This window comes from Rhodococcus oxybenzonivorans (assembly GCF_003130705.1).
Classification (GTDB): Bacteria; Actinomycetota; Actinomycetes; order Mycobacteriales; family Mycobacteriaceae; genus Rhodococcus_F; species Rhodococcus_F oxybenzonivorans.
This window is the reverse complement of the sequence record NZ_CP021354.1, coordinates 4,128,792-4,244,134: the sequence shown is the minus strand read 5'-3', so window position 1 is coordinate 4,244,134 and position 115,343 is coordinate 4,128,792. Positions and strand designations below refer to the sequence as shown.

At 66.5% G+C, this 115,343-nt stretch carries 105 protein-coding genes, 3 pseudogenes and 2 riboswitches (2 of these 110 cut by a window edge); of the genes and pseudogenes, 71 read left to right on the top strand and 37 right to left on the bottom strand.

Annotated elements, in window-relative coordinates:
• Positions 1 to 1,347, bottom strand: partial view of a type VII secretion integral membrane protein EccD gene (eccD, locus tag CBI38_RS20035; protein WP_109335225.1) — the 5' portion only. 126 nt of this gene lie to the left of the window's left edge; 1,347 of the gene's 1,473 nt are visible here — the first part of the coding sequence; it begins with the start codon at positions 1,345 to 1,347; the stop codon falls past the left edge of the window.
• A gap of 278 nt (positions 1,348 to 1,625) precedes the next feature.
• Between eccD and eccCa the strand changes: the two genes are divergently transcribed.
• The 4 genes from eccCa (at position 1,626) to CBI38_RS20015 (ending at position 7,875) form a co-directional block, all read left to right on the top strand.
• Positions 1,626 to 5,627, top strand: coding sequence for a type VII secretion protein EccCa (gene eccCa, locus CBI38_RS20030; RefSeq protein WP_109335224.1), 4,002 nt, complete (start codon positions 1,626 to 1,628; stop codon positions 5,625 to 5,627).
• 62 nt (positions 5,628 to 5,689) lie between these two features.
• Complete coding sequence (locus tag CBI38_RS20025) at positions 5,690 to 7,090, top strand: type VII secretion-associated protein (protein WP_230989894.1); 1,401 nt, start codon at positions 5,690 to 5,692, stop codon at positions 7,088 to 7,090.
• A 134-nt stretch (positions 7,091 to 7,224) separates the two neighbouring features.
• Entirely contained in the window at positions 7,225 to 7,542 is a 318-nt protein-coding gene (locus CBI38_RS20020) for a WXG100 family type VII secretion target (protein ID WP_109331549.1), read from the top strand.
• 48 nt (positions 7,543 to 7,590) lie between these two features.
• Positions 7,591 to 7,875: a WXG100 family type VII secretion target gene (locus tag CBI38_RS20015; protein ID WP_109331548.1), complete on the top strand. Its 285-nt coding sequence runs from the start codon at positions 7,591 to 7,593 to the stop codon at positions 7,873 to 7,875.
• 86 nt (positions 7,876 to 7,961) lie between these two features.
• On the opposite strand, the gene CBI38_RS20010 is transcribed toward CBI38_RS20015, so the two are convergent.
• Positions 7,962 to 8,414, bottom strand: coding sequence for an Lrp/AsnC family transcriptional regulator (locus tag CBI38_RS20010; protein ID WP_109331547.1), 453 nt, complete (start codon positions 8,412 to 8,414; stop codon positions 7,962 to 7,964).
• A gap of 179 nt (positions 8,415 to 8,593) precedes the next feature.
• Here CBI38_RS20010 and ddaH point away from each other — a divergent pair, with 179 nt between their 5' ends.
• The 7 genes from ddaH (at position 8,594) to CBI38_RS19975 (ending at position 15,797) form a co-directional block, all read left to right on the top strand.
• The gene (gene ddaH / locus CBI38_RS20005) at positions 8,594 to 9,397 is read left to right on the top strand and encodes a dimethylargininase (protein ID WP_109335223.1); all 804 of its coding nucleotides are present in this window, start codon (positions 8,594 to 8,596) and stop codon (positions 9,395 to 9,397) included.
• 13 nt (positions 9,398 to 9,410) lie between these two features.
• Positions 9,411 to 10,637 (top strand): ornithine--oxo-acid transaminase, encoded by a 1,227-nt coding sequence (gene rocD, locus CBI38_RS20000; RefSeq protein ID WP_109331546.1) that lies wholly within the window; start codon positions 9,411 to 9,413, stop codon positions 10,635 to 10,637.
• Between the two features lie 168 nt (positions 10,638 to 10,805).
• A complete protein-coding gene (rplM, locus tag CBI38_RS19995; protein ID WP_109331545.1) occupies positions 10,806 to 11,249 on the top strand; it encodes a 50S ribosomal protein L13 in 444 nt (147 codons plus the stop codon).
• Positions 11,246 to 11,782, top strand: coding sequence for a 30S ribosomal protein S9 (rpsI, locus tag CBI38_RS19990; RefSeq protein ID WP_109331534.1), 537 nt, complete (start codon positions 11,246 to 11,248; stop codon positions 11,780 to 11,782). The genes rplM and rpsI overlap by 4 nt, the downstream gene beginning before the upstream one ends.
• A 136-nt stretch (positions 11,783 to 11,918) precedes the next feature.
• Entirely contained in the window at positions 11,919 to 13,253 is a 1,335-nt protein-coding gene (gene glmM / locus CBI38_RS19985; RefSeq protein ID WP_109331533.1) for a phosphoglucosamine mutase, read from the top strand.
• A gap of 85 nt (positions 13,254 to 13,338) precedes the next feature.
• Positions 13,339 to 13,647 (top strand): type VII secretion target, encoded by a 309-nt coding sequence (locus CBI38_RS19980; protein ID WP_109331526.1) that lies wholly within the window; start codon positions 13,339 to 13,341, stop codon positions 13,645 to 13,647.
• The gene (locus tag CBI38_RS19975) at positions 13,644 to 15,797 is read left to right on the top strand and encodes a hypothetical protein (RefSeq protein WP_230989892.1); all 2,154 of its coding nucleotides are present in this window, start codon (positions 13,644 to 13,646) and stop codon (positions 15,795 to 15,797) included. Before CBI38_RS19980 ends, CBI38_RS19975 begins: the two co-directional genes overlap by 4 nt.
• A 270-nt stretch (positions 15,798 to 16,067) precedes the next feature.
• Here the strand turns inward: CBI38_RS19975 and CBI38_RS19965 are convergent, their stop codons facing one another.
• Positions 16,068 to 16,904 carry a poly(ethylene terephthalate) hydrolase family protein gene (locus tag CBI38_RS19965; RefSeq protein ID WP_109331524.1) on the bottom strand — a complete coding sequence of 279 codons (837 nt, stop codon included), beginning with the start codon at positions 16,902 to 16,904 and terminating at the stop codon, positions 16,068 to 16,070.
• Between the two features lie 135 nt (positions 16,905 to 17,039).
• Here CBI38_RS19965 and glmS point away from each other — a divergent pair, with 135 nt between their 5' ends.
• A complete protein-coding gene (glmS, locus tag CBI38_RS19960) occupies positions 17,040 to 18,902 on the top strand; it encodes a glutamine--fructose-6-phosphate transaminase (isomerizing) (RefSeq protein WP_109331523.1) in 1,863 nt (620 codons plus the stop codon).
• A gap of 9 nt (positions 18,903 to 18,911) precedes the next feature.
• Here the strand turns inward: glmS and CBI38_RS19955 are convergent, their stop codons facing one another.
• Positions 18,912 to 19,283: a cupredoxin domain-containing protein gene (locus CBI38_RS19955; RefSeq protein WP_109331522.1), complete on the bottom strand. Its 372-nt coding sequence runs from the start codon at positions 19,281 to 19,283 to the stop codon at positions 18,912 to 18,914.
• A gap of 53 nt (positions 19,284 to 19,336) precedes the next feature.
• Between CBI38_RS19955 and CBI38_RS19950 the strand changes: the two genes are divergently transcribed.
• From CBI38_RS19950 to tsaD, 6 genes are read left to right on the top strand one after another with little or no spacing between them, the layout of a single operon-like run.
• Entirely contained in the window at positions 19,337 to 20,818 is a 1,482-nt protein-coding gene (locus tag CBI38_RS19950) for an NAD(P)H-hydrate dehydratase (RefSeq protein ID WP_109331519.1), read from the top strand.
• Between the two features lie 17 nt (positions 20,819 to 20,835).
• Positions 20,836 to 22,035 (top strand): alanine racemase, encoded by a 1,200-nt coding sequence (gene alr, locus CBI38_RS19945; protein ID WP_109331518.1) that lies wholly within the window; start codon positions 20,836 to 20,838, stop codon positions 22,033 to 22,035.
• A gap of 5 nt (positions 22,036 to 22,040) precedes the next feature.
• Positions 22,041 to 22,529, top strand: coding sequence for a tRNA (adenosine(37)-N6)-threonylcarbamoyltransferase complex ATPase subunit type 1 TsaE (gene tsaE, locus CBI38_RS19940; protein WP_109331517.1), 489 nt, complete (start codon positions 22,041 to 22,043; stop codon positions 22,527 to 22,529).
• A gap of 51 nt (positions 22,530 to 22,580) precedes the next feature.
• On the top strand, positions 22,581 to 23,240 hold the full coding sequence (gene tsaB / locus CBI38_RS19935) for a tRNA (adenosine(37)-N6)-threonylcarbamoyltransferase complex dimerization subunit type 1 TsaB (RefSeq protein WP_109331516.1): 660 nt from the start codon (positions 22,581 to 22,583) through the stop codon (positions 23,238 to 23,240).
• Positions 23,237 to 23,716, top strand: coding sequence for a ribosomal protein S18-alanine N-acetyltransferase (rimI, locus tag CBI38_RS19930; protein WP_109331515.1), 480 nt, complete (start codon positions 23,237 to 23,239; stop codon positions 23,714 to 23,716). Before tsaB ends, rimI begins: the two co-directional genes overlap by 4 nt.
• Positions 23,713 to 24,750, top strand: a complete 1,038-nt coding sequence (tsaD, locus tag CBI38_RS19925) for a tRNA (adenosine(37)-N6)-threonylcarbamoyltransferase complex transferase subunit TsaD (protein WP_109331511.1) — start codon at positions 23,713 to 23,715, stop codon at positions 24,748 to 24,750. Before rimI ends, tsaD begins: the two co-directional genes overlap by 4 nt.
• Here tsaD and CBI38_RS19920 read toward each other — a convergent pair.
• On the bottom strand, positions 24,743 to 26,308 hold the full coding sequence (locus CBI38_RS19920) for a DUF7159 family protein (protein ID WP_109331510.1): 1,566 nt from the start codon (positions 26,306 to 26,308) through the stop codon (positions 24,743 to 24,745). The genes tsaD and CBI38_RS19920 overlap by 8 nt on opposite strands.
• A 208-nt stretch (positions 26,309 to 26,516) precedes the next feature.
• On the opposite strand from CBI38_RS19920, the gene CBI38_RS19915 reads away from it, so the two are divergent.
• Positions 26,517 to 27,050, top strand: coding sequence for a potassium channel family protein (locus tag CBI38_RS19915; RefSeq protein ID WP_109331509.1), 534 nt, complete (start codon positions 26,517 to 26,519; stop codon positions 27,048 to 27,050).
• On the opposite strand, the gene CBI38_RS19910 is transcribed toward CBI38_RS19915, so the two are convergent.
• Positions 27,051 to 28,769, bottom strand: coding sequence for a TIGR03767 family metallophosphoesterase (locus CBI38_RS19910; RefSeq protein ID WP_109331504.1), 1,719 nt, complete (start codon positions 28,767 to 28,769; stop codon positions 27,051 to 27,053).
• 230 nt (positions 28,770 to 28,999) lie between these two features.
• Here CBI38_RS19910 and groES point away from each other — a divergent pair, with 230 nt between their 5' ends.
• Both groES and groL read left to right on the top strand, forming a co-directional pair.
• The gene (gene groES, locus CBI38_RS19905; RefSeq protein ID WP_003940763.1) at positions 29,000 to 29,299 is read left to right on the top strand and encodes a co-chaperone GroES; all 300 of its coding nucleotides are present in this window, start codon (positions 29,000 to 29,002) and stop codon (positions 29,297 to 29,299) included.
• 93 nt (positions 29,300 to 29,392) lie between these two features.
• Positions 29,393 to 31,003, top strand: coding sequence for a chaperonin GroEL (gene groL / locus CBI38_RS19900; RefSeq protein ID WP_109331503.1), 1,611 nt, complete (start codon positions 29,393 to 29,395; stop codon positions 31,001 to 31,003).
• 117 nt (positions 31,004 to 31,120) lie between these two features.
• Here groL and CBI38_RS19895 read toward each other — a convergent pair whose 3' ends face one another.
• The 3 genes from CBI38_RS19895 to CBI38_RS19885 form a co-directional block, all read right to left on the bottom strand.
• Complete coding sequence (locus CBI38_RS19895) at positions 31,121 to 31,852, bottom strand: anti-sigma factor (protein WP_109331502.1); 732 nt, start codon at positions 31,850 to 31,852, stop codon at positions 31,121 to 31,123.
• 1 nt (position 31,853) lies between these two features.
• On the bottom strand, positions 31,854 to 32,522 hold the full coding sequence (locus CBI38_RS19890; RefSeq protein WP_109331501.1) for a sigma-70 family RNA polymerase sigma factor: 669 nt from the start codon (positions 32,520 to 32,522) through the stop codon (positions 31,854 to 31,856).
• 132 nt (positions 32,523 to 32,654) lie between these two features.
• Positions 32,655 to 32,948, bottom strand: a complete 294-nt coding sequence (locus CBI38_RS19885; RefSeq protein ID WP_005239766.1) for a WhiB family transcriptional regulator — start codon at positions 32,946 to 32,948, stop codon at positions 32,655 to 32,657.
• Between the two features lie 305 nt (positions 32,949 to 33,253).
• Between CBI38_RS19885 and CBI38_RS39130 the strand changes: the two are divergent.
• The 5 genes and pseudogenes from CBI38_RS39130 to CBI38_RS19865 all read left to right on the top strand — a co-directional run.
• A pseudogene (locus CBI38_RS39130) lies at positions 33,254 to 33,439 on the top strand (MerR family transcriptional regulator); the annotation flags it as partial.
• A 159-nt stretch (positions 33,440 to 33,598) separates the two neighbouring features.
• Positions 33,599 to 34,207: a transcriptional regulator gene (locus tag CBI38_RS39125; protein WP_230990251.1), complete on the top strand. Its 609-nt coding sequence runs from the start codon at positions 33,599 to 33,601 to the stop codon at positions 34,205 to 34,207.
• Positions 34,208 to 34,240: 33 nt separating this feature from the next.
• Entirely contained in the window at positions 34,241 to 35,098 is an 858-nt protein-coding gene (locus CBI38_RS19875) for a hypothetical protein (RefSeq protein ID WP_230989891.1), read from the top strand.
• 148 nt (positions 35,099 to 35,246) lie between these two features.
• Positions 35,247 to 35,825 (top strand): sigma-70 family RNA polymerase sigma factor, encoded by a 579-nt coding sequence (locus CBI38_RS19870; protein WP_109331498.1) that lies wholly within the window; start codon positions 35,247 to 35,249, stop codon positions 35,823 to 35,825.
• Entirely contained in the window at positions 35,809 to 36,822 is a 1,014-nt protein-coding gene (locus CBI38_RS19865; RefSeq protein ID WP_109331494.1) for an anti-sigma-D factor RsdA, read from the top strand. The genes CBI38_RS19870 and CBI38_RS19865 overlap by 17 nt, the downstream gene beginning before the upstream one ends.
• 83 nt (positions 36,823 to 36,905) lie before the next feature.
• Here CBI38_RS19865 and CBI38_RS19860 read toward each other — a convergent pair whose 3' ends face one another.
• Positions 36,906 to 37,310: a DUF5319 domain-containing protein gene (locus CBI38_RS19860; RefSeq protein ID WP_005239778.1), complete on the bottom strand. Its 405-nt coding sequence runs from the start codon at positions 37,308 to 37,310 to the stop codon at positions 36,906 to 36,908.
• A 219-nt stretch (positions 37,311 to 37,529) separates the two neighbouring features.
• Here CBI38_RS19860 and guaB point away from each other — a divergent pair, with 219 nt between their 5' ends.
• The 4 genes from guaB (at position 37,530) to guaA (ending at position 43,894) form a co-directional block, all read left to right on the top strand.
• A complete protein-coding gene (gene guaB, locus CBI38_RS19855) occupies positions 37,530 to 39,053 on the top strand; it encodes an IMP dehydrogenase (protein WP_109331493.1) in 1,524 nt (507 codons plus the stop codon).
• Between the two features lie 26 nt (positions 39,054 to 39,079).
• The gene (locus CBI38_RS19850; RefSeq protein ID WP_109331492.1) at positions 39,080 to 40,219 is read left to right on the top strand and encodes a GuaB3 family IMP dehydrogenase-related protein; all 1,140 of its coding nucleotides are present in this window, start codon (positions 39,080 to 39,082) and stop codon (positions 40,217 to 40,219) included.
• A 204-nt stretch (positions 40,220 to 40,423) separates the two neighbouring features.
• Positions 40,424 to 42,202, top strand: coding sequence for a GMC family oxidoreductase N-terminal domain-containing protein (locus CBI38_RS19845; RefSeq protein WP_109331491.1), 1,779 nt, complete (start codon positions 40,424 to 40,426; stop codon positions 42,200 to 42,202).
• Positions 42,203 to 42,322: 120 nt separating this feature from the next.
• Positions 42,323 to 43,894, top strand: a complete 1,572-nt coding sequence (gene guaA / locus CBI38_RS19840; protein ID WP_109331490.1) for a glutamine-hydrolyzing GMP synthase — start codon at positions 42,323 to 42,325, stop codon at positions 43,892 to 43,894.
• Positions 43,895 to 43,956: 62 nt separating this feature from the next.
• Here guaA and CBI38_RS19835 read toward each other — a convergent pair whose 3' ends face one another.
• Both CBI38_RS19835 and CBI38_RS19830 read right to left on the bottom strand, forming a co-directional pair.
• A complete protein-coding gene (locus CBI38_RS19835; RefSeq protein WP_109331481.1) occupies positions 43,957 to 44,181 on the bottom strand; it encodes a hypothetical protein in 225 nt (74 codons plus the stop codon).
• Positions 44,174 to 45,631, bottom strand: a complete 1,458-nt coding sequence (locus CBI38_RS19830; RefSeq protein WP_230989890.1) for a PspC domain-containing protein — start codon at positions 45,629 to 45,631, stop codon at positions 44,174 to 44,176. The genes CBI38_RS19835 and CBI38_RS19830 overlap by 8 nt, the downstream gene beginning before the upstream one ends.
• Positions 45,632 to 45,780: 149 nt before the next feature.
• Here CBI38_RS19830 and CBI38_RS19825 point away from each other — a divergent pair, with 149 nt between their 5' ends.
• Together CBI38_RS19825 and CBI38_RS19820 are read left to right on the top strand one after the other, a co-directional pair.
• On the top strand, positions 45,781 to 47,136 hold the full coding sequence (locus tag CBI38_RS19825; RefSeq protein WP_418328271.1) for a sensor histidine kinase: 1,356 nt from the start codon (positions 45,781 to 45,783) through the stop codon (positions 47,134 to 47,136).
• Positions 47,133 to 47,792, top strand: a complete 660-nt coding sequence (locus CBI38_RS19820) for a response regulator (RefSeq protein WP_109331479.1) — start codon at positions 47,133 to 47,135, stop codon at positions 47,790 to 47,792. Before CBI38_RS19825 ends, CBI38_RS19820 begins: the two co-directional genes overlap by 4 nt.
• Before the next feature lie 13 nt (positions 47,793 to 47,805).
• On the opposite strand, the gene CBI38_RS19815 is transcribed toward CBI38_RS19820, so the two are convergent.
• Positions 47,806 to 49,017: a serine/threonine-protein kinase gene (locus tag CBI38_RS19815; RefSeq protein ID WP_109331477.1), complete on the bottom strand. Its 1,212-nt coding sequence runs from the start codon at positions 49,015 to 49,017 to the stop codon at positions 47,806 to 47,808.
• A gap of 172 nt (positions 49,018 to 49,189) precedes the next feature.
• On the opposite strand from CBI38_RS19815, the gene CBI38_RS19810 reads away from it, so the two are divergent.
• The 8 genes from CBI38_RS19810 (at position 49,190) to CBI38_RS19775 (ending at position 56,231) form a co-directional block, all read left to right on the top strand.
• Positions 49,190 to 50,053 (top strand): hypothetical protein, encoded by an 864-nt coding sequence (locus CBI38_RS19810; protein WP_109331471.1) that lies wholly within the window; start codon positions 49,190 to 49,192, stop codon positions 50,051 to 50,053.
• Positions 50,050 to 51,603 carry a DNA polymerase Y family protein gene (locus CBI38_RS19805; RefSeq protein ID WP_109331470.1) on the top strand — a complete coding sequence of 518 codons (1,554 nt, stop codon included), beginning with the start codon at positions 50,050 to 50,052 and terminating at the stop codon, positions 51,601 to 51,603. Before CBI38_RS19810 ends, CBI38_RS19805 begins: the two co-directional genes overlap by 4 nt.
• Positions 51,596 to 52,192: a dihydrofolate reductase family protein gene (locus CBI38_RS19800; protein ID WP_109331469.1), complete on the top strand. Its 597-nt coding sequence runs from the start codon at positions 51,596 to 51,598 to the stop codon at positions 52,190 to 52,192. Before CBI38_RS19805 ends, CBI38_RS19800 begins: the two co-directional genes overlap by 8 nt.
• An 84-nt stretch (positions 52,193 to 52,276) precedes the next feature.
• Positions 52,277 to 53,053: an alpha/beta fold hydrolase gene (locus tag CBI38_RS19795; protein ID WP_109331468.1), complete on the top strand. Its 777-nt coding sequence runs from the start codon at positions 52,277 to 52,279 to the stop codon at positions 53,051 to 53,053.
• Positions 53,054 to 53,200: 147 nt separating this feature from the next.
• Positions 53,201 to 54,175, top strand: coding sequence for a R2-like ligand-binding oxidase (locus CBI38_RS19790; RefSeq protein WP_109331467.1), 975 nt, complete (start codon positions 53,201 to 53,203; stop codon positions 54,173 to 54,175).
• A gap of 55 nt (positions 54,176 to 54,230) precedes the next feature.
• On the top strand, positions 54,231 to 54,734 hold the full coding sequence (locus tag CBI38_RS19785; protein ID WP_109331464.1) for a hypothetical protein: 504 nt from the start codon (positions 54,231 to 54,233) through the stop codon (positions 54,732 to 54,734).
• 10 nt (positions 54,735 to 54,744) lie between these two features.
• Positions 54,745 to 55,323 carry a YdeI/OmpD-associated family protein gene (locus CBI38_RS19780; protein ID WP_109331463.1) on the top strand — a complete coding sequence of 193 codons (579 nt, stop codon included), beginning with the start codon at positions 54,745 to 54,747 and terminating at the stop codon, positions 55,321 to 55,323.
• Between the two features lie 29 nt (positions 55,324 to 55,352).
• The gene (locus tag CBI38_RS19775; protein WP_109331462.1) at positions 55,353 to 56,231 is read left to right on the top strand and encodes a sucrase ferredoxin; all 879 of its coding nucleotides are present in this window, start codon (positions 55,353 to 55,355) and stop codon (positions 56,229 to 56,231) included.
• A gap of 10 nt (positions 56,232 to 56,241) precedes the next feature.
• Here CBI38_RS19775 and CBI38_RS19770 read toward each other — a convergent pair whose 3' ends face one another.
• Both CBI38_RS19770 and CBI38_RS19765 read right to left on the bottom strand, forming a co-directional pair.
• Positions 56,242 to 58,236, bottom strand: coding sequence for an SDR family oxidoreductase (locus CBI38_RS19770; protein WP_109331461.1), 1,995 nt, complete (start codon positions 58,234 to 58,236; stop codon positions 56,242 to 56,244).
• 32 nt (positions 58,237 to 58,268) lie between these two features.
• Complete coding sequence (locus tag CBI38_RS19765; protein ID WP_109331460.1) at positions 58,269 to 60,389, bottom strand: MMPL family transporter; 2,121 nt, start codon at positions 60,387 to 60,389, stop codon at positions 58,269 to 58,271.
• Positions 60,390 to 60,474: 85 nt separating this feature from the next.
• Positions 60,475 to 60,622: riboswitch (cobalamin riboswitch) on the top strand.
• A gap of 107 nt (positions 60,623 to 60,729) precedes the next feature.
• On the opposite strand from CBI38_RS19765, the gene CBI38_RS19760 reads away from it, so the two are divergent.
• From CBI38_RS19760 to CBI38_RS19730, 7 genes are all read left to right on the top strand, one after another.
• A complete protein-coding gene (locus CBI38_RS19760) occupies positions 60,730 to 61,725 on the top strand; it encodes an ABC transporter substrate-binding protein (protein WP_109331455.1) in 996 nt (331 codons plus the stop codon).
• Positions 61,722 to 62,807, top strand: coding sequence for a FecCD family ABC transporter permease (locus CBI38_RS19755; protein ID WP_109331451.1), 1,086 nt, complete (start codon positions 61,722 to 61,724; stop codon positions 62,805 to 62,807). Before CBI38_RS19760 ends, CBI38_RS19755 begins: the two co-directional genes overlap by 4 nt.
• Positions 62,804 to 63,580 (top strand): ABC transporter ATP-binding protein, encoded by a 777-nt coding sequence (locus tag CBI38_RS19750; RefSeq protein WP_109331450.1) that lies wholly within the window; start codon positions 62,804 to 62,806, stop codon positions 63,578 to 63,580. Before CBI38_RS19755 ends, CBI38_RS19750 begins: the two co-directional genes overlap by 4 nt.
• Positions 63,573 to 64,304, top strand: a complete 732-nt coding sequence (locus CBI38_RS19745; RefSeq protein WP_109331449.1) for a (2Fe-2S)-binding protein — start codon at positions 63,573 to 63,575, stop codon at positions 64,302 to 64,304. The genes CBI38_RS19750 and CBI38_RS19745 overlap by 8 nt, the downstream gene beginning before the upstream one ends.
• 143 nt (positions 64,305 to 64,447) lie before the next feature.
• Positions 64,448 to 67,702 carry an error-prone DNA polymerase gene (locus CBI38_RS19740; RefSeq protein WP_109331448.1) on the top strand — a complete coding sequence of 1,085 codons (3,255 nt, stop codon included), beginning with the start codon at positions 64,448 to 64,450 and terminating at the stop codon, positions 67,700 to 67,702.
• A 79-nt stretch (positions 67,703 to 67,781) separates the two neighbouring features.
• On the top strand, positions 67,782 to 68,675 hold the full coding sequence (locus CBI38_RS19735; protein ID WP_109331445.1) for a DUF4349 domain-containing protein: 894 nt from the start codon (positions 67,782 to 67,784) through the stop codon (positions 68,673 to 68,675).
• Positions 68,672 to 68,977, top strand: a complete 306-nt coding sequence (locus tag CBI38_RS19730) for a rhodanese-like domain-containing protein (protein ID WP_109331442.1) — start codon at positions 68,672 to 68,674, stop codon at positions 68,975 to 68,977. Before CBI38_RS19735 ends, CBI38_RS19730 begins: the two co-directional genes overlap by 4 nt.
• Positions 68,978 to 69,022: 45 nt before the next feature.
• On the opposite strand, the pseudogene CBI38_RS19725 reads toward CBI38_RS19730, so the two are convergent.
• Positions 69,023 to 69,982: pseudogene (locus tag CBI38_RS19725) on the bottom strand (TDT family transporter); the annotation flags it as partial.
• A gap of 89 nt (positions 69,983 to 70,071) precedes the next feature.
• Between CBI38_RS19725 and CBI38_RS19720 the strand changes: the two are divergent.
• Positions 70,072 to 70,995 (top strand): LysR family transcriptional regulator, encoded by a 924-nt coding sequence (locus tag CBI38_RS19720; RefSeq protein ID WP_109331441.1) that lies wholly within the window; start codon positions 70,072 to 70,074, stop codon positions 70,993 to 70,995.
• Here CBI38_RS19720 and CBI38_RS19715 read toward each other — a convergent pair.
• Positions 70,976 to 71,443: a tRNA (cytidine(34)-2'-O)-methyltransferase gene (locus CBI38_RS19715; RefSeq protein WP_109335218.1), complete on the bottom strand. Its 468-nt coding sequence runs from the start codon at positions 71,441 to 71,443 to the stop codon at positions 70,976 to 70,978. The genes CBI38_RS19720 and CBI38_RS19715 overlap by 20 nt on opposite strands.
• A 43-nt stretch (positions 71,444 to 71,486) precedes the next feature.
• Here CBI38_RS19715 and CBI38_RS19710 point away from each other — a divergent pair, with 43 nt between their 5' ends.
• Genes CBI38_RS19710 through CBI38_RS19700 form a run of 3 tightly spaced genes read left to right on the top strand, consistent with a single transcriptional unit; the run spans position 71,487 to position 73,272 of the window.
• Complete coding sequence (locus CBI38_RS19710) at positions 71,487 to 72,092, top strand: pentapeptide repeat-containing protein (protein WP_109331440.1); 606 nt, start codon at positions 71,487 to 71,489, stop codon at positions 72,090 to 72,092.
• Positions 72,093 to 72,125: 33 nt separating this feature from the next.
• Positions 72,126 to 72,986 carry a bifunctional methylenetetrahydrofolate dehydrogenase/methenyltetrahydrofolate cyclohydrolase gene (locus CBI38_RS19705; protein WP_204164775.1) on the top strand — a complete coding sequence of 287 codons (861 nt, stop codon included), beginning with the start codon at positions 72,126 to 72,128 and terminating at the stop codon, positions 72,984 to 72,986.
• A 1-nt stretch (position 72,987) separates the two neighbouring features.
• Entirely contained in the window at positions 72,988 to 73,272 is a 285-nt protein-coding gene (locus tag CBI38_RS19700; protein ID WP_109331438.1) for a DUF3017 domain-containing protein, read from the top strand.
• 21 nt (positions 73,273 to 73,293) lie between these two features.
• Here CBI38_RS19700 and metX read toward each other — a convergent pair whose 3' ends face one another.
• Both metX and CBI38_RS19690 read right to left on the bottom strand, forming a co-directional pair.
• On the bottom strand, positions 73,294 to 74,412 hold the full coding sequence (gene metX, locus CBI38_RS19695) for a homoserine O-acetyltransferase MetX (RefSeq protein WP_374433350.1): 1,119 nt from the start codon (positions 74,410 to 74,412) through the stop codon (positions 73,294 to 73,296).
• Positions 74,413 to 74,414: 2 nt separating this feature from the next.
• Positions 74,415 to 75,698, bottom strand: a complete 1,284-nt coding sequence (locus CBI38_RS19690) for a bifunctional o-acetylhomoserine/o-acetylserine sulfhydrylase (protein WP_109331430.1) — start codon at positions 75,696 to 75,698, stop codon at positions 74,415 to 74,417.
• A gap of 119 nt (positions 75,699 to 75,817) precedes the next feature.
• Positions 75,818 to 75,937, bottom strand: a riboswitch (SAM riboswitch).
• 273 nt (positions 75,938 to 76,210) lie between these two features.
• On the opposite strand from CBI38_RS19690, the gene CBI38_RS19685 reads away from it, so the two are divergent.
• From CBI38_RS19685 to yhjD, 5 genes are all read left to right on the top strand, one after another.
• Positions 76,211 to 77,434 (top strand): NADP-dependent isocitrate dehydrogenase, encoded by a 1,224-nt coding sequence (locus CBI38_RS19685; RefSeq protein WP_109331429.1) that lies wholly within the window; start codon positions 76,211 to 76,213, stop codon positions 77,432 to 77,434.
• Positions 77,435 to 77,648: 214 nt separating this feature from the next.
• Positions 77,649 to 78,872: an MFS transporter gene (locus CBI38_RS19680; protein WP_162603257.1), complete on the top strand. Its 1,224-nt coding sequence runs from the start codon at positions 77,649 to 77,651 to the stop codon at positions 78,870 to 78,872.
• Between the two features lie 35 nt (positions 78,873 to 78,907).
• The gene (locus CBI38_RS19675) at positions 78,908 to 79,714 is read left to right on the top strand and encodes an exodeoxyribonuclease III (RefSeq protein WP_109335216.1); all 807 of its coding nucleotides are present in this window, start codon (positions 78,908 to 78,910) and stop codon (positions 79,712 to 79,714) included.
• Positions 79,715 to 79,765: 51 nt separating this feature from the next.
• Positions 79,766 to 80,800 (top strand): tryptophan--tRNA ligase, encoded by a 1,035-nt coding sequence (gene trpS, locus CBI38_RS19670; protein ID WP_109331428.1) that lies wholly within the window; start codon positions 79,766 to 79,768, stop codon positions 80,798 to 80,800.
• Positions 80,801 to 80,805: 5 nt separating this feature from the next.
• Positions 80,806 to 81,828 (top strand): inner membrane protein YhjD, encoded by a 1,023-nt coding sequence (gene yhjD, locus CBI38_RS19665; protein WP_204164774.1) that lies wholly within the window; start codon positions 80,806 to 80,808, stop codon positions 81,826 to 81,828.
• A 9-nt stretch (positions 81,829 to 81,837) separates the two neighbouring features.
• Here yhjD and CBI38_RS19660 read toward each other — a convergent pair whose 3' ends face one another.
• Positions 81,838 to 83,118, bottom strand: coding sequence for a D-alanyl-D-alanine carboxypeptidase family protein (locus CBI38_RS19660; RefSeq protein WP_109331426.1), 1,281 nt, complete (start codon positions 83,116 to 83,118; stop codon positions 81,838 to 81,840).
• A 326-nt stretch (positions 83,119 to 83,444) separates the two neighbouring features.
• On the opposite strand from CBI38_RS19660, the pseudogene CBI38_RS19655 reads away from it, so the two are divergent.
• Positions 83,445 to 83,633 (top strand): annotated as a pseudogene (locus tag CBI38_RS19655) (amino acid permease); the annotation flags it as partial.
• A gap of 102 nt (positions 83,634 to 83,735) precedes the next feature.
• Positions 83,736 to 83,984, top strand: coding sequence for a BBE domain-containing protein (locus tag CBI38_RS19650; protein ID WP_230989889.1), 249 nt, complete (start codon positions 83,736 to 83,738; stop codon positions 83,982 to 83,984).
• On the opposite strand, the gene CBI38_RS19645 is transcribed toward CBI38_RS19650, so the two are convergent.
• Genes CBI38_RS19645 through sdhC form a run of 4 tightly spaced genes read right to left on the bottom strand, consistent with a single transcriptional unit; the run spans position 83,956 to position 87,351 of the window.
• Positions 83,956 to 84,735, bottom strand: coding sequence for a succinate dehydrogenase iron-sulfur subunit (locus CBI38_RS19645; protein WP_109331418.1), 780 nt, complete (start codon positions 84,733 to 84,735; stop codon positions 83,956 to 83,958). The genes CBI38_RS19650 and CBI38_RS19645 overlap by 29 nt on opposite strands.
• Positions 84,735 to 86,486 (bottom strand): succinate dehydrogenase flavoprotein subunit, encoded by a 1,752-nt coding sequence (gene sdhA, locus CBI38_RS19640; protein ID WP_109331417.1) that lies wholly within the window; start codon positions 86,484 to 86,486, stop codon positions 84,735 to 84,737. Before sdhA ends, CBI38_RS19645 begins: the two co-directional genes overlap by 1 nt.
• 15 nt (positions 86,487 to 86,501) lie before the next feature.
• Positions 86,502 to 86,945 (bottom strand): succinate dehydrogenase hydrophobic membrane anchor subunit, encoded by a 444-nt coding sequence (locus CBI38_RS19635; protein WP_005239887.1) that lies wholly within the window; start codon positions 86,943 to 86,945, stop codon positions 86,502 to 86,504.
• Position 86,946: 1 nt separating this feature from the next.
• Positions 86,947 to 87,351: a succinate dehydrogenase, cytochrome b556 subunit gene (sdhC, locus tag CBI38_RS19630; protein WP_109335215.1), complete on the bottom strand. Its 405-nt coding sequence runs from the start codon at positions 87,349 to 87,351 to the stop codon at positions 86,947 to 86,949.
• Between the two features lie 253 nt (positions 87,352 to 87,604).
• On the opposite strand from sdhC, the gene CBI38_RS19625 reads away from it, so the two are divergent.
• The 3 genes from CBI38_RS19625 to CBI38_RS19615 are packed head-to-tail and all read left to right on the top strand — an operon-like array spanning position 87,605 to position 90,392.
• Positions 87,605 to 88,009: a cytidine deaminase gene (locus CBI38_RS19625; protein ID WP_109331416.1), complete on the top strand. Its 405-nt coding sequence runs from the start codon at positions 87,605 to 87,607 to the stop codon at positions 88,007 to 88,009.
• Positions 88,002 to 89,297 (top strand): thymidine phosphorylase, encoded by a 1,296-nt coding sequence (locus CBI38_RS19620; protein WP_109331415.1) that lies wholly within the window; start codon positions 88,002 to 88,004, stop codon positions 89,295 to 89,297. Before CBI38_RS19625 ends, CBI38_RS19620 begins: the two co-directional genes overlap by 8 nt.
• 9 nt (positions 89,298 to 89,306) lie before the next feature.
• The gene (locus CBI38_RS19615; RefSeq protein WP_109331414.1) at positions 89,307 to 90,392 is read left to right on the top strand and encodes an adenosine deaminase; all 1,086 of its coding nucleotides are present in this window, start codon (positions 89,307 to 89,309) and stop codon (positions 90,390 to 90,392) included.
• A 12-nt stretch (positions 90,393 to 90,404) separates the two neighbouring features.
• Here the strand turns inward: CBI38_RS19615 and CBI38_RS19610 are convergent, their stop codons facing one another.
• From CBI38_RS19610 to CBI38_RS19590, 5 genes are read right to left on the bottom strand one after another with little or no spacing between them, the layout of a single operon-like run.
• A complete protein-coding gene (locus CBI38_RS19610; protein ID WP_109331413.1) occupies positions 90,405 to 91,646 on the bottom strand; it encodes a primosomal protein in 1,242 nt (413 codons plus the stop codon).
• A gap of 48 nt (positions 91,647 to 91,694) precedes the next feature.
• Complete coding sequence (locus CBI38_RS19605; RefSeq protein ID WP_109331412.1) at positions 91,695 to 92,000, bottom strand: YbaB/EbfC family nucleoid-associated protein; 306 nt, start codon at positions 91,998 to 92,000, stop codon at positions 91,695 to 91,697.
• Positions 91,997 to 92,341: a hypothetical protein gene (locus tag CBI38_RS19600; RefSeq protein ID WP_109335214.1), complete on the bottom strand. Its 345-nt coding sequence runs from the start codon at positions 92,339 to 92,341 to the stop codon at positions 91,997 to 91,999. Before CBI38_RS19600 ends, CBI38_RS19605 begins: the two co-directional genes overlap by 4 nt.
• An 8-nt stretch (positions 92,342 to 92,349) precedes the next feature.
• Positions 92,350 to 93,537, bottom strand: coding sequence for a C40 family peptidase (locus CBI38_RS19595; RefSeq protein ID WP_109331411.1), 1,188 nt, complete (start codon positions 93,535 to 93,537; stop codon positions 92,350 to 92,352).
• A gap of 2 nt (positions 93,538 to 93,539) precedes the next feature.
• Entirely contained in the window at positions 93,540 to 93,863 is a 324-nt protein-coding gene (locus CBI38_RS19590) for a type VII secretion target (RefSeq protein WP_109331410.1), read from the bottom strand.
• Positions 93,864 to 94,052: 189 nt separating this feature from the next.
• On the opposite strand from CBI38_RS19590, the gene upp reads away from it, so the two are divergent.
• Positions 94,053 to 94,676, top strand: coding sequence for a uracil phosphoribosyltransferase (upp, locus tag CBI38_RS19585; RefSeq protein ID WP_109335213.1), 624 nt, complete (start codon positions 94,053 to 94,055; stop codon positions 94,674 to 94,676).
• 1 nt (position 94,677) lies between these two features.
• Here the strand turns inward: upp and CBI38_RS19580 are convergent, their stop codons facing one another.
• Both CBI38_RS19580 and CBI38_RS19575 read right to left on the bottom strand, forming a co-directional pair.
• Positions 94,678 to 96,267 carry a phospho-sugar mutase gene (locus CBI38_RS19580; protein ID WP_109331409.1) on the bottom strand — a complete coding sequence of 530 codons (1,590 nt, stop codon included), beginning with the start codon at positions 96,265 to 96,267 and terminating at the stop codon, positions 94,678 to 94,680.
• Entirely contained in the window at positions 96,264 to 97,046 is a 783-nt protein-coding gene (locus CBI38_RS19575) for a purine-nucleoside phosphorylase (RefSeq protein ID WP_109335212.1), read from the bottom strand. Before CBI38_RS19575 ends, CBI38_RS19580 begins: the two co-directional genes overlap by 4 nt.
• Before the next feature lie 20 nt (positions 97,047 to 97,066).
• On the opposite strand from CBI38_RS19575, the gene CBI38_RS19570 reads away from it, so the two are divergent.
• Genes CBI38_RS19570 through CBI38_RS19560 form a run of 3 tightly spaced genes read left to right on the top strand, consistent with a single transcriptional unit; the run spans position 97,067 to position 100,086 of the window.
• Positions 97,067 to 97,765, top strand: coding sequence for an enoyl-CoA hydratase/isomerase family protein (locus tag CBI38_RS19570; protein ID WP_109331400.1), 699 nt, complete (start codon positions 97,067 to 97,069; stop codon positions 97,763 to 97,765).
• A 12-nt stretch (positions 97,766 to 97,777) separates the two neighbouring features.
• Positions 97,778 to 98,938: a M20 family metallopeptidase gene (locus CBI38_RS19565; protein ID WP_109331399.1), complete on the top strand. Its 1,161-nt coding sequence runs from the start codon at positions 97,778 to 97,780 to the stop codon at positions 98,936 to 98,938.
• Positions 98,935 to 100,086 carry a M20 family metallopeptidase gene (locus CBI38_RS19560; protein ID WP_109331398.1) on the top strand — a complete coding sequence of 384 codons (1,152 nt, stop codon included), beginning with the start codon at positions 98,935 to 98,937 and terminating at the stop codon, positions 100,084 to 100,086. The genes CBI38_RS19565 and CBI38_RS19560 overlap by 4 nt, the downstream gene beginning before the upstream one ends.
• 15 nt (positions 100,087 to 100,101) lie before the next feature.
• Here CBI38_RS19560 and CBI38_RS19555 read toward each other — a convergent pair whose 3' ends face one another.
• Positions 100,102 to 100,563 carry a gamma-glutamylcyclotransferase family protein gene (locus CBI38_RS19555; protein WP_109335211.1) on the bottom strand — a complete coding sequence of 154 codons (462 nt, stop codon included), beginning with the start codon at positions 100,561 to 100,563 and terminating at the stop codon, positions 100,102 to 100,104.
• 181 nt (positions 100,564 to 100,744) lie between these two features.
• On the opposite strand from CBI38_RS19555, the gene CBI38_RS19550 reads away from it, so the two are divergent.
• From CBI38_RS19550 to CBI38_RS19540, 3 genes are all read left to right on the top strand, one after another.
• Positions 100,745 to 101,641 carry a glucose 1-dehydrogenase gene (locus tag CBI38_RS19550; protein WP_109331397.1) on the top strand — a complete coding sequence of 299 codons (897 nt, stop codon included), beginning with the start codon at positions 100,745 to 100,747 and terminating at the stop codon, positions 101,639 to 101,641.
• Between the two features lie 157 nt (positions 101,642 to 101,798).
• Positions 101,799 to 103,202 (top strand): NAD(P)H-quinone dehydrogenase, encoded by a 1,404-nt coding sequence (locus CBI38_RS19545; protein WP_109331396.1) that lies wholly within the window; start codon positions 101,799 to 101,801, stop codon positions 103,200 to 103,202.
• 167 nt (positions 103,203 to 103,369) lie between these two features.
• The gene (locus tag CBI38_RS19540) at positions 103,370 to 104,554 is read left to right on the top strand and encodes an aminotransferase-like domain-containing protein (RefSeq protein ID WP_109331395.1); all 1,185 of its coding nucleotides are present in this window, start codon (positions 103,370 to 103,372) and stop codon (positions 104,552 to 104,554) included.
• On the opposite strand, the gene glpK is transcribed toward CBI38_RS19540, so the two are convergent.
• On the bottom strand, positions 104,539 to 106,032 hold the full coding sequence (glpK, locus tag CBI38_RS19535) for a glycerol kinase GlpK (protein ID WP_109331394.1): 1,494 nt from the start codon (positions 106,030 to 106,032) through the stop codon (positions 104,539 to 104,541). The genes CBI38_RS19540 and glpK overlap by 16 nt on opposite strands.
• 50 nt (positions 106,033 to 106,082) lie before the next feature.
• On the opposite strand from glpK, the gene glpD reads away from it, so the two are divergent.
• Positions 106,083 to 107,825: a glycerol-3-phosphate dehydrogenase gene (gene glpD / locus CBI38_RS19530; protein ID WP_109331393.1), complete on the top strand. Its 1,743-nt coding sequence runs from the start codon at positions 106,083 to 106,085 to the stop codon at positions 107,823 to 107,825.
• Here glpD and CBI38_RS19525 read toward each other — a convergent pair.
• On the bottom strand, positions 107,803 to 108,339 hold the full coding sequence (locus CBI38_RS19525) for a hypothetical protein (RefSeq protein WP_109331388.1): 537 nt from the start codon (positions 108,337 to 108,339) through the stop codon (positions 107,803 to 107,805). The two genes, glpD and CBI38_RS19525, sit on opposite strands and share 23 nt — an antisense overlap.
• A 41-nt stretch (positions 108,340 to 108,380) precedes the next feature.
• Positions 108,381 to 109,340: an oxygenase MpaB family protein gene (locus tag CBI38_RS19520; RefSeq protein WP_109331387.1), complete on the bottom strand. Its 960-nt coding sequence runs from the start codon at positions 109,338 to 109,340 to the stop codon at positions 108,381 to 108,383.
• A gap of 53 nt (positions 109,341 to 109,393) precedes the next feature.
• Between CBI38_RS19520 and CBI38_RS19515 the strand changes: the two genes are divergently transcribed.
• Positions 109,394 to 109,972, top strand: coding sequence for a TetR/AcrR family transcriptional regulator (locus tag CBI38_RS19515; RefSeq protein ID WP_109331381.1), 579 nt, complete (start codon positions 109,394 to 109,396; stop codon positions 109,970 to 109,972).
• Positions 109,973 to 109,979: 7 nt separating this feature from the next.
• Positions 109,980 to 110,711, top strand: coding sequence for a DUF1353 domain-containing protein (locus CBI38_RS19510; protein ID WP_109335210.1), 732 nt, complete (start codon positions 109,980 to 109,982; stop codon positions 110,709 to 110,711).
• Here the strand turns inward: CBI38_RS19510 and CBI38_RS19505 are convergent.
• Positions 110,708 to 111,457 (bottom strand): DNA-formamidopyrimidine glycosylase family protein, encoded by a 750-nt coding sequence (locus tag CBI38_RS19505; protein WP_109331378.1) that lies wholly within the window; start codon positions 111,455 to 111,457, stop codon positions 110,708 to 110,710. The two genes, CBI38_RS19510 and CBI38_RS19505, sit on opposite strands and share 4 nt — an antisense overlap.
• Position 111,458: 1 nt before the next feature.
• Positions 111,459 to 115,343 carry the 3' portion of an ATP-dependent helicase gene (locus tag CBI38_RS19500; protein WP_204164773.1) on the bottom strand. 624 nt of this gene lie beyond the right edge of the window, so 3,885 of the gene's 4,509 nt are visible here — the last part of the coding sequence; its start codon lies beyond the right edge, outside the window; the stop codon is at positions 111,459 to 111,461.

Sequence of the window (115,343 nt, the reverse complement as noted above, 5' to 3'; positions counted from 1 at the left end):
GGCGATGATGCCGAGGACCAACCCGCCCGCTGCGAATAGCATTGCCACGGCGAACAGAACTATCGCGTAGTCGGGGACGGCGACCGCAGCTGCGGTGAGCAGCAGTACGAGGATCGTCACGCCGCCGCCGATCAGCGGAACGGCCTGCTCGGCGCTGCTGTAGGTGCGTCCCCGGAACATCAGGACGGTCGCGGTCGCAACGGCCAGACACAAACCGGGCCAGTAGATCTCGCCGTGCAGGGTGGGCTGGGCGGCCAGGAGTGCGCCGCTGACCGCGAGGATGGTCATCGCGGTGACGAGTCCGGTGAGATACCTGCGCGCACGTGTGGCACGTTGGGCAAGGGAATCGAACGATGGCATTGTGGTCTCGTCGTCCGGATCGTCCTCGGAAGGATCGACCGAGGTACCCGGTGCGGGAACAGGCGGCAGTGGCAGCTTCGCCAGCAGTATCGCCACGCGAGCCGATGAGGCGAGCCCTGTCAATGCGGCGGCGACGACACCGGCGGCCACCGCGGGCGCTGCGGTGTCGGTCGTCGCCGATACCAACGCGGCGAGGGTGCCGAACAGGGAGGCTACCGCCAGAGCCGTGAAGACTCTCAGCCCCACACCACCGAGTCGCAGCGCGAGGACCGCGGTGGTGCCCGACAGTGCGAGCCCGAGGAGCAGGTGGGCAGCGGCCAAGTCGCCGGGGACGAAGAGCATCCCGGCGGCGAAGGCCGGCGGAACGGCGCACCCACTGATAACGACGGAACTGGCTGCGTCACCGTAGATGCGGCCGGTGACCGCACCGGCGACGAGGAAGAGGAGGGCCGATGTCAGTGCGCAACCTGCACCGACGAACCCGTCCGTCCCGGATTCGGACCACAGCAGCGCGAACGAGCCGATCACCGTTCCGAGCCCGGCGGCGGCCGAACCGACGACCCGTGCGGAGCCGCGCGTCCATTCCCGGTCCGCATCGGCATCGGCGATGGCGACGTTGTACATGATGTCGTCGAACAGGGGCGGCGGGGCACTGTCCTGCACACTCTGCAGGACCAGGAGGTCGCCGTCGCGAATACCGTGCTCGTGCAACGTCAGCGTGGTCGAGAGCGGGGACTGACCGATCTTCGCGAGAACCCACTCGCTCGGTTCGTACTGCTCGAGTGAATCGTCGAAGTCATTGGTGCTGCGATGGCTGCGGATCGTGTCGACGATCCCCGGAACGAGGATGGCGATCGGAACACCGAACGGCACCGCCATGTCGACCTGTGAATGGGTCGAGAGCACGGTGATCCGGCACAGGTCTGCTGCGGCACTCGGACGCGTGGACGGCGCGGACGCGCGCGACTCGTCATGGGCGATGGACAATACGATTTCCCCCCACTTTGCGACGCACACCCCACCCTGCGTCGTTACGGCACTGATCGACGACCACTCGGAGGCCGTCGTCCGATTCGATCACGGGAACACTACGTGAGCCGGGCCGCAGCCTCCAGTGGGCATCCGGCGAAAATGCCTCCTGTATGCCGGATCCCTCGGAATGGGTTAATCTCTGACTTCGCGGGCCGAGCCCAGGGGGGCAACCGGAAGTTCCGGATCGGATCTGATGCACGGTTCGGTCGGTTGGCGTCATGGGGGGACGGGCAGTGAGCACTATTCGCTTCGTGCGTAAAGCGCGGCGAGAAGTTCCGCGTATTCCGGGCGGCGAGGTGAGTCTGCAGGCTCCGCCGGAAATTCCGAGATTGGTCCCGGGAAATCTGCTCACGAAGCTTCTCCCCCTCGTGATGGTCGTCGCGATGGTCGGCATGATGGCGTTGATGTTCACGTCGGGTATGGCTCGCAACCCCATGTCGATGCTGTTCCCCCTCATGATGATGGTCTCGATGCTCGGCATGCTGGCGGGTGGCGGTCGCAGCGGTCCCAAGGCAGCGGAAGCGAACGAAGACCGCAAGGACTACCTGCGCTACCTCGATCAATTGCGGCGTGATGTCGCCGAGACCGGCGAGCAACAGCGCAAGGCGCTCGACTGGAGCCATCCCGAACCCGGCCTGCTCTGGACCATCGCGGGAACGGCCCGCATGTGGGAGCGCCGTGTCACCGACCCGGACTATTGTCATGTGCGCGTGGGGCGGGGCAGTCAGCGGCTCGCCACTCGTCTCATCGCGCCCGAAACGGGCCCGGTGGAAGATCTCGAACCCGTTGCCGCCGTGTCTCTTCGCCGATTCGTCCGCGCGCACTCGGTGGTCCAGGAGTTGCCCACCGCAGTCTCGTTGCGGGGGTTCGCCGCCATCTCCGTCGAGGGTGAGCGTGGGGCGGCCCGTTCCCTGGTCCGGTCGATGCTCATGCAATTGTGCGCCTTCCACGGTCCCGACAACCTGCTCGTTGCGGTCGTGTGCGGTCCCGATACCCAACACGAGTGGGACTGGGCGAAGTGGCTGCCGCACGCCCAGCACCCGGATTCCTCCGACGGCGTGGGTTCTTCCCGGATGATCTACGGATCGATTCTCGAACTCGAGTCCGCGCTCGGCCCGCAGCTGGCCATGCGGAATCGCTTCTCCCGCAATGCTCCGGCTGCTCCGGGCGTGCCCCAGTTCGTCCTCGTCATCGACGGCGGAATCCTCGAAGGCGAGTCGGGCATGATCACCGACGGGGGAGTGGATTCGGTGACCGTCCTCGACATCGCCGGATTCTGCCCGCGGTTGACGGCCACCCGCGGTCTCCAGCTGGTGGCACAGGACGGGTCGCTCGGGGCCCGCAGCGGTACCGGTGTCGAGATGTTCGCGACGGCCGACCTCGTCAGCGCGCATCAGGCGGAAACTCTTGCGCGTCGCCTCGCGCCGTACCGCACGACGTCGCACGCATCGGTCGACACGGGAGACGACGATCAACCCGCACAGACGTGGAGCCAAATGCTCGGTGTCGGCGACGTCGGCCGGCTCAACCCCGATCACGCGTGGCTGCCCCGTCAGGGTCGCGCCCGCTTACGCGTCCCTATCGGCGTGGGAGTCGACGGGAATCCGGTCGAGATCGACCTCAAAGAGTCCGCGGAAAACGGCATGGGGCCTCATGGGCTGTGCATCGGAGCTACCGGATCGGGAAAGTCCGAGTTCCTCCGAACGCTGGTGCTGGGTCTCATCGCTACTCATTCGCCCGACGCACTCAACCTCGTACTGGTCGATTTCAAAGGTGGCGCCACCTTCCTCGGCCTCGAGAAGGCTCCCCACGTCGCCGCGGTGATCACCAACCTTGCCGAAGAACTGGCCATGGTCGACAGAATGCGCGACGCGCTCGCCGGGGAGATGAATCGCCGGCAGGAATTGCTACGCTCGGCCGGGAACTTCGCCAACGTCACCGACTACGAAAAGGCGCGTCAGGCAGGCGCAGACCTCGACCCGCTGCCGGCGCTCTTCATCGTGGTCGACGAATTCTCGGAATTGCTCAGTCAGCAGCCCGAATTCGCTGATCTCTTCGTGGCCATAGGACGACTCGGTCGATCGCTGCACATCCACCTGCTCCTGGCGAGCCAGCGACTCGAGGAAGGGAAGCTTCGCGGTCTCGACAGCCACCTCTCGTACCGGATCGGGCTCAAGACATTCTCCGCCAACGAATCGCGCACAGTGCTCGGTGTCCCGGACGCCTATCATCTGCCCGCCACTCCCGGCGCCGGTTACCTCAAGTGTGACTCGGCCGAAATCGTGCGCTTCCAGGCCTCTTACGTGTCGGGAACCTACGAGGGCGGTCACGTCGACAGCGTCCGACGGCCGGGCGAGGCGCCCGTCGAGCTGCGCCCGAAAATATTCACCGCCGCCCCCGTCGCCGTCGACGTCGTCGACATACCGGAAGAACCGTTCTCCCTCGACATCAACGAGGAACATGCGGAAACTCGGACCACCATCGACGTCGTCGTCGAACGCATCCGGAACCGCGGTTCGAGAGCGCACGAGGTGTGGCTTCCCCCGCTCGATGCGGCACCGACTCTCGACGCGCTGCTGCCGAGGTCGATACTCACCGAACCAGTCCCGGCGCTCAGTGCGCTGCGCGCACCGATCGGGATCATCGACAGGCCCTACGATCAGCGGCGGGACCTGCTTGTGGTGGACCTGTCCGGTTCCACCGGAAACATGGCGGTGGTCGGTGGCCCGCAGTCGGGGAAATCGACTGCGATCCGAACGGTGATCATGTCGCTCGCCGCCACTCATTCGGCCGAGCAGGTGCAGTTCTATTGCCTCGACTTCGGCGGTGGCACGCTTGCCGGACTGTCGGGCCTGCCGCATGTCGGTTCGGTTGCCAACCGTCTCGACGTCGACCGGGTTCGCCGCACCGTCGCCGAGATGAACACGATCGTGCGACAGCGTGAAGCCCGATTCCGCGACCTCGGTGTCGAATCCATGGCCGAATTCCGGCGACTACGCGCTGCCGATCCGTCCAGCGGCGCCCCTGCTGCCGGGGTCGCCGAAGATCCTTTCGGCGACGTGTTCCTCGTCGTCGACGGCTTCGGTAGCATCCGGCAGGACTTCGAAACCCTGGAACAACAGATCACCAACCTTGCGGCACAGGGCCTGTCGTACGGCGTCCACGTCGTCATCACGGCGTCTCGGTGGGGCGAAGTGCGGCCGGCCCTCAAGGACCAGCTCGGCACTCGCATCGAACTCCGGTTGGGTGATCCCGCGGACTCCGACCTCGGTCGTAAGACCGCTGCGCTCGTGCCGGAAGGCAGGCCGGGTCGAGGCATGACGCGCGACAGTCTGCATCTGCTGGTCGGCCTCCCCCGGATCGACGGGAACTCTGACCCCGCCGACCTTGCGTCCGGTGTCGCTCATGCCGTGTCCTCGATCGCTGCCACCACCCATGGCCGCCATGCTCCTGCCGTACGCATGTTGCCGGGACAGATCACTCGCGAGGCGGTTCTCGACGCCGCCGGTTCGTGGCCCTCCTATCTGGACCCGACCGAGAAGTGCCTCCAGATTCCGATCGGACTCGACGAGGCCGAACTGGCGCCCACATTTCTCAACTTCGCCGAGCAACCACACTTCCTGGTATTCGGGGACAGTGAATGCGGCAAGACGACGCTGCTGCGCAACATCTGCGAGGGCATCATGGCGTCCAACACCCCTAGGCAGGCGAAGATCATCCTCGGTGACTATCGGCGCACCATGCTGGGGGTGGTGGAATCGGAGCACCTCGCCGCCTATGCGCCGTCGTCGGGCGTGCTGACCAGGAACATGAATGACCTCGCGGTTGCGCTCGAATCGCGGATGCCGCACCCGCAGATCAGCCAGCAACAAATTCGAGAGCGTTCTTGGTGGACGGGGCCGGACATCTTCGTTGTCATCGACGATTACGACCTCGTCGTGACCTCGAGCGGCAATCCGGTGGCCGCGATCGTCGAGTACCTGCCCCATGCGAAGGACATCGGATTCCACCTCGTCATCGCGCGCCGTTCCGGTGGCGCGGCGCGGGCGCTGTACGAACCGGTCATTGCACGCATGCGTGATCTGGCATCCGCCGGCCTGGTGATGAGTGGAAGCCGAGACGAAGGCAACCTCATCGGAACCGTACGGGCAAGTGCCATGCCCCCCGGGCGGGGCACGTTGGTGACGCGCGGCGGCAGCGGACTGATCCAGCTCGCATGGATGCCACCGCAGTGAGGTCCGCGGTCGCGATTCACCTCACTGAATCCGGCATGTGGTCGTGTTGTCAGGACAGGGCGGTGGAGGGGCTGCCCTCGGTCCGTGTCGCAACCGACGGTTCGCTGATCACTTCGGTGCGCGAGACTTCTTCCACCGAGTCGTCACCGCTGTGCTCTATCGACGACGAGTACATCGATGTGGACGGTGGTATCGCTCCGGTCCCGGACGTGCTCGCCGCCGTCCTCCGAGCCGCGGTCGAGACCGTGGCGGGCGGACCGTCCGTCGGTGCGGTGCTGACCTACCCGACCGAGTGGGGCACGGCACGACAGCAGGTTCTGGCCGACGCCGGCTCGGCAATCGCCGCCGACACCGTGCTTGTCCCCGTGGCGGTTGCCGTAGCCGAAATAGCCGGCGTGGCCGAGCGCGACAGCACCTGGGCGGTAGTCGAATGCCGGGCGACGGGCACCACTTCCACTTACGTGGCGGCAACATCCGGTGACTACCGCGTCGTGGAAGTCGAGCACGAATCCTCGCTCGTCGTCGACGATCTCGATGGGCAGGCGGAGGCAATCACGGAGCTGGCCGGGCGCGTCTGCGGAGGCCGGGAGCTCGACGGCATTCTGCTGACGGACCACCTCGACACCCGGCATGATCTGGCACCTGTACGGCGTGCGGTCGTGGCTGCCTTCGGCCGTGAGGTACCCGTCGAGAGCGTGTCGGGTATGGACATCGTTCGCGCACTCGCAATGCCGCGCAGCGATGGGGTACACGAGCAATCGATCGTCGCGATACCTCAGAGGAATTGGCTCCAACCGGCTCTGCAGAGGGAGCAACAGGAACGGACGAGGAGGTCGTGGCCGACGTTAGTCGCGGTCGCAGCGGCCCTGGCGGTGGTGACCGGAGCCGGAGTTGCCTTCATCCAATCAACCCTCCATTCCGTCTCGACGTCGACCGTCGAGGGTGTTGTTGCAGAATCACAGTCGCCTTCGGCTCCGGCGTCGTCGTCCGCTGCACCATCGCGGTCCACGATTCCTTCGACGGCGGCGGGCACGGGACGGGAAGTGTCGGTCGGGGGAGTTCGACTCACGGCGCCCGACCGATGGCGGGAGCGACCACAGTCGGCGACACCGTTCCGGATCGAACTGGTGCCCGACGGTGGCGCGGACAGACGAATCATCGTGACGCAGAACAACCTCCAGGGCGGTGCCGGGTACGACGAGGTCGCTGTCACGCTTGCGGCGAAAATCGCGCAGCGCGGCAGACCCGAGCTGTTCGCCGAACTGGAGAAGGACGTCGTGTTCGGTGGTAGACCGGGGATCACGTACAGCGAATTCCCGGACGAGAACTCCGCGGTGAGGTGGCACGTCGTCGTCGAACGTGACCTCCAGGTCAGCGTGGGATGCCAGTTCCTGTCGGCGGAATGGGCCGAAATCGAAGCCGAGTGTGAGCACGTCGTGCGGTCACTGGAAGTCGATGAGTGAACCCGACGGGCGGCAGAGCCGAAAACTTCCACAGTGGTGGAACCGATTGGACGGTTGATGCGTCCAATCATGTGTAGGGGTGGATCGGGCAGTCCAGTGGGGGCCGCCGCACCAGACGATCAGAAGGAGTTCCCATGGCGGGAGTTGTTACCGATGTCGGCCAGATGGAGGCCGCGGCTAACCACGTGGAGACGGTGAATGGGCAGCTGCAAGCCACTATCGCCGGCCTCAAGGGGCGTTGCGAAGAATCGTCCTCGGCTTGGGCGGGTGGCGCGCAGGATGCGTTCCAGGCACTGATGCTCCGCTACAACGATGCGTCCCGTCGGATGCAGGATTCGCTCGCCGAAATTGCCGTGAAGATTCGCGAGAACGGCAAGGGGTACGACGCCGCAGAGCAGGCCAACCAGGATGCCATCCATTCTGCCGGAGCTTCGGGATCGCTCGATCTCTGACATGCGTTCCGAGTTCGACACCGGTTACACAACAACAAGGAGCACGGAATGTCATTGAAGTACGGATTCGCCGAGCTGCAGGCCCTGGCGAGCGACATCAGGTCGAACGAGGGCAAGCTGCGCGAAACCCACGACGAGCTCCAGGGCTACGTGCAGGGTCTGGTCGCGCAGTGGGAGAGCGGTGCCCAGCAGAACTACCAGGCGGTGCAGGCCAAGTGGGACGGCGCACACAACGACCTGCTCCAGGTCCTCCAGACGATCGCCAAGGTCGTCCAGGACGGCGCTGTCGACATGCAGAGCGCCGAGGACAGGAATGCTGCTGCCTGGCTCTGACAATCCTGTGATATGCGACAGTGCCCCAGCAAGCGACGGATGCTGGGGCACTGTCGTCAGAGGTGCGGCGAAATATCGCGGTGACGTCAGCCGGCCGGTGGAATCAATCTGCTCAACACCACGCTGCTCTTCGTCTGGAGTACCGCTGGTTCCGACCGGAGATTTTCGAGCGTCCTCTCGAGGTGAGCGGTGTCGGTCGTCCGGACGCGCAGCAGTGCGTTGGCGTCACCCGTGATGGTGTACGCCTCCTGCACTTCGGCGTGTCGAGAGACGATGCGCGCGATCTCGACGGCGGAGGTACGTCCGTCGCAGTACAGCTCGACGAAGACCTCCACACCGTGTCCGAGTGCCTGCGGGTCGAGTGACGCGTGAAAACCGGTAATGACCCCTGAGTCGACCAGTCGGTCGACGCGCCGTTTCACCGCCGGAGCGGACAAGCCCACCTCGGCGCCGATGGTGGCAAAACTCGACCTCGCGTTGCGCTCCAGTTGCGCAACGATCAGTCGGTCCAAGGTATCCAGGCGCAACGAATCGTCCATATAGAGCAACGCTAGCGCATTGATTGTCGCTGAGGGTGGGCGGATACTTTCTCTCAGCACCATCGGAGAACGGGGGGAACGTGCCACCGACTGTGGATATAGGCCCGGGAAGTGCAGTGGGGGACGCGACCCGGCCTGTGGCGAGTGCCGACCGGCGCGGTTACCCCCGCACCTACCTGATGTGTCCGCCCACCTACTTCGATGTCGTCTACGCGATCAACGACTGGATGAGTCCGGGCGAGCAGGTCGATCGCCCCCGGGCACTCGCGCAGTGGCACACCCTGGTGGACACGTATCGAGCGCTGGGTCACGAGGTCGTGGTCATCGATGCCGTCGAGGGGCTCCCGGACATGGTGTTCGTCACCGACAGTGGCGTGGTGGTCGACGGTGTCGCTCTCGGCGCCCGCTACCGATGTGCTCAGAGGCGAGCGGAAGCGGGCCACGTTCTGCGATGGTTCCGCGAAAACGGACTGCTCACACCCAGATCACCGCGTTTCGTGAACGAGGGCGAGGGCGACTTCCTCGTGGTCGGTGACGTGATCCTCGGGGGTACCGGCTTCCGGTCCGACCCTCGATCCCATGCGGAGGCTGCCGCGCATCTCGGGCGTCCCGTGGTTCCGCTGACTCTGGTGGATTCGCGCTACTACCACCTCAACACCGCTCTCGGAGTACTCGACGATGCGACCATCGCCTACCTTCCCGCCGCCTTCTCTCCCGAGAGCCTCCTCCTGTTGCGCCGGATGTTTCCGGACGCGGTGATCGCCGACGAGAGCGATACGCAGTGGCTCGGCCTCAACCTGGTGAGCGACGGACTTCATGTCGTCTTGCCCGAGCAGGCGACGCGGCTGTCGGATCAGCTGGTGGACCGCGGCTACGACCCGGTACCGGTGGACTATTCGGAATTTTTGAAATCTGGCGGCGGAATCAAATGCAGCACAATGGAACTGCGCGGGTATCGCCAGTTCTGCGAGATGGGAAGCTGAGGGGTGAGGACCAATGTCGGACAGTGTCGTGTCGGTATCCGGTGCCACGCGTGAGCAGCTGGACCGGGCGGAGGACCACAGCGCGCACAATTACTCACCCTTGCCCGTCGTGATCGAGTCGGGCGCAGGTTGCTGGGTCAAGGACGTCGACGGCGTCGACTATCTCGATGTCCTCGCGGGGTACTCGGCCCTCAACTTCGGCCACGCACATCCTGCTCTCGTGCGCGTCGCTCGCGAACAACTGGGCCGACTCACCTTGACCAGTCGCGCGTTCCAGCACGACCGTTTCGCGCAGTACTGCGAAGACCTGAGCCGATTGTGTCGCAAAGAAGCCGTGCTGCCGATGAATACCGGCGCAGAGGCGGTCGAGACGGCGCTCAAGCTTGCCCGCAAGTGGGGGTACGACGTGAAGGGGGTGCCGCCGGGGCGAGCCGAGGTGGTCACCTGCTCCGGCAACTTTCACGGCCGCACCATTTCGATCGTGGGATTCTCCTCCGACCCGGACGCGTACACCGGGTTCGGGCCGTATCCCGCAGGTTTCGTCTCCGTCGAATACGGGAATGCCGACGCGTTCGAGTCGGCGATAACCGACGACACCGTAGCGGTGCTGCTCGAACCGATCCAGGGGGAGGCAGGCGTCCTCGTGCCCCCGGTGGGCTACCTCGCGGCGGTGCGCGAGGTGTGCACGCGTCGCGGCGTCCTCATGATCGCGGACGAGATCCAGAGCGGACTCGGCCGGACGGGGGAGACCTTTGCCTGTGATCACGAGAATGTGACACCCGACATCTACGTTCTCGGCAAGGCGCTGGGCGGTGGCCTCGTCCCCGTCTCGGCGGTCGTCGCCGATTGGCCGGTGATGCGCGTAATCGGGCCCGGGCAACACGGAAGCACTTTCGGTGGCAACCCCCTCGCGTGCGCTGTGGGCAGTGCCGTGGTGGCGCTGCTCGAGACCGGGGAGTATCAGGAGCGCAGCCGCCGGTTGGGTGCCTACCTGCACGGCATGCTGCGCGAGCTGCCCGTCCGCCATGTTGCAGAAGTACGGGGGCGTGGGCTGTGGGCCGGAGTGCAACTGGCCGAGGGGATGCCCTCCGCGAGGGCAGTGTGTGAACGCCTTCTCGCGCGCCGTGTGCTCGCGAAAGATGCGCACGAGGGAACGATTCGTATCGCCCCGCCGCTGGTGGTCGAACGTGACGAGCTGACCTGGGCGGTCGAACAGCTGGCTGACGCGCTCGCCGAGTGAATTTTGACCCGGAGGCGCCGCGACCGGTATCGTTCTCCGTTGGCGTGCCGTGCGTCGCTGTGTCTTCATGCCACAGTGGCTGGCGGTTCTCGGGTCTCAACTGGCCGCCGGGAATCGCTCGACGATACGCAATGGCCAGCAGCGGATTGAACAAGACGAGGAAGTTCTGTGTCTACGTACACCCCGAAGGCCGGAGATGTGACCCGCACGTGGCACGTCATCGACGCCACTGACGTGGTGCTCGGCCGCCTTGCCGTCCAAGCAGCCAACTTGCTGCGCGGCAAGCACAAGCCCACTTTTGCACCGCACGTTGACGGCGGCGACTTCGTCGTCATCATCAACGCCGAGAAGGTTGCCATCAGCGGCAACAAGCGTGACGGCAAGTTCCTGTACCACCACTCCGGACATCCCGGTGGTCTCAAGTCCCGCTCCGTCGGCGAGGTTCTCGACAAGAACCCCGACCGCCTCGTGGAGAAGGCCATCGTCGGCATGCTCCCCAAGAACAAGTTGGGTCGCGCCATCAGCAGCAAGCTAAAGGTCTACGCGGGCCCCAACCACCCCCACGCCGCGCAGCAGCCGGTGCCATTCGAGATCAAGCAGGTGGCCCAGTGACGGCGCCGGAGGAGCAGAACGTGTCCAATCCCGAAGAGATCACCGAGGCTGTCGAGGTCGCGGCGGACGAGTACGTGTCCGTCGAAGAGCCCGAGGTTGCCGAGGACATCGAGGCCGCTGCTGCTCCGCAGGCCCCGATCGTGATCGATCGGCCCATCCAGACCGTCGGTCGTCGTAAGGAAGCGGTTGTCCGCGTCCGTCTGACCCCGGGCTCCGGCCAGTTCAAGCTCAACGGCCGCACCATCGAGGATTACTTCCCGAACAAGGTGCACCAGCAGCTGATCAAGGCTCCGCTCGTTACGGTCGAGCGTGCCGAGTCGTTCGATATCGTCGCCCTGCTCCACGGTGGCGGACCGTCCGGACAGGCTGGCGCACTGCGTCTCGCCATTGCCCGCGCGCTCATCGAGGTCACCCCCGAGGACCGTCCGGCGCTCAAGAGTGCCGGCTTCCTCACCCGTGACGCCCGCGCCGTCGAGCGCAAGAAGTACGGCCTGAAGAAGGCCCGTAAGGCATCTCAGTACTCCAAGCGCTGATGTGTCGCCGAAGCCGCCCTCCGGGGACGGCTTCGGCACCTGTTCTTCCCGAGAGCAGGCGTCCATCGTTACCGGACGCCTGCTCTCGCGCTTTATCCGAGATGTAGTGGTTTCCGAGGTACAAGGGGTCTGGTCTATGGGGCGGTTGTTCGGGACGGATGGGGTTCGCGGGCTGGCGAATACGGAGCTGACCGCCGAATTGGCGTTGCAGATCGCTTCCGCCGCTGCCACGGTGCTGGCATCACCGGGTTCGGGACGGGCCACCGCTGTGGTCGGCCGTGACCCGCGAGCCAGCGGCGAGATGCTCGAAGCAGCCGTTGTCGCCGGATTGACGTCGGCGGGTGTCGACGTCTTGAACGTCGGCGTTCTCCCCACTCCTGCGGTGGCGTACCTCACGGCAGAGCTCGACGCTGCACTCGGTGTGATGATCTCCGCCTCGCACAACCCTATGCCCGACAACGGAATCAAGATCTTCGCCGCGGGTGGGCACAAGCTCGACGACGAAGTCGAGGACCGTATCGAATCGGTCGCCGTCGGCACGACGACCAAGCGAGCGCCCACCGGAGCCGGCATCGGGCGCGTGCGAGTGGTGTCGGACGCCGCCGATCGGTATCTGCAACACCTGGCCACGGCCCTGTCTCACCGCCTCGACGGCCTCACCGTCGTGGTCGACTGCGCGCACGGCGCCGCCTCGGCTGTGGCGCCGACCGCCTACCGCGCCGCCGGCGCGAACGTCATCGCGATCAACGCCCAGCCGGATGGGCTCAACATCAACGACAATTGCGGCTCCACGCACCTCGAGAGCCTGCAGAAGGCCGTGGTGGAGCATGGCGCAGACCTCGGCCTCGCGCACGACGGGGACGCGGACCGCTGCCTCGCGGTCGACGCCGGTGGCTCCCTGGTGGACGGTGACGCCATCATGACCGTCCTGGCCCTCGGCATGCGCGACAGCGGCGAGTTGGTCGACAACACGCTGGTCGCGACTGTGATGAGCAATCTGGGGTTACACATCGCAATGCGCGAGGCGGGTATTGCGCTGATCACCACCGCGGTCGGTGACCGCTACGTGCTCGAAGGACTCCGGGCGGGCGGTTTCACTCTCGGCGGTGAGCAGTCGGGGCATGTCGTATTGCCGGCGTTCGGTACCACCGGTGACGGGATTCTGACCGGCCTGCGACTGATGGGCCGAATGGCACAGACGGGGCGGCCGATCGCGGAACTGGCATCGGCGATGACGACCCTTCCGCAGGTGCTGGTCAATGTGCGAGTCGTCGACAAGCGTGCCGTGGCCGCATCTCCCGTCGTTCTGGATGCCGTGGCGGCGGCAGAGCGGACGTTGGGTGATCAGGGTCGTGTACTGCTGCGACCTTCCGGAACCGAACAGCTCGTGCGCGTGATGGTGGAGGCAGCGGACCTCGACTTGGCTCAACGCCTCGCCGACAACCTGGCAGGTACGGTCGCCTCGGTCTGAGTGGCGCAGCGTATCGGTCGGTGTGGGGAACCGATCGGCGTGCCGGCGCGTCTAAAGCAGTAGGTCGTGAAGAGAGGGTGGGGGCATGAGCGATGGACTCGAGGTCGACGTCAGGGCGGTGGCGAGCGTTGGCGCGCGGATGGTGCGCTCAGCGGAGATGCTGAGGCAGCAGGCAATCGACGCCGGCCGGCTGGAGTTCGGCGGTGTGCAGGCCGGACGCGACTATTGTGCTCTCGGCGACGAGCTACGGAACGCGCTCGCAGTCGTGTCCGTGGCACTCGACGAGTGGGCAACCGAAACGGAGGCCATCGGTAATAACTTCCGAGCCGGCGCCACGCGTTATGCAGGCACGGACGGTGCCTTTGCCGACGGCCTCGACGGGGTGCTTCCGTGACGACGGATGCGGCTTCGTTGATGGACGATCCGAAGCTGAGCCGTGACTACAAGGAGCAGCTCCTTCAGGCCTGGGCCTCGTCCCGCGAAGAGGATGTGGCGTTGTGGCAGCCCTACTTCGACGCGTACGGCATCGACAGACGCGAACGCACGCCGTCCGCCGACGAGCGTTACATCGCACTCCTCGCGGATGGGAGCGATGCCCGATCTGCTGCCGCCGACCGCCTCCACTTGGAGGATTGTTTGCGACCGGATTCGCTCAATGTCCCAGGCGACATGCTGGACCTCGGAGCACGGGGGCTCGAGTTCTTCGAGATGTTCCTTCCTGCCGCACAGAAGCTGCAGTACGACGGTCGCGCGATCACGGAGTACTACGCCCGGTTCGACGCCGAGCGGGGCATGGACCTTCACGTGCTCGGCCGGGACATCGACACGCTGCAGCACACCCTCGACTCTGCGCGCAGGGAACTCGAGGAGCACGAGGCGTGTGTTGCTGCGGTCAGCGCCGCGTGGAGTGGGGATGCGGCCGCCGCCGCGATCGATGCCTCGGGCCGCCGGAATGCCCGGACAGTGGCCGATGTCGACCGGTTACGCGGACTGGTCGACGTGCTGTTCGAGGCGAACCTCACCCTCAGCGCCGCAGTGACGGACAAGGCGTACAGGGTGGTGTCGCTGCACCAGCCCACTGTCGCGGGCTACAGCGCAGCCCAAATCGCAGTGCTGGCCGACATCGCCGTGCACGGCCGGGATGGAGACAACTCCGTCGCCAAGGATTGCATGGAAGACGCGTCGTACTGGTTTCCCGAACTTGCCGACGACGACTACCGGCACATCAACGGCTTGTACAAGGACGGGGGAGGCGGCGCTCTGCGGTGGCTCGACCGAGACGACGTCGTGAAGCGAGCGGCAGGTATCGCCCGCGCGTGGCTCGACGCGCACTTCCGGCCGGTCTACGAAGAGAAACAGCGCGAATTCGCGGCCGCGTGCGAGGCCTGCGCAGACACCGTGGAAGCGTCGTATGCGGCGGTGATCACCGAAGCTGGAATGTTGCAGTCGGACAGCGATATTCGCTCCGTGGATCGCACCGCTCCGGGGCACTCTCCCGCTCCGCCTCCTCTCGACGCCCCGAGAACTCCCGTCGACGCTGCGCCGACAGCTCCTGCCGGTGCTCCCACTGTCACCGCGCCCGTGGGATTCGCTGGGCAACCGGCGGGATGGAGTTCGCCGACGGGCACGACTCCGAGTGGCACCGCCCACCCGGCACCGGTGACGGCACCGATGACGGCGCCGATCGGTCCCGGCAACGGAGGCCGGGACCTAGGAGTTCGGGACGTAGGAGTGGGAACGCGGGATGTACATACCGAACCCGCGACGTCCTTGCCCGCAGCCTCTCCTCCCGTGCTGCCGAGTCTTGGCGGTGTGCCAGGTCTGGCCGGTGTTCCCGGCATCGGGGGTATGACCGGATTCGGCGACCTCCGCGGGGCGGTGCAGGGGTTGGCCGGTGGACTCGGCGACCTGGGGTCGCTGATCCGTCCACTGATAGAGGACGCGGTGTCGGCACTCACCCGTCGGGACGATGACGGGGATGTGGGGGCGGAGGAGGAGCCCGACCTGGAGGACGAGCGCGACCCGGGTGTCGACGGCGAGGGCGGACAAGCGTTGCCTACCACTCCCGACAAGAGCCTCGAGCTGAAGCTCGACGGCAAGTCATGGACACTTGTCGTCGACGAAGACGGTGCCGGAGTTCACCTCGACATCATCGACGGCCAAGGCGCCACGTCCCGCTTCGGTGTGGAGATCGGTCCGAACGGCCTGCCTCAGATTTTCGCAGAAACCCGTTCGGGGGAGGACCCGCTGCACCAGGCGGCAGCTGCGCCCGAGCCCGCGTCCGGCACCGACGCGCCGCAGACCGGCGCTGTCGACGCCAAACCGCCCGCCGCTCCCGACGTCAGCCAACCTGAACCTCACGAGGCCGAGCAGGCGCCGCCGGAGCCCACCACCGCACCTGGTCCGCAGCCGGTGACCATGCAGAACGAGCCGCTTCCGGAAACGCTCACAGTCCCTGAGCCTGCACCTGCACCAGAGCTTGCCAGCGGCCCGTCGGCGACGCTCGACAGCGGTGCAGAACTCGCCGAGGCCGGACCGCTGTGAGCGAGCGGGCCGCACAGTTGCGCGCTCGACGTGCGCAGATGAGGGCGGAACTCGCGCTGTTTCGACGACGACTCGAAGAGCAGCGGGTGCGAGACGAGGCAGAAGCCACGCGACGACGGCAGTGTGCGGGGCGGCACCCCGCACACGCGAGCACGGCGACAGACGCGGTCGCACCTGGTCGCAGCGCAGCCGAGGACGACGACGAGTTTTATCGTCCCCGGAGCTGGCTCGTCGAGTAACGCCGGAACAGCCGGAGCCGTCGTAGAACGCTCAGATGTGGGGAATCAGTCCCTGGAAGCCGGCGTCCGTATTGATCTCCTGCGGATCGACAACCGTGGTGCGGGGGATGTGCGCCTCGGCGTCCGCGAAGGCCGCGTATTTCTTGTCATTCGTCAGCTCGTAGAGCAGGAACCCGGTCAGCAGCGCCCGCGTCACCTGCTGCGTCTTGCGCTCGGATCCACCGATGCCGAGTGCGCCGAGGAGTCGACGCCCCTCGGTCAACCCCGAATCCGTTGCGCCATCCACGGCTCGCAGTACGGATTCGCCGCCCCACGCCTCGGTGAGGGCCTTGGCGTTGCTGTTCATGGTGTCGATATCCGCGCCCGCCACGATCAGCCCCGGAACTGTGATCTTGGGCGCATACTTCTCCGCCTTCGGGGCGGTCGGCGCCGGGAACAATGCGGCCACCGCGGTCACGTCACGCTGTGCGGCGGCGAGCACCGCCGCGCCCGCACCCATACCGTGGCCGGCAAAGGCCACTCGATCCGGCTGAACACTGATCTGGCCGGGTCCCAGCCGGACACCGACACAGATGTCGAGAGTGGCCCGCAGATCGGTCGCGAGGCCCAGGTGTGAAGGCACCGGGCCCCGCTCACTGTTGGGCGCGGCAACGACAATGCCCCAGGACGCAAGGTGCTCCAGCGTGTTCCGGTAGTGGTCAGCTCCGGTCATCCACCCGTGCGCAAAAGCCACCGCAGGCAAGTTGAAGCCGGACTCGGGTGTATAGACGACTCCCGGCTGTCCAGCCAGCGCGAGGTCTCCCCGCAGCACGCGGTGCGGTCCCCGCTTCGACAGTTCCCGGGCCAGGTTCTTCAGTTTCGGCGCCACGGAGAGAACGTTATCCGATCACCTCCCCAGGGACGGAGTCCCCGCGCCGACCACACAGGGACGGAGTCCCCGCTCCCCGCGTCGCGTCGGTGTCCGACTTCGCCGCACCGTCCGCTCCAAGTACCCTGATGAACCATGTGCGGAATCGTGGGATACGTCGGCCACCGGCAGGCTCTGTCTGTTGTGGTGGAGGCTTTGCGGCGGATGGAATACCGCGGATACGACTCTGCAGGGATCGCCGTGCTCGACGGGAAGGGCGGTATGGCCGTCGAGCGAAAGGCCGGTCGCCTGTCGAACCTGGAGGCCGAACTCGACGAGGTGGGTGCCGAGAAATTCGCCGGGAATACGGGAATCGGGCACACCCGTTGGGCCACGCACGGTCGCCCGACTGACCGGAACGCCCATCCGCACCGGGACACGACCGGAACCGTCGCCGTCGTACACAACGGCATCATCGAAAACTTCGCGCCCTTGCGCGCCGAACTCGAGCAGGCGGGCGTCGACCTCTCCAGCGACACCGACACCGAGGTCGCGGTGCACCTGGTGTCGCGGGCTTATGCGTCCGGTGAGACCGCCGGGGACTTCGTGGAGAGCGCCCTGAGTGTGCTCCGCCGCCTCGAGGGAGCATTCACCCTCGTCTTCACCCATTCCGACCATCCCGACACCATCGTGGCCGCGCGTCGTTCGACTCCGCTGGTCATCGGTGTCGGCGAGGGCGAGACCTTCCTCGGCTCCGACGTCGCGGCATTCATCGAGCACACCCGGGATGCGGTCGAGCTGGGCCAGGACCAGGTAGTGACCATTACGGCGGACGGCTACTCGATCCTCAACTTCGACGGAACGGTCGCTGTGGGCCGCCCGTTCCGCATCGACTGGGATCTCGCTGCTGCCGAAAAGGGTGGCCACGACTACTTCATGCTCAAGGAGATCGAGGAGCAGCCGGCCGCCGTCGCCGACACTCTCCTCGGGCACTTCGCGGACGGCAAGATCGTCCTCGACGAACAGCGGTTGTCGGACCAGGAGCTGCGCGACGTCGACAAGGTCTTCGTCGTCGCGTGCGGCAGCGCGTACCACTCCGGATTGCTCGCCAAGTACGCAATCGAGCACTGGACCCGGCTGCCTGTCGAGGTGGAGCTGGCCAGCGAGTTCCGTTACCGCGACCCCGTCCTCGACCGCTCGACGCTCGTGGTGGCGATCTCCCAGTCCGGTGAGACTGCCGACACCCTCGAGGCGGTGCGGCACGCCAAAGACCAGAAGGCGCGCGTCCTCGCGGTCTGCAACACCAACGGTGCCCAGATTCCCCGCGAAGCCGACGCCGTTCTCTACACCCGTGCCGGTCCGGAGATCGGCGTGGCGTCGACCAAGGCGTTCCTTGCGCAGGTCACCGCGAACTACCTCGTCGGTTTGGCGCTGGCCCAGGCTCGCGGCACCAAGTACCCGGACGAGGTGGCGCGCGAATACGCCGATCTCGAGGCGATGCCGGAGCTGGTGAGCCGGGTCCTCGCGACGGTGGGTCCGGTGCGGGCGCTGGCTCGGGAACTGGCGTCGTCGTCGACGGTGCTGTTCCTCGGCCGGCACGTGGGTTACCCGGTGGCGCTCGAGGGCGCGCTGAAGCTCAAGGAACTGGCGTACATGCACGCCGAGGGCTTCGCCGCCGGTGAACTCAAGCACGGCCCGATCGCGTTGATCGAGGACGGGTTGCCGGTCATCGTCGTGATGCCCTCTCCCAAGGGTCGCGCGGTGCTGCACTCGAAGCTGCTGAGCAACATCCGGGAGATTCAGGCGCGCGGTGCACGGACCGTCGTGATCGCGGAGGAAGGCGACGAGGCCGTGCGGCCGTTCGCCGACCACCTGATCGAGATTCCGGCGGCGCCGACGTTGCTGCAGCCGTTGCTCTCGACCGTGCCGTTGCAGGTCTTCGCCGCCGAGGTCGCGCAGACGCGCGGGTACGACGTGGACAAGCCCCGAAACCTCGCGAAGTCCGTCACGGTCGAATAACGGCTCCGCTCAGGTGACGACGATGGTGCCGCGCATGTCGGGGTGCAGGGAACAGGTGTACTCGTAGGTTCCGGGCTCGGTGAAGTTGTAGGTGAAGCTGCCCGTCTGCATCAGGGGACTGCGCAGTACGCCCTTCGCCTCACCGACGCCCGCCACGTCGTGGGTGACGCCGCGATCGTCGAAATTCCAGGTGACGGTCTCACCTACCCGGACCGTCAGCCGGGCGGGCGAAAAGGCCATGCCGGAGACCTCGACGACCGGACCGCTGGGCTGCTCGTTCACCCCGGCGGATTCCGAACTGCAGCCGGCGAGTGCACTCGCGGCCGAAATGCTTGCGGCCAGAGCGACTCCGACGATCCGGGACCTTGCACGTTCACGCATGCCGTCGAGCGTAGTCTTGCCTCGGTACCGACCGTTCCGGACGAGGAGTGCCCATGCGGGGCTACTACACCCCTGACGAGATCCGAGCGGCCGAGGCGCCGCTGCTGACATCCCTGGCCGACGGCGCTCTGATGCGACGCGCAGCGCACGGACTCGCGGGTGTGGTGGTTGCGGAGTTGCGCGCGCGGACCGGGGGAGTCGCCGGGCGGGGGGTGTTGCTGCTGGTCGGTTCCGGGGACAACGGAGGTGACGCGCTCTGGGCGGGCACCTTCTTGCGTAAGCGCGGAGTCGCGGTCACCGCCGTGCTGTTGAATCCCGAGAAGGCGCATCGGGGCGGTCTGGCGGCTTTCCGGCGAGCGGGCGGACGAACGGCCCGCGCGATCGACGAAGTCGGCACGCCCGACCTGGTGATCGACGGGATCGTCGGAATATCCGGAAGGGGAGCCCTCCGCCCCGACGCGGCGGCTCTGGTCGCGTCCATGGAGGCGCCGATCATTGCTGCGGACCTGCCCAGCGGGGTGGACCCGGTGACGGGTGCCGTCGAGGGGCCCGCGGTACGGGCGGCGGTCACGGTGGCGTTCGGTGCGCTGAAACCGGTACATGTCCTGGCTGCGGCGCAGTGCGGGCGCGTCGAGGTGATACCCATCGGGTTGACGCTCGGTGATGCCGGGATCACGTCGCTCGATGCAACCGAAGTGGGAGAGGCATGGCCGGTGCCCGGTCCGCACGACGACAAGTATTCGCAGGGCGTCGTGGGCGTGGTCGCCGGGAGTGGGCAGTATCCGGGCGCGGGAGTGTTGTGCACCGGGGCCGCCGTCTCGGCCACGTCCGGCTTGGTCCGCTACGCAGGTCCGGGCGCGTCGGAGGTGCTGGCTCACTGGCCGGAGGTGATCGCGACGACGGACGTCGCGAAAGCGGGACGGGTCCAGTCGTGGGTGGTGGGTCCCGGTATGGGCACCGACGATGCGGCACGTCGTGCCCTGCGGACCGTGCTGGACACCGACGTTCCCGTCCTCGTGGATGCGGACGGTCTCACCCTGCTGGCCGAAGACCCCGGTCTGGTGCGCTCCCGGTCGGCGCCCACCCTCCTGACCCCGCATGCAGGTGAGTTCACACGCATCACCGGAAGCGATCCCGGATCGGACAGAGTCGCGGCCGCCCGGTCGCTGGCGGCGGAGTGGGGGACGTACATCCTCCTCAAGGGCCGCGCCACGGTGATCGCGGCGCCGGGTGGGCAGGTATTCGTCAACGAGGCGGGCGGTTCCTGGTCGGCCACGGCGGGTGCCGGGGACGTTCTGGCGGGCATCGTGGGTGCGTTGCTGGCCGCGGGGACAGTCCCGGACCGGGCGGCTGCGATGGGGGCACGCGCGCACTCGCTCGCGGCGAACGTGGCGGCTCGCGGTGGCCGGGGAGATCTCGCAGCGGGACGCGGGACGGCGCCGATCTCCGCCGGAAATCTGCTCGCTCATCTGAGGGAGTCGATCAGAGTTCTCCGTGCAGGTGTGTCACCCGAGGAAATGGCGGTCCATCGGTGAATGGCAGGATCGGAGGCATGACGCTTGCCGAAGCAGTACCGTCGGACGAACACGGCCGGGTCGAGCCCGCCGATTCCGCCCACGCGACGCCGGCCCCGCAGGCCGAAGCAGTGGTCGATCTGGACGCTATTGCGCACAACGTCGGAATCTTGCGCGAGAAAGCCGGCGACGCGGCAGTGATGGCCGTTGTCAAAGCGGATGGTTACAACCACGGCGCCGTCCCAGTGGCGCGCGCGGCGCTCGCGGCCGGTGCGGCGGAACTCGGCGTGACAACGGTCTCGGAGGCCCTCACGTTGCGCCGGGCAGGTATCGGCGCACCGATCCTCGCATGGCTGCACACCGTCGACGCGGACTTCGCCCCCGCTATTCGAGCGGACGTCGAGCTCGGGGTGTCGTCACCGCGGCACCTCGCCTCCGTCGTGGCCGCGGCACGGGAGGTAGGCACCCCGGCGACCGTGACGATCAAGGTCGACACCGGATTGAACCGCAATGGCGTCGCGCCCGACGAGTTGGCGCAGGTTCTCATCGACTTGGCGCAGGCACAGGCCGAGGGCGCGGTTCGGCTCCGAGGCATCTTTTCGCATCTCGCTCACGCCGACGAGCCGCATCATGCGGTGATCGACGCCCAGTGTCACCGGTTGTCGAGCGCGGTGGCCGACGCCAAACGCCACGGCCTGGTTCCCGAGGTGGTGCACCTGTCCAACTCCGCGGCCACTCTCACGCGCCCGGATCTTCGTTTCGACATGGTGCGCCCCGGCATTGCGATCTACGGACTGTCGCCAGCCCCCGAACTCGGCGAATTCGGGCTGCGTCCTGCGATGACTCTGCGTTCGCGCGTCGCGCTGGTGAAAAAGGTGGCTGCAGGTGAGGGCGTGTCCTACGGCCATCAGTGGATAGCGCCGCGGAACACCGTGGTGGCGCTGTTGCCGTTCGGGTACGCCGATGGGCTTCCCCGTTCGCTCAGCGGACGATTCGAAGTCCTGCTCGGTTCGGAGCGTCGGCCGGGCATCGGACGGGTGTGCATGGACCAGGTCGTCGTGGACCTCGGACCGGACGGCGGCGGCGTCCGGGAGGGCGACACCGCTGTCTTCTTCGGCAACGGCGATCACGGCGAGCCACACGCCCAGGAGTGGGCGGACAAGCTCGACACCATCCATTACGAGGTGGTGACCGGAGTGCGTGGGCGTACCGTGCGGACCTATGTCGGTGGGCGGTAGGTCTCGTGTCTGCCGAAGACAGAGTGCTGGCGGTGAGCGGGACCGTGGTGTTGCCGACAGCCGCCGACACCGAAAGATTCGGGCGTGATCTCGCCCGGGGATTGGCACCCGGGGATCTGATCATCCTCGACGGACCTCTCGGTGCGGGAAAGACCGCACTGACGAAGGGGATTGCTGCCGGTCTCGGTGTTCAGGGCAGAGTGACATCGCCCACATTCGTCATCGCCCGGGAGCATCGTCCGGGGGTTCGTCCCGGCGGCGGGACTCCGGTGGGCATGGTCCATGTGGATGCCTACCGTCTGGGGGGCAGCGGTCCGCACGCCTTGGACGAACTCGACGCCCTCGACCTCGACACCGACCTGGCCGAAGCGGTGGTCGTGGTCGAGTGGGGTGAGGGCATCGTCGAGCAGTTGGCCGACCGGCATCTCCGGGTGCGCTTGAGCCGCGAGCCCGAGTCGGATGTGCGCACCGCCGAGTGGGAGTGGATTTCCTGACGAGGTCCGGGGGGCGGGAGCGGTGCTGACGTGCGAGTACCCTCAGATACCGTGCTTGTTCTCGCCATCGATACGTCCACACCCGCCGTGACCGCCGGAGTCGTCCGGTTCTCGGCAGGATCCGCGCCCACTGACGCGGTGGACACGCTCGCGGTGCGCGTGACGGTCAACCCGCGCGCCCACGCCGAGGTCCTCACGCCGCACATCCTCGAGTGCATTACCGAGTCGGGTCACAGGCCGGCTGATCTCGACGCGATCGTGGTCGGGGTAGGCCCGGGACCGTTCACCGGCCTCCGGGTCGGAATGGCTACCGCAGCGGCTTTCGGTGACGCCCTGGGCGCACCGGTGTACGGAGTCTGCAGCCTCGACGCGATCGCCGCTCAGGTGCATGGCGAGCGGAATCTCCTCGTCGTCACCGATGCGCGCCGCCGGGAGGTCTACTGGGCCCGGTACTCGGCGGGCCGGCGGGTGGAAGGGCCCGGCGTGATCAAGCCCCGCGAGCTCGAGCCGATGCCGTCTGAGGTGGTGGCGGGGTCGCCGTCGCACGTCGACTTCTTCGACCTCCCGGTCGAACCCGTCGAAACACCCTCGCCCGCAGGTCTGGTCGAGGCTGCTGCGTCGGTGCTCGCCGGTGGGGACGTGCCGGAGCCGCTCGTTCCGCTCTATCTGCGACGACCGGATGCGGTCGAATTGGCGGATCGCCCGAAGTGACGTTCTCCATCGAACCCATGGTCGCCGCGGACGCCGAGCGGTGCGCCGAGCTCGAGCGCCTGCTGTTTGCGGGCGACGGACCTTGGAGCGCAGCTGCTTTCCGTGCCGAGCTCGCTGCGCCGCACGTGCGGTACGTGGTGGCGCGCACCGACACCGGGCGGGTGGTGGGATATGCCGGACTGGCCCTGCTGGGCAATCCTTCACATCCCGAAGCTGAGGTGCACACGATCGGGACCGACCCGCAGTACATGCGCCGGGGGATCGGCGGAGCGCTTCTGGCCGAACTTCTCCAACTGGCCGATGCGCGGGGCGGACCGGTTTTTCTCGAGGTGCGGACCGACAACGACGCGGCGATCGCACTGTATCGACGTGAAGGATTCGACATCGTGGGAACCCGAAAGCAGTACTACCAACCGAGCGGCGCGGACGCGTACACCATGCGTCGCGCCGGAGCGGGTGAGGAGCCGGTGCAATGATCGTCATGGGTATCGAAAGTTCGTGTGACGAAACCGGAGTCGGTATCGTCCGGTGGAACGGCGACGGTACGTGCGAGCTCCTCGCCGACGAGGTGGCCTCGAGCGTCGATCAGCACGCCCGCTACGGCGGGGTGGTGCCCGAAGTTGCGTCCCGCGCGCATCTGGAAGCAATCGTCCCGACGATGCGGCGTGCGCTCGCCGCCGCGGACATCAGCAAGCCGGACGCACTCGCCGTCACCATCGGTCCAGGACTCGCCGGGGCACTGCTGGTCGGTGTCGCCGCCGCGAAAGCGTACGCGGCCGCCTGGGATATCCCGTTCTACGCGGTGAACCACCTCGGTGGCCATGTGGCTGTGGATACCCTCGAACACGGACCGATGCCGTCGTGCGTCGCGTTGCTGGTGTCGGGTGGACACACCCACCTCCTGCATGTCGAGGATCTCGCGAAGCCGATCACCGAGCTCGGCACCACCGTGGACGACGCGGCGGGAGAGGCGTTCGACAAGGTGGCCCGCCTCCTCGGACTCGGATTTCCCGGCGGCCCCGCATTGGACGCCGCAGCGCGAGACGGCGATCGGGACGCGATTCCCTTCCCCCGCGGGATGACCGGGCCCAGGGACGCGCGGCACGACTTCTCCTTCTCCGGCTTGAAGACCGCGGTCGCGCGATATGTCGAATCCAAGGAGCGTGCCGGCGAGACCTATTCGATCCCCGACATCGCCGCCAGCTTCCAGGAAGCCGTGGCCGACGTCCTCACGATGAAGGCGGTACGCGCCGCCCGCGACACGGACGTGGACACGTTGGTACTCGGCGGCGGTGCCACCGCGAACTCACGCATCCGCTCGCTCGCCGAGGAACGGTGCGCCGAAGCCGGTCTCACGCTGCGCGTGCCGAAACCGCGGTTGTGCACCGACAATGGGGTCATGATCGCTTCGCTGGGAGCGCACATCGTCGCGGGGGGTGCAGCGCCGTCACTGCTCACCGTGGCGAGCGATCCTGGCCTCTCGGTGGCCACCAGTCAAGTATTCACCTGAAGGGGAAGACACTCGGGGGTGCGAATGCCGGAGTCGGCGCCACGGGCATCGGCGCCGGAACCACCGCAATTCCCTCTTCGGCGTCACCGATAGGCGGCAGCGGCGCGGGCGCGACTTCCGGCGGCGGTGGCAGTGGCGCACTCTCAGCGGGCGGTGCGCTCTCTCCAGGCAAGGGTGCGACTGGGCTCGGTTGATCCGGGGTCGACTCCCCGGGAACCTGCGGCCACAGGGGAGGAATAGCCGGCCATTCGATGTGCGGCCAATCCGGTTGAGTGGGATCGGTCGGAGGCCGGAGCGTCGGCGCGGGAGTGGTGGTCGGCGCCGGTGGTGTCGTGGTGGGAGGCGTTGTGCTCGTCGGGGAGTCGGGCATCCGGGCAGAGCTTCGATCCCATCCCGGGGACGACGACGTGGTCGGCACACCCCGCTCCGGGGTGAAGTCCGACGTCGGTGTCGGATCGTACGATGGAATTCGCGTAGCAGCCGGTGTGTCCGTACTGGGCGCGTGTTGCTGCGACGTGTGGAAGGTGTCGCTCCCGGCGGGCGCGACATTGGGGTCGGGTGCCGGCGCGAGTTCACGAACTCCGTATCCCAGTACCAGTCCGCCCACCACCAACGCGCCGACGAGAGCGCCGGACACCTTGGCCGTCGAACTCGGCCGCGTCGACTCCGTGGGCGGGTACTGCTCGATCGCCTTGGACACGGCAAGGAGTGCGGCGCCTTTGGCGGTGGCGGTTTCCGGTTCGGGGACGGCGACGACACGGGCAGTGAAGGCCCTGCGCACAGCTGCCCGCAACGCGGGAATGTTCGCTCCGCCCCCGACCAGCGCGATGGCCTCCGGTGCGTGTGGTGAGTCCGCAATGGTGGATCGGACGAACTCGACAGCGACCCGAATCACCGGTGCCGCGAAGTCTTCGAAGGCGCTGCGACTGATCCGGATCGGCGCCATGCCCCGGAACTCGACGTCGACCGTGGCATTCAGGTCGGTCGACAGCTGCTCCTTCGCGACGCGGCAACGCTCCGAGAGCAGTTCGCGATCGAGGTGCCGCAGGTGGTGTGGGGTGGCGAGATTGGCGACGGCGTACTCGAACACGAGGTCGTCGATCGCGCTGCCGCTCACCTGTGTGGTGCGGTCGGCGTGCAGCACGGTGCCGTCGACCTGATCGACTACCGAGACCGACAAACCGGACTCGCCGAAGTCGACGATGGCGACCGTTGCGTGCTGGGCAATCTCACCGGTGTGGCGTAGGTACGTGAGGGTGGCAGCGGCTTCCGGCACGAGGTGCACACGATGCCGCTGCCTGCTGACAGCACTGCGAATCGAATGGGCTTGTTCCGGAGTGCGGTACGTGACGGCGAATGCGTCAGGGGTCGTGGGGTCGGCAGGCACCTGGGTGGTCATGAGGGAGATAGAGGAACGGACGAGGTCACCGAGGTCGGTGTGGGCCTCGTCGGCCGACAGGTATCGGAACTCGACGCTCTGCGAACCGTTGGAGTCGGTGGTGACGAGGGCGGAACCGACTCCGGCAGCACCCGTGGACATGCCCAAGGACATATTCATTCCACACACCCCCTCCCACATTGTCGCGTCTTGCCCTGCTGTCTTTCCCGGAACGCCCTCCACGAGAAGCATCCCTGCCCCATGAATCGGCGACCGTTACCCGAACGTTACAGAAATCTGGTGGCTTTCGCTCTCGAGTTTCGAGCCGACGAGACGAGGATGGCGCTCGATATCCGGTCCCACCTGCGCAGTTGTCCGGAGGAATTTCATGGGAAATGCCAGCGAGTTTCGCAACCTCGACCCGCGCGATCGTCGGCGGCTGCTGCGCCGCGGGCTCGTGCGCCCGGTCGCGACGGTTGCGCTCTGCGGCGTGGGCTACTTCGTGCTCCCGTGGACCTCGGTCGACGGCATCTCCACGATCACGCTCCTCGTGGGGGGACTGCTCGTCGTGCTGGTGGTCGCCGTGTGGCAGATCCGGCAGATTCTGCGGTCCGACGTGCCCACGCTGCAGGCCATAGAGGCGCTGGCACTGATTCTTCCTGTCTATCTGCTCGGCTACGCCGTGGGATACAGCCTGATGTCCCAGAGTTACCCGACATACTTCTCCGAATCGCTCAGCCGGATGGATGCCCTGTACTTCTCGTTGACGGTGTTTTCGACCGTGGGCTTCGGGGACATCACGGCGACGACCGATCCGTCGCGCGCTGTCGTCAGTGTCCAGATCATCGGGAACCTGATTCTCATCGGCGTCGGCATCCGCGTGGTGGCGGCAGCCGTCGGCTGGGCCCGTGGACGAAAGTGACTAACGACCCGACGACAGCAACAGTTCGACGTTGTGGTCGACGGAAGCGCCCAGCCGGACGGGGTCGGTGTGAATGTCGTTGAACGACAGCTCCCGATACAGAGAGGCGAGTCCGAGCGCGGACAGGTCCGTGTAGTCGACCGAGTACGGGCTGTCGGCTTCGAACAAGGTGGTGAGGATCGACACTGTGCCGTCGGCGTTGTCGACCACTTCGAGGATTCGCCCGTGCTGCGGAAAGTCGATGTGCGATGCGGTATTGACCTCCCAGAACGACTGTTCCGGTGTGGGTCCGGCCCAGGGAGTGATCCGGTTCTCGTGGGTGTGTCCGTTGACCCAGGCGAGCACGTTCGGGAAACGATGGAGCAGGCTCACCAATTGTGCGGCCGGAATTCGGGGTTCGGTCGGATTGGCCGGGTCTGGGACGAGGTTGTCCATGGTGGTGCTCGTGTGATGGCTGAAGAGGACGAACCAGGTGTCCGAACGCGACTGCGACACCCGGGCGCCCGCGGAGTCGTAGTACACGCTGCTGCCGGCGAGCAACGTGTCCTCGATCCAGCGGAACTGGGCGGCGCCCAATGAGCCGTCGACGAAACCGGCGTGATTGGTGGAATCCATGCTGATACCGACCACACCGGGAGCGATGTCGAAGGCGTAGTAGCCGATTCCCGTGTCACCTGCGTCGGGAGCGAACCCGTGGCCTACCGGGCCGGGGCCCGTGTTGGCCGGATCCAGATGGGCGGCGATGAACTGGCGTGGTGTGAACGGGGCTCGCGTCGGATCGGGGGTGACCACCCGCGGTGGCGTCGTGAAGGCGGAGAGGACGCCGGCGATGGCGCCGGGGTCGTACTTCGTCGCGATATCGACCGCCTTCGCCTGCTCGGGCGATCCCGGAACCTCGAACTTCAGTGAACCGGTGTACATCGCGTCGAGCGGTGGGATGCCGCTGGGCACAGTGCCTTCGACGGAGTCTTCGTGATTCCCGAAGACGCAGTACCACGGCGTGCGAAGCCCGGGGCTGGTGACGGGGTCGATCGCCGCTCCGAGCAGGCCGGGAATTTCGGGGAAGCCGGCTTTCTTGTACATGTCCTGGATCGGGGACTCCGGGTTCCAGTACAGATCCGCACCCGAATTCTGCACGCCCTCGTAGCGGTCGGGCGCACCGGTGTTGGGGACGATGGTGCCACCGTTGAGGGCGGTGAGAAACCAGCTCAACTCGGCGAACTCTTTGTTGTCGGTGTTGTCGCCGGTGCTCACGACCGCGTCGAACGGCCGCTGGGTGTGGGGGCCGGCGGCGAGAGCGTTGACCCGGTGAACGAGGGCGACCAGCCCGTGCGCCGTGAGGGTTTCCTGCGGACGGAACGCGGAACCTGTGAAGGGGTGGACGTATTCGAACCGCACCGGGGACTGGGTATCGACGAGGTGGACGTCGGTGAGCTGCACGAGCGACGCGAGCGCGGTGCGGCGGTCTTCGCGGCCGTTCCGGGCCTCGGCGAGTTCGGTGCGCACGATCGTGGGCCAACCCGGACCCGCGCCGAGCTTGCGGTATCCGGACGTTCCCAGAGGGACGGCTGTCGCTTCGAGTGTGGTGCCCGCTCCGGAGGTGGGAAGGGGGGCGGCGCCTGCGTACTGCAGTCCCCACGGACGTCCGCTGATGCTCACCGCTCCGATGGCGCCGAGTCCGGCAATCGTGAGGAAGGTACGCCGGTTCATGTCAGACACCAGACGACCTTAGGGCGACAACCCGTCCGGAGGGTGGGATTCCGCTGAGCGCGATCAGCCGGGGGCTCCTCCTTGAGCGTTGGCACTCTCACGTATAGAGTGCCAAGTGGCGCCGATCGAGCTCCGGCACCCGCGACGACGGGGCTGTGTGAAGTGCCGTAAACGGAACACTCAAACAGGTGTCCGAGGATGTTCCTCGGACCCAGATACCCCAAAGTGGAGGGCTCATCGTGGCGAGCGTCAACATCAAGCCGCTCGAGGACAAGATCCTCGTCCAGGCCAACGAGGCTGAGACGACGACTGCCTCCGGCCTGGTCATCCCCGACACGGCCAAGGAGAAGCCCCAGGAGGGCACCGTCGTCGCAGTCGGCGAAGGCCGCGTCAACGAGCAGGGCAACCGCATCCCGGTCGACGTCAAGGAGGGTGACACCGTCATCTACTCCAAGTACGGCGGAACCGAGATCAAGTACGCCGGTCAGGAATACCTGATCCTGTCGGCACGCGACGTGCTGGCTGTCGTCTCCAAGTAAGGCCATACGTGATCCGCCCCGGAGTCCCTACAGGATCCCGGGGCGGAGTGCGTTCACGCGCAGAACCCTGAAATCCAGGAGAAGACGGAACACATGTCCAAGCAGATTGAGTTCAACGAGACCGCACGCCGGTCTCTCGAGCGCGGGGTCGACAAGCTGGCCGACGCGGTCAAGGTGACCTTGGGTCCGCGTGGCCGCCACGTAGTACTGGCGAAGGCCTTCGGCGGCCCCACCGTCACCAACGACGGCGTCAGCATCGCGCGGGAGATCGACCTCGAGGATCCCTTCGAGAACCTCGGTGCGCAGCTGGTCAAGAGCGTCGCCACCAAGACCAATGACGTCGCGGGTGACGGCACCACCACCGCCACCGTGCTGGCTCAGGCCATCGTTCGCGGCGGTCTGAAGAACATTGCGGCAGGCGCCAACCCGATGGCACTCGGAGTCGGCATCAACGCCGCCGCCGAGAAGGTCGTCGAGGCGCTGCTCGCGGCCGCCACCCCGGTCGAGGGCAAGAAGTCCATCGCCCAGGTCGCCACGGTTTCCTCGCGTGACGAAGAGATCGGCGAACTGGTCGGCGAGGCGCTCACTCGCGTGGGCACGGACGGTGTCGTGACGGTGGAGGAATCCTCCAGCCTCGCAACCGAGCTCGTGATCACCGAAGGCGTCCAGTTCGACAAGGGTTACCTGTCGCCGTATTTCGTGACCGATCTCGACGCGCAGAAGGCCGTGTACGAGGACGCCCTCGTGCTGCTCTACCGCGAGAAGATCAGCTCACTTCCCGACTTCCTGCCGTTGCTGGAGAAGGTTGCCGAGAGCGGCAAGCCGCTTCTCATCATCGCCGAGGACGTCGAGGGCGAGGTTCTCTCGACGCTGGTGGTCAACTCCATCCGGAAGACGATCAAGGCCGTCGCGGTGAAGGCGCCGTTCTTCGGTGACCGTCGCAAGGCGTTCCTCGACGACCTCGCCATCGTCACCGGCGGTACGGTCATCAACTCCGAGGTCGGGCTGAGCCTCAAGGAGGCCGGACTGGACCTCCTCGGCAGTGCCCGTCGCGTCGTGGTCAGCAAGGACGAGACCACGATCGTCGACGGCGCCGGCACCGACGCCGACATCAAGGGCCGCGTCGCGCAGCTGCGCCGGGAGATCGAGAACACCGACTCCGACTGGGATCGCGAGAAGCTCGAAGAGCGTCTGGCGAAGCTGGCCGGCGGTGTCGCGGTCATCAAGGTGGGTGCCGCAACCGAGACGGACCTCAAGGAACGCAAGTTCCGCGTCGAGGATGCCGTCAACGCCGCCAAGGCTGCTGTCGCCGAGGGCATCGTTCCCGGTGGCGGATCGGCCCTCGTGCAGGCGAGCACCGAGCTGGTCGACAACCTCGGTCTGACCGGTGACGAGGCCACGGGCGTCAAGGTCGTGCGCGAAGCGCTGCAGGCGCCCCTGTTCTGGATCGCCAGCAATGCCGGTCTCGACGGTTCCGTCGTCACCAGCAAGGTCGCCGAACAGCCCAAGGGGCACGGCTTCAACGCCGCGACCCTCACCTACGGTGACCTGCTCGCAGACGGTGTCGTCGACCCCGTCAAGGTCACCCGCTCCGCTGTCGTGAACGCGGCATCGGTGGCACGGATGATCCTGACGACCGAGAGCGCTGTGGTCGAGAAGCCCGAAGAAGAGCAGGAGCAGACCGGTCACGGACACAGCCACTGAGGCGGTAGCCGCGAACCGATCGATGTCCTCATCTTTCGGCCGAACGAAACCCCCGTGCGGATCTTCCGCGCGGGGGTTTCGTCGTGTCGCGGCCGTATTCCCGCTGACCCTGTTCGCTCAGCTCAGCGTGAGCACGGCGAACGGATTCGACGTCGGCTGTGGTGAGCCACCGGGCGGCTCGATGGTGAAGGCCAGCTTCGTCATCGAGCCGATGTCGTCGAGGACGACGGTGGTGGTCGGCAGGACGTCGTCCGGGGTCATCGTTCCGGCGGGGACCGGTGCGTCGCCGGACTCGGGCAGTAGCCACATCTGGTACACGCTGTCGGCGGCGGGCGGGACGACATCGTTCATGACGAGCACCGCGGCATCCTCGGACTTCGAGTAACTGGCCGTGGCGGAGCCGCCCCCGGGAATGGGAGTGCTCGACGACTGCATGTCCGCGGCCTGGAGTACCTGCTCGGCTACCGTCGGGTCGGGGCCCTCCGTGAGTTGCCGGGCGATGACGGTTCCGCCTGCGAGGATTCCGACCGCAGCGGCGGCCGCCACCGCAATCCGCCAACGACGCCGGCGGTTGCGGTGGTGGTCGAGGTGGACGGGCGCATAGGTGTCGGCCCGTGCGTCCTGTCCGATCTGTTCGAGCAACCGGGCCCGCAGCTGGGGTGGCGGGGCGACGGCGCCCACCTCGCTGACCACGGCAAGGGATTCGCGAATTGCCCGTACCTCGGCGGCGAACGCGACTCGGGTGTCCTCGTCGGCGGCGGCGACCCGAGCGTCGAGTTCGCGGCGCTCCTGGTCGTCGAGCGCGTCCAGTGCGTACGGACAGGCCATGCCCAGAAGATCCTCGTTCATCTCACAGACCTCCCAGGCATCCACGAAGACGCGTCAACCCGTCACGTATACGGGTCTTCACCGTGGACAGGGCGACGCCCAGGTGAGCGGCGACCTCTCGATAGGTGCGTCCGTCGTAATACGCCATCGCGACCGATTCGCGTTGGGTGGCAGTGAGAGTGTCGAGGCACTCGAGTACCGATTGATGCTCGAGCCGGCGGGTGACCTCTTCGGTGACGTGATCGAACGGCCCCGAAACGGAGGTGCTCTCGTAGAGCGCCTGACGGTCGGTAGCCGCCTGTTCGGACCGCACACGGTCGACCGCCCGGCGGTGGGCGAGCGTCATCAGCCAGGACATCACCGAGCCGCGGCTCGGGTCGAAATTCGACGCGGTGTTCCATGCCTGAAGAAACACTTCCTGGGTGGTCTCCTCGGCGTATCCGGGGTCGCGCAGCACACGCAGGACCAGTCCGTGGACCCGGGCGCTCGTGCGGTCGTAGAGCTCCGCGAAGGCCTCGGTATCACCGCGCGCAACGCGGACCATCGCGTCACGAAGTTCCGCGTGCTCGGTGGCACGCACTGTAGCGGCATCGGCAGAGCCCACCGGGCACAGATCTTCGGCCGGTGAGATGCCCTCGTTGTGGGTCACGAACGCTCGTCTCGCTTCATCGAGCACCACGGTAGCGTGCATGTCCGGTCATCTCCTCCAGCCGGTAGGCATTCGGAGACGGCATCGATGTGGATGGGTGATCGGGCCGGGTGTGTGATGCACGGAACCCCCCGCCCGTGGACGAGGGGTTCCGGGGTCGGTCCGTCCGGCGCGTCAGACCGCGATACGTCCGCGGCGGTGCCGCGCATGCATTTCACGCTCGGTCTCGGACATTCCGCCCCAGATTCCGTATGGCTCGGACACGCTCAGCGCATGATTTCTGCATTGTGCGAGGACGGGGCAGCGGCGGCACATCTCCTTGGCACGGGTCTCCCGCTGTGCTCGCGCCCGCCCACGCTCGCCGTCGGGATGGAAGAACATCGAGGAGTCGACTCCGCGGCACAGTCCGTGCATCTGCCAATCCCAGATATCGGCGTTCGGACCGGGGAGGTGGTTGGGTGCAGGCATATGGACTCCTTAGCTGCAAGCTCGCCTCGGGCGGCGAGCGGACCGTGGGCTCGATGTTCAAGCCGCTAATCTTTCACGTCGCTAACCGTAGAGTCGTTTTGGAAATCGCGTCAATAGTTGTTCACAGTGGGAATTTACATATCCCACAAACTGAAAGTTAACCTGGGAAATATTTACATTCCGGCCGGTCCGTGATTCGGTTTCGGGTTGAAAGACCATAGGTCACAGGTAACGATGGCGGGGTGCCCCAGTCAGCGGAGTCCGACGCTCAGCACGCTGCCGATCCTGTCGGCAGCGAGCCGGCGATGGCGGTATCAGCCCTGGCCAGACGGCTTGGCGTGGCGCCGTCGACACTGCGCACCTGGGACCGTCGTTATGGGATCGGGCCGTCCGCGCATGCTCACGGCAGTCACCGCCGATACACACCGCGGGATGTGGCTCGACTGGAGTGTATGCAGCAAGCACTCGACGAGGGGGCGAGCCCGGCCGAGGCTGCGAGATATGCGATTAACGCAATAGCTACATATTCGTCGAATTCGGAACAGACGAGTTCTCCGCAAATTCTGGGTGACAACTCTGTAAACGAAGGCAAAACAAACTCGTCGCACTTTTCGGCCGCGATTTCCGTCCTCGAAGACGCCGAGCCTGCAGTGCGGAATCTGTCGAGGGCCTTGATCGCGCGCGACATCGTCACGATCCACCGCATCGTTTCCCGCGCCGCCGCCGAGCGCGGTTTGCCTGCCGTGTGGGAGGCCGTGCTCGTCCCGGTCCTCGACTGGGCGAACGAGGGGCGGAACTCGGACGCCGCCGCAGTGAACTGTCGTGCCTTCGTCGAATGCATGACGGGCATCCTGTCGACGATGACACTCGACGCCCCGATCGCCGTCGGCGGACGGGTACTGCTCGTGGACGTCCCCACCACCCTCGACTTTCGACGGCCGTCAATCGCGCACGACCTCGGGTTCCGCGCGCTCGGCGCCGCGCTGGCCACGGCGTCGGTCGACGTCCGCACCTCGAGGCCGGTGGGCCGCACCGCGCTACTCGCGTCCGTGACGAACGCGGAACCGGACGTGATCATGCTCTGGCTGCCGCCGGGAGACTGTGACGTGGCATCTCTCTCGCGCGCCATCCGACGTCGCCGCAGTGGACTTGCATTGCTGGCGGCCGGACCCGGGGCCGCAGCGACACATCTGCCCCGGTCGGTGAAGTCGGTCGGGAATCTGGGTGACGCCGTCGACGCCGTCACCGCACTCATCTGACCAGCCCCGGCGCAGTGGTGACAGGATGCGGTCGTGCCCACCACTAGTCGCCACATCGACATCACAAAAATCTTGACCGGCGCGGCGTTCGGCGCCGATCCGGGACGGCACCCGCTACCGACGTCCACGCGTCCCGTCGAGCGGTGGATGCGGGCGGTGGCGCTGGGTGGTCAAGGCCGCTACAGCAGGGCGCGGGCGGAGCTCACGGACATCACCCGCGACCGGCAGGCCGGTCCGGCGGTCGCATCCCTGGCCTGGAGCACGCAAGCCTCGTTGTTACGGCAGCTGGGGGACCACCGGGCCGCGTCCGGTCTCGACGGCCGGGCGCTCGCCCTGATCGGCGGCGGACCGGCCGACCCCGCGGCGGGGAGTGCGCTCGCCGAGCTGGCGGCACGGTGCGATGCGCTCACCGGGCTCGCCGCCGACGCACTGGGATGCGGACGCCTGGCCCTGGGATGGCGTCTACTCGATCGCTGTGGACAGCACCTCGGGAGGGAAGGCGCGGATACGGACGACACCGGGAGTCTCTGGCGACAGCACGTCCGGTTGCATTGGGTGAGCGCCGAACTCTTCCTGGCGGGCGCCGACTTCTCGTCGGCGCGCCGCCACGCCGTGGCCGCGGCAGAAATTTCGGCGCACGTCGGTTCGGTCCGCCACCACCTGAAATCCCAACTGCTCCGTAGCGCATCGATGACAGGGGAATCCGATTCCGGACCGGCTGCGCACCTCGCCGCCGAAGTACTCGAGGGATGTGAACGACACGGTCTGATACCCCTGAAGTGGGCCGCTGCCATGTTGCTCGCCGGCGTGACCGGCGATCCGCGCGCACAGCAGGCACGCGAAGACTGTGAGGAGATCCTCGCGGGCCGCGGCGGACACTTCCGGCGGTGATGGTCCTGGTCGGACGTCCAGGGGCGCTTCCGGGCGAATCCGGGCGAATACCGCTCGGTCCGCACCGTTACCCTTTAAGTGTTCCGCTGAGAGCGGGAGCACACCCATCGGGGGAGGTGCCACTGTAACGCCAGGATATTCACGGACGATGACTAATACGAGCGAGGAGTTGGACTCCGCTGTCGCCGCTGCAACGCAGGGCGACCGGGCCGCTTTAGCTCTGGTCCTGGAAAACATTCGGCCCCTGGTTGTGCGCTACTGCAGAGCCAGGGTCGGTGCTGCGGAGAGAGGACAACTCTCCGCGGATGACGTGGCACAGGAAGTGTGCCTCGCCGTGATGACCGCCTTACCTCGCTACGAGGACCAGGGACGGCCTTTCATGGCATTCGTCTACGGGATCGCCGCACACAAGGTCGCAGACGCGCATCGGAACTCCGCACGTAACAAATCGGAACCGGTCGCCGAAGTACCGGATGTCGTAGCCAACGATGACGGACCCGAACAGAGGGCGCTCGATTCGGAAGCGAGCAGGCAGATGAACGATCTGCTCAGCACGCTGCCGGAGAAGCACCGGGAGATCTTGATCCTCCGCCTCGTGGTCGGAATGTCGGCAGAGGAGACGGCCGCGGCCGTGGGTAGTACCGCGGGAGCTGTCCGCGTAGCTCAACACCGAGCTATCGCGAAACTGAAAAAAGAAGTGACAAAGGCAGGTGAGAGGTTTGGCTAGGGGAAACAAGCGGATCGGCAATCCCGATGCCGATCTCCCAGGCGGCGACGCACCAGTGGACGTTGCGGCAGTGCGCCGTGACGATGCACTGATCGACGCAATCGCCGGTGGTGGTCCTGTTGCGACGGATTCGCCGGAGCAATACGAGCTGGCACTCCTGCTCGCGAATTGGCGTGCAGACATCGTCGCGACATCGATGCCGGACGGGCCGCTGCTCGACGACGTCATCGCGGCCATGGATGAGGCGGATGCTCGCGAAGCCCGGAGCGCCGCTCGCGGCAAGTTGCGTCTACTACGGCCGATCGCGGGCGCTGCCGCAGCGATCGCGGTCGTGATGGGCGGCGCCACCATTTTCTCCTACAACGCCGAACCGGGCGATCCGCTGTGGAGCGTCAAATCGGTGGTCTTCAGCCAGCAGGCCGATTCGACGGTGGCGCAGATCGACACCACGTCACAGCTGCAGGAAGCCGAGCGCATGCTCGCGACCGGCGACGCCGAGTCCGTCAAGAACCTGCTCGACAACGCGGCCGACCGGGCCGGCGGCATCCGCGATGCCGACCAGCGGCGCGAACTCGAGGTCTGGCGTGCAAAACTCGCAGCCCAGCTGGCCGAGATTGCACCCACCACGACCGCGCAGGCGCCCGCACCCGGTACGACCACGACGGACGCGCCCGCTCTGACCACTCAGCTGCCGACGTCGCTGCCAGGACTGCCGGGCACCACGTTGCCGGGCGTCGAACCGCAGCCAGGAACTACTCTGCCGAGCACCGACCTCCAGTTGCCGGGACTCCCCCCGATTCCATTGCCGCAGTTGCCTCAACTGCCGCAGACCGAGCCTCCGCCGCCGTCCACGGTCGATCCGACGATCATGTTGGTTCCCACACAGCCGACGGACGATCTCCCGACTTTTGTGCCGCCGACGCAGCAACAGCAGCAGTCGACGGTGCCCTTGCCCACCACGACCACCGTCCCGGTGCTTCCGCCCCCCACCAGCTGACATGGTGCGCTGTTACCGGCGCACACAACTGTGGCCCGACACTTCGCGTGTCGGGCCACAGCTGCGTCTACGGGTGATTCGGGTCAGGCGTCGAAGCCGTCACCGTGCAGAGCGTCGTTCATCGAGGCGTCGGCGTAGCCGCGGCAGTAGTCCCAGGTGACGTACGCCTCAGGTGTCGGGTCGTAGGCAGGCTCGTGTGGCCGGACGGTGCCGTCCACGAGGAGCTGGAGGAGGTTGGCCCGGAGCATGTCCCAGTCGTGATAGTGATCCTGCTGACAGTCTTCACAGCACACGACGAGGCCACGAATCCCGCGATGGGCCAGCAAAGCCTCGTATACGGCGAGGTCGGCCAGGTCTTCCTCCACAGCGAGTCGCTCGTGGGGGTCGAGTGGCTGGCCCGGTTCGATCGCATCGAGAGCTGCGGACGGGTCGGCGGGGTCGCCGGCAAAGGGGTCCGGGGGCAGACCGGGAGGCAGTTGATCGCGCACAGCACCACGGTACGCAGGTCAGGCCGGTCTGCGCCAGCCGTTCGGCGTAGGCCCAGCGTGGGTGGGCTCGCATGAGGATCCCGGCGAGCCGATACCATGGTCTGAGGAGCTGGGAATATCGATCGTTGCTCCGTCCTTTCTGTCTGTATCCGCATTCCCGAAATTTCCACGACGGCGCTACCGGCGCTGCATCCGAGTTCCATGGAGGGCCCGAACCGCATGACCAGTTCAGCAGGGCATGTACACACCGGCGGTGACGACCCGAACAAGGTCGCAATGCTGGGTCTCACGTACGACGACGTCCTGCTCTTACCGGCGGCGTCGAACGTCATCCCTGGCCAGGTCGATACGTCCAGCCAGCTGACTCGCGACATCAGACTGCGGGTTCCCCTCGTCAGTTCCGCGATGGACACTGTCACCGAAGCGCGCATGGCCATCGCCATGGCCCGCGCAGGCGGTATGGGTGTTCTGCACAGGAACCTGTCCATCGACGCTCAGGCCGGGCAGGTCGAGACGGTCAAGCGGTCCGAGGCGGGCATGGTCACCGACCCGGTCACGTGCAAGCCGTCCGACACCCTCGCCGAGGTCGACGCCAAGTGCGCGCGCTTCCGCATCTCCGGACTCCCGGTAACGGATGACGCCGGTCAGCTCGTCGGCATCATCACGAATCGTGACATGCGCTTCGAGGTCGACCAGAACCGAGCCGTGTCGGAAGTCATGACCAAGTCGCCGTTGATCACCGCCCAGGAGGGTGTGACCGCGGAGGTGGCGTTGGGTCTACTTCGTCGCCACAAGATCGAGAAGCTCCCGATCGTGGATGGTCAGGGCAAGCTCACCGGCCTCATCACGGTCAAGGACTTCGTGAAGACGGAACAGCATCCCGATGCCACCAAGGACCGAGACGGGCGCCTGCTGGTCGGTGCGGCGGTGGGTGTCGGCGACGAGGCGTGGAGTCGGGCGATGGCGCTCACCGACGCCGGCGTCGACGTTCTGGTCGTCGACAGTGCGCACGGGCACTCCGCCGGCGTGCTGGACATGATCTCGAAGCTCAAAGCCGAAGTGGACGAGCGGGTCCAGATCATTGGAGGCAACGTCGCCACCCGTAGCGGTGCGGCGGCACTCATCGAGGCAGGAGTCGACGCCGTCAAGGTCGGTGTGGGCCCCGGTTCGATCTGCACCACCCGTGTGATCGCCGGTGTCGGTGCCCCGCAGATCACTGCGATCCTCGAGGCGGTCGCCGCAGCGAAACCGCACGGTGTGCCGGTCATCGCAGACGGCGGACTACAGTTCTCCGGCGACATCGCGAAGGCGCTCGCCGCGGGCGCGTCGACGGCGATGCTCGGGTCGCTGCTTGCCGGCACCGCGGAGTCGCCGGGCGAGCTGATCCTCGTCAACGGCAAGCAGTTCAAGAGCTACCGGGGGATGGGTTCTCTCGGCGCCATGCAGAGCCGCGGCGCGGCCAAGTCGTACTCGAAGGACCGCTACTTCCAGGACGACGTGCTGTCCGAGGACAAGTTGGTGCCCGAGGGCATCGAGGGCCGGGTCGCGTTCCGCGGCCCCCTGTCCCAGGTCACGCATCAGCTCACCGGCGGTCTGCGGGCCGCCATGGGTTACACGGGAGCGTCGACCATCGAGGAGCTGCAGAACGCCCAGTTCGTGCAGATCACCGCGGCGGGTCTGAAGGAAAGCCACCCGCATGACATCACCATGACGGTGGAAGCTCCCAACTACACCGCTCGCTAGCAACCAGTCACGAGAAAGGGGCGCGCGTGCGCGACCTCGTTGAGATCGGCATGGGCCGAACAGCCCGACGAACCTATGAGCTGGACGACATCGACATCGTCCCCTCCCGGCGGACGCGCTCCTCCAAGGAGGTGTCCACGTCCTGGCAGCTCGATGCCTACCGCTTCGACATTCCCGTGCTCGCGCATCCCACCGACGCGCTGGTGTCGCCGGCGTTCGCGATCGAGCTGGGCAAGCGTGGTGGTCTCGGTGTCATCAACGGTGAAGGACTGTGGGGCCGCCACGCCGATGTCGAGGCGAAACTCGCCGAGCTCGTCGCCATCGCGGAATCGGACGTCGACGTCGAAGCTCCCATCCGGAAGCTGCAGGAACTGCATGCTGCGCCGCTGCAGCCGAACCTGCTCGCTGCCGCGGTGGCGCAGGTCCGTGACTCCGGGGTCACCACCGCTGTGCGGGTAAGCCCCCAGAATGCGCGTGCGCTGACTCCGCATCTGATCGAGGCCGGCATCGACCTCCTCGTCGTCCACGGCACGATCATCTCCGCCGAGCACGTCGCCCACGGCGACAGTGAGCCGCTCAACCTCAAGACGTTCATCTCCGAGCTGGACGTTCCCGTCGTGGCCGGTGGGGTGAGCGATCACCGCACCGCGCTCCACCTGATGCGCACGGGAGCGGCGGGTGTCATCGTCGGGTACGGCTCCACGGAGGGGGCTACTACCACCGGTGAAGTGCTCGGCATCGGTCTTCCCATGGCCACCGCCATTGCCGACGCAGCGGCCGCTCGACGTGACTACCTCGACGAGACCGGTGGGCGGTACGTCCATGTCATCGCGGACGGGGACATCGCGTCTTCGGGTGACCTCGCCAAGGCGATCGCCTGTGGTGCGGACGCAGCGGTGCTGGGTGCGCCGCTCGCGGTCGCGGCCGAAGCACCCGGCGGCGGCTGGTACTGGCCGTCGGCGGCAGCCCATCCGTCGGTTCCCCGTGGCACGATGCTGCCGGTGTCCTTCGGCGAACGACCGTCGCTCGACCAGGTCCTCGCGGGCCCGTCGAACGATCCGTACGGTTCTCTGAACTTCGTCGGCGGCCTGCGCAGATCCATGGCGAAGTCCGGCTACTCGGACCTCAAGGAATTCCAGAAGGTGGGCTTGACGGTCCGCGCGTAGGGCCTCGTCCGCTCCACTTTTTCTCATCGCCCAATGCCCTTCGGTGTAGTTCGACAGCACCGGTGCGGCATTGGGCGATTTTCTTGTGCTGGTGCCTGCCGTTCCTGATACCAATCGTTACAGTTAAGGTAACCCTTGTGGCAGCTGTCACAGCGCTGGGGTGCATACTGGCGAGTAATAACCCAGGTTCGGTGGAGGTCGAGGATGAAGAAGCAACGCGCGACGGACTATGACGTTCTCATCGTCGGGTCCGGATTCGGTGGCAGCGTCACCGCGCTCCGGCTGGTGGAGAAGGGATACAAGGTCGGCATCCTCGAAGCCGGCCGGCGTTATGCCGATGCCGACTTCGCCAAGACCAGCTGGGACCTGAAGAAGTTCCTCTGGGCACCTGCGCTGGGACTTTTCGGCATCCAGCGGGTTCACCTCCTGCGCGACTGCCTGATCCTCGCGGGCGCCGGAGTGGGCGGCGGATCGCTCAATTACGCCAACACGCTCTACAAGCCGCCCGCCTCTTTCTTCCAGGACCGGCAGTGGGCGCACATCACCGACTGGTACGACGAGCTCAGCCCCTACTACGACCAGGCCCGGAAGATGCTCGGCGTGGTTCAGAACCCGCACATGACGCCGGCCGACGAGATCATCAAGTCGGTGGCCGAGGACATGGGGGCGGGTGACACGTTCATCCAGACTCCGGTCGGCGTGTTCTTCGGTGAGCCGGGCAAGACGGTGCCCGACCCCTACTTCGGCGGCGTGGGCCCCGACCGCACCGGGTGCATCGAATGCGGTGAATGTATGACCGGCTGCCGGCACGGTGCCAAGAACACCCTGCTGAAGAACTACCTCGGTCTTGCCGAGAAGGCGGGCGCCGACATCATCCCGATGACGACGGTCACCGGTCTGCGGGAGGCGTCGGACGGCACTTGGGACGTCTTCACCCGGCGGACCGGTCCGGTCAAGAACCGCAAGTGCAAGACGTACACGGCTGCCCAGGTCGTGCTGGCCGCCGGAACGTGGGGTACGCAGCACCTGCTGTTCGATCAGAAGGAGACGGGGGCGCTCCCGAAGATTTCCGATCAGCTGGGTGTGCTGACCCGTACCAACTCGGAGTCGATTCTCGGCGCGGCCAAGAACAAGGTCGATCCCGCGCTGGAGTTGACCAAGGGCGTCGCGATCACGTCGTCGTTCCATCCCACCTCGGACACCCACGTCGAGCCCGTGCGCTACGGCAAGGGTTCGAACTCGATGGCGCTGCTGCAGACGCTCCTGACCGACGGAGGCGGCCGACGGTGGATGACGTTCCTCAGGGAGCTCGCGAAGGACCCGAAGGCGTTGAAGGTGCTCACCCCGTACCGGTGGAGTGAGCGCACCATCATTGCGCTCGTGATGCAGAATCTCGACAACTCCATCACGACGTACACCAAGAAGGGTCTGTTCGGCCGGCGCAAGTTCACGAGCAAACAGGGTCACGGAGAGCCGAACCCCAGCTGGATTCCTGCGGGCAACGAGGCCACGAGGCGCATCGCGGAGAAGATCGACGGCCGCGCGGGAGGCACGTGGGGTGATGTGTTCAACATTCCGCTCACGGCGCACTTCCTCGGTGGCTGCACGATCGCCTCGGACCCCGAGCACGGTGTCATCGACCCCTACCACCGCGTGTGGGGATACCCGACGCTCAGCGTGGTCGATGGTGCCGCGGTGTCGGCGAACCTGGGGGTGAACCCGTCGCTGACCATTTCGGCGCAGGCAGAGCGGGCAGCGTCGCTGTGGCCGAACAAGGGTGAGAAGGACTTACGCCCCGCCCAGGGTGAGGGATACCGCCGCCTGAACCCGGTGCCGCCGACCGCGCCGGTGGTTCCCGCCGACGCGCCCGCAGCGCTGGTGCTGCCGATCGTCGAAATCCGCAACGGTTCCTCGACGGCGGCCGCCAACGAACAGGGCGTCACCCAGAATCCGGGTGTCGCCCAGAGTCACGGTGTCGCCTGAGTCGCAGTGTTGCCTGAATCGCAGTGTTGCCTGAATCGCAGGGTCGGCTATGAAGAGCGGCGGTCGTGCACGGACATGGGGTCGCGCAGACCACGGAGCTGCGCCGATTAGACTGACCCGGTGACAGATATCGAGCAACAGAGACCCGTCCTCGTCGTCGACTTCGGCGCGCAGTACGCGCAGCTGATCGCCCGGCGGGTGCGTGAGGCGAAGGTCTACTCCGAGGTGGTCCCGCACACCGCGACCGTCGCGGAGATCGAGGCGAAGAAACCTCTCGCCGTGGTGCTCTCGGGTGGGCCGTCGAGCGTGTATGCCGAGGGTGCGCCGCAGCTGGACCCGGCGTTGTTCGATCTGGACGTCCCGGTGTTCGGAATCTGCTACGGATTTCAGGCCATGGCCGGCGCTCTCGGCGGCACGGTGGCGCACACTGGCACACGCGAGTACGGCCGCACCGACTTGACGGTGCAGGGTGGGCTGCTGCATGACGGCCTGCCCAAGAACCAGCCGGTGTGGATGAGCCACGGGGATGCGGTCACCGAAGCGCCGGAAGGCTTCGAGGTGACCGCGACCAGTGAGGGCGCCCCCGTGGCCGCGTTCGAGGACCGGGCCCGCAAACTCGCGGGAGTGCAGTACCACCCCGAGGTCCTGCATTCGCCGTACGGCCAGCAGGTACTCAGCCGATTCCTGCACGAGATCGCGAACATTCCGCCGGTGTGGACGGCCGCGAACATTGCCGACGCCCTGATCGAGCAGGTGCGCGAGCAGGTCGGAGACGGCAAGGCGATCTGTGGGTTGTCCGGTGGCGTCGATTCGGCGGTCGCGGCAGCCCTCGTGCAGCGCGCGATCGGCGACCGACTGACCTGTGTGTTCGTCGATCACGGTTTGATGCGTGCCGGCGAACGAGTGCAGGTCGAACAGGACTTCGTGGCTGCGACAGGTGCGAAACTGATCACCGTCGATGCCGCGGACACCTTCCTCGGCGCCCTGGCCGGGGTGTCGGATCCCGAAACCAAGCGCAAGATCATCGGCCGCGAGTTCATTCGCAGCTTCGAGGGCGCAGTCAGCGACGTGCTGGGTGAAAACGCTGCGCACGGTGACACCGTCGACTTCCTGGTGCAGGGCACGCTCTACCCGGATGTGGTCGAGTCGGGCGGCGGCACCGGAACCGCCAATATCAAGAGTCACCACAATGTGGGCGGGCTGCCGGAAGATTTGCAGTTCACGCTCGTCGAACCGCTTCGGTTGCTGTTCAAGGACGAGGTGCGTGCCGTCGGCCGCGAACTCGGCCTGCCCGAGGAGATCGTGGGACGCCAGCCGTTCCCGGGACCGGGGCTCGGTATCCGCATCATCGGCGAGGTCACCGAAGAGCGCCTCGACATCCTGCGGCACGCCGATTCCATTGCGCGCGAAGAGTTGACGGTCGCCGGGCTGGACAAGTTGATCTGGCAGTGCCCGGTGGTGCTGTTGGCCGACGTCCGCAGCGTAGGGGTGCAGGGTGACGGGCGGACGTACGGTCACCCGATCGTGTTGCGGCCCGTGTCGAGTGAAGACGCGATGACGGCGGACTGGACACGAGTGCCGTACGAGGTGCTCGAGCGCATCTCCACCCGCATCACCAATGAGGTGCACGACGTCAACCGAGTGGTGCTCGACATCACCAGCAAGCCGCCGGGAACCATCGAGTGGGAGTGACGCACTGAAAAGCGCGGTGGGCGAGTCCGAGGACCCGCCCACCGCGCTTTCGTGTTGCCGGGCTATCTCTTTCTATTCGGTGCGAAGACGAGAACTGCACCGACGACCACGGCGACGAGGACGAACAGCCAGCGGAATTCGACATTCGCGAGGGGTTCGAGGGAAAAGGGACCGACGAGGGCCCAGCCGCTCACGAGCAGCGCTGCCAGACCGGCGAGGAACAGGAGCGGGGACGGCCGTTTCCGTGAGGTGGTGCCGGTGTCCTGAGTGTCGTCGATGTCATCCACGACGCACCTCCACACTTCCGAATTGTGCGTTCACGTCGAGATTCAATACGGGTCCTTCCGGTCCGTCCGCTCCGCCGTCGAGACCGTCGGGCAGGCATTGGCTGTCACCGACCTGAACCGAGCAGTCGTTGCGGACGTTCATCTTCGGCGGCAGGAGCACGATCACCTCACCGTTCCCGTTCACGGTCACCGTCTTGTCCTCGGTGAGCTCGACCCTGCGGAGGTCGAGGGTGAAGCTGCCGAAACCGCCCGAGTATTCGGACTCGAGGTCGGCCGCCGACATGGGCTCCCATCTCTGTTCGCCCATGCTGCGTCCGTCGAAGTTCAGTGAGCCGACGAGCGAGGCCAGAACGACGAATCCCACCAGTGGTCCGGCGACGACGAGCAATCCGTAGCCCTTGCGGACAACACTTCCGACTACGAGGCCTGCGCCGATCACGGCGAGGGCGACGGCACCGATACGGCCCGGGTTCAGCCATTCCGATCCGGTGGCGACCGACAGTGCCGTCGCGGCTGCGGCAGCGAGGATGGCGAGTCCGATGACCATGGTGGTCAGGCGCGAGTGCTTACGTCCGGGTGCCGCGGCGGGTGTGGGAGTTCCGGCCGGCTCGGGAAGGTCCCAGGCGAAGGGGGCCACTCCCAGCGGATCCCAGGCCGGTGGACGTGGTTCGAGTGGTGCGAATGGTGTCGGAGGCGCGAAGCTGCTGGGGGTCGGCTCCGGAGACTTCTCGAACGACACCGTCTTCTGCTCGCTCGCTGGGGGTTCGGTGGGGGGCGGTGTGTTCGTTCGATCCGTGCTGTCCGCGGTGGGAGTGGCCGCGGGGCTCGGCGTGTAGGAATCGGGAAGCTTGGTGTACGGACTGTAGGTGGGGTGCGGGCCGGCGCCGTACGCGCTGCCGCCGTAGGCGCCGGCGCCATACGGGTCGGCGCCGAACGGGTTGCCGCCGAACGGTCCGGGGGCGTAACTCGTGCCCGGATAGCCAGTTCCGACACCGGTCGGTGCGACCCCGGGCGGGAGGGGCGGCGGCACCGGTTGCCGCTGATACAACAACCACAGTCCGCCGAGCATCAACGCCATGCTGATCAGACCCGATCCGCCGAGTCCGACACCGAACGGCCCGACCGTGCTGGCGGCGATGGCGAGAGCGACGAGGAGGACGACGGTCTTGGTGCCCGAATCCGAGCTGTGGCCGCGGCCGACGAGGGACTCCGCCGGCGAGGCCGGGTCACCGGATTTGGTGAGGCCGAGCCAGCACACCAGATAGAGGAGTACACCGGCGCCGCCGAAGATGGTCGACACCACGAAAGCGACTCGTATCAGTACGGGATCGACGCCGTAACGGTATCCGATTCCCGCACAGACACCGGCGACGTGACCTCGCCCGGGCAACCGCACCGGCCGGGTCCGCCACAGATCGTTCATCTGCTCTTGGAAACTCCCATTGCTCATACGACCATCGTTGCGGCCGACGCCCCGCGCGTACATCGGGAACTACCCTGATCTTTCCGCCCGGAATGGGCCGTGCCGGTCCGCGAAGTCAGGGTTGGACCCTGATGCCCGGGCGGGGTGATCGTGCCAGTATCGAGTATGTGCAATCTGTGTCGAACGCCGTGCCTTCTGCAGCGCAGACCGGTGGTGGCCCGCTGATGCCACCGGTGGCGCCGGGCGATGTGCCGATGCCGCGGCTCGAACGCCGGGCTGCGGGTCGTGTCGTCGGTGGTGTCGCGGGCGGAATCGCCGATCAGCTGGGTGTCGACGTCCTGAAGGTGCGCGTCGTGTTCGCCGCTCTGGCGGCGCTGGCCGGTGCCGGCATCGTCGCGTACGGCCTCCTGTGGATCTTCACGTCGGCGGGTGCCGACACGGAGAAGCCCAGCGCGTCCGAACGACGCAGGGCCATCGGCCTGATCGCCATCGGTCTGGCTGGTGCCTCCGCATTGTCGTGGTTGTTCAGTGGCCGTGCAGGATCGGTGATTGCGCCGATCATCGTGGTCGCGGTGGGTGCGGCGTTGGTGTGGCGGGAATTCGATTCGGAGGGCCCGCGCACCGTGATCGGGCTGCCGCAGCGGCCCACCGTTCTCACGTGGGCGCGGGTTCTCGGTGGCGTGACACTGATCGTCTCCGGGCTGGGCGTGGTGATCCTCGCTCAGGTCGATCTGGAGGCCTTGCGGTCGTCGTTGCTGGCGGTCGTGGTGACTCTTGTCGGCGCCGGACTACTGACCGTGCCACTGTGGTTGCGGCTGTGGCGTGCCCTCGGAGCGGAACGGGCAGCGAGAATTCGCAACGAGGAGCGTGAGGAGATCGCCTCCCATCTGCACGACTCCGTCCTGCAGACGCTGGCGCTGATCCAGAAGCAGGCAGATCACCCACAGGAGGTGGCCCGGCTCGCGCGCGGACAGGAACGCGAACTGCGCAAGTGGTTGTTCGGCGGCGGTGACGCCGACCAGTCGAGTCTCGCGGAGGCGCTGCGCATCATCGCCGGTGAGGTCGAGGACCAGCACGGTGTGACGGTGCGGCCGGTGACGGTGGGCGACGTCTCCCTCGATGTGGAGGGGACAGGAGAGGGGCTGTCGAAGGAAAGCTTCACAGCCTTACTCGGTGCGACGCGGGAGGCACTCGTCAACGCGGCCAAGCATTCCGGCGAGACCGACATCAACCTCTTCGCCGAGGCGGAGCGCGAACAGGTCAGTGTGTTCGTCCGGGACCGTGGTGTCGGCTTCGACATCGACGAGGTGCCGCCGGATCGGCAGGGACTGGCGAAGTCGATCCGCGGGCGGATCGATCGCCGGGGTGGACACGTGGACGTGCGGTCGGCGCCCGGCAAGGGCACCGAGGTCCGGATCTCCATGCCGCGAAACGGCCATGCCAAGGCCGGGGCGGATGCTACCGAGATTACGGACGACGCTGGCCTAGAGTGGGGCGACACTACCGTCCACGCCGAGGAACAGCCACAGTGAGCTTGCCTGAAACACCGCCGTATCGCGTCTTTCTCGTAGATGATCACGCCGTCTTCCGGTCCGGTGTGCGTGCCGAACTCGGGCGGGAAGCAGACATGGAGGTCGTGGGGGAGGCCGGCGGTGTGGCAGAGGCGGTGTCGGGTATCAACGCCACCGCCCCGCACGTCGTCCTCCTCGACGTTCACATGCCCGACGGTGGTGGTGTCGCCGTGTTGCGCGGCATCGAGGAGGGCCCGGTGTGTCTGGCGCTGAGTGTGTCCGACGCCGCCGAGGATGTGATCGCCGTGATCCGGGCGGGTGCCCGCGGTTACGTGACCAAGACGATCTCGGGTGGGGAGCTGGCCGACGGAGTGCGCCGGGTCGCCGGCGGTGACGCCGTGTTCAGCCCGAGGCTGGCCGGATTCGTGCTGGACTCCTTCACCGGCCGCTCCAATGCTCCCGAACCGCAGCTGGACCCGGAACTCGATTCGCTCACCCCGCGCGAGATGGAAGTACTGCGGCTGCTCGCGCGGGGGTACACGTACCGTGAGATCGCCGAGGAACTGGTCATCTCGGTGAAGACGGTGGAAACCCATGCGTCCAACGTGCTGCGCAAGACGCAGCAGTCGAACCGCAATGCGCTGACCCGGTGGGCGCACCGTCGTCGGATCGACTGATACGTACGGCCGCTCAGGGCTGGGCCAGCAGGACGACCACTGCGACGAGCACGGCCAGTATCAAGATGGCGACCATCACGCCCATGGCGATCGGTGCCCACGCCACCACCTGATCGCGGACCGTGGGTTCGGGTGCGCCGGGGGCGGGCGGAGTGGGCCGCGGCGGCCACTGCAGTTTGCCCAGCGGGCGGGGAACGTTCTTCAAGGGCGTGCTCTGGGGCACCGCAGGGAGGCCGGCCTGAGTGGAGCCGATCTTGCTCCGGCGGTGCGGAGGGGGCAACGGAGTGGAACGGTGGGCCCAGGAGGGAATCGTGCCGTCGGCGGAGTAGACGGGTGAGCCGACGAGGTGGGCGACATCACCGTCCCCGCCCATGGCCACCCGAGCCAGCGCGTCGCGGGCCTCGGCCATCGTGGGACGCCGCGCCGGGTCGGGTTCGAGTAGGTGCAACAGCGTTTCGGTGAGCGGCCCGGCCTTGGCCGGGCGGTAGATCTCGGCCTTCGCGACGCGATGCAGGAGTGCGATGGAGTCGGAATCGATGCCGAACGGCGGCTGCCCCTCGACCACGGTATACAGAGTGGACCCGAGGGAGAAGACATCGCTGGCCTCGGTGGGATCCTGGCCGCGGGCAACCTCGGGGGAGAAATACGCGGGTGTCCCGGTGATGACGCCGTTCGTGGATTCGGCGGCGTCGCCCTTGGCGCGGGCGATGCCGAAGTCACTGATCTTGACGGTGCCGAGTTCCCGGCCCCGGTCGGCGACGAGGATGTTGCCCGGTTTGATGTCCCGGTGCACGATGCCCGCGGCGTGCGCGGCCACCAGGGCGTCCGCCACCTGCGCACCGATCTGAGCCACCTCGAGGGGCGGCAGAGTGTCGGCGATGTTCATCGCCTGGGCGAGGCTGCGGGACGGTAGGTATTCCATGACCAGCCAGGGCTCCCCGGCTTCGAGCGCCACGTCGTACATCGCAATGGAATGGCGGTGGGTGAGTTTGGCGGCGTTGCGCCCTTCCCGGAGGGTGCGTTCACGGACGCGGCGGGCCTCGTCGGGGTCGAGTCCGGCCGTCGTGGTGACCTGTTTGACGGCTACGTCCCGGTGAAGCAGGGTGTCTCTCGCCAGCCACACGGCACCCATGCCGCCGCCGCCCAGTTTGGACCTCAGACGGTACCTTCCCGCCACCAGGTATTCGGGTCCGATGCCCCTTTCGCTCTGCGCCTGCTCAGTCACGCGTTCAGGTTAGAGGATGATGCGGACACGGGCGGTGTGACGCTCCTGACCTGCGAATACGTGGTCCACTTGACTGGCACTCACCGACCGGCTTTACTGGAAACGAGTTCGAAAATACGTTCGAACGTAGCGTCTGTTCGAGCCGCGTCTTCCCCGTGGTTGCCGACCGCTGTTGGTGCCGAGTGACAGGGGTGTCGAGTTGGCTGATGTGGCCGCAGTTCCGGAGTCTGCTGTGCCGCCGGAGTTGTCGGGGCTCTCCCGTCAGGAGCGTCTGGACTTCCTCCGGCGAAGGATGGCGGCGGTCCCCGCTCGCGGGGAATCGGTGGCGAATCGCGCTCCGATGGAGGGCGCGCTGCACACACCGGGCAAGTCTTCGGCCCCCGATTCGGACACGGCCGGAGTGCTCCCGGTTCCGGCTGCGCTGGCCGACCTTCTTCCGAGAGGCGGGCTGGTGCGGGGTTCCGTGGTATCGGTTTCCGGTGCCACCTCGCTTCTGCTGGGGCTGGTCGCGTCGGTCACCGCAGACGGGGGACATGTCGCTGTGATCGGGCATCCCCAGCTCGGGTTGCTCGCCGCTGTCGAGATGGGGGCGCAGCTCGAACGCCTCGCTCTTATTCCCGACCCCGGAGCTGATCCGGTGGAGATCGCCGCGGTGCTGCTGGACGGTATGGATCTGGTGGTACTCGGCCTGGGTGGAGCCTCGGTGGCGCCGTCCCGTGCCCGCGCGGTGGTGGCCCGCGCGCGGAGCAAGGGTTCGACCCTGGTGGTCACCGACGGACACTGGGACGGTGCTGAGATGCGACTGGATGCCCGTGTCCGCGGATATGCGGGACTGGGCAAGGGATCTCAGGAACGGGGGTGCGGCCGGCTACGTTCCCTCAGCCTGGCGGTGTGCGCCCGGGGGCGGTCGTTTCAGCCGCGCACCACCCGGCTGGACGTGCGTTCGGCGCAGGGTCGAGTGGAGTGGGTGAACACGCCGGACACCGCTCTCCCGGAGGCAGGCTTTCCGGAAGCGGCGGAAGTGGTGGGGCTGTGAGCCGCGTAGTGGCGTTGTGGTGTCCCGACTGGCCTGCGGTCGCAGCTGCTGCAGCCGTGGACCTCCCGCCCACTCATCCGGTGGCGGTGACATCGGGTAATCGTGTGGTGGCCTGTTCGGCGACGGCCCGGGCGGACGGGGTGCACCGGGGACTGCGTCGCCGCGAGTCCCAGGCCCGGTGCCCCCGGTTGCACGTGGTGACCGCGGATGCCGAGCGGGACGCTCGGTTGTTCGAGCCGGTTGCCGCGACCATCGACGCCGTGGCTCCCGGAGTCGAGGTGCTGCGTCCCGGGCTCGTGGTGTTGTCGGCGCGGGGTGTCAGCAGATACTTCGGCTCCGAGGAAGCCGCTGCGGAGCGGTTGGTGGACCAGGTGTCGGCTGTGGGGGTCGAGTGTCAGGTGGGCATTGCCGATCAACTGTCCACGGCCGTGATCGCCGCTCGCAGAGGGGTGCTCGTGCCTCCCGGCCGGGGAGCGGAGTTCCTGGCGCCGCTGCCGATGAGGGAACTGGCTGCCGAACCCAGTCTCGCGGCAGTTCACCGTGGTGAACTGGTCGATCTGCTGCACCGTCTGGGACTGCGCACCATCGGCGCCTTCGCGGCGCTGCCGGCAGGTGATGTGGCGTCCCGCTTCGGAACCGACGCGGTGCTTGCCCATCGTGCGGCGCGGGGTGAGCCGGAGCGTCCCCCGTCGGCGCGATCGCTACCTCCCGACCTGGAGGTGGAAGAACACTGCGACCCCGTGATCGAACGGGTCGACGCCGCAGCGTTCGCAGGCAGGGCGTTGGCGGAGAAACTGCACCGCACCCTGTCCGACGCGGGGGTGGCCTGTACTCGGCTGTCGGTGTCGGCAATCACCGGCAACGGGGAACAGTTGTCCCGGACGTGGCGATGCGCGGAGCCGTTGACGCCGGAGGCGACGGCGGACCGGGTGCGGTGGCAGTTGGACGGGTGGTTGACCGGGCGCAGCGAGAAGCGTCCCACCGCGGGTATCGCGGTCCTGCGGCTCGAGCCGGTGGAGGTGGTGGCTTCCGGAGCCCTGCAGTTGGGGCTGTGGGGTGGAGTCGGAGATCAGGACGAGAGGGCCCGGCGAGCCCTGGTGCGGGTGCAGGGACTTCTCGGCGGGGAGGCCGTGCAGGTGGGTGTTCTCAGTGGTGGGCGGGGTCCGGCGGAGCGCATCACCCTGCTGCCGTTGGGGGATGAGCTGATTCCTCGTTCCGATCCGTCGGAGCCGTGGCCGGGAACGCTTCCCGAACCGGCACCTTCCGCTGTGTTGACGGCACATCCCGAGGTCGGCATCGTGGACGCACGGGGTGCTGCCGTGACGGTCACGGAACGCGGTGTGTTCAGTGCGCCTCCCGCCCGGTTGCGCTGGGGGAGTAAAGAGTGGACGGTGTGCGGATGGGCGGGACCGTGGCCGGTGGACGAGCGGTGGTGGGATCCGCCCGCCGCCCGGACGGCGGCCAGGGCGCAGGTGCTGCTCGAGGAGTCGCGGGCGCTGCTGGTGATCTGCACGGCGGATCGGTGGACGGTGGAGGGAATCTATGAGTGAGGTGTCTACGCCCGCAATTCGCCGGGTGATCGTGCAGGAACTGACCACTCTCGACGGGTTCGTCGCCGGGCCGTCGGGCGAGCTCGACTTCTTCGAGGCGGTGTCCGATTTCGGTGAGGTCGATCGGGACAACGTAGATCTTCTCGCCGACGTGGATCTGGTTCTGTTGGGCCGCAACACCTATCAGATGTTCGTCGAGTACTGGCCCACCGCGGAAGGCGAGGTGGTGGGCGAGGTGGTGAACACGCTTCCCAAGCTCGTGTTTTCGTCCACCCTCGGCAGGGCGCCGTGGGGATCGTGGGAACCGGCGCAGGTGTACGACGGGAACGTGGTCGAGCGGGTGCGGCAGTTGCTGCGGGAGCCCGGTGGTGACGTGGTCGTGTGGGGGAGTGTCACCCTGGCCAAGTCGCTACTCGCGGCAGATCTGGTCGACGAGATTCAGTTGCGCGTGGTGCCGGTGCTGCTGGGGCGCGGGCAGCGTCTTCTCGACGAGGACACCGGGATGCACGCCCTCACGCTCCTCGAGGCGAAGGGGTACGAGTCGGGGATCGTGACGCTGCGTTATCGGGTCGTCCCCGCCACACCGTGAACATCCTTGCGAACGGACGGACCGCCCGTACGGCTCGGGAGGTCAGGGCGGGCCGACGCGGCCGTCCGCCTAGGCTTGTTTCTCGTGGAGACGAGCAGGACGACCGCGACCCGCACCGGTGTCGCCATCGCGTACCGCGACAGCGGAGTGCGCAGTGGCCCGGCCGCTCATCTAGTGCCCGTGGTTCTCGTGCACGGAATGGGCGGTGACGGCGGAACGTGGGACCGGTTCATGCGGGCGCTGGTCTCACGCGGGCGCCGGGTCGTCGTGCTCGATCTACGGGGACACGGTCGCAGTGCCCGCGCTGCGTCGTACCTGTTCGAAGAGTTCGGTTCCGATGTGGTGGAAGTGTGCGACAACCTGGGCCTGTCGCAGGTCGATCTCGTCGGTCATTCGCTCGGCGGTCATGCCGCCTCACTCGCAGCCCAGACCCGCCCCGAGCTGGTGCGGCGGTTGGTCATCGAGGAGGCCCCACTTCCGTTGCGGCCCGGTGACCCGGAGCAGGTCTTCTCGAACAGGCTGCCGTCCCTGCCGGAGCTGTGGCATGCGACGACGAGCCTGATCCGGCACCCGCGGGCCGTGTTCGCCTTCGACCGGTCGATGACACGCTCGGCGCTCGAGCAGTTCCGCCGCCCGGACCCGTTGTGGTGGGACCAGCTGCCACGGATCGAGGCGGACACACTGATCCTGCGCGGCGGTCCCGGCGGGATGGTAGATGCCCGTCGACTCGAATCCGCAGTCGCCGCGATACCGAGATGCCGGGTGGTGGTTTTCCCCGGGGGACACAGCATTCACCGTGATCGGTACGACGAGTTCGAGGCGGCGGCGATGCCGTTCCTGATGGAGTCCGAGCCGAACTGAGCGTGCGCTGTTCAACCGTCGGCCGGATTCAGACAAAAGTCCGCAAATGTAAACCCGCAGCGGCCTGGGCAGGACTAGCGTGGAGTAGAAGCGGGGGCTCGGCTCCGGCTGCACAGATGTATCTGCACATCGGGAAGAAGGCACGAGATGTCGACGATCACACCCGGACGACCGTACGCACCCGGCAGGGAGGGATTCAGTTCGCTCCGTTCCGGCGGCCTGAACTGGGACGCCTTTCCGCTGCGACTGTTCACCAAGGGGAACGCCAAGTTCTGGAATCCCGTCGAGCTCGATTTCAGCCGGGATGCGCAGGACTGGGAGGAGCTGAACAGCGAGCAGCAGCGGAGCGCGACGTACCTGTGTGCGCAGTTCATCGCCGGTGAGGAGGCGGTCACCGAGGACATTCAGCCCTTCATGAAGGCGATGGCCGCAGAGGGCCGGTTCGGTGACGAGATGTACCTGACTCAGTTCTGCTTCGAAGAGGCCAAGCACACGCAGGTGTTCCGGTTGTGGATGGACGCGGTCGGGCTCACGCAGGACTTGCATCCGTTCGTCGCCGACAATCCGTACTACCGCCAATTGTTCTACGAGGAGCTTCCCGGATCTCTGGGCGTTCTCGAGACGGATCCGAGCCCCGCCAACCAGATTCGCGCCAGCGTCACCTATAACCATGTCATCGAGGGCAGTCTCGCGCTGACCGGGTACTACGCCTGGCAGAAGGTGTGCGCGACCCGCGGGATACTCCCCGGCATGCAGGATCTCGTCAAGCGGATCGGCGACGACGAACGTCGTCACATGGCCTGGGGAACCTTCACCTGCCGACGGCATGTCGCGGCCGACGACAACAACTGGAATGTGGTGCAGGAGCGGATGGCGGAGCTGATGCCGATGGCACTGGGCATGATCGATTGGGTCAACGCACAATTCGAGGTTCAGCCGTTCGGTCTCGACAACGACGAGTTCCTGGCCTACGCCGCGGACCGTGCGCAGCGTCGCCTCTCGGCGATCGAGTCGGCACGCGGCCGGCCGGTCGAGGAAATCGACCTCGACTACTCCCCGGAGGTGCTCGAGGAGCGGTTCGGCGAGGAGGACGCCAAGGCGCTGACCGAGGCAGCAGGCTGAGCGGACTCGGACGAAGGGATGATCAACCGTCGGGGATCCATGGCAGGATCTGGCCATGGCGCTCACCTCGCTCGACCGCAAGCTCCTCGGCTGGTCTGCCGCGTTCGTGATCTCACAGGCGAATATCGCCCGACTGCTCGGTCCTGCTGCCCCCCGGGTGGCCGAGATTCAGACGGCCCGATCCGCCCGGGACTACACCGCGATCCTCGACGGCATGGACGCCACCGAGACCGCGCGATATCGGAGTCATTACTATCCCGACTTCGTCCATCCCGCCATCTACGCCGTCGCTCTGCGTACGGGTGCGCGACGGCTGGCGGAGTTGACGCCGTTGTCGCCCACAACGCGAAAGATGCTGGCGGCTGCGCCGGTCGTGGCCGCGGCCGGTGACTACGTCGAGAATGTCGTCGGCCTGCATCTGCTGACACATCGGGAGCACATCACCGATGCCACCGTCCGCGCCACTTCCGCGGTCAGCATCACCAAGTGGGTGCTGGCCCTCGGCTCGCTTGCGTATCTGTCGCAGGGTTTCGTGCGGGTGTGGGCACGGGGCCGATAGATTCCGGCGCATGGGTGCAGCAGAGTTGCCGGTCGAGTACTTCGCCGGGCAGATCGAATTCCGCCAGTGGCTCGCAGTTCATCACGCCACCTCACCCGGTATCTGGCTGAAGATGGCGAAGAAGGGATCGGCCCACTCGTCGATCACCTACGACCAGGCACTCGAGGTGGCGTTGTGCTACGGCTGGATCGACAGCCAAGTCCGCCGGGTCGACGAAAATTTCTATGTCCAACGGTTCACCCCACGATCGGCGCGCAGTCCGTGGTCGAAACGCAACCGCGAATATGCCGAGAAACTGGAAGCCGCCGGGGCCCTCGAGGCTGCCGGAGCGGCGGAAGTGGAGAAGGCCAGAGCCGACGGGCGGTGGGATCGTGCCTATGCCGGACAGAAGACGGCTGAAATTCCGGAGGACTTCCTTGCCGCCCTTGCGCAGAATCCGGAGGCCGAGGCGTTCTTTGCGACGCTGAACAGCCACAACCGCTACGCCGTCATCTACCGGTTACAGGACGCGAAACGTCCGGAGACGCGTGCCCGGCGCATCGAGAAGTTCGTTCAGCAGTTGTCGGAACGGCGCAAGTTCCACGACTGAGCGAAAAATCAGCCTGACACAATGGCCTCGTGAACGACACGATCACCTCTACCACCTGCTCCGCGCTGTCCGCCGCCGACGAACCCCTGCCGGGAACGGCGGCGCACGTCACGGGCTGGGTGTGTCTCGAACACCCGGGTGCGTGGGGCCGGGACGTGGTGGACGGCACAGCGCTGGGCAGCGAACTCGCCGGGGAACTCGACGCCCGTGCGAAGGCGGCGGGAGTACGGTTCATGTTCATCCGCCGGCCGGGACGAAGCACGACCGATCCGGCGAGGCGCACAGTTCTCCTTGCACACTCGCATCCCGCGTCGGCCTGGTGTGAACGCCTGGACATCGGCAGTCCGGCCGACCTCCTCGACCTCGACCTCGGTGTGGTCGCCGGTCCGGCTCCGCGGTGGGGGGAGCCGGTCGCGGAGCCGGTGGTGCTGGTGTGCGCGCACGGTAAACGGGATCAGTGCTGTGCCGTCCTGGGACGTCCTATCGCCGCCCGGTTGTCCACAGAGTTCGGCGACACCGTGTGGGAATGCTCGCACACGGGAGGACACCGGTTCGCGCCGTCGATGATTCTGCTGCCCACCGGATATACGTACGGCCGGCTCTCTGCGGAACAGAGCGCCGAGGCGGTGCGCGCCGCCGCCCGGGACGAGGTGTACGCGCAGGGACTACGGGGACGAAGCTGCTGGGACGAGCGGGGCCAGGTGGCCGAACTCGCGGTCCGGGAACTGGTGACCGCGGGCCCGAACGAGCTGGCGGTGGACGGGGCGTCGGTGGTCACCCACATCGACGGACGCCGGTGGTCCGTCGATGTGGAGGAGCGGGAACTCGCGCCCAGGCCGCCAAGTTGCGGAGCCGCACCGAAACCGGTTCGTCCCGTCGTCGCCACCGGGGTACGCCCGCTGGGCTGACCGAGTGCGCTCACCAATGGGCGCCGGGTACCAGCCTGCCGACCTTTCGGGCGGCGCGTCCCCACGGTGTCGACCTGTGCGCGCGTGCCTCGTCGGTTCGTGGCGGTTCGGGTGTCCTCTCGGTGACGCTCTGTCCCTTGGCCGCCGGCGAGTCGGGGAACATGCGATACATCTGATGCATCACCCGGTCTTTGACGGCAGGCGCGAACATACTGCCGAGTTCCCCGAGAGTGCCGCTGGGGACATCGATGCGCTTCGGCCGCTCGACCAGGGCCCGGACCACCATGGCCGCCGCCTTCTCCGGTGAGGTGATGGGTCCGACGTTGTAGTTGCCGGTCGGTGCGATCATCGGCGTCTCGACGAGTGGCATGTGGATGGTGGTGTACGTGATCCCGTCCGACAGTGTTTCAGCGGCGGCCACATCGGTGAACCCGTCGAGCGCCGCCTTGCTGGCGACGTAGGCGGCGAATCGCGGCGTTGCCCCCTGGACCCCGGCGCTGCTGATGTTGACGATGTGCCCGAACCGGCGTTCACGCATCTGCGGAAGGAACGCGAGGACGAGTCGAACGGCACCGAAGTAGTTGACGGCCATCGTGCGTTCGAAGTCGTGGAACCGCTCGGTCGAGCGGTAGAGGCCCCGCCGGATCGACCGGCCGGCATTGTTGACCAGCATGTCCACGTGACCGTGCTCGGCGAGAATCGCCGCGACCGTGCGTTCGACCGACGTCTCGTCGGTGATGTCGCACGGATATCCGAACCCCGCACCGCCCGCCGCGCGAATCTCCGCGACCACGGCCTCGAGTTCCTCGGTACGTCTCGCGAGGAGAAGAACTTTCGCGCCCTTGCGGGCCACGGCGATCGCCGCGCTGCGACCGATCCCGGAGGAGGCCCCGGTGATGACGACGTGCCGTCCCACGAGCGGTCCGCCGGGGTGGGAGCGGCGCGCCCGATGGGGATCGAGATGGTTCTGCCAGTAGGTCCACAGCGCCTTCGTGTAGGAGGCGAAGGGCGGAACCTCGATTCCCGTACCCTGCAGAGCCTTTCGCGTTGCTTCGTTGACGAAGGCGGTAGGCAGCGTCATGTTCGCCACGAGCACGGGCGGGATGCCGAGCCCGTCGAGGACCAACTTGCGGCCCGTGTCGAGAGTCGAGTCCGGGGTAGGTGCCAGAAAGGGGCGGACCAGTCTGCCGGGCAGGCTCGCCGCCGGGCGCGGGGCACCGGCGGCCTTGGCGAGCCCCGCGTAGATCTCACGGACCGACTGTGGGCGAGGATTGACCAGGTGGAACACCTGACCGTCGCGGTCCGGTGCCGACATCAGCTCCACGATGGCCGCCGCCACATAGTCCACGGGAACGACGTTGGTCGATCCGATGTCGGGGACAGCCACCGGGAGTGCGGCCGGGAGCTTGGCGAGAGCGGAGATGGCGGGGAACAGGTAGTACGGTCCGTCGATCTTGTCCATCTCACCGGTGACCGAATTGCCGACCACCACGGCCGGGCGGTAGATCCGCCAGCGCAGTCCCTCGCTGTCGCGAACGATCTTCTCCGCCTCGAACTTCGTGCGGTGGTAGGGCGTCGGAAAACTCTGTCCCCGATCGAAATCCGACTCGGCGAAGGTGCCCGCGTAATCGCCCGCGACCGCAATCGACGACACGTGATGGAGGGTTGCGCCCAGCTCTGTCGCGAGGGTGGCCACCGCGCGCGTGCCGTCGACATTGGTCGACGCCTGCTCGTCGCCGACGGTGAGGTCGTAGATCGCGCCGAGGTGCAGAACGTGCTGGGCCGCCGGCACCGCGGCGAGGCCGAGGCCGGGCTCGGTCAGGTCCCCGATCAGAGGATGCACACGATCGCCGCCGGGCATGCTTTCGGTGAGGGCGTCGAGTGTGGTGAGCGAGGAGGGGCGGACGAGGACGTGTATCTCTGCTGTGTCATCGCGGTCGAGGATCAGAGGCAGGACGTGTCGACCCAGAAATCCGGTTCCGCCCGTGACGAGGTAGGTGGCCATTCCCCGAACTTACTCCGAAGTAAGATGATGCACTAGTGACGGATTCCGACCTTGGAATGGACCTTCGTCATCCACGCCGGAGCCCACCAGTTGGCCGGACCCATCAGCTTCACCAGCGACGGCACGAGCAACATGCGCACCACGGTGGCGTCCACGAGCAGTGCCACGATCATGCCCACTCCGAGGAACCGCATGATCGACAGGCCGGACACGGTAAATGCTCCGGTGACCACGACGAGCAGCAGAGCGGCCGCGGTCACGATCCGCCCCGTGCGCTCCGTTCCGAACCGCACCGCTTCCTCCGTGGTCGCCCCCGCCGCGTGCGCCTCCACCATCCGTGACATCAGGAACACCTCGTAGTCGGTGGACAAGCCGAACACGACCGCGAGGATCAGGACGACGAACGTCGCCTCGAGCGGTGCCGGACTGACCCCGAGCAGGCTCGCGCCGTGGCCGAGCTGGAAGATCCAGGTCAGGACACCGAAGGTGGCGGCCAGGCTCAGTCCCGCCATGGCCACCGCCTTGAGCGGCAGGACCACCGAGCCGAACGCCAGGAACAGCAGCACCAGCGTCGACAGCACCATGATCGCCACCATCGCGGGCAGCCAGCGGACGATCGCCGCGTTGCTGTCGTCGACAGTGGCCTGTCCACCACCGACGAGGAGTTCGGTCCCTTCCGGTACTGCGATGTCTCGCAGAGCCGCGACCGCACCACTCTGGTCGTCGCTGTCGACGCCCTCCGCGTATACCGCCTGGACGGCGACCAGTTCACCGTTCGACGCCACCACAGTGGCCGCACCGATGCCCTCGACCTGTCCGGCCTGTTCGGCGACGGCGGCACCGTCCGCGGCAGTCGGTCCGCTGCCGTCCGTGCCCCGCAGAATCAGGGTGGCTCCGTTGCCCGTCGTCGGGAACTCCTGGGTAAGTGTGTCGGTGGCGATGCGGGCAGGGTCGTCCTCGGGGAGCGCGGTGTACGTGACCTCTCCGAGGGAGGCGCTGAGTAGGGGAGCTGCCAGAACGAGAAGTCCGGCGACGATTCCGACTGCGATCGCGGCCGGCCTGCGCATCACCCACGTGACGACGGACCCCCAGAACGTGCGGGCCCTCGCTTCGCTGCGCTGGGCTGCGTCCTTGCGCCAGCTCCCTGCGTTGATGCGTGGGCCGAGGATCGCGAGGAGAGCGGGGACGGCGGTCAGGGACAGCAGCGCCGCACTCGCGACCGCGGCCATGGCACCGAATCCCAGCGATGCGATGACGTCCTGGGGAAACACGAGCATGCCCGAGAAGGCGCACACCAGCAGCAGTCCGGAGAACAGAACGGTGCGGCCGGCCGTGAGCACGGTGCGCCGGGTGGCCTCGGCAGTGTCGGCGCCCGACTCCAGTTCTTCACGGAAACGTCCGACGACGAAGAGCCCGTAGTCGATTGCCAACCCGAGACCGAGCAGAGAGGCGACATTGATCGCGAAGGAGTTGACGTCGGTGAACAGGGTGAGCACCCGAAGGGTGGCCAGCGCGCTGAAGATGGAGAGCAGTCCGACGAAGACGGGTACGGCCGCGGCGACCACGCCGCCGAAGAGGAAGACCAGCAGGACCAGTGTGATGGGAAGCGCAATCGCCTCCGCCAGCACCAGATCCTGCTGGAGCCGGTTGTTGAAAGCCACACCCACCACCGAGTTGCCCGCGAATTCGGTGTCGATGCCCTCGACTTCGAGCTTGGGTAGCAGGCCGTCGAAGGCGGCCACCGTGATTCCGGCTTCGGGGTCGACGGTGACCGCGGCCGACGCCTTGGTGCCGTCCTCCGACACCATCCGCTGCTTCGTCGTGGTGTCCGCGGTCCAGTATGAGGTGATCTTGTGCGTGGGGACCTCGGCGGCGAACCGTTCGAGATCGGCCGTCACCTCGGGACCGATGTCGTCGAGCGTTCTCCCTTCGGGCGCGGTGTAGACGACGATGATGTCCGCGGTCTGCGGACCCAGGTTGGCCTCGACGATCCTCGCCACTTCAGCGGACTCGCTGCCCGGGTCGGTGTAGCCGCCCGAGCCCAATTTCGCGAACACCCCCGTACCCCAGACGCCGCTCACCAGTACGGCGGCCACGGCAAGCACCAGAATCCACCATCGCCGGGAAACAACAGTCGAGGCCCAACGTGTCATGCGTCATCTCCGGGTCGTGGTCGGCATTGTGCGACTGCCGACTGTAGTGCGCGTGCGGCGGTGAGCGGCGGTGGTGTGATCCGGCTCCCGCGCCATGATGCATACTCGGATGTGCACGTGCAGCCACACACATGGGGGAAGCCGGTCCGAATCCGGCGCTGACCCGCAACGGTGGGCCATCGGAGTATTTTCCGGTGGCGAGCCCGATTACCCGGTGTGTGGTGTGCGACATCCATTCGTCGTGGTCTACGAAGCGGAGTCCCGCAGGCGCACTGCGACTCCGGTCGTGGAGTGACCTGCACGACTTTCATTCGTGGCTCTGAGCCGCAATGAGGTTTACATGCACCGTCCGTTGTTCCGAAGGTTCGGATTGCTCACCGCCGCCGTGGCAGTGCTGCTCGCTGCCGCCTGCTCGCGTGGGGAACCTGGCCCGGGCACTACTTCCGCCGAGTCGTTTACCGCCGCGGTGACGATCACCAACTGTTCGCTCACGCAGAGCTTCGATGCACCACCCCAGCGCATCGTCAGCATGAACGATCACGTCACCGAGGTTCTGATCGAGATGGGTGTCGGCGACCGTATCGTCGGCACCGGGTACGGCGACGCCACCCCGCTACCCCCATTCGCCGAGGAATTCGCGAAGATCCCGCATCGGTCGAAGGAGTATCCGACGCGAGAGCAGTTGCTCGACCTCGAGCCAGACCTGGTGGTGGGGGGAATGCGGAGCGCATTCGACGAGAAGGAGGGGCGTTCACGAGAGTTCCTCGCCGAGCACGGCATTCCTACATTCCTGTTCTCCGAGTACTGCGGGCAGGGCTTCCCCGACATCGCTCTGCTGCGGGACGACTTCACACAGCTGGGCGAAATCCTCGCAGTTCCGGACAGGGCGCATGCGATCAGCGACCGAGTGACGTCCGGATTGCAGTCCGTGCGCGCGACACTTGCGGGCAGTACCGCCGTCCCGGTGTTCTTCTACGATTCCGGCGAGAACGTCCCGCTGACTGTCGGCGGTGTCGGAATCGGTCAGCTCATCGCGGACCATGCGGGTGCCGCGAACATCTTTTCCGAGGGGCAGAAACCGTTTTCGACGGCCACCTGGGAGATTGTCGGAGAACGCAGTCCCGAGGTGATCGTCGTCCTCGACTACGGCGCGACGAGTGCGCAGCACAAGATCGACTTCCTGACCGCACACCCGATCATGTCGGCGACCCCTGCCGTGAAGGCAGGCCGCTTCGTCGTCGTACCGCTCGACGACTTCTTCGAGAGCCCGCGTCTCGTGCGGTCGGTCGAGACCATCGCGCGCGCCGTCCATCCCGGCGCCTTCTCCACGCGATGACGGCGCTCACCGAACGGACCGAGGTGCGCCCATCCTCGCCCTCAGCTCGTTCCCCTCTCGGATTTGCCGGGCTGATCGTACTTCTGGTGCTGACCACGCTGTTCGTGATCGGGCTCGCCGTGTCGTTCGGTTCGGTGCGCATACCGGTGGGTGACGTCTGGGCGATCGTGGTGAACCGGATGCTGCCCGGTGTGTTCGACGTCTGGTGGTCGCAGGCACGGGAATCCATCGTCGTCGGTTCTCGTCTGCCGCGGGCATTGACCGCGGCGACGGTGGGCGCCGCGCTGGCACTGTCCGGTGCGGTGGCGCAGCTCGTGACCCGCAACCCGCTGGCCGACCCATACCTGCTCGGCGTGTCCTCGGGTGCCGGTTTCGGTGTGGTGATCGTGACGGTGCTCGGGTTCGGCGCCGGAATGCTCGGGGTCTTCACCGTTCCCGTGGCGGCGTTCGTCGGCGCGATGGTGCCGTTGTTCCTGTCGCTGGCAATCGGCGGACGGTATCCGCAACCCACTGCGATCATCCTCGTCGGTGTCGCGCTGGCACAGGTCTTCTCGGCGCTGATCACCTTCTCGCTCCTCGTGCTCGCCGACGAACGGCAACTCGGTTCGGTGATGCATTGGCTCGCAGGCGGATTCGGTGACGCGCGCTGGTCGACGATGATTTTTCCCGTGTCGGCGCTCGCGACGGTCGGCACTGCCATGCTGTGGAGTGCCCGCCGGATCGACGTGCTGCAGACCGGGGACGACGGAGCGGCCGCGCTCGGCATGAACGTTCCCCGCTTCCGGATCGTCCACCTGCTGGGCGTGTCACTACTGGCCGGCGCAGCAGTCTCGGTCGCCGGGGGTATCGGCTTCATCGGCCTCCTCGTGCCACACCTGGCCGGCTACGTCGTCGGTATTCGCGCCGCCAGATTGTTACCGGTCGCCGCGCTGCTCGGTGCGGTCGCCATGGTGGGAGCCGACACCGCGGCACGGTCGATCTCGTCGAGCCTCGAAGTGCCGGTCGGCGTCGTCACTGCGCTCGTCGGCGCCCCGCTGTTCGTGTGGATGCTGCAGCGCCGGTACCGGCGGGCCGAACGATGACCGGGCTGGGCGTGCAAGGACTCCGGGCCCAACTCGGCTCACGCGACGTGCTGCACGGGGTCGACTTCGCTGTCCGGCCCGGCGAGATGCTCGGTCTGGTAGGTCCCAACGGGTCCGGCAAGACGACGGCGCTGCGCTGCTGCTACCGCGCGGTGTCCGCCACCGCGGGCGCCGTCGTCGTCGGCGGGGTGAACGTTGCCGACCTGGCGCGGCGACAACTCGCCCGCACGGTCGGGGCGGTTCCGCAGGAGCCGCAGTCGTCGGCGGGGGTGACGGTGCGCGCGTCGGTGTCGCTGGGCCGGATTCCCCACCACGGTTGGTTCGAGCGCGACAGCGCCGCCGACCGCGAGATCGTCGAGAGGTGCCTGCAGCAGGTGGGGTTGGCGGAACTCGCGGGGCGCGACGTGCAGGCGCTCTCGGGAGGTGAGCGTCAACGGGTGGCGATCGCGCGGGCGCTCACGCAGCAACCGCGCGTCCTGCTCCTCGACGAACCCACGAATCACCTCGACCTTCGTCATCAGCTCATCCTGATGGAATTGCTGCGCGATCTCGCCGCCGGCGGACTCGCACTCGTGGTGACCATGCACGATCTCAGGTTGGCGGTGCAGTACTGCGACACGCTGGCGGTGATGCAGCATGGACGGGTGATCACCGCCGGCCCACCACCCGATGTCCTCGACGACACGGTGCTGGGCGAGGTGTTCGGAATCCGCGCCGTTGTGCGGTCGGGGCCGAGGCGGTCGATGGACATTCTGGGGTTGGCCGATGGATGAGCACCTGGCGCAGACGTACGCGCTGACCGCCCGTCGGGTTCCGTTGCTGGCCGCCTGGACGGCGCTTCCCGACGGCCGCTCGTTTCCGGCAGCAGACATGGCAGACGCCGAGTGGATGGCCCATCGGCTCGCGGACACCGCAAGCCGATGGGGCAGTGGGAATCCCCGGGTCAACGGCACCCTGTGGTGGTATTCGGCCAGTTCCACCCTGACCGGGATCCCGATCGCGACTGCCCTCGTCACCGGTGTCGCTGCCTGCCCACGATTGGAGGGCGCCCGGGCGTTCCTGACCGCCGATGGATACCTCGGTGGTCTGACGGCATCGTCGGTGCTCCCGGTGGCGGATCTGGCGTCGGAACTCGCGGGGACGTTGACCGTTCTCATCGACGCACTGGCCGAGGCGTCCGGAGTGCGGCGGGCAGCGTTGTGGGCGATCACCACCGATTCGATCGCCAACCGCGCGCTCGACGCCGGCGACGGCATCGGTGATCGTATGAGAGGGAGCATGTTCGCCCGGCAGCTCGTCGACGCCATGCGTGCCGACGGGGTGATTCTGCCCCGGCCGCGGTTCGTCGACGTGCACGCCGGTGCGGTGACCCGCCGGTTCACGCAGCGGGCGTCGTGTTGCCTGATCTACGAGACGCCCGGTTCGGCCAAGTGTGTGAGCTGCCCGCGGAGGCCGGCCGAGGACCGTCTGAGTGGTCTCGCCGCGCTCGTGACCTGACTCCGGTGGCCCGCGTTGACCTGCCCGCGAGTGTGATGGCACACTGAGAGTGTTCGAACTCGCGTTCGAATGATGCGTCTTCCCCAGTGGCATCTTCCATGGTTTCGGCACGGCACGTGTGCGGCATGAAGAGGTGTGTAGTAGTGGGTTGGGGCAACGGTCCGCCGTCGTGGTCGGAGATGGAGCGGGTCCTGTCGGGCAGGCCCGGACGCGTCGACCCGCAGTCGCTGTATCCGGGCGACGGCAGCGACAGTCCGGCGTGGTCACGCAAGCGGGGAGAGTATCGGGCAGGCGAGCAGATACGTGCCGGCTCCACCGTCCCCTACGCCGAACTGCACGCGCATTCGGCGTTCAGCTTCCTCGACGGTGCGTCCCCGCCGGAGGAATTGGTGGAAGAGGCGGTCCGACTGGGTCTCGAGGCCATCGCGCTCACCGATCACGACGGGTTCTACGGTGTGGTCCGGTTCGCGGAGGCGGCGAAGGAATGGAACATGCGCACGGTGTTCGGTTCCGAGCTCACTGTGGGCGACGCCCATCTGCTGGTGCTCGCACGAGGACAGGAGGGGTATCGCCGTCTGTCTCGTGAGATCGCCGCAGCGCACCTGGCGGGAGGAGAGAAAGGCAAAGTTCTCTACGACATGGACCGGCTCGCCGATGCGGCGGGAGGTCATTGGCAGATCCTGACCGGTTGCCGCAAGGGGCACGTGCGTCAGGCCTTGGCCCACGGCGGTCCGGACGCAGCTGCCCGCCGGTTGCGCGAGCTGATCGACCGGTTCGGGGCCGAGCGGGTCACGGTGGAACTCACACACCACGGCATTCCGGAGGACGGTGAACGCAACGACTGCCTCGCCGAACTCGCGCAGCAGCACGGCCTGGGTGTAATAGCCACCACTGCAGCACATTTCGCGGCCCCCCCGCGCCGGCGGCTGGCGATGGCGATGGCCGCGGTCCGGGGTCGCCGCAGCCTCGACGACGCGGCCGGGCAGCTACCTCCGACGGGCGGATCCCACCTGCGTTCCGGCGAGGAGATGGCCCACCTCTTCGCCGCGTACCCGGAAGCGGTCAGCGGTGCGGCGAAACTCGGGCTGGAATGCGCCTTCGACCTCCGGCTCATCGCACCGCAGCTACCACCCTTCGCCGTGCCCGACGGCCACACCGAGGCCAGTTGGTTGCGTCAGCTCACGATGGAAGGGGCGCGCCGCCGTTACGGTGCACCGGAGGACCACCCGCAGGCGTACCGGCAGATCGAGCACGAGCTCGACACCATCACGACGTTGAACTTCCCTGGCTACTTCCTGGTGGTCCACGACATCGTGTCGTTCTGCAAGAACAACGACATCCTCTGCCAGGGAAGGGGTTCGGCGGCCAACTCGGCGGTCTGCTACGCCATCGGCATCACCAACGTCGATCCTGTGCGCAACAAATTATTGTTCGAACGTTTTCTCTCACCCGAACGCGACGGCCCGCCGGACATCGATGTCGACATCGAATCGGACCGCCGCGAAGAGGCCATCCAGCACGTCTACGCGAAGTACGGGCGGCAGTACGCGGCGCAGGTGGCCAACGTCATCACGTACCGGGGGAAGTCCTCGGTGCGGGACATGGCACGGGCCCTGGGCTTCTCGCAGGGCCAACAGGATGCGTGGAGCAAACAGGTCGATCGCTGGGGAGGTGTCGGAAAGGGGAAGGGCACCGACATACCCCCTGCCGTGCTCGAACTGGCAGCCCAGATCGAGGGATATCCACGGCATCTCGGCATTCACTCCGGCGGCATGGTGATCTGCGATCGGCCCATCGCCGACGTGTGCCCGGTGGAGTGGGCGCGCATGGAGAACCGCAGCGTCCTGCAATGGGACAAGGACGACTGCGCGGCGGTGGGTCTGGTGAAATTCGACATGCTGGGACTCGGCATGCTCTCGGCCCTGCACTACATGATCGATCTGGTAGCCGAGCACAAAGGGATCGAAGTGGATCTGGCGCAACTGGACCTGTCCGAGGAGGCCGTCTACGACATGTTGCAGCGGGCCGACTCGGTCGGGGTGTTCCAGGTGGAGTCGCGGGCGCAGATGGCCACCCTCCCGAGGCTGAAGCCGCGGAATTTCTACGACCTGGTGGTGGAGGTCGCTCTCATCCGGCCCGGACCCATCCAGGGTGGTTCGGTGCATCCCTACATCCGCCGTCGCAACAAGCTCGAACCGGTCACCTACGACCACCCGTCGCTGGAGAAGGCACTCGAACGCACCCTGGGTGTGCCGTTGTTTCAGGAGCAGCTGATGCAGGTAGCGGTCGATGTCGCGGGGTTCACTCCGGCCGAGGCCGACCAGCTTCGCCGGGCCATGGGGTCCAAACGCTCGGCGGAGAAGATGGAACAGCTGAAGGACCGGCTCTATCAGGGCATGCGGGACGTACACGGAATCGGTAACGACGTGGCCGACCGGATCTATGAGAAGCTGTATGCCTTCGCCAATTTCGGGTTTCCCGAGAGTCACTCGCAGAGCTTTGCGGCGCTGGTGTTCTATTCGTCGTGGTTCAAACTGCATCACCCGGCCGCATTCTGCGCAGGTCTGCTGCGGGCACAGCCGATGGGGTTCTACTCGCCGCAGTCGCTGGTGGCCGACGCCCGACGGCACGGGGTGCGGGTGCACGGTGCCGACATCAACGCCAGCCTCGCGCACGCCACCGTCGAGGCCGGGGGCCTGGAGGTGCGGCTCGGTCTCGGGGAGGTGCGGCACATCGGCACCGCACTGGCCGAGCGCATGGTCGAAGCCCGGAACGACGGGGGTCCGTTCACCTCCTTCCTCGATCTCACGGGCAGGGTGGAACTGAACACTGCCCAGGCCGAGTCGCTCGCCACTGCAGGGGCCCTCGACAGTTTCGGTATCACCCGACGGGAGGCGTTGTGGGCCGCGGGCGCCGCGGCAGGGGAGCGGCGTGACCGGCTTCCCGGAATAGGGGCGTCCACTCGGGCGCCGACCCTGCCAGGAATGAGTGATCTCGAACTGGCGGCAGCGGATGTGTGGGCCACCGGAGTGTCCCCGGACACCTATCCCACCCAGTTCCTTCGCCCGCAACTCGATGCGCTCGGGGTGATTCCGGCAGCCCGGTTGCTGCAGATTCCCGACGGCGATCGGGTCCTGGTGGGCGGTGCCGTGACACACAGGCAACGCCCGGCGACTGCGGCCGGTGTCACGTTCATCAATCTCGAGGACGAGACCGGGATGGTCAATGTGGTGTGTTCGGTGGGCCTGTGGGCGAAGTACCGCAAGCTCGCGAACACTGCACCTGCGCTCCTGGTGCGGGGCAAGGTCCAAAATGCGGAGGGTGCCGTCACGGTGGTGGCGGATCGCCTGCAGTTGATGGACTTGCGGATGAAGGCCAAGTCCCGTGACTTCCGCTGAACGCGCCTGGTGATCGCGTGCGGGCGCATGTCGTCGTCGATCGTCAACCGGGCCGTCGGCACACCGCTAGCATTCGGGCATGAAGAGATACGTTCTGTCGGCCATCGTCCTCATGTCGCTGGTGCTCGCGGGGTGTGGCGGATCCGACAGCGACTCTTCCCAGCCCGCGCCCGCGCCGGTGCCCGGCGACAGCAGGTCGCTGGAAGCCGGGGGTGCGCTGCAGGCGCCCGCGAAGGATCAGGCACCCACTGAACGGCAGGAAATCATCACCGGCCAGGTGTCGATCACTGCCGACGACCCGGTTGCGGTGGGCAGACAGATCGTCGACAAGGTAGATGCGGTGGGTGGTCGCGTCGATCAGCTCACCGAGCAGCCCGGCTCCGAAGATCAGGATGCCAGCAGTTCCCTCACCATCCGCGTGCCCGCCGACGACCTCACGCGCACGCTGGACGATCTGCGAGAACTCGGCAAGGTCACCAGCGTCAGCGTCACCAAGAGCGATGTGACGATGCAGTCGCAGGATCTCGATGCCCGGATCGGTGCGTTGACAGCGTCGGTCACCCGGCTCCAGGGGCTCATCGCGTCGGCCGCGAACACCGCCGATCTGATCGAAGCGGAGAGGGCACTGTCGGAGCGGCAGGGTGAACTGGACAGCCTTACCGCGCAGAAGCGGTTACTCAGCGATCAGATCGCACTCGCCACCCTCACGATCGACGTCACCACCACTGACACGGAAAGACCGAGCTCGGGCCCCGACAACTTCTGGGAGGGTCTCGTCGCCGGGTGGCACGCTCTGCTGTCGGCGATCAAGGGTGGCGCGGTGGTCGTCGGGGCGCTGATTCCCTGGTTCGGTTTCGTGGCCGTCATCGCACTGGTCGTCTACGGCGCGTACCGTCTGCGCCGGATGTACAACACGCCGCGCCGGCCCACGACCGGTACGGCGCCGCAAAAAGAAGAGGCGAACACAGAATGATCGAAGTCGAACTGTCGGCGTTGGACGAGGCGTTGGCGTCAGGCGCCCCCGTCATCGACGTGCGTGAAGCCGACGAGTACGCGCAGGTGAGGGTGCCGGGCGTGACCCTCATCCCGTTGAGCGAGTTCGTCTCCCGAGTCGGGGAGATACCCGACGCCGATGTGGTGTACGTGATCTGTGCGGTCGGTGGGCGCAGCCTGCAGGCCGCTGAATACCTGAACGGTCGAGGAATCAACGCGGTGTCCGTCGCCGGTGGCACCTCGGCCTGGCTGCAGTCGGGACGACCTGTCGAAACCGGTTAGCGCACGCTCGACCAGCAGTCGATGCAGGTAGCGCAGCGTGCGGAACACCACGACGCTCCAGATCAGAAGCAGCGCACACCACAGCATCGTTGCCGCGCCCACGATCACCGTCGAGTGCATCGCGCTGCCCAGTGCGTTCGCGCCCAGAGCGCAGGTGCCGACGGGAAACGTGAAACTCCACCAGGCGGGCGTGAAGTCGAGTCCTCGGTGAAATGCCCGCGCCGTCACCGTGATCACGGTTGCGAGGGCGAGAACACCGCCCGTGCCCACGGTAGTTCCGTAGACGACGCCGACCGTGTGGAGCCAGGTGTGCCCGGACGCGGCGCCGAGTAGGTTGATCGCCGCGACCGACTGCCCGATCACGCCCAGCGGTATCCACAAGGTCGGGACGAGGGCGGTGCCCGGAAGGCCGTCGCGCAACAGTTGCCGGCCGACGACGACCGTGACCGCCACTGCCGCCGTGAGAGCCAGCGCGAACAGTGCGTAGCAGAACACCAGCAATGTGATCTGCGGCGCGCCTTCCGGGAGGTGCCGGACCAGTGCGGCGCCGCCCGAGGCGGACACCATCGGGGGTACAACCGGCAGCAACCACGACGGCGTGGGCGTCACCCGGTACGGCTGCAGCAGTCGGCCGGCCATCACCGCGTAGGTGACGACGCCGACGATCGTCCCGATCGACCACAGCGCCGCCGCCACGGTCACCGACAGTTCGCCGAGACGGTGGTGACCGGCCGAGCCGGTGGCCGCGCCGACCGTCGACATGGCCATCGACACGGCACCGTAGAAGGGGAACATGGTGTGGCTGCGGGCGTCGGCCAGGGCCTCGTCGCGACACCGGAACCAGTGGCGCCCGAGAGCGGTGGCCAATGTGAGAAGTAGCGCGGCGGCGAGCAGCCAGAACACCTCGGACACGCCGCGTACGCCGGGAATCTCGGTCGGCAGCGAGGCGGCCACCACCGCAACGATGCCGGTTCCCATCACTGCTGCGAACCAATTCGGCGTCATGCTCACAGCCTGCCGAGTACCTGTCGCCGCCGGTAGAAGGCTTGCGGTTGCGTACCCACAAATCGAGTTTGTGGGACTAGCCTTGGGATGTGCCGCTCTCTCCCCGAGTCCCCGAACTCAATGCCCTCGATGTACTGCTGTCGGTCGAGCGTCTCGGGAGCATGGGTGCGGCGGGCCGCGAACACGGACTCAGTCAGCAGGCGGTCAGTGCGCGGGTCCGCACGGCGGAGCGTCTGTTCGGCATCAAGGTGTTCAGCCGCGGCGCCAGCGGAGTGCGGCCCACGGCCGAGGGCGCTCTCATTCTCGAATGGGCCAGTCACATCCTGGCGACCGCGGAGGAGCTCGCGTCCGGAGTCGCGGCACTGCGGGGGGAGAGGCAGGCCGGGCTCACGGTGGCGGCCAGCATGACCATCGCCGAGTACCTCGTTCCGGGCTGGACGGTCGCGATGCGGCGCAAATTCCCCAACGTGGTCACATCGGTGCGCCTGCTCAACTCGTCCGAGGTGACGGCGCGCGTGTTGTCCGGTGAAGCCGACCTCGGTTTCGTCGAGGGACCCGACATTCCGCCGGGACTGCAGTCCCGGGAGATCGGCCGGGATCACCTCGTCGTGGTCGTCCCGCCGGACCATCACTGGGTTCGACGCTCGCCGATCCCCGTGTCGGAGTTGGCAACCACGCCGATGATCCAACGGGAGTCGGGTTCGGGAACGCGCACCACGCTCGAGAATGCGGTACCGCACTGTGTCCCACCTCTATTGGAGCTCACCTCGTGCACCGCGGTGAAGGCCGCGGTGATCGCCGGAAACGCCCCGGCAGTGCTGTCTTCCCTCGCGGTAGCAGCCGACCTCACCGACGGGCGGCTGGCCTCGGTACAGGTGGAGGGGTTGACCCTCCCTCGGCGGTTGTCGGCCGTCTGGGATCCGGTGCGGGGAGTGCGCGGTGCCGCACGGGACTTCCTCGACATCGCGGTCGGGGCCACCGCGGGAGCGGGACTTACAGCGCAGCCCCTCTGAATCCGTGCTGCCGCCACGCCTCGTACGTCACCAGAGCAGCGGCATTCGACAGATTCAACGACCGCCGGCCGGGCAACATCGGGATGCGCAGGCGTTCCGTCACGTGCGGGTCGGACAGCACCTCCTGCGACAGCCCGGTGGGTTCCGGGCCGAAGAGCAGTACGTCGCCCGGTTCGTAGGAGATATCGGCGTACGACACGGTGGCATGGGCTGTGAAGGCGAACACTCGCGCCGGTTCGACTGCCGCCCACGCGGCGTCCAGATTTTCGTGGACGGTCACAGACGCCAGGTCATGGTAATCGAGCCCCGCGCGCTTGAGTTTCGGTTCCGAGAGGTCGAACCCCAGCGGCCCCACCAGATGCAGCTCACATCCCGTGCCTGCCACCAGGCGGATGGCGTTGCCGGTGTTGGGTGGAATACGGGGCTCGTGGAACATCACTCGGAACACCCGCACAGCTTAGGGGTACACCGTCGGGCGGCATGATGGACGGATGGATGCAGTGGAAGAAGTGGTGGGTGAGGACTTCGGCGACGCGCGACTCCCCGGTCAGGACTGGCGTCGGCGGCACTACACGAAGTGCCACTTCCGCGACGCCGATCTCAGCGGACTCCGCACGGAATCGGTGATCTTCACGGACTGCGACTTCACCGGTGCCGACCTGTCGGAGTCGCAGCATGTCGGAACGGCCTTTCGGTCCTGTTCGTTCACGCGGGCAACGTTGTGGCACAGCACGTTCCGTCATTGCAGCTTCCTCGGTTCCGAGTTCGACGGCTGCCGGTTGCGCCCGATGATCGTCGAGGAATGCGACTTCACGCTCGCCTCGCTGGGCGGCGCCGATCTGCGGGACCTCGACTTCACCGACTGCCGGTTCCGCGAGGCCAACCTTGTGCGAACCGACCTGCGGGGCACGGTTCTGCGTGCGGCCGACCTCCTCGGTGCCCGGACCGGGGGCGCGAAACTGGGCGGCGCTGACCTGCGGGGCGCCCACGTGGACGCACATCTGTGGACGGCGGCCTCACTCGACGGGGCACAGATCGAACTGACCCAGGCCATCGCCTACGCTGCCGCCCACGGGCTGGTGGTGGAACCGACCTGACGCATGTATCGGGTACCTGAGAGAATGGGCTCCGTGACTGCAACGATCCTCGATGGCAAGACCACCCGCGACGAGATTTTCGAAGACCTGAAGGTGCGGGTGACCGCACTGAGGGACCAGGGCATCACACCCGGGCTCGGGACCGTCCTGGTGGGCGACGATCCGGGATCGGCCGCCTACGTGCGCGGGAAGCACAACGACTGCGCCAAGGTCGGGATCACGTCGATCCGACGAGACCTTCCCGGTGACATCACCCAGGAGAAGCTCGACGCCACGATCGACGAGCTCAACGCCAACCCGGACTGCACGGGATACATCGTGCAGCTGCCGCTGCCCCGGCAGCTCGACGAGAACGCCGCCCTCGAGCGCATCGACCCCGACAAGGACGCGGACGGACTGCACCCCGTCAACCTCGGCCGGCTCGTCCTGGGCAAGGAGGCGCCGCTGCCGTGCACACCGCGCGGAATCCTGCACCTTCTCCGGCGCTACGAGGTGCCGATCGAGGGGGCGCACGTGGTCGTCGTCGGTCGCGGTGTCACGGTGGGCCGCCCGATCGGTCTGCTGTTCACCCGGCGCAGTGAGAACGCCACCGTCACGCTCTGCCACACCCGCACGCGGGACCTGGCCGCCGAGGTTCGCCGCGCCGACATCGTGATCGCGGCGGCGGGTGTTCCCGGGCTGGTCACGGCCGACATGGTCAAGCCCGGCGCCGCCGTGCTGGACGTGGGGGTCAGCCGGACCGAGGACGGTTTGCGCGGAGACGTGGCGGCGGATGTCGCCGAGGTGGCCGGCTTCCTGTCACCGAACCCGGGTGGAGTCGGACCGCTCACCCGCGCATTTCTGCTCAGCAACGTCGTGGAGCGGGCCGAGCGCGTCGCGGCTTCTCGCGGCTGAGATGGCGGACTGGGGGCAGTTCGCGAAGAAGAATCTGCCGATGCTCGCCGTTCTCCTCGTCATCGCGGTGGCCGTCGTCTTCGTTCTGGCCGAACGGTGGCGACGGGGAGCGTTCGTCTTCGGTGCCGCGACCCTGCTGGCCGCGATCTTCCGCTTGACGATGCCCTCGGAGCGCGTGGGCCTTCTCGCTGTCCGCAGCAAGTCGTTCGACGTCGGCGCGCTGGTGGCTGTCGGGGGAGCCATCGTCTGGCTCGCCGTGTCGATCGACCCGCTCGGGACCGACTGACGGTCCCGAGCAGGCGGAACGTCAGCGCCCTGTGCGGGCCAATTCCATCGTCTCGGCAAGCAACTTGGCCACGGCATCGGCCTCGGTGAGGAACCCGTCGTGGCCGTCCCGGGAGTTGAGTACCCGGAGGCCGTCGCAGGTGGGGATCTCGTTGGCGAGGTCCTCCTGCAGGCGGATCGGATAGAGCCGATCCGAGTCGACGCCGCCCACGATCACCGGTGCAGTCACGGTGGCGAGCGCAGCGGCGACCCCACCGCGGCCGCGGCCGACGTCGTGCCGGTTCATCGCCTCGCTGAGAAGCACATAGGTGCTCGGATCGAACCTGCCGACCAGCTTGTCCGCCTGGTGCTGCAGATAGCTCTCGACGGAATACCGGCCGCCACGCCACGGGTCCTCGCCCACCTGCGGGGAGTTTGCGAACCGTGAATCGAGCTCGCTCTCGCTGCGGTAGGTGAGATGGGCGATCCTGCGGGCGATGCCGAGCCCGGTACGGGGAATCCGCCCGGTGCCGTGATAGTCGCCGCCCTGCCAGTCGGGGTCGCTGATGATCGCTTCGATCTGCGTGGTCTGGGTACCGATCTGGTCCGCGGTCGCGCGGGCACCGACGGCCAGGACGAGTGCGGACGCGATCCGGTCGGGGTAGGTGACGGCCCATTCGAGGGCGCGCATTCCGCCCATCGACCCGCCGATGACCGACGCCAGCTTCCCGATGCCGAGAAGGTCCGTGAGTTTCTTCTCGGCCGCAATCTGGTCGCGGATGGAGATCTCGGGAAAGCGGCTGCCCCACGGACGGCCGTCTTCGGCGATCGAACCTGGCCCTGTCGTGCCCCGGCAACCGCCGAGCACGTTGGTGGCGACGACGCACCATTCGTCGGTGTCGATCGGTGCACCCGGACCCACCATCCCGCTCCACCAGCCGGGTGAAGGATGTTCGTCGGACATGGGGCCGGTCACGTGGGAGTCGCCGGTCAGAGCGTGCTCGACCAGAACCACGTTGTCCCGGGTGGGGGACAGCTCGCCCCAGCGCTGCACGGCGAGGGTGACCGACGGAAGGACGGCTCCACTCTCGAGCTCGAGAGAACCGATGTCGATGTAGCCCAGACGTCCGTCCGACACGGGCAGCTGCTGCAGTGCGCTCACGGTCAAGATGCCGCCGCCGTCAGGCCGGTTTCGATATCGGCGATGATGTCGTCGATTCCCTCGATGCCCACGGCGAGGCGCACCAGTCCGGGGGTGACGCCGCTGGCGGCCTGCTCCTCGGCGGTCAGCTGCGAATGGGTGGTGGACGCGGGATGGATCACCAGGGAACGCACGTCACCGATGTTGGCGACGTGGCTGTGCAAGGTGAGAGCGTTGACGAACTTCTTTCCGGCGTCGATTCCGCCGGCGAGTTCGAACGTCACGATGGCGCCTGCGCCCTTGGGCGCGATCTGCTTGGCGCGCTCGTGCCAGGGTGAGGAAGCGAGCCCGGTGTAGCCGACCGCGATGACCTCGGGCCGGGCCTCGAGGTACTGGGCCACGGTGGTCGCGTTCGACACGTGCCGTTCCATGCGAAGGCTCAGCGTTTCGAGGCCCTGCGCGATGAGGAACGCGTTGAAGGGCGAGATGGCGGAACCGAGGTCGCGCAGCAGCTGCACCCGCGCTTTGAGCGCGTACGCCGGCGGACCGAGTTCGGCGAAGACGACCCCGTGGTAACTGGGATCGGGGGTGGTGAAGTTCGGGTGCCGGCCCTGGGTCCAGTCGAAGGTGCCGCCGTCGACGATCACACCGGCGATCGCCGTGCCGTGGCCACCGAGGTACTTGGTAGCCGAATGGACCACGATGTCCGCGCCGTGTTCGAGCGGGCGGATGAGGTAGGGCGTGGGCACGGTGTTGTCGACGATCAGCGGAATGCCGTGCTGATGCGCGATGCCGGAGATGCCCGGGAGGTCGAGGACGTCGTTCCGCGGATTCGACACGGTCTCGCCGTAGAAGGCCTTGGTGTTGTCGCGAATCGCGCTGCGCCACTGCTCGAGGTCGTCGGGATCCTCGACGAACGAGACCTCGATGCCGAGCTTGGGCAGCGTGTAGTGGAAGAGGTTGTAGGTGCCGCCGTAGAGACGGGGGCTGGAGACGATGTGGTCGCCGGCCTCGCCGAGGTTGAGAATCGCGAAGGTCTCCGCGGCCTGTCCGGACGAGAGCAGCAGTGCGGCGACGCCCCCTTCGAGTGCGGCGATGCGCTGCTCGACGGCGTCCTGGGTGGGGTTCATGATGCGGGTGTAGATGTTGCCCGGCTCGGCCAGGCCGAACAGTGCGGCAGCATGATCGGTGTTGTCGAAGGTGTACGAGGTGGTCTGGTAGATCGGCAGTGCCCGCGCCTTCGTGGTGGCGTCGGATGTCTGCCCGGCGTGGATCTGCTTGGTCTCGAACGACCAGTTCTCGGTCATGTGCTGTCTACTCCAGTGGTCTGACGAGGCGCGGACGACATATTCGGGATCGTTCGCGCACAGGGCGTGGCTGGGGTCTATCTACGACAACAACAACACATCATGAACCTCCGATGTCGGACCCGCGCTTGTCACCCGACTGCGTGTTAATCAGGGAACCAGGTCATCACCCGGGGCACCCCACCGCGGTGGAGGGTTGCCGGCCAGCTAGCCGGGGCTCGTTGCTGGCACTCATGACCTCTGGTGATCTTAGCGGCTGGAGCCGAACGACCGGAAACGGCACCGATCAGGGCCCCTAGCAGGGAAAAGTTACCCGTGAGTAGGAGCAGGTTGCAGGGCCCCAGGTATTGCGAGCCCGGCGCATAGCAGTACGCTTGTCTTGTTTAGGCGCGGTCTCCCAGCGACCGTCCTGACCGTCTACGTTTGATAAGCGAACCGTTCGCGGACCCACTCACAAAGTGTGCCCGCAACCGTGTAACCAGGGAAACTTCCTAGGAGGACGCGAAGCACCCATGTCCAAAATCAAGGTTGAGGGCACCGTCGTCGAACTCGACGGCGACGAGATGACGCGCATTATCTGGCAGTTCATCAAAGACAAATTGATCCATCCTTACCTGGATGTGAACCTCGAGTACTACGACCTCGGCATCGAATACCGGGACGAGACCGACGACCAGGTGACCGTCGACGCGGCCAACGCCATCAAGAAGCACGGCGTGGGCGTCAAGTGCGCGACCATCACCCCGGACGAGGCCCGAGTCGAGGAGTTCGGCCTGAAGAAGATGTGGCGGTCGCCCAACGGCACCATCCGTAACATCCTCGGTGGAACGATCTTCCGTGCGCCGATCATCATCTCCAACGTTCCGCGACTGGTTCCGGGCTGGACCAAGCCGATCATCATCGGCCGCCACGCCTTCGGTGACCAGTACCGCGCCACCGACTTCAAGGTTCCCGGCCCCGGCAAGGTGATGATCACCTACACGCCCGAGGACGGCAGCGAGCCGATCGAGCACGAGCTGGTGAACTTCCCCGAGGACGGCGGCGTCGTCCAGGGTCAGTACAACTTCACCAAGTCCATCACGGACTTTGCCCGGGCCTCGCTCAACTACGGCCTGCAGCAGAACTACCCGGTCTACCTGTCGACCAAGAACACGATCCTCAAGGCCTACGACGGCGCGTTCAAGGACATCTTCCAGCACGTCTACGAAACCGAGTTCAAGTCGGAGTTCGACGCGGCAGGTCTGACCTATGAGCACCGCCTCATCGACGACATGGTGGCGTCGGCGCTCAAGTGGGAGGGCGGCTACGTCTGGGCGTGCAAGAACTACGACGGCGACGTGCAGTCCGACACCGTGGCCCAGGGCTTCGGATCGCTCGGCCTCATGACCTCCGTGCTGCTGACCCCGGACGGAAAGACCTGTGAAGCGGAGGCCGCACACGGCACCGTGACGCGTCACTTCCGTCAGCACCAGCAGGGCAAGCCGACGTCCACGAACCCCATCGCGTCCATCTTCGCGTGGACCCGTGGACTCGAGCACCGCGGCAAGCTGGACAACACCCCCGACGTCATCGCCTTCGCGCAGAAGCTCGAGGACGTGGTCATCAAGACCGTCGAGGGTGGCCAGATGACCAAGGACCTCGCGATGCTGGTCGGCGGCGATCAGGGCTTCCTGACCACCGAGGAGTTCCTCGGTGCGCTCGACATCAACCTCCAGAAGGCCATCGCCGAGCAGTAAGCGCACAGCACCTCCAGCAGTACAGATACGGGACGTTCCCTCTGTGGGGACGTCCCGTTCTGTGTTCGCAGGTCAGCCGTGGGTGAGTGAGCTCACGCCCGTTCCATGCACGGCCGGGCCGGAACAGGGAAGAGAATCCCTCCGGAGGTCGTTGCCGACTGAGGCGCTCTCTGCCGCGTAGTCGTGTACGTCTCTATCCGAAAGTGTGTCTTCTGTGAGCACCTCCACGTCCATCCGCCCCGAGCCGGCCGGTGTCGTCGCGCATCATTCATCGGTCCGCACGCTCGCCATGGTCGCGCTCGCCCTGGGTGGGTTCGGCATCGGGACCACCGAGTTCGTCGCCATGGGCCTCCTGCCCGACATCGCGGCGAGCCTGGGCATCAGCGAGCCGACTGCGGGGCACGTCATCTCGGCGTACGCGCTGGGAGTGGTCGTCGGGGCGCCGCTCATCGCCGCCCTGACGGCGCGAGTGCAGCGCAAGACGCTGCTGATCGCGTTGATGACCGCCTTCACGCTCGGCAACGCCGCCACCGTGCTGGCACCGAACTATGGGGTCGTGATGGCTGCACGCTTCGTGGCGGGCCTACCGCACGGTGCCTATTTCGGTGTCGCAGCACTCGTCGCCGCACACCTCGCGGAGCGTGGCAAGCGGGCCAAGGCGGTGGCCCTCGTGATGATGGGACTGTCCGTGGCCAACGTCGTGGGTGTGCCCGCCGCGTCGTGGCTGGGCCAGAATCTCGGCTGGCGTAGCGCCTTCGTCCTCGTTGCCGGCATCGGCACGGCGACCCTCGTCGCCATCTGGTCCTGGCTGCCTCCACTCGCGGCGATGCGGATGACCAATCCGCTCACCGAACTCGGCGCCCTCCGCCGTCCTCAGGTGTGGATGACGCTGATCATCGGCATGGTGGGGTTCGGCGGCATGTTCGCCGTCTACACGTACATCAGTACGACGCTCACCGATGTCGCCGGACTCTCGCGGTCCCTGGTGCCACTGGCGCTGATGATCTACGGGCTCGGCATGGTGGCGGGCAATCTCCTCGGCGGCCGACTGGCCGACCGGGCACTGGTTCCCGGTCTCTTCGTCTCGATGACGGCGCTCGGGGTGCTCCTCGCGGTTTTCGTCATCGCCTCCCACAACCCGTACACGGCGCTCGTGCTCGTCTTCGGTGTGGGCGCGGCGGGTGCCTCGATGGTGCCGGGGTTGCAGACCCGGCTGATGGACGTCGCCGCGGACGCCCAGACGCTCGCGGCGTCCCTCAACCACGCCGCGCTCAACATCGCGAACGCCTTCGGAGCCTGGATCGGTGGTGTCGTGATCGCGGCCGGCTACGGGTACACGGCTCCCGCAGCGGTCGGTGCGCTGCTCGCCGTGGCCGGGCTCGTGGTCCTCACCGTCGCGGTAGCCATGGAACGCCGCAGCGCCCGTTCGTCTCGGTAGCCGCGCTGTCGTACGCGTCCGCTACGGTGCTTGCCGTGCCACACATCATCACCACCGTCAATGTCAACGGCGTTCGCGCCGCCGCCCGCAAGGGGCTCACCGAGTGGATCGAGCGCACCGAGGCCGACGTCGTGTGCCTGCAGGAGACGCGGGCGTCCGACGAACAGCTGGCCGAGACTCTCGCGCCTGCGCTGGCGAGCGGCTGGCATCTCGCGTCCGCGGAGCCGTCGGCGAAGGGACGCAACGGTGTCGCCGTCCTCTCGCGTAGACCGGCGGACGCCTTTCGGGTGGGTCACGGTGACGAGGAATTCCTGGGAGCGGGCCGGTACCTCGAGGCCGATTTCGACGATCTGACGGTCGCGAGCCTGTACCTGCCGTCCGGCGAGGCACAAACGCCCCGGCAGGAGGAGAAGGAACGGTTCATGCAGTCCTTCGGCCGCTACCTGGCAGACAGCGCCCGCGCTGCGGTCGCCGCCCGGCGGCACATGGTGGTGTGCGGCGACTGGAACATCGCTCACACCGAACTCGACCTGAAGAACTGGAAGACCAACAAGAAAAATTCCGGGTTCCTGCCGCACGAGCGCGAATGGATGAGCGCTCTCTTCGCGGAGGACGCCCATTGGTCTGACGTGGTGCGTCTCCTCCACCCCGACATCGCCGGCCCGTACTCGTGGTGGTCCTACCGGGGAAAGGCGTTCGACAACGACTCCGGATGGCGCATCGACTACCAGATCGCCACCAGAGCGCTCGCGGAACGCGCCAAGCAGGCCGTGGTCGAGAGAGCTGAGAGTTACGACCAGCGGTGGTCGGATCATGCACCCGTCACCGTCCAGTACCGCTGACCCCGGTATCTGATTCGTCTCGTTCCGCCCCACGTGAAAAGATCAGTACTCATGTCGACCCCTGCAGATCAGAAGCCCACCGCCAGGCCCCGGGTGCTCTCCGGCATCCAGCCCACCGCCGACTCGTTCCACCTCGGCAACTTCCTGGGCGCGCTGCAGCAGTGGGTTCCTCTGCAGGACGAATTCGAAGCGTTCTACTTCATCCCGGATCTGCACGCGATCACCGTCGCGCAGGATCCCAAGGAGTTGCGTCGTCGCACCAAGATCGCTGTGGCCCAATTGCTCGCCGTCGGAATCGACCCCGACCGCTCGACGCTGTTCGTGCAGAGCCAGGTTCCGGAGCATGCGCAGTTGGCGTGGGTCCTCAACTGCATCACCGGTTTCGGTGAGGCCAGCCGCATGACGCAGTTCAAGGACAAGTCCGCAAAACAGGGCACCGAGAACGCCAGCGTCGGTCTGTTCACCTACCCGGTGCTGATGGCCGCCGACATCCTGCTCTACCGGCCGCAGCGTGTCCCGGTCGGCGAAGACCAGCGCCAGCACCTCGAATTGGCCCGCGATCTCGCCCAGCGGTTCAACACCCGGTTCGGCAAGGCGTTCGTGATCCCCGAGGCCCAGATCATCAAGGGCACCGCCAAGATCTTCGACCTGCAGGATCCGACGTCGAAGATGAGCAAATCGGGGCCGAGTCCCTCCGGTCTGATCAATCTGCTCGACGACCCCAAGGTATCCGCGAAGAAGATCAAGTCCGCCGTGACCGACAACGAGCGGGAGATCCGCTACGACCGGGAGACCAAACCCGGTGTGAGCAACCTGCTGACCATTCAGTCCGCACTGTCCGGCACGCCCATCGAGACATTGGTGGGGGGCTACGAGGGCAAGGGATACGGCGATCTGAAATCCGATACGGCCGACGTTCTCACCGACTTCGTGACACCGTTACGGGCGAAGGTCGACGAGTTCCTCGCGGACGAGGCCGAACTGGATCGGATCATCGCAGCCGGTGCGCACCGCGCCCGTGAGGTGTCGTCGCAGACGCTGGCGACCGTGTACGAGAAGGTCGGGTTCCTGACACCGAAGGGTTGAGCACCGTGGCGGACGAAGCGAGCATCCTCGAGAAACAGCGGGCAGCGCGCCCTTGGTTCGACCACGTGATACGGGCCGCCGGGCGATACCAGCAGCAGAAGGGCGACTACTACGCCGCAGGAATCACGTATTTCAGTGTGCTGGCACTCATTCCGATTCTGATGATCGCGTTCGCCATCGCCGGTTTCGTACTCGCCGGCCAGCCGGAGTTGCTGCAGGAACTGCAGGAGAGCATCACCAAGAATGTTCCCGGGAGTCTCGGGGACACGCTCAACACCGTCATCGATTCGGCGATTGCGTCCCGCGCCGGCGTGGGTGTCCTCGGCCTGCTCGGCGCCGCCTACGCGGGGCTCGGGTGGATGGCGAATCTGCGCGATGCACTCACAGCGATGTGGGAAAGTACCCACGAATCCCCGGGCTTCCTGAAGACCAAGCTGGGTGATGCGGGGGCTCTCATCGGACTCGGTCTGGCGATGGTGGTGTCGCTGGGCGCGTCGGCCCTCAGTAGCGGTCCGGTGGCAGGCACAGTCGTGAGGGTGTTGAACCTCGGCAACATCGCGGGCATCGACCTCGGTTTGCGCGTCCTGTCGGCGCTGGTGTCCGTGGTCGCTACCTGGGCGGTGTTCACCTGGGTGATCTCCCGCCTACCCCGCGAACCTGTTGCCTTCCGCAGTGCGATGAAGGCGGCTGTGCTCGCCGCGGTGGTGTTCGAGGCCTTCAAGCAGGTCGGGGCCATCTATCTGTCGATCGTCACCAGCGGTCCGGCCGGCGTGGCGTTCGGACCTATCATCGGTCTCCTGGTCTTCATCTACCTGACGTGCCGGATGCTGCTCTTCGCGACCGCGTGGGCGGCCACTACCCAGGAGAGTCTGGCGCTCGCATTCGTCCCCCCGCCGGATCCGGCGGTCATCACGCCTCGCGTCCAGGTCAACGAAGGTCCCGGGATCGGCGGCGGAATCGCTCTCGTCGGCGCAGGCGCACTCGCCGCGCTGGGACTGTCCGGCCTTCTGTTCCGCAGTAAACGCTGACGGCGGCAGTCAACGACGGCGCAGGAGGCGCCACGCCCACAGCAGCAGCACGAGGATGATCGCCGAACCGCCGACGCCTACACCGATGCGCAGAGCCGTGGTGTCGTCGGCGCGATCGGAGCTGGAGGCGACGCCAGAGCTGGTCGTGTCAGCCGAATTCTGATCCGGCGTTGCTGCAAGTACCGCGCCGGAGGAGTCCTCGGACGGTTCGAGATCGATGAGGGAACCCACCTCCGCGTCTGAATCGAGCCCGAATCCGTAGTCCAGCAACCGGGCGGCCTGTTCCCAGGGCCGGATGGGTTGAGCTTCGGCGCCCATGAGAGTGACCACCAATCGACGGCCACCGTGGTCGGCGCCGCCGACGTAGGTGTGGCGCGCATCGTCCGTGAATCCGGTCTTGCCGCCCAGTGCGCCGGGATAGTTGTAGAGAAGTTGGTTGTCGTTGGCCAACGCGAATGGGGGACGGTCCTGATCCTCGGGTATCGCGGGGTCCCTGGGGAATCCGGGGAATTGCACAGTCTCCGTGGAGATCAGCTCGGCGAACGTCGGGTTCTTCATCGCGGCGTGGAAGATCAGGGCCAGGTCGAACGGGGAGCTGCTCATGCCGGGCCCGTCCAGCCCGGACGGCGTCGCCGTACGGGTGTCGTGGGCGCCGAGAGTGTCGGCGAGGCGATTCATCTTCTCGACCGCGGCATCGTCGCCGCCCAACTGCCGTGCCAGTAGATGAGCCGCGTCGTTGCCCGACGCCATCACCAGGCCCTGCATCAGTTGTCGATTGGTGTATCGGCCGTTCTTGCCGATTCCGACGGCGCTACCCTCCACCTCGGCGTCTTCGGCGGTGGCCGTCACAGTCTTGTCGAGGTCGAGCTCATCGAGAGCCACGAGCGCCAGCAGCATCTTGATGGTGCTGGCAGGGCGGTATCGGCCGTGCGGGTCCTTGGCAGCGAGCACGGCGCCGCTGTCGATGTCCGCGACGACCCATCCCGACGCGGAGATGTCCGCGGGAGGTGGCGGTGCGTCGTCGGGAAGAACCACCCCGCAGGCGCCGAGCTTCGCACCACCGACAGGGCGGTCGGGCACGGCCATCGCGCTCGGTGTCGGATCACCCGGCCGAGGAACCTCCGAAGAGTCGACCGCGGGAGCGGGAGACGACCGGTTCGGACAGTTGTCGGTGTTGGGAGTGGTGAACGGCGTCGACGTGGGCGGCGGCGGAACGACGGGAGGAATAGCGCCCGCAGACGTCACCGAGAGTCCGGCGAAGAGAACCCCGGACACGACTGCGATACCCACTCGACGCCACCTCATCGAAGAAGGAGCGTATGCCATGGGTACCGAGCGCGAGAAAAGCACTGGCCGAGTGACATCCATTCGTGACGTCGAGGCGAGCGCGTGCCCGCGCGGTCGAGCGAGGACGTCGCGCCGGGTCTGGCGGGCCTCACCCTGAAAGCGCCGGAGCAGAGCATTTAGGGAGCCGAACCAACGCTGACATATGTGTCCATGAAGGGGATTATGAAACGGACCAGTCTCGCTCTGATGGTGGGACGAGCGTCGCGACATCGTCGTTGCCAGCGATCCGCACTTCCGGCAATTCCCGATTCTGATGGGAGGCGACCGAGATGACGGCAGAAGATGTGGTGGGCGCGCAGACCGCAGACCGAGAATGTCGCGATTGCGGCTATAAGCCGGAGCTGAAGCGCACTCTGGGCTCCTTCCAGGTGTTCGCGGTGTCGTTCGCGTTCATCTCGGTGGCGGTCGGGATCTTCGGCACGTACAACGACGTCCTTCGAGACGCCGGTCCGGTGGGCAAACGCGGCCTGGAACGACCCCGCCCTGAACTCGACGGCACTGAGTTGGGCGGCCGACTTCTGGCGCGCACTGCGCCCCTACGGTGACGGCGGCTACGTCAGGTGAAGACCGCCTACGATCCGGACAACGTCTTCAATTCCGAGCAGAGCGTGCCCGTGTCACCGGCTGGACCGAGGTCGTCGACGGCGACGTGGTTCCCCCGCCGAGCCTGCCGCGCACCAGAAGGCGGCGGGAGGGGAGGGTCACAGCCCAGAGCGCCTGCGGTAACCGTGTCCGGTTACCGCAGGCGCTCTGGAGCTGCTGGTGTGCTGGGAGATTCGCTCAGCGCGCGAACAGCAACGCGCGCTTGACTTCCTGGATCGCCTTCGTGACCTGGATGCCGCGCGGGCATGCGTCGGTGCAGTTGAAGGTGGTCCGGCAGCGCCAGACACCGTCCTTGTCGTTCAGGATGTCGAGGCGCTCCGAGGCGCCCTCGTCACGGCTGTCGAAGATGAAGCGGTGCGCGTTGACGATGGCAGCGGGACCGAAGTAGCTGCCGTCGCTCCAGTACACGGGGCACGACGTCGTACAGCAGGCGCACAGGATGCACTTGGTGGTGTCGTCGAAACGTGCGCGATCGTGCTGCGACTGGATGCGCTCACGGGTGGGCTCGTTGCCGGTGGTGATGAGAAACGGCTTCACGGCGCGGAATGCGTCGAAGAAGGGTTCCATGTCGACGACGAGGTCCTTCTCCACCGGCAGACCCCTGATGGGCTCGACGGTGATCGTGACCGGCTTGCCGTCCTTGGGCAGCATGTCCTTCATGAGGAGCTTGCAGGCCAGACGGTTCACGCCGTTGATCCGCATCGCGTCCGAGCCGCACACGCCGTGGGCGCAGCTGCGCCGGAACGTGAGGGTGCCGTCGAGGTAGCCCTTCACGTAGAGGAGCAGGTTCAGCATGCGGTCGGTGGGCAGCGCCGGCACCTGGAAGCTGTCCCAGTGCTGACCCTCGCCCGACTCCGGGTTCATCCGCGCGATCTTGAGGGTGACCATGACGGCGCCCTCGGGGATGGCAGGGAGATCCGACTTGTCTTCGCTCTTGTCGACTGCAGGTGCGCTCATCAGTACTTACGCTCCATCGGCTCGTAACGGGTCTGGACTACCGGCTTGTAGTCGAGACGGATGTCGGAGAGCAGGCCGTCGCCCTCCTTGTATGCCATCGTGTGCTTCATGTACTCGGCGTCGTTGCGGTCGGGGAAGTCTTCGCGAGCGTGGCCGCCGCGGGACTCCTTGCGGTTGAGCGCACCGACGACGGTGACCTCTGCCATTTCGAGCAGGAAGCCGAGCTCGACTGCCTCGAGCAGGTCGCTGTTGTAGCGCTTGCCCTTGTCCTGCACCGTGATGTGGTTGTAGCGCTCCTTGAGGGCGCGTACGTCCTTGAGGGCCTGAGTGAGGCGCTCTTCGGTACGGAATACCGACGCGTTGTTGTCCATGGACTGCTGCAGTTCGCTGCGGATGTCCGCGACACGCTCGTGGCCGTGATCGGAGAGGATGAGTTCCATCCAGTCCTCGACCATCTTCTGCGGGGCGTCGGGGAGCGGCACGAACTCGGTGGTGATCGCGTGCTCCGCGGCGGCGATGCCGGCGCGGCGTCCGAAGACGTTGATGTCGAGCAGCGAGTTGGTGCCGAGGCGGTTGGCGCCGTGCACGGAGACGCAGGCGCATTCACCGGCGGCGTACAGGCCGGCGACGATGTCCTCGTTGTTGCGCAGGACCTCACCGTTGATCTTGGTGGGGATACCGCCCATGACGTAGTGGCACGTCGGGTACACCGGCACCGGTTCCTTGACCGGGTCGACACCGAGGTAGGTGCGGGAGAACTCCATGATGTCCGGGAGCTTCTCGTCGAGGACTTCCTCGGGAATGTGGGTCACGTCGATGTAGACGTAATCCTTGTTCGGTCCGGCGCCGCGGCCCTCGAGTACCTCGAGCACCATCGAGCGGGCGACGATGTCACGCGGAGCGAGGTCCTTGATGGTGGGGGCGTACCGCTCCATGAAGCGCTCACCGTCCGCATTACGGAGGATGCCACCTTCGCCGCGCACCGCCTCGGAGATGAGGATGCCGAGCCCAGCCAGGCCTGTGGGATGGAACTGGTGGAACTCCATGTCCTCCAGCGGCAGGCCCTTGCGGAAGATGATGCCCATGCCGTCACCGGTGAGGGTGTGGGCATTGGACGTCGTCTTGTACATGCGTCCCGAGCCGCCCGTGGCGAACACGATCGACTTGGCGTGGAACACGTGGATCTCGCCGGTGGCCAGCTCGTAGGCGATGACGCCGGTGGCAACCGGGCCGTTCTCCGTCTCGGTGATGGCGATGTCGAGCGCGTAGAACTCGTTGAAGAACTCGACGTCGTGCTTGACGCAGTTCTGGTAGAGCGTCTGCAGGATCATGTGGCCGGTGCGGTCGGCGGCGTAACACGCACGGCGCACGGGGGCCTTGCCGTGATCGCGGGTGTGGCCACCGAAACGACGCTGGTCGATCTTGCCCTCGGGAGTGCGGTTGAACGGCAGACCCATCTTCTCGAGGTCGAGCACCGCGTCGATGGCTTCCTTCGCCATGATCTCGACGGCGTCCTGGTCGGCGAGGTAGTCGCCGCCCTTGACGGTGTCGAAGGTGTGCCACTCCCAGTTGTCTTCCTCGACGTTCGCCAGTGCCGCGCACATGCCGCCCTGGGCAGCGCCCGTGTGGCTGCGGGTGGGGTAGAGCTTGGTCAGAACCGCGGTGCGGGCGCGCGGCCCGGCCTCGATCGCTGCGCGCATGCCGGCGCCGCCGGCACCGACGATGACCACGTCATAACGGTGTTCCTGCATGAAGTCTGTGCTCCCCTAGCTCGCCGAGATATTGGGGTCGAAGGTGAAGATGACGTACGTGCCCAGGCCCATGATCAGGATCATCGAGAGAACGAGGATCGTGGTCAGCCAGAAGCGCGTGGAGTCCTTGCGGGAGTAGTCCGCAATGACGGTCCGGAGTCCGTTGCCGCCGTGCAGCTGGGCAAGCCAGAGCATGGTGAGGTCCCAGAACTGCCAGAACGGGCTGGACCAGCGGCCTGCGACGAACGCGAAGTTGATGCGGTGCACACCGTCGTCGAGCATCAGCATGATGAACAGGTGGCCGAGGACGAGGAAGATCAGCGCGAGACCGGAGAACCGCATGAACAGCCACGCGTACAGCTCGAAGTTGTTCTTCGACGTCCGGCGCGGTGAGCGCGGGTTGTCCAGGCTGGCGGGACGGTCGTAGGTCTTGCCGAGACTCTTGGCTTCTGTCGTCATGTCAGTGCCCCGCAAACATGTTGTAGAAGATGCGGCCGGCGCCCGGGATCATCACCAGGAACCAGATCGCGAGAATGACCCAGAGCATGAGGCGCTGGTATTGCGGCCCCTTGGACCAGAAGTCCACCAGCATCACCCGGACACCGTTCAGTGCGTGGTACAGCACCGCGGCGACGAGCGCGAGTTCCATGAGCCCGACGATCGGGTTCTTGTAGGTCTCGATGACACTGTCGTACGTGTCGGGATTCACGCGCACGAGCGCGGTATCCAGCACGTGGACGAAAAGGAAGAAGAACGTCATTACGCCTGTGATCCGGTGCAAAACCCAGGACCACATTCCGGGGTCGCCCCGGTAAAGCGACCGTGTGCGCTCCTTGGCCGGAGCGGCTTCAGTCGTGCTACTCATCGAGTGCTGTGCCTCCAACGTCATTGGTGGACGCGTCGAGCCTGCGTAGCTTTTCGGGGGTACCTCAGCTGGACCCGACGAGATCCTGAACCGACTTCTCTGAACTGTAAACCCAACAGAATCTCGGGAACTAACTCGACTCCGGATTCGTACAGCCTGCGGAAACGAAGTTAGGTTTGCCTCCCCAAATCGAAATGAGGGCTTCAGGGGGATTCTCTGCATCCATTCAGTGGGCATGATTGGATGGTCAACCATGAGCGAGATCGATTGGAATCTGTTGCGCGCCAACGCGCAACGGGTGATGAGTAGGGCCTACGCGCCCTACTCCGGATTTGCCGTGGGTGCGGCTGCACTGGTGGACGATGGGCGAATTGTCGTCGGATGCAATGTGGAAAATGTCTCATACGGGTTAGGGCTCTGCGCCGAGTGTGTACTGGTCGGTAACTTATTTGCGGGCGGGGGAGGCAGGCTGCTGGCCTTCACCTGCTGTGACGCGGCCGGGGAGATACTGATGCCGTGCGGACGTTGTCGTCAGCTACTCCTCGAGCACGGAGGCCCTCGATTGCTCGTCGATCACCGAGCCGGAATCCGGCTGTTGGACCAGTTGCTGCCGGACGCCTTCGGTCCGGACGAGACCGAAAGGATCCGCCGTGCATGATGCTGCCTCGATCATCGCCGCCAAACGAGACGGCCGAGAGCTGACCGGTGCAGAGATCGACTGGGTCGTCGAGGCATTCACCCACGGAGTCGTCGCCGACGAGCAGATGTCGGCGTTGGCGATGGCGATCTACTTCCGTGGCATGACCCGCGAGGAGGTGAGCCGATGGACCACCGCGATGATCTCCTCGGGCCGTCGGCTCGACTTCACACACCTGGGACGCCCCACGGTGGACAAGCACTCGACAGGGGGAGTGGGCGACAAGATCACCCTCCCGTTGTCGCCGCTCGTCGCCGCTTGTGGGGCCGCCGTACCGCAGCTGTCCGGCCGCGGCCTCGGCCACACCGGGGGGACACTCGACAAGCTGGAGGCGATCCCCGGCTGGCGCGCCGACCTCGACACCTCCGAGATGGCCGAAATCCTGTCCGACCCGGCTATCGGCGCCGTGGTGTGCGCGGCCGGTGCCGACCTCGCCCCCGCCGACCGGCGGCTGTATGCGCTGCGCGACGTGACCGGGACCGTCGAATCGATTCCTCTGATCGCCAGCTCGATCATGAGCAAGAAGATCGCGGAAGGCACCGAAGCGCTGGTGCTCGATGTGAAGGTGGGGTCGGGCGCGTTCATGAAGAAGCTCGACGATGCGCGCGAGCTCGCGCAGACGATGGTAGATCTGGGGAACGACGCCGGGGTGCGGACACTGGCGTTGCTCACGGCGATGGACGCACCCCTCGGGCTCACCGCCGGCAACGCCCTCGAGGTACGGGAGGCGGTGGAGGTGCTGGCGGGCGGCGGCCCCGCAGATGTGGTCGAGCTCACCCTCGAGCTGGCCCGAGAGATGCTGAAGGCAGCGGGAATCGACGGAGTCGACCCCGCGGACAAGCTTCGGGACGGGTCCGCCATGGACCGCTGGCGGGCCATGATCGGGGCGCAGGGCGGCGACCCCGACGCCCCGCTCCCGAAAGCCCGCCACACCGAGGTGATTCTCTCGGAGACCGACGGTGTGGTGTGTGGTCTCGACGCCATGGCGGTCGGTCTTGCTGCGTGGCGGCTGGGCGCGGGTCGAGCGCGCCAAGGTGAGGCGGTGCAGGCGGCGGCAGGCATCGAGATGCACGCGAAGCCCGGGCAGACCGTCTCGGTCGGCACTCCGCTCGCCACGCTGCACACGGACACGCCGGAGCGGTTCAGGGCGGCGAAGGTGTCACTCGACAATGCATGGACCATCGTCGCCGACGCGCCGAGCGTGACGGCTCCGCTCGTCATCGAGCGAATCGAGGAGCCCTCAGGCTAACGTCGACGCATGACCGCACTCGATCTGTCGGCCCTGCGCCGAGCGCCGAAGGTGTTGCTGCACGACCATCTCGACGGAGGTCTCCGGCCCGAGACAGTTCTCGAACTGGCCCGCGACTGCGGGTACGACGGATTGCCCGCCGATACCGCGCCGGCACTCGCCACCTGGTTCCGCGAGGCTGCGGACAGCGGGTCGCTCGAGCGTTACCTGGAGACGTTCGCTCATACGGTTGCGGTGATGCAGACACCGACAGGGCTGGAGCGGGTGGCCCGGGAATGCGCGGAGGATCTGGCGGACGACGGCGTGGTGTACGCCGAGGTCCGCTTCGCTCCCGAGCAGCACCTCGAGGAGGGGCTGACGCTCGATCAGGTGGTGGAGCAGGTACTGCTCGGCTTCCGGGCGGGGGAGTCGGCCGCGGAGACGCGCGGTCAGCGAGTGCGCGTGGGGGTCCTGCTCACCGCGATGCGGCACGCGGCGCGAAGCCGGGAAATCGCAGAACTCGCAGTGCGGTTCCGCGACCGCGGTGTGGTCGGTTTCGATATCGCCGGAGCCGAGGCCGGTAACCCGCCGAGCCGTCACCTCGATGCCTTCGAATACATGCGCAACAACAATGCGCACTTCACCATCCACGCCGGCGAGGCATTCGGCCTGCCGTCGATCCACGAGGCCATCGCCTTCTGCGGCACGGACAGGCTGGGGCACGGGGTTCGGATCACCGACGACATCACGATCGGCGACGACGGTGTCCCCGTTCTGGGATCGCTCGCGAACTATGTGCGCGACAAGCGGATTCCGTTGGAACTGTGTCCGAGTTCGAACGTTCAGACCGGAGCGGTCGATGTCCTCGAGAATCATCCGTTCGGCCTGCTCGCACAGTTGCGGTTCCGGGTGACGGTCAACACCGACAACCGGTTGATGAGCGATACCACGATGAGCCGCGAGATGCTTCGACTGGTCGAGACGTTCGGTTACGGCTGGACGGACCTCGAGCGCTACACGATCAATGCCATGAAGTCGGCGTTCATCCCGTTCGATCAGCGACTCCAGCTGATCGACGAAGTGATCAAGCCGGGATTCGCCGTCCTGGTGGGCTGAGCGTTGTCGTGCCTAGACCGCGCGCAGGCGAGCCTCGAATTCGCGCTCGAGGGTGCGCCATGCGTCGGCTTCGGCGTCGTACGGCGCGCTGGGCGCCAGGCGGGTCGGGTCGGGGTCGAGAATGAACGACACGTACCAGCCGAGTGGGTTGGACGTGGCGAGCGCGGTTTCCACCGAGTCGTCGTCGGCGAAGTCCGCTGCATCGGTGAACAATTCGACGGCGAGGTCGAGTTGGTCCGCGTCCACGGCTTTCGGTCCGGCGGCCAGGTCGTCGGCCAAACCGGGAAGGACGTACACGTTCTCATCCGTGACCTCCACCTCGAGTGAGCCGTCCACGGCCGCCACCTGAATCTCTTCGTAGGTGCTGACCTGGGCAAGGGCGTGCTCGTGGTTGTCGGCAAGGTAACGCGCGAGGGCACGCTCCGAGGTGAACACGAAGATCACGCCTTCGCGTCCCAGGAACAGAGCGTCATCGTCGAGATAGCACCGAAGGGTGAAGTAGGTGCCGCCCGAGGTGATGATCTTGATGGGATCGACGCCCACCGAGCCCCAGAACGAGTCGTCCTCGTCGTCGTCTTCTTCTTCCAGATCGAGGGGAACGAACTCCTCCTCTTCTTCGGCCTCCGCGGCGTCGTCCACGTCCACGGTGTTCTCGTCGGCGGCCAGCAACTCTGCTTCCGCAACGGCCACCGCATCGGCGTCGACGTCGGGGGTGGACACGATGCCGTCGATGGCGTCGAGGACGTCGTCCCAGCCTTTCGCTATGGCCGTTCCGATCTGGCTCCAGAGCTCTTCGCCTTCGCGACCCTCGAATGCACTCACACCTGCGGGGAGTGCGCCGAGGATCGGATTGGCGCTGAAGAATTTGACGACGGCGTCGAGCTCGCAGACTTCGCCGATGTTGCGCACCATGTTGAGCGTGTCTTCGAGTTCGCTGACGACGATGGCGTCGGGGTCGCTCGCAGCGAGTTCCGGCACCCCGATCAGATCGAAGCAGAAGTTCTCGTCCGGTTCGAGTTCGGCGGCGGACAGCCCGGATACGACGCTCCACGCAGGATGCTCGACGAGATCGTTGTCGGTATTCGTGCGGATGAACGCAGCCAACTCCGCCACCGATTCGAACCCGTACAGGTCTTCCTCGTGACCCAGGAATGCTTCCCACTCGTCGTCGCCCTCACGCCACCGTGGGGCCCACAGTGTGACGAGGTCGCCGTCGGTGAGACCTAGTTCGATCGGGACGATGTCTCCAGCCATGGCGGGAAGCCTATCGACCCGGCGGCCAAAGATATACCCGGCCCATGGCTAGACCTTCCCGAACTCGTCGTGCAACGTCGTCATGACCTGGCTGCGCTGTTCGGCGGCCACGCGCGCGGCCTCCTGGGTGGTGCCGGTAATCAGCGTGGCCAGGGCCACGGGGTCGAGGCCGGCGATGGAATCGTTCATCCACAGGCCGGTCAGGGTTCCGTTGCCGTCCACCTCGGCGGTGACGTGATCGGACTCACTCGAGGCGCGGGCCTTGATCGACCGCAGTCCCTCGAGTGCTTCCTCGAGGAGAGCGACTTGTTCGGTGGCACGGCCGACGATGGTGTCCATTTCGTGTTCGCTCACAGTGGTCGCATCCAGCTCGTCGGGGCGGGTTCTTCCTCGTCCTCGGCGGCCTGGGCCGCTGCCACGTCGGCGCGGGTGGGCAGACCGAGCTTGTCGAGCACGTCGGCAGGCATTCCGTCACGGGCCAGTTCGTCGCGGCGCCGTGCGCCGGCTTCCATGGCGGAACGACGGCACAGCGTCAGAATCTCGTCGGCGAGGCGCTGGCCGCCGTAGCGCAGTTCGCGTGGATCGATGCGAAGTTCGAGGGGGAGACCGTGCTCGGTGGTGCGCACCGACACGGTGCCCGAACGATTGCTCACTGCTGCCGTGACTCCGGCCGGGGGTGGGGTGGGAGGAAACATGATTCCTGTCACTCGGTAGGTCGGTAGAAGCCGTAAAAGCCCATGCCGCTGTTACTGGTTCGGATGGGGCCCACCTGCACGGGGTCACCGGCCTCCACGAGTTGGCCGTTGCCGATCACCATTGCCACGTGTCCGTCCCACACGGCCAGATCGCCCGGCATCAAGTCGCCCGGGTCGACCGCGGTACCCACGTTCTGCTCCTGTGCAAGACGCGGAATCCCCACTCCGGCTTCGCCGTACGCCCATTGCGTCAGACCGCTGCAGTCGAGGCCCTCGCCGGGAGCGGTGCCACCCCAGACATACGGGACACCTTGTTGTGACAGCGCATTGCGGACGGCGTCGGCGGCTTCCTTGTTGGGTGCCAGGGCAGTGCTGCCGTCCGGGAGAACAACCTCGACGCCCTCACCGCTGTGCGCGGCGTCGGAGGTGGCGGCGCCGCGGCCGGTAACTCCGGAATTGCCCATGAGGGAATCCGATCGGCTCCCGCTCGCGCCCCGGCCACCGGAAGAGGCGATGTTCGACACCGGACTCATCAATCCGGACATCGACGGCGCGCTCGACGAACTCGCGAATCCGGACGCCGCGCGACTCATCGGGTCGGCGCCCGCGGGGGACATCGGCGTTGCGGACGCGGGCACGGTGCTCGCGGCGGACGTGCTCGCGGGAGCAGTGGCGGCGGGCGCGGTCGGTGTGTCCTCGGCAGGGGTGAGCTCCACCATTCGCACGGTCTGCTCACTCAGTTGGGTCCGTACCGCGGCGACGACGGTGGTCGCTCTCCCGAGATGGTCGATCGCGGCAGCGATGATCATGGCTTGTCCCGGAGGGGTGGCGAGCGCCGGTCCGGCCGCGACCGCGAGGGAGAGGAACGACTGCAGGATCTCCTGCAATTGCGCCATTCCGGCCCGCACGATCTCGGACGCCTCGGCCACGACGGCAGCCATGTCGTTGCCGCGATCGGCGACGGCTACCGTGGATCGTTGCGCTTCTTCGGTCTTCACGATCGCGCCCGTACCGCCTCGTCCTTCCCAGTCTCCGTAGACGGCGCTGATCCCGGTTCGCCCGGTGTCGTGCACGGCGTCGATGGCGACCGAGGATGCACGGAGAGCGTCAGCCGGACCGCCCGCGGGGAGGACACCGCTGCCGAAGGCACCGAGGAGATCGAGCATCGGGCGGGCGAGCAAATCGATGGGGATCATGATCAGGCCCCCAGCCCGACAGCATCGGCGGCGAGCGCAGCCGTCGTGGCCATGTCGGTGCTGTCGTAGTCGGCGGCGTTGGCCAGCGCGGTCGTGCTGATCGCGCCGAGAACACCCGCGAGCTTCTCGATCGACGCCAGGTGCGCGGCGTGCGCCGTGGCGAAGGCGGCGACGAAGTCTCCGCCGATCACACCGAACACCGGTCCCAGCAGCAGCGGGCCCGCCGCCGCAGCGGCCAGCCCGGCCGCCTGCATCTCCGCCCCCATGGTCGCGGCCGTGGCCGCGAACGTGGCGATACTCGCGGTATCCGCCCTCAAGTCGTTCATCGTCAATCCCCCCAGTCGGATTTGATACCGGTCACCTTATTGGACGCCGTCGACATCGATACGGTTCCACCCCCATTGACACCCGAGACGTGCTGCACGGGTAATCCGAATACACATGTCGACGGACCCATGTGGCCCGGCGAAGTCGATCCCGAGGGAATCCCCGCCCGATCCCCTTATTCTTCGAGCATGAACACGCACGTGGTCGACCATCCGCTCGCAGCGGTCCTCCTGACAACCATGCGCGACGCGCGCAGCGACAATGCCATCTTCCGCGGCGCGTTGAGAAGGCTCACGCACATGTTGGTGTACGAGGCGATGCGTGAGGCTCCCGTCGCAACGTTCGACGTGGTAACTCCGGTCGCGGTCGCGAACGGGGTGCGGCTCGCGCAGCCACCTCTCCTGGTTCCCGTGCTGCGTGCCGGACTGGGCATGGTCGAGCAGGCCAGCTCCTTGATCCCGCAGGCCCGGGTCGGTTTCGTGGGGATGGCCCGCGACGAGGAGACGCACCGGCCGGTTCCGTACCTGGAGTCGCTGCCGGAGGATCTCTCCGGGATGCCGGTCTTCGTTCTCGACCCCATGCTGGCGACGGGTGGGTCGATGGTTTACACCATCGATCTACTCGTTGCCCGTGGGGCCACCGACGTCACCGCAGTCTGTGTCGTGGCGGCACCCGAAGGTGTTGCGGCGCTGCAGGAGTCGGGACATCCGGTCAGGCTCGTCACCGCTGCCGTCGACGAGGGACTGAACGAGGACGCCTTCATCGTGCCGGGACTGGGGGACGCCGGTGACCGTCAGTTCGGCCCCCGCTGACTCAGAGAGCGTGGGCGAAGTCGCGTAGAACGGCCAGCCGCTCACGTGCCGTGGCGCGGGCAGCGCCGAGCCCCTCGCGGTCCGGTGCTCCGACCACGACCTCCAGGTAGCACTTGAGCTTCGGTTCCGTTCCGGAGGGCCGGACAACCACCCGGACGGAGGAACCGGTGAGGACGACGGCGTCGGTGCGGGATGAGCCGCGCAGCTCCGCCAGGTCGGTTGCCCGCACCGGCTCGCCGGCCAACTCCGTCGGCATGTTCGCCCGCAGGCGCTGCATCATGGCCCCGATCTCGCTGATGTCTGCGACTCGACGGGACACCTGGTCGCCGGCGTGCAGACCGAATTCGAGCGCGTAATCGTCCAGGCGGTCCAGCAGGGTCGAGCCCTCGCTGCGCAGGGTAGCGGCGAGGTCGGCGGCGACGACGGCGGCGGAGATTCCGTCCTTGTCGCGCACCACGTCCGGGTCGACGCAATGACCGATCGCTTCCTCGTAGGCGTACACGAGCCCGTGTCCTGCGCGGACGAGCCATTTGAAACCAGTGAGCGTCCGCGCACTTCGCGCACCGCGCGCCGACGCCAGCTTCTCGAGCAGGTCCGAGGACACGATCGTCGTGGCGACGAGCGGGTCGGGCGGTGCGCACGCGAGGACGTGGTCGGCGAGCAGGACCCCGGTCTCGTCGCCACGCAACATGCGCCAGCCGTCCGGTCCCGGCACACCCACGGCGAGACGATCCGCATCGGGATCGAGGGCGAGTGCGAGGTCGGCGTCGACCCGGTCGGCGAGCGCGAGTAGCTCGTCCGACGCTCCGGGTTCCTCCGGATTCGGGAACTCGACAGTCGGGAAGTCGGGGTCAGGGCGGAATTGGGAAGCGACGGTGTGGATATCGGTGAACCCGGCAGCCCCTAGGGCCGCCACCGCCGTCTCGCCGCCGACGCCGTGCATCGCGGTGAGTGCGATGCGCACCGTGCGCGACGTTCCCCTCGGCAGGGAGGCGACCCGCGCAAGATACGACTGCACGAGTTCGTCGGACGCCGGGATCACCGGGCTGCGCGGGACGAGGTGTGCCGGCCCCACCGCGGCAATGGCGGCCTCGATCTCCCGGTCCGACGGCGAGATCAACTGTGCGCCGCCGTCGAGGTACACCTTGTAGCCGTTGTCGGATGCCGGGTTGTGCGACGCGGTGATCTGCACTCCGGCCGCTGCGCGGAGCCGGCGTACCGCGAACGCGACGATCGGCGTGGGGAGCGGACGCGGCAGCAGGACCACGGAGAAACCGGCACCGGCCAGAACCTCCGCCGCGGCCAGGGCGAACTTCTCGGACCCGTGCCGCGCATCACGGCCGACCACCACGGTGGAACCGCCCAGGCACCGGTCCTTCAACCAGGCGCTGAGGCCGGCAGTGGTGCGGACCACCACCGCGACGTTCATGCCGTTGGGCCCCGCCCGGACCGGCCCGCGCAGGCCGGCGGTGCCGAAGCTCAGCGGCGCGGAGAACCGGTCAGCGAGTTCGTCGGCGGACAGCGAGGCGAGTTCGGCGCGCGACTGTGGGTCGGGGTCCTCGGCGATCCACCGGGTGACGACGTCGCTCACAGGCGCTCCACCAGCTTGCGCAGAAGCCCGCCCATGCGGTCAGCGGACGCGCGGCCCGCGGCGAGCACGTCTTCGTGATCGAGGTGTTCACCGGTGATCCCGGCAGCAAGATTGGTGACCAGTGAAATTCCGAGGACCCGGGCACCGAGGGCACGTGCCGCGATCGTCTCGTGCACGGTGGACATACCGACCAAATCGGCGCCGAGCGTGCGTAGCATCCGAATTTCGGCCGGGGTCTCGTAATGCGGTCCGGGCAGTCCGGCGTAGACCCCTTCGGCAAGGCTCGGGTCGATGTCGCGGGCGAGCGTTCGCAATTCGGGGTCGTAGGCGTCGACGAGATCGACGAACTCCGCGCCGACGAGGGGCGAACGTCCGGTGAGATTGAGGTGGTCGCTGACGAGGACGGGCTGCCCGACCGCGTACTCGCTCCGGATTCCGCCGGCGGCGTTGGTGAGGATGACGGTGCGCGCGCCCGCGGCGACGGCAGTCCGCACGGGATGCACGACGGAGTCCAGCGGATGACCTTCGTAGGCGTGCGTACGTCCGAGGAGAAGAAGTACCCGCCGCCCGCCCACGTCGACGGATCGGATCGTCCCTGCGTGCCCGAGCGCCGACGGCGGCGCGAAGCCTGGTAGTTCGGCCATCGGCACGGTGGCGAACGGTTCCCCGAACCGGTCGGCGGCGGCGTTCCACCCCGATCCGAGGACGACGGCAATCGGGTGTTCGGCACAGTCGGTGTACTCGGCGAGCGCGGCAGCCGCGGCGTCTGGCGTTCCCATGAGGCGATAGTCTTCCACTCATGCCTTATATCGATCGCGACGGTGACGTATTCATCCTGTACCTCGGGAACGAGGGGGAGGTGGACAACGAGAACCGCTTCTCTCCGGACTGGATCGATGCCACCCACGCCACCCTCGACGAGATCGAGTCGCACGAAGGCGCCGCCGCGCTGGTCACGACCTCAACGGGCAAGTTCTTCACCAATGGACTGGACACCACCTGGATTTTCTCCAACACCGACAAGCTCCCGGAGTACCTCGACCGCGTCCACACTCTCTACACCCGGCTGCTGACTTTTCCGATGGCCACGGTCGCGGCAGTCCAGGGGCACGCGTTCGGCGCGGGCGCCATGCTCGCGACATCCCACGATTTCCGGGTGATGCGCGCCGACCGCGGGTTCTACTGCCTGCCGGAAGTGACGCTGAACATGCCGTTCACCGTGGGTATGTCGGCGCTGCTCACCACCCGCTTGCCGAAACAGACCGCCGTGGACGCGATGACGACGGGCCGTCGCTATGGCGGCGCCGATGCGCTCGCCACGGGCATCGTGGAGGAGGTTGCGGACGGGAACTCCGTGCTCACGGCGGCCGTGGCCCGGGCATCCGCGCTCACCGCGACACGCGGTGACAACCTGTCCGGCATCAAGCGCGGAATCCATCAGGAAGCCCTCACCGCCCTCGCCCTGGTGACGGACAAGAGCAACTTCAGCTTCGGGTGAGAGAATGAGCACGTGAATGCGGATGTCGAGGCGGCGGTCAGGTCCATCGAGACCGATCTGGTTGCGCTGTCCCATTCGATCCACGCGGAACCGGAACTGGCGTTCGAGGAGTTTCGGAGTGTCGCAAAGGTCACCGAGCTGCTGAAACGGAGCGGTTTCGAGGTGCGGCAGGGAGTGGCGGGCCTGCCGACCGCGTTCGACGCGACCTTCGGCAGTGGTGATCTCGTGCTCGGCATCTGCGCCGAATACGACGCGCTTCCCGAGATCGGCCACGCGTGCGGGCACAACATCATCGCGGCATCGGCGGTCGGTGCCGGAGTTGCCCTCGCGACGGTCGCCGAGCGACTGGGCATCACGGTGCGAGTGATCGGGACACCTGCCGAGGAAAGTGGTGGCGGAAAGATCACCATGCTCGAGCAGGGCATCTTCGACGGTGTGGCAGCCGCCCTGATGGTGCACCCTGGGCCGGTCGACATCACGGGCGCCACGTCACTGGCGCTCGCGGACATCGCGATCACCTTCACCGGGCGGGAGGCGCACGCGTCGGCCGCGCCCGAGTTCGGCCGCAATGCGGCAGATGCCGCGACTGTGGCGCAGGTCGGTATCGGTCTGCTGCGCCAGCATCTTTCGCCGGGCCAGCAGATTCACGGCATCGTGTCGGACGGTGGCACCGCACCCAACATCGTGCCGGCGCGAGCCGAGATGCTCTACTACCTGCGCGCCGAGACGGCGTGGGCGCTGTCCGAACTGACCACGCGTGCGGAGGCGTGTTTCGCTGCAGGTGCACTCGCAACCGGATGTACCCATGAGATCCGCACGGTGTCCCCGACGTACACGGAACTCACCCCCGACCCGTGGCTCGTCGCGACCTACCGGGAAGAGATTCTCGACATGGGACGGACACCGGTGCCACTCGAGTGGGAAGGCACACGTCCGCTGGGCAGTACCGACATGGGGAACGTCACGAACGTCCTACCCGGCATCCATCCGATCATCGGACTGGACTCGGGCGGTGCTGTCACGCACCAACCCGGCTTCGCGGCGGCATGTATCACCGAGTCGGCGGATCGCGCCGTGGTAGACGGGGCAATTGCGTTGGCTCGGACGGCAGTTCGCGCTGCAACGGACGACACACAGCGGGTGCGGCTGTTGGAAGGAGTTGATCGCCGGTGAATGCGGCCGTCGACAAATGGATCAGTGCTCACACCGATGACCTCTCGCATTGGCGTCGGCACATCCATGCCAACCCGGAGTTGGCGCGGCACGAGTACGCCACGACGGAGTTCGTGGCGACCCGGCTTGCTGCCGCGGGTCTTTCACCGGAACTGCTCCCGGGAGGTACCGGACTCACCTGTGATCTCGGCCCGGACACCGGAACCCGGATCGCGTTGCGCGCCGACATGGACGCGCTTCCGCTGCAGGAACTCACCGGGGCGACGTACTCGTCGACAGTGCCGGGTGTGTCCCACGCGTGCGGCCACGACGCCCACACCACGATCCTGCTCGGGACAGGCCTGGCACTCAGCGAGATTCCTGAACTGCCGGTCGGTGTCCGCCTGATATTCCAGCCCGCCGAAGAGGTGATGCCCGGCGGCGCACTGGAGGTGGTCGCGGCAGGGCGACTCGAAGGCGTCTCCCGCATCTTCGCGCTGCACTGCGATCCCCGGCTCGCGGCCGGGCGCGTCGGAATTCGACTCGGCGCCATCACCTCTGCTGCCGACACGATCGAGGTTGTGCTCGACTCACCCGGTGGTCACACATCGCGGCCGCACCTCACCACCGATCTGGTCTTCGCACTCGGCACTGTGGTCACCGGCCTGCCGGGCATGCTGAGCCGGCGAATCGATCCACGTACAGGCACCGTCATGGTGTGGGGAGCGGTCAGCGCGGGCCGGGCCCCCAACGCCATTCCGCAGACCGGCATGATGACCGGCACGGTGCGGACCGGTGACCACGAGACGTGGGAAATGCTCGAGCCGCTCGTTCGCGACATCGTGCACGGACTGCTGGCGCCCACGGGAGTGCGATACCAACTCAACTACCGCAGGGGCGTGCCGCCCGTCGTCAACGACGAGGTGTCGACCCGAATGTTCGAGAATGCTATCCGCACCGTGGGTGCGGACGCCCTCGCCGACACCCCGCAGTCCGGTGGTGGCGAGGACTTTTCCTGGTATCTCGAGGAAGTTCCGGGTGCCATGGCCAGGCTGGGCGTGTGGTCGGGCGTCGGTGAACAGCTCGACATCCATCAACCCACATTCGATCTGGACGAGCGGGCGCTCGGTGTCGGCGTGCGGGTGTTGTCCAGCCTCGTGCTGGGCTGACTGCTCCGGGACGCCCTATTCGGTGCCCGGGCCGACGTTGCGGCTGTTGCGGGTACGCAGGTCGCGCACGTAGTCGGCGGGTGCCCCGGCGATTTCGGCGGCATCGGCCATGACACCGAGGTACCGCGCAGACGGCAGCCCACCCTCGTAGGCATCGAGCACATACAGCCAGGCCAGCACCGGTTCTCCGTCGGTGTCGACCCGTACCCGGATCTTGCGGTGAATTCCGAGTTCGGAGCCCTCCCAGCGGTCGAGGCTCACCTCGTCCTCCTCCGGTACGTCGTACAGCACCACGAAGACCTTGGAATCGGGGTCTTCGACCACCGTGGCGAGCGCGCCTTCCCAGCCGATGTCACCGCCGCTGAACGTGAGCCGCCAACCGTGCAACCAGCCCGTTCCCGCCATCGGCGAGTGAGGGCAGCGCTGCAGCATCTGCTCCGGATGCATGTTGGACCCATAGGCGGCGTAGTAACTCACGCAGGTCAGACTACATACCGGGTTGCTCAGGGATGCAAAGGCGTAGGCATGAACCGCGAGGAGTTGCACGACCGCGCGGGAGACGCGCGAGGCGCAGCTCACCTGTCGTTCACTCGATTTCGATCCGCGAAACTGGGTACATCGGAGGGGACCGGGTCGGCGTAGCGAAAGGGTGAGAACAATGGCAGATCAGTACACGAAACAGGATCCCACCACCGCGTACCCGATGCCAGACCGCGAAGGGCAGAGCGAGATCGAACATCCGGGGCTCACCTCGGACATGGTGTCGGCACCCGACCACGGTGAGAAGACCTACCGGGGGAGCGGGCGGCTGGAAGGGCGGAAGGCTCTCATCACCGGAGGTGATTCGGGTATCGGGCGAGCGGTCGCAATTGCGTTCGCGCGCGAGGGTGCCGATGTGCTGATCAGCTACCTCGAAGCGGAAGAACCGGATGCCCGGGACACGGTTCGGCTCATCGAAGACGCCGGCCGCAAGGCGGTGCCGGTGCCCGGTGACATCAGGTCGGAGGATCACTGCCGAGCGCTCGTCGACACTGCCGTATCCGAACTCGGTGGGCTGGACATTTTGGTGAACAACGCTGCCTATCAGATGGTGCAGATGGGCGGAATCGCCGAGATCAGTACGGAACAGTTCGACCGTGTTCTGAAGACCAACCTCTACGCGATGTTCTGGTTGTGCAAGGCTGCGGTCGCGGTGATGGAGCCGGGATCGACCATCATCAACACGTCCTCGATCCAGGGCGCGAACCCATCCCCCGAGTTGCTGGATTACGCCACCACCAAGGCCGGCATCATCGATTTCACCAAGGGGCTCGCCGCCGATGTCGCGAAGAAGGGCATTCGGGTCAACGCCGTTGCCCCGGGGCCGATTTGGACGCCGTTGATTCCGGCGACCATGCCGACCGAGAAGTTCGAGTCGTTCGGAGGCGACGTGCCGTTGGGCCGCCCGGGGCAGCCGGCGGAGCTGGCGCCCGCGTACGTCTTCCTGGCTTCCCAGGAATCGAGCTACATCACCGGCGAGATCATCGGCGTCACCGGCGGCACTCCATTGACCTGACCGCTCGATCCCGCGCCGAGTCGCCGCCCGAGGTCTACGCGGCGACGGCCCCGATCTGCGGCTAGTAATCTGTTCCCTGGCAGTGCACGACACGACGCGCTGTGATGCTCGAGTTGCAGACCGGAGACCCTGGTCGGCACGTCTATTTGGAGGACAGATGACCCGAATCGTGATCATTGGTGGCGGGCCTGCCGGATACGAGGCAGCGTTGGTGGCCGCTCAGCACGGCGCCGCCGTCTCCTTGATCGATTCGGACGGGGTGGGCGGGGCGTGCGTTCTGTACGACTGTGTGCCCTCCAAGACATTCATCGCCTCGACGGGTGTACGCACGGACATGCGCCGTGCCACCGATTTGGGTATCGCTCTCGATCCGGCGCAGGCCACCATTGCCCTGCCTCAGATCCACGCCCGGGTGAAGAGTCTCGCTCAGGCTCAGTCCGCCGACATCCGAACCAGGCTCCAGACGGTCGGTGTCGAGCTGCTCTCCGGTACTGCGGAGCTCACCGACCCGCGCCTCGGCATGGCATCACATCAGGTCTGCGCCACCCTCGCGAACGGCGAGCAGAAGACGCTCGATGCCGACGTCGTCCTCATCGCCACCGGTGCCAGTCCTCGGGTGATCGCCGGGGCCGAGCCGGACGGTGAGCGGATCCTCACCTGGCGTGACCTCTACGACCTCGACGAATTGCCCACCCACCTCGTCGTCGTAGGTTCCGGTGTGACCGGCGCGGAGTTCGTGTCCGCCTACACCGAAATGGGTGTCAAGGTAACGCTGGTGTCGAGCCGAGACCGGGTGCTCCCCGGTGAGGACGCCGACGCCGCACTCGTACTCGAGGACGTTCTGGCCGAACGTGGTGTCACCCTCGTCAAGCACGCGCGGGCCGACGCGGTCAAGCGCACCGAAGACGGTGTGGTCGTCGTGCTCGCCGACGGACGAACCGTGGAGGGCAGTCACGCCTTGATGACGGTCGGCTCGGTTCCCAACACCGAGAACCTCGGACTCGAGAAGGTCGGCATCGAACTGGACAAGGGCGGATATCTGCGAGTCGACCGAGTGTCGCGGACGCCGGTCTCGGGCATCTACGCCGCGGGTGACTGCACGGGGCTGCTGCCGTTGGCCTCGGTTGCCGCCATGCAGGGTCGCATCGCGATGTACCACGCTCTGGGCGAGGGCGTGAGTCCCATCAAGCTGAAGACGGTGGCCTCGGCGGTGTTCACCCGGCCCGAAATCGCCACGGTAGGCGTCAGTCAGGCCGCGATCGACAACGGCGAAGTGCCGGCCCGCACCGTCATGCTCCCGCTCAACACCAATCCGCGGGCAAAAATGTCCGGCCTGCGGCGCGGCTTCGTGAAGATCTTCTGCCGACCTGCCACCGGTGTGGTGATCGGTGGCGTCGTGGTGGCGCCCAACGGGTCGGAGCTGATCCTGCCCATCGCGATCGCTGTCCAGAACAACCTGACCGTCAACGACTTGGCAGCGACGTTCTCGGTGTACCCCTCGCTGACCGGCTCGATCACCGAGGCCGCCCGCCAGCTGATGCGCCACGACGATCTGGACTGATCCCGCTATCTGGGAAATGCATTTCACATACTGACAGCAGTGGTGGGATAGTCGTGGCACGGTCCACAATCATCGGCCGTGCCTCGGCGCTCTACCGCCCCGCAGACCCAGGACGGACAGGGTGTTCTTCTCCTGACCTCTGTCTCGACGTGCCCCTGGGAGTCGATATGCCGCACACATTTTCCCGCCGGATGGACGGCCTGCGCAGTTCCGCCATCCGTGACCTCCTCACCCTTACCGCCCGGCCGGACGTCGTCAGCCTGGCCGGCGGTCTCCCCGATCCCGAATTCATTCCGCGAGAACGAATTCGGAAGGAAGCGGAGTGCGCGCTCGCCGATCCCGCCTCGGTCCAGTACGGCGAAACCACGGGCCTGCGCCGATTGCGTGACGTGCTCGCTGCCCGTGAGGGCGCCCGGATCGGACGGGCGTTGGACCCGGGCCAGGTGGTCGTCACCCACGGATCGCAGCAGGCGTTGAGCCTCCTCGCTCAGGTTCTACTCGACCCGGCCGATATCGTGGTTGTCGAAGAGCCCGCGTATACCGGTGCGCTGCAGGTATTTCGGGCGGCTCAGGCGGACATCCGTGCGGTGCCGCTCGATCGCGACGGCATGGACACGACCGCGCTGCAGGAACTTCTCGAAGCGGGCGTGCGCCCGACTGTCGTCCACACGGTGAGTAACTTCCACAATCCCCGTGGTGTCGTTCTCGCCGCCGATCGGCGGGAGCGTTTGGCGGCGCTGGCCGACCGGTACGGTTTCTGGGTCATCGAGGACGACCCGTACGGCGAGTTGTTTTTCGACGCTCCGCCGCCCCCTCCGGTCGCTACATTCTCGGACCGGGTGATCCGCCTGTCCAGTGCCTCGAAGATTCTGGCTCCGGCGTTGCGGGTCGGCTGGTTGCACGGTGATCGCGCTGTGTGCGAGGCGGTGGAACTTCTCAAACAGGGCGCGGACCTGTGCGGCTCCTCGCTCACTCACCAGATCACGGCGGCGATGTTGTCGGACGAGGCGTGGCTGGCACTTCACCTCGACACGCTCCGTACCCGTTACGGTGCCCGGTCCCGAGCCTTGACCGCCGCGACGACGACCACGTTCGGTAATGCTGCGACGCTGTCCGACGTGAAGGGCGGGATGTTCTGCTGGGTCGAGTTCACCGACGACACCATCGACACCGCGGATCTGCTGCCGACGGCGGTCGAGCACGGTGTGGCGTTCGTACCCGGGTCGGCGTTCGGTGTCGGTGCAGACCTCGGCGCCGCACTACGACTGTGCTTCGCCACCTGCCCGGAGGACGTTCTGGCAGGCGCCTGCGAGAGACTTGGCAGCGCCTACCTGGCTCACGCCCAGTCGTAGGTGCGCTCGACGGCCTTGTTCCACTCGGCGAACAGCCTGGTGGACTCCGCTTCGTCCATCCCGGGTTCCCACCGCTTGTCCATTGCCCAGTTGTCGCGAATATCCTGTTCACCGGACCAGAAGCCGACGGCCAGTCCCGCGGCGTAGGCGGCGCCCAGCGCGGTGGTCTCGCTGACGACGGGGCGGATGACCGGAACTCCGAGGATGTCGGCCTGGAACTGCATCAGTGTTTCGTTGACGACCATGCCGCCGTCCACCTTGAGTGAGGCGAGCTCGACTCCGGAGTCGGCACGCATGGCCTCGATCACTTCCCGGGTCTGATAGGCGGTGGCTTCGAGAGCCGCCCTGGCGAGGTGACCCTTGTTCACGAAACGGGTGAGGCCTGCGATCACACCGCGCGCGTCCGGTCGCCACCGAGGTGCGAACAACCCGGAGAACGCCGGGACGACATAGGCACCTCCGTTGTCGTCGACCGAATTCGCCAGCGGCTCGATGTCTTCGGCCGACGAGATGATCCCCAGGTTGTCCCGCAGCCATTGGACCAGTGAACCGGTGACCGCCACCGACCCCTCGAGCGCGTACACGGCAGGAGCGTTCCCGATCTTGTAGCACAGCGTGGTCAAAAGGCCGTGCTTACTGTGCACGGGGGTGGTCCCCGTATTGAGGAGCAAGAAGTTCCCCGTCCCGTACGTGTTCTTCGCTTCTCCCTCGGACAGGCAGGCCTGCCCGAATGTCGCGGCCTGCTGATCACCGAGGATCCCTGCGACCGGTACTCCGGGAAGGGTGCCGTGGGGACGGCCCACGCCGTAGATCTCGGAGGAGCTGCGTATTTCGGGAAGCATCGACAGTGGGATCTCGAAGTCGGCGCAGATGTCCGGATCCCAGTCGAGTGTCTCCAGATTCATCAGCAACGTACGGGAGGCGTTGGTGACATCTGTCACGTGCGTGCCTTCCGTGATATGCCACAGAATCCAGCTGTCGATGGTGCCGAAACACAGTTCGCCGGCATCTGCTCGTGTACGGGCGCCGTCGACGTTGTCGAGGATCCATCGCACCTTGGGTCCTGCGAAATACGTCGACAGCGGCAGGCCCGTACGCTTCTGATAAAGCCCGGGCCCCTCGTCGCCGCCGAGCCGGGTGCACAGCTCGTCGGTCCGGGTGTCCTGCCAGACGATGGCGTTGTACACCGGTTCTCCGGTATTCCGGTCCCACACCACCGCAGTCTCGCGCTGATTGGTGATACCGATGGCGGCGATGTCGCGTTTGGTGAGATCCGCCTTCGCAAGGGCGGATGCCACCACTTCGCGCGTATTGATCCACAGCTCTTTCGGGTCGTGCTCCACCCAACCGGCACGGGGAAGGATCTGCTGGTGTTCCTTCTGAGCGACGCTGACCACCGCTCCGTCGTGATCGAAGATCATGCAGCGGCTCGAGGTGGTGCCCTGGTCTATCGCAGCGATGTACTGAATCACACGCATGAAGCTACTAGCCTGGGCATGAATCCGTCGTCATCTCACAGGAGCCCGAGTTGAGTAGTTCGCCAGGTGTGCAGTTCCTCGGTCCCACGCAGCGCGACGCTGCGTGGGAGAAGCTGCAGACCGAACAGTTCGACGTCGTCGTGATCGGCGGCGGTGTCGTCGGTGCCGGTGCGGCCCTCGACGCAGCCACCCGCGGACTCAAGGTCGCCCTGGTCGAGGCGCGGGACTATGCGTCCGGAACGTCGAGCCGCTCGTCGAAGATGTTCCACGGCGGGTTGCGCTATCTCGAACAGCTCGAGTTCGGGCTGGTGCGGGAGGCCCTGCGGGAACGTGAATTGTCGCTGACGACGCTGGCGCCCCATCTCGTGAAGCCGCTCAAGTTCCTGTTTCCCATCACCCATCGGGTATGGGAACGCCCCTACATGGCGGCGGGGATCTTCCTCTACGACCGGATGGGCGGAGCCAAATCGGTGCCCGCGCAGAAACACCTCACCCGGGCAGGTGCCTTGCGGATGGCACCGGGACTCAAACGGAACTCGCTGACCGGCGGCATCCAGTATTACGACACCGTCGTGGACGACGCGCGCCACACCATGACCGTCGCCCGAACCGCTGCCCACTACGGCGCGGTGGTGCGCACGTCCACTCAGGTCGTGGGTTTCCTGCGGGAAGCGGATCGCGTGTCCGGCGTTCGGATCCGTGACTGTGAAGACGGGCGAACCGCAGAGGTGCAGGCGCACGTCGTCATCAACGCGACCGGTGTCTGGACGGACGAGATACAGGCGCTTTCCCGGCAGCGCGGCCGATTCCGTGTCCGCGCCTCCAAGGGTGTGCACATCGTGGTACCGCGGGATCGCATCGTGAGCGATGCCGCCATCATCCTGCGGACCGAGAAGTCGGTGCTGTTCGTGATCCCGTGGGGTAGCCACTGGATCATCGGAACCACCGACACGGACTGGAATCTCGACCTCGCCCATCCGGCAGCTACCAAAGCCGATATCGATTACATTCTGGGCCACGTCAACAAGGTCCTGGTGACGGCCCTCACGCACGAGGACATCGACGGTGTCTACGCAGGTCTGCGCCCCCTCCTCGCAGGGGAAAGCGACGAGACCTCCAAGCTGTCGCGCGAGCATGCCGTCGCGCGCGTGGCGCCCGGATTGGTCGCGATCGCGGGCGGCAAATACACCACGTACCGGGTGATGGCCGAGGACGCGGTGGATCTTGCTGCCGATGACATTCCGGCCAGGGTCGCGCCCTCGATAACCGAGAAGGTGCCGCTGGCTGGTGCGGACGGCTACTACGCGCTGGTGAACCAGACCGTGCACCTGGGTCAGCTGTACGGACTTCACCCCTACCGCGTCAAGCATCTCCTCGACCGGTACGGTTCGCTCATCGGTGAAGTGCTCGATCTGGCGGAGGGTAAACCCGAACTGCTGCAGCCCATTACCGACGCACCGGCCTACCTTCAGGTCGAGGCCGTCTATGCCGCTGCGGCAGAGGGTGCGCTGCACCTCGACGACATTCTGACCAGAAGGACGCGTATCGGGATCGAATACTCGCATCGTGGTGTGAACTGCGCCGAGCAGGTCGCACAGCTGGTGGCCCCCGTCCTCGGCTGGGACTCCGACATGATCGACCGCGAACTGAAGACCTACCGTGCGCGTGTGGAGGCGGAGGTGCAGTCCCAAGCGCAGCCGGACGACCTCTCCGCGGACGCGTTGCGGGCGGCGGCACCCGAATCTCGCGTCGAATTGCTCGAACCGCCCGTCAGTGTGTCAGAAGTACCTTGACCACCACGATCACTGCGGCAACGAACGCTAGGCCGATCGCCGCCCAGTGCGTCATGTGGGTGACCTTTTCGCGCCGCAGCCGGCTGATCACGTAGCTGATCGAGCCGATGCGGACGATCATCACGATCTCCGCGGTCAGTTGCGCCGTTCGCGGCTCGAGCCAACCCACATAGGCTGTGCCGAGGATCACGGTGGGCACCACCGCGGAGGTCAGGATGGGGAGACCGTCCCGCAGTTCCCGAACTCTTTCGGTTCTGGACAGCGATCTGCCGAGCCGGAGCGTCTGGCCCACGGACTCGGCAAAAGCGTGGGCGAGGAACGTGGACAGAGCGGCGCCCACCACGATGGCAATGCCCAGGGTTTCCTGGGATTTGGTGACGGGAATGAGCGCGGCGAGCACGAGAATGTTGCCGTAGATATACGCGCTGATGCGGCTTGCCGCATGGTCGGGCGACAGCGATTTTTCGCTCATCAGCGGCGGGCGATTCAAGAGCCTCGGAAGGTCCCACTCCATCCTCCGAGCATGTCACGATTTGCCTGTGTTCTCCCTGGGAATCACACCCGCGGGCTGTAGTGCTTCGGGTCGTCGCGACGCCCGAGGGGCGGCAGGTTCCGCGGCGGCGTATGCACCAGCGGGGCGTCCCGGCGGGTGCGCCCGGTCTCACGGTCCCACCCGGCGCGGGCGCGAGGATGGTAACGGTAGCGCCACGGGACGAGGCGGAACAGGGCATTCACCGTCCGGCCCACCAGGGTGTGCAGTCGCTCATCGCGTGCCGTCCAGCGGTATCCGAGGCGCTCGCGTACCGGTTCGTCGTACATCCCCACTGTCAGCCAGACGAATCCCCTGGCGACCGGGATGCGCAGGATCGCCCACACCCGGTCGGGGAGCCACGTCAGAAACGGTGGGACGCCCAGGCCGGAAAGGTTGAGGACGTCACGGGTAGCCTTGTTGTCTTCGAGGACGTTGCGGCACATGTGGTCCCAATACTCCAGGAACGCTTCCCAGGTCTCCGGGACCGGGCGCATGCTCATTCCGTACAGGCGGTACCACTGGATGTGTTCGGTGAACAGTTGCCGCTTCTGCTCCTCGGTGAGGCCGCCCATGAAATTGTCGCCCGTGAGGATTGTGCCCATGAAGAACGTGGCGTGCGCCCAATAGAAGGTGTCGGGATCTAGGGCGTGATACTTCCGTCCGTGCTTGTCGACGCCCTTGATGGTGTTGTGGTATCCCCGGACCTGCTCTGCAGTCTGCTGGGCGCGGTCACCGTCGAAGACCACGCCCCCGATCGGGTAGAGCGAGCGGTACAGGCGCTCCCACCGTTCGTCGAAGAACTCGGAATGCTCTTCGACTCCAGCGCCGAGGCCCGGATGCATGTTCTGCATCGAGCCGGCCCAGACGCCTTGCAGCATTCCCCGCCAGTCGCCGAAGTACTTCCAGGTCAGCGAATCAGGTCCGAGCGGTGTGGGAGCGGTGGCCTGCACGGACGCACCCTCCGAGTTCGTTTGACTACGCACGTTGTCAGATTAGGATCTGACAACGTGCGTAGTCAAGAGTGGGAGCTGGGGACGTGACGTTGGAAGACCGCCGCGAAGCCCGGCGAGCGGCGCTCCTGCGGGCAGGAATCACGCTCCTGGGCGCCCCTGCAGGGCCTGCAGTCAACGTCCGGGCCGTCTGCCGTGCGGCCTCGTTGACCGAGCGCTACTTCTACGAGTCGTTTGCCGACCGCGACGAGTTCGTCCGATCCGTCTATTCCACGGTCGGCGACGAGGCACAGGCGGCGCTTCTGGGCGCGGTGGCGTCGGCCCACACTGCGCGGGCGCGAGCCGAGGCCGCCGTCGAAGCGTTCGTCGAGCTGATGGTCGACAACCCCGAGAGGGGTCGTGTGCTGCTGCTCGCGCCGCTGTCCGAGCCCGCGCTGAGTCGGCGGGGAATGGACCTCATGCCCGGGTTCGTAACGCTCGTCCACGACCAACTCTCGGCCGTGGATGACGAGGTGGAGAAGCAACTTGTCGCGATCGGCGTCGTCGGCGCGCTCACGACGTTGTTCATCGGATATCTCGACGGAACCGTTGCCGCGTCGCGCGAGCAATTCGTCGCCCATTGCGTCACTCTGGTGATGGAGGCCAACCGGTCCGGCCACGAATGAGGTGAGCATGCCGTTTCAGGTATCAGCGGACGACCCGGCTCGTCCACAGCCGGCCCTTCGGGTGCTCGACCACAAATACTTTCAGCTCACCGACCACTTCGTGTACGTCCACGGTGAGACGGTGGTGACGGTGCCCGGTTGCGCGCCGGAGCCGTGCGTACTCCGGACCGACCTCGCCTCCGTTCCCGCGCCGCTTCGGGGGCTGCTCGCTCCGTATGGCCGCCAGCTGCTTCCCGCGATCATGCACGACGATCTGTGTCACCATGCGGAAGCTCACGGAAAATCTGGCATGGCGCTACGCCGCCGGGCCGACGAGTTGTTCCGGACTGCGCTGCTCGACGAGGGCGTCGGACCGTTTCGCAGCCGGATCTTCTGGGTCGGGGTAGAGGTCGGGCGGATCTGGACTTTCACCACGTACACGAGGTTCCTGCTGATCGCCCACCACATCCTCGGAATGGTGTGCTGGGTGGTGGGAGTGCCGTGGGCGATCGCCACCTCCCACTACCCAGCAGCGGTCGGTCTCCTCGCGCTTCCGTGTGTCCTCTCACTCCTGTGGCGCAGGGACTTTCCCGTGGCACTGCTCGGATGCATACTCCTGCCGGTGGTCACACCGACCTACCTGCTGACGCTGGCGACCGCGGCAGTGCTGTGGATCCCGGACGTGACCGCCTGGCTGTTCGGCCGCAGAGTGACGCGCAAGCCCCCACCGCTCGGACCGCCGACCACGGTGTTGCGCTAGCGGTCGAACGGTGGCTGGCAGTAGGTGCAGAAAAAGATGTCCTGCTGCCCGAGTTCCCGGCTTCGGATCACCGTTCGGCACCGGCGGCAACGCTTGCCCGCACGGCCGTACACCCACGGACGGTGCCGGATCGGATTGTTCTTGTCTGCGTGAATCATGCGATGGGCAAGCGCGACCATGGCCGGCAGGTTTGTCACCTCGCGCACGGGAGTGTGGGGATCGACGCCACGGAGGAAGCACACCTCGTTTCGGTAGACATTGCCGAGACCCGCGAGGTTGCGCTGATCGACGAGGGCAACACCGATGGGTTGATCACCGGCCGCCCGGAGATTGCGGACGGCCGTGTCTGCATCCCAGTCCGGCCCGAGAAGGTCGGGCCCGAGGTGACCGACCGCGGCGGCTTCCGCACTCCGGTCGAGTATCTCGGTGATGCCGAGGGAGAAGCCCACAGCGACACGTTCTTCGGTGGCCAGCACCATACGGGCTTGATGGGCTGGGCGACGCCACCGCGCGTCCGCCCGGTAGATATGCCACGCACCTTCCATCTTCAGATGGGTGTGGATGGAGTACCCACCGACCCGGATGAGGAGATGTTTACCACGGCTGACGACTTCGTCGACCTTCAACCCGGACAGGTCGACGGTGGCGTACCGCGGAACCCGCACATCACACGTGGTCAGTACGTGACCCTCGAGTGCGTCACGCAGCGAGTTGGCCGTGCGCCAGACGGTGTCGCCTTCGGGCATGTCAGGCTCGCAACCGGAAGCCGCGGGGCGTCGGCGCGAACCCCGCCTCCGTGAGAATCGGCGCGAAATCGCTGCCATGGATGGTCTCGCCGTCGACCTTCTCCACGACGATTCGGTCGATTCCCCCACGTTTGACCACTCCGGCGAGAGCAGACGCCGCAGTGCGTAGTACACCGGGATCGTCGGTGAACGTCAGAACTGTTCGCCCGCCGCGTTCTACGAACAGGATCAACTCGCCCTCGACCAGGACCACGAGGCCGCCTGCCTTGCGCCCGGGGCGATGACCTGGTGCGTCGTCGCCGCGCTTCGGCCATGGCAGCGCCGCGCCGTACGGGTTGGCGGGGTCGCTGGCGGCGAGTGTCACGGCGGGCAGCGACGTGTGCCGGCCCTCCAACGAATCACCGTAACTGCGCAACCGGTCCACGACGTGGGGAGTGGAGAATTGTGCGCCGCCGAGCGACTCGACGAAGTGCCCACGGCGGCACCGCCCGTTGTCCTCGAAGGTGCCGAGCACCCTGTACATCAGAGCAAATCCACCCGGAACGTTCTCGGTCGTCACGGATCCGCGTGTCACCACGCCGTAGCGTTCGAGGAGAAGTTCGGCAGTAGCGCTGGCACGCAGGGTGGCATCCGTCTCGGCGCCCGGAAGAATCGACCACCGGCCACCGACAGTGGGCGGCGCCGTGCGAACCGGGGTCGCGAGGCTGCGGTACGCACGGGCGCGCGGTGGGCGCCGCGGTGAGCGATGGCTGGTGGTGGTTCTCGACGTGTCCGACAGGAGAGCGCGCAACGGAGCGAGGGTGTCGTTGCCGATGTGCCCGAGCCACACGAGATCCCACAGAGCAGTGGCCAATGCACTGTCCTCGGACATCTCCAGCGTGTCGGCGAGCTGACGGAAGAAGTACGCACCGCCGCCGGACAGCGTGTCCAGGATCCGACGCTGCAGGTCGGACAGATCCGACTCGGCGGGGGTCGTCAGCGTCAGGGGGGCGGTGTCGGCCGGGTGAAGACACACCCACCCGTCCTTTCCCGAAATGTTTCCCGCGCCCGACCACAACACCTCTCCGGTGGAGGTCAGCTCGTCGAGCATGGCGGGGGAGTAGTCGGCGACGCGGGACGGCAGGATCAGCGACTCGAGCGCCGACGCGGGAACCGGCACGCCGGCAAGCTGTTCCACAACTGTGGCGACTCCGTCGATTCCGCGCAGAGTGCCGCCGACATGTTGCCAACTCGGGAGGAAGCGGCCCAGGGTGGCAGTGCTGACGGGCTCCACTTCCTGGCGGGCTGCAGCGAGTGAACGCCTGCGGAGGCGACGGAGGACCTCCGAGTCACACCACTCACTACCGGAGGCACCAGGGCGGAATTCCCCTTCCATGACCCGTTTTTCCGAGGCGAGTCGTTGCAGAACGTCGCGGGCGACAGCGGACCCGATGCCGAAGCGCCCGGCCGCATCACCGAGCGAGAATGGTCCGTGGGTGCGCGCGTATCGGCTGAGCAGGTCACCGAGTGGGTCGTCGACGGGTTCGATGAATGCGGCCGGCGTACCGATGGGCAACGGAACACCCAGTCCGTCTCGCAGGCGCGCGGCGTCCTCGATCGCCGTCCACCAGTGGGCGCCGGCGAAGGAGACCGCGAGCGCGCGCTTGGCGCGAACCAGTTCGTCCAGCCACGGTGTGGGATCCTGCGTCGAGCGTGCGGTGACATCCTCCGTGGTGAGGGGGCCGAGAATGCGGAGCAGGTCGGCCGCGCCTTCGAGGTCTCTCGCCTTGCGGTCCGGGAGAAGGCGCTGCAATTCCAGCTCCGCTTGCGCGATGACATCGGCGTCGAGAAGTTCGCGCAGCTCGACACGGCCGAGCAGTTCTGCGAGTAGGGCAGAATCGAGGGACAGGGCGGCGGCCCGGCGCTCCGCCAGCGGGCTGTCGCCCTCGTACATGAATTCACCGACATAGTTGAACAGCAACGCGCCGGCGAAGGGCGACGGCGACTGTGTCTCGACCTCGACGATGCGGATCTGCCGCCGCGCCATCCGGCGGAACAGATCCTTCAGCGCCGGAAGGTCGTACACATCCTGCAGGCATTCGCGCACGGTCTCGAGCAGAATCGGAAACGTCGGGTACTTGCGGGCGACGTCGAGGAGCTGCGCCGAACGTTGACGCTGCTGCCACAACGGCGCCCGTTTTCCAGGATTGCGGCGCGGCAACAGCAGAGCGCGAGCGGCACATTCACGGAACCGCGAGGCAAACAACGCCGACCCGCCCACCTGTTCCGTGACGATGTCCTCGATCTCGTCGGTATCGAAGGCGAAGAGGTCTGCCCCGGGCGGTGTGTCCTCCGTGTCGGGAAGGCGGACGATGATGCCGTCGTCCGATGCGGTCGCGTTGGAGTCGAGACCGTGGCGCTCGCTGAGCCGGGCACTGACGGCCAGCGCCCACGGTGCGTGCACACGCTGTCCATAGGGTGAGTGCAGGATCAGACGCCAGTCGCCGAGCTCGTCGCGAAATCGTTCGACCACCAGTGTGCGATCAGTGGGAACCTGACCGGTGGCGGTCTTCTGTTCGTTGACCAGCTGAACCAGATTGTTCGTGGCATTGCCGTCCAGACCCCCTGTGAGGCACCGTTCCTTCACCTCCGTCTCGTGGCCGAGCGAAATTTCCCGGAGGAACTGTCCGAGCGCCTCACCGAGTTCCGCCGGTCGGCCGAGGCCGTCGCCGTGCCAGAAGGGGAGACGGCCGGGCTGACCGTACGCCGGGCTGACCAGCACCCGATCGAAGGTGATGTCCTCGATCCGCCAGCTGGTGGCACCGAGCGCGAAGACGTCCCCGACCCGAGACTCGTACACCATCTCCTCGTCGAGTTCGCCGACCCGAGAAGCTTTTTCGCCCACCATGTAGACGGTGAACAGTCCGCGATCGGGGATGGCACCGCCCGAGGTGACCGCGAGACGTTGCGCGCCGGGACGACCCGTCAGTGTGTTGGCTTCGCGATCCCAGACGAGTCGGGGGCGCAGTTCCGCGAACTCGTCGGAAGGATACAGCCCTGCCAGCAGGTCGAGCGTGGACTCGTAAGCCGAGCGCGGCAAGGAGGCGAAGGAGCCACTGCGGCGGACCGTCTCGAACCAGTCGTCGACGTCGAGCGGTTCGAGTGCGGTGGCCGCAACGGTGTGTTGAGCGAGGATGTCGAGTGGGTTTGCCGGCACCGCGAGTGCTTCGATTTTGCCGGTCACCATGCGTTCGACGGTGACGGCGCAGTGGATCAGGTCGGTGCGGTGCTTGGGAAACACGACACCGCGGGAGATCTCCCCGACCTGGTGTCCGGCGCGGCCCACACGTTGCAGGCCGCTCGCCACCGAGGGCGGAGCCTCCACCTGGACCACGAGATCCACTGCACCCATATCGATTCCGAGTTCGAGGCTGCTCGTCGCGACGACACAGCGGAGCCGTCCGGATTTGAGGTCGTCCTCGATGAGGGCTCGTTGATCCTTGCTGACCGAACCGTGGTGAGCCCTCGCGAGCAGAGGGTCGGCGCCGAAGTTGACCTCGGAAGGGGTGCCGATCTGCGAGGCGGGCTTCGGGTTCCTGTCGACGTCGGCACCACTACGCTCGGCATAGATCTCGTTGAGTCGTGCGGTAAGTCGCTCCGCGAGCCGCCGCGAGTTGGCGAACACGATGGACGATCGGTGTGCGAGGACGAGATCCACGATCTGTTCCTCGACGTGTGGCCAGATCGACCCGGACTGCGGAGTCGACGATGCCGAGCCCTCGGCAGGCTCGGCGAGACCCAGCTCCGTCATGTCCTCGACGGGAACCTGAACGGTAAGGTCGAACGTCTTCGGTGACGGTGGAGCGACGATCCGAATCGGCGCCGAACCGGAGAGGAAGCGTGCCAC

Coding starts and splice junctions, on each gene's coding strand:
- CBI38_RS20020 (WP_109331549.1), top strand. CDS start 7,225: ATGGCGGGAGTTGTTACCGATGTCGGCCAGATGGAGGCCGCGGCTAAC.
- CBI38_RS20015 (WP_109331548.1), top strand. CDS start 7,591: ATGTCATTGAAGTACGGATTCGCCGAGCTGCAGGCCCTGGCGAGCGAC.
- CBI38_RS20010 (WP_109331547.1), bottom strand. CDS start 8,414: ATGGACGATTCGTTGCGCCTGGATACCTTGGACCGACTGATCGTTGCG.
- ddaH (WP_109335223.1), top strand. CDS start 8,594: ATGTGTCCGCCCACCTACTTCGATGTCGTCTACGCGATCAACGACTGG.
- rocD (WP_109331546.1), top strand. CDS start 9,411: ATGTCGGACAGTGTCGTGTCGGTATCCGGTGCCACGCGTGAGCAGCTG.
- glmM (WP_109331533.1), top strand. CDS start 11,919: ATGGGGCGGTTGTTCGGGACGGATGGGGTTCGCGGGCTGGCGAATACG.
- CBI38_RS19980 (WP_109331526.1), top strand. CDS start 13,339: ATGAGCGATGGACTCGAGGTCGACGTCAGGGCGGTGGCGAGCGTTGGC.
- glmS (WP_109331523.1), top strand. CDS start 17,040: ATGTGCGGAATCGTGGGATACGTCGGCCACCGGCAGGCTCTGTCTGTT.
- CBI38_RS19955 (WP_109331522.1), bottom strand. CDS start 19,283: ATGCGTGAACGTGCAAGGTCCCGGATCGTCGGAGTCGCTCTGGCCGCA.
- CBI38_RS19950 (WP_109331519.1), top strand. CDS start 19,337: ATGCGGGGCTACTACACCCCTGACGAGATCCGAGCGGCCGAGGCGCCG.
- alr (WP_109331518.1), top strand. CDS start 20,836: ATGACGCTTGCCGAAGCAGTACCGTCGGACGAACACGGCCGGGTCGAG.
- tsaD (WP_109331511.1), top strand. CDS start 23,713: ATGATCGTCATGGGTATCGAAAGTTCGTGTGACGAAACCGGAGTCGGT.
- CBI38_RS19920 (WP_109331510.1), bottom strand. CDS start 26,308: ATGAATATGTCCTTGGGCATGTCCACGGGTGCTGCCGGAGTCGGTTCC.
- CBI38_RS19915 (WP_109331509.1), top strand. CDS start 26,517: ATGGGAAATGCCAGCGAGTTTCGCAACCTCGACCCGCGCGATCGTCGG.
- groL (WP_109331503.1), top strand. CDS start 29,393: ATGTCCAAGCAGATTGAGTTCAACGAGACCGCACGCCGGTCTCTCGAG.
- CBI38_RS19895 (WP_109331502.1), bottom strand. CDS start 31,852: ATGAACGAGGATCTTCTGGGCATGGCCTGTCCGTACGCACTGGACGCG.
- CBI38_RS19890 (WP_109331501.1), bottom strand. CDS start 32,522: ATGCACGCTACCGTGGTGCTCGATGAAGCGAGACGAGCGTTCGTGACC.
- CBI38_RS19885 (WP_005239766.1), bottom strand. CDS start 32,948: ATGCCTGCACCCAACCACCTCCCCGGTCCGAACGCCGATATCTGGGAT.
- CBI38_RS19870 (WP_109331498.1), top strand. CDS start 35,247: ATGACTAATACGAGCGAGGAGTTGGACTCCGCTGTCGCCGCTGCAACG.
- guaB (WP_109331493.1), top strand. CDS start 37,530: ATGACCAGTTCAGCAGGGCATGTACACACCGGCGGTGACGACCCGAAC.
- CBI38_RS19845 (WP_109331491.1), top strand. CDS start 40,424: ATGAAGAAGCAACGCGCGACGGACTATGACGTTCTCATCGTCGGGTCC.
- CBI38_RS19830 (WP_230989890.1), bottom strand. CDS start 45,631: ATGAGCAATGGGAGTTTCCAAGAGCAGATGAACGATCTGTGGCGGACC.
- CBI38_RS19800 (WP_109331469.1), top strand. CDS start 51,596: ATGAGTGAGGTGTCTACGCCCGCAATTCGCCGGGTGATCGTGCAGGAA.
- CBI38_RS19790 (WP_109331467.1), top strand. CDS start 53,201: ATGTCGACGATCACACCCGGACGACCGTACGCACCCGGCAGGGAGGGA.
- CBI38_RS19785 (WP_109331464.1), top strand. CDS start 54,231: ATGGCGCTCACCTCGCTCGACCGCAAGCTCCTCGGCTGGTCTGCCGCG.
- CBI38_RS19780 (WP_109331463.1), top strand. CDS start 54,745: ATGGGTGCAGCAGAGTTGCCGGTCGAGTACTTCGCCGGGCAGATCGAA.
- CBI38_RS19770 (WP_109331461.1), bottom strand. CDS start 58,236: ATGGCCACCTACCTCGTCACGGGCGGAACCGGATTTCTGGGTCGACAC.
- CBI38_RS19765 (WP_109331460.1), bottom strand. CDS start 60,389: ATGACACGTTGGGCCTCGACTGTTGTTTCCCGGCGATGGTGGATTCTG.
- CBI38_RS19760 (WP_109331455.1), top strand. CDS start 60,730: ATGCACCGTCCGTTGTTCCGAAGGTTCGGATTGCTCACCGCCGCCGTG.
- CBI38_RS19755 (WP_109331451.1), top strand. CDS start 61,722: ATGACGGCGCTCACCGAACGGACCGAGGTGCGCCCATCCTCGCCCTCA.
- CBI38_RS19750 (WP_109331450.1), top strand. CDS start 62,804: ATGACCGGGCTGGGCGTGCAAGGACTCCGGGCCCAACTCGGCTCACGC.
- CBI38_RS19745 (WP_109331449.1), top strand. CDS start 63,573: ATGGATGAGCACCTGGCGCAGACGTACGCGCTGACCGCCCGTCGGGTT.
- CBI38_RS19735 (WP_109331445.1), top strand. CDS start 67,782: ATGAAGAGATACGTTCTGTCGGCCATCGTCCTCATGTCGCTGGTGCTC.
- CBI38_RS19730 (WP_109331442.1), top strand. CDS start 68,672: ATGATCGAAGTCGAACTGTCGGCGTTGGACGAGGCGTTGGCGTCAGGC.
- CBI38_RS19710 (WP_109331440.1), top strand. CDS start 71,487: ATGGATGCAGTGGAAGAAGTGGTGGGTGAGGACTTCGGCGACGCGCGA.
- CBI38_RS19700 (WP_109331438.1), top strand. CDS start 72,988: ATGGCGGACTGGGGGCAGTTCGCGAAGAAGAATCTGCCGATGCTCGCC.
- CBI38_RS19690 (WP_109331430.1), bottom strand. CDS start 75,698: ATGACCGAGAACTGGTCGTTCGAGACCAAGCAGATCCACGCCGGGCAG.
- CBI38_RS19685 (WP_109331429.1), top strand. CDS start 76,211: ATGTCCAAAATCAAGGTTGAGGGCACCGTCGTCGAACTCGACGGCGAC.
- trpS (WP_109331428.1), top strand. CDS start 79,766: ATGTCGACCCCTGCAGATCAGAAGCCCACCGCCAGGCCCCGGGTGCTC.
- CBI38_RS19645 (WP_109331418.1), bottom strand. CDS start 84,735: ATGAGCGCACCTGCAGTCGACAAGAGCGAAGACAAGTCGGATCTCCCT.
- sdhA (WP_109331417.1), bottom strand. CDS start 86,486: ATGCAGGAACACCGTTATGACGTGGTCATCGTCGGTGCCGGCGGCGCC.
- CBI38_RS19635 (WP_005239887.1), bottom strand. CDS start 86,945: ATGACGACAGAAGCCAAGAGTCTCGGCAAGACCTACGACCGTCCCGCC.
- sdhC (WP_109335215.1), bottom strand. CDS start 87,351: ATGAGTAGCACGACTGAAGCCGCTCCGGCCAAGGAGCGCACACGGTCG.
- CBI38_RS19625 (WP_109331416.1), top strand. CDS start 87,605: ATGAGCGAGATCGATTGGAATCTGTTGCGCGCCAACGCGCAACGGGTG.
- CBI38_RS19615 (WP_109331414.1), top strand. CDS start 89,307: ATGACCGCACTCGATCTGTCGGCCCTGCGCCGAGCGCCGAAGGTGTTG.
- CBI38_RS19610 (WP_109331413.1), bottom strand. CDS start 91,646: ATGGCTGGAGACATCGTCCCGATCGAACTAGGTCTCACCGACGGCGAC.
- CBI38_RS19600 (WP_109335214.1), bottom strand. CDS start 92,341: ATGTTTCCTCCCACCCCACCCCCGGCCGGAGTCACGGCAGCAGTGAGC.
- CBI38_RS19595 (WP_109331411.1), bottom strand. CDS start 93,537: ATGATCCCCATCGATTTGCTCGCCCGCCCGATGCTCGATCTCCTCGGT.
- CBI38_RS19590 (WP_109331410.1), bottom strand. CDS start 93,863: ATGAACGACTTGAGGGCGGATACCGCGAGTATCGCCACGTTCGCGGCC.
- upp (WP_109335213.1), top strand. CDS start 94,053: ATGAACACGCACGTGGTCGACCATCCGCTCGCAGCGGTCCTCCTGACA.
- CBI38_RS19575 (WP_109335212.1), bottom strand. CDS start 97,046: ATGGGAACGCCAGACGCCGCGGCTGCCGCGCTCGCCGAGTACACCGAC.
- CBI38_RS19570 (WP_109331400.1), top strand. CDS start 97,067: ATGCCTTATATCGATCGCGACGGTGACGTATTCATCCTGTACCTCGGG.
- CBI38_RS19550 (WP_109331397.1), top strand. CDS start 100,745: ATGGCAGATCAGTACACGAAACAGGATCCCACCACCGCGTACCCGATG.
- CBI38_RS19545 (WP_109331396.1), top strand. CDS start 101,799: ATGACCCGAATCGTGATCATTGGTGGCGGGCCTGCCGGATACGAGGCA.
- CBI38_RS19540 (WP_109331395.1), top strand. CDS start 103,370: ATGCCGCACACATTTTCCCGCCGGATGGACGGCCTGCGCAGTTCCGCC.
- glpK (WP_109331394.1), bottom strand. CDS start 106,032: ATGCGTGTGATTCAGTACATCGCTGCGATAGACCAGGGCACCACCTCG.
- CBI38_RS19525 (WP_109331388.1), bottom strand. CDS start 108,339: ATGGAGTGGGACCTTCCGAGGCTCTTGAATCGCCCGCCGCTGATGAGC.
- CBI38_RS19510 (WP_109335210.1), top strand. CDS start 109,980: ATGCCGTTTCAGGTATCAGCGGACGACCCGGCTCGTCCACAGCCGGCC.
- CBI38_RS19505 (WP_109331378.1), bottom strand. CDS start 111,457: ATGCCCGAAGGCGACACCGTCTGGCGCACGGCCAACTCGCTGCGTGAC.